The sequence below is a fragment of the Streptomyces sp. NBC_01635 genome (assembly GCF_045209715.1).
Lineage (GTDB): Bacteria > Actinomycetota > Actinomycetes > Streptomycetales > Streptomycetaceae > Streptomyces > Streptomyces hirsutus.
Genome location: NZ_CP109277.1, coordinates 4,903,246 through 5,015,474 on the forward strand (window position 1 = coordinate 4,903,246; position 112,229 = coordinate 5,015,474).

The following is a 112,229-nucleotide window of genomic DNA, read 5'->3' on the forward strand; positions in this document are numbered from 1 at the left end:
CCGCACCCGGGCCACGAGTTCAAGGGCCACCTGCTCGACGTCGAACGCGGTGTCGCCGCCCACGAGCCGCACCTGCCCGGCGAGCGTCCCGCCGGGCCGGACGGGTCCCGGCTCCAGAACCGTGTCGACCGAGGGCCCGCCCACACCCGGCGAACCGAGCAGCCGCTTGAACACCATCGAGGCATCCGCTCCTTACCTGTCACCTGCGTACACCTGCCGCGTACACCTGCGCGCATCCGCGCACAGGGAACAACCGCGTGGAGCATAGATGGGTTGCCCGGAAGGGTCCGTGCGGCCGCTGTGGCTATCATCCGGCCATGACCGTGCCCGACCGGGTCCTCGACGCGGGCCGCTTCCCCGCCAGGGCGAAGTGGCTGGTCGTCGGCGCGCTGGTGGTCCTGTGGGTGTCGGCGCGGTACGCGGCGATCCCGGAGATCTGGAGCCTCCTCGACCGTGCCGAGGTGCTGGGAGCGGCGGCGGCCTCGGGCACGCCCTCGGCAGAGGCCGGGGACGGGGCCTACACGAAGGTCTACACGGCGGCGTACGCGGTGTCGCTCGCCCCGGCGGTCGCGGGGGTTCTCCTCTACCTGCTGTGGCGCGTACGCCACACGGTGGAGGAACGATTCCCCGCGTCCGTCCTCCTCGTCCTCGCGGCCCTGCTGACCTGCCAGGTGGCGTCCGTGGCGGCCGGGTGGGGCGACCCGTACACGGGCAGCGCGCTCGAGGAGGAGCTGGAGGGCGCCGGCATCAGCCTGTGGGCGCGGGGGGCCGTCGAACGCGGCTGGTACGTCGGCTACGCGGGGCTCGTCCTGGGCGCGGCGGTCCTGGCCTTCGCGTTCACCCGCCCGCCCCGCCACCAGCCCCGCTGGATCCTGGCCCTGGTCCCCGTCGCCGTGGCCGTGCCGTGGATCGCCCTCGCGGGCCCGTACTTCTGAGGGCCCGCGGCTTGCGGCACTCCTGCCGGTACTACTGCTGGTACGGCTGCTGGTGCTGCTGGGGCGGCTGTCCGTACGCCTGACCGCCGCCGGGGCCGCCCGCGGCCTGCGCCTGCAACTGCTCGGCCTGCTCCGCGGTCACCTTCGACTCGGCGCCGCAGAAGGTGCACTGCGTCGCGCACTTCGTCGAGACCGGGAACAGCGGCACGAAGAACAGCGTGAACTTCGTGACCCGCTTCTTGAGCGTGTGCGCGGAGGGATTCCCGCACTGGGAGCACACCAAGGTGAGGATCGCGAGTTGGTAGAGGTACCCCTTGGTGCCGAAAATGATCATGTCATCGCTCCTGTTCCGGGCCACCGCCCAACCGTCCACTGCCGCTACCACTGCCACTACTACGAAAGTACTGGTCGTAAACCGTCGGTGGGCGATCGGCGAGTGATCAGTGGGCGGTCGGCAGCGGGGCGGGCGACGGCATCCTCGTCGGGACCGTCGGCAGAGGCCGCCGCGGCCGCGCGGTTCACACAGTGAACTTCACGGCTTCCAGCCAGACGTCGTTGTCGAGGGTGCCGCCGAAGGTGTAGTCGGGGCGGGGCTTGCTGCACGTCCGCTGAGCCCAGTCGCCCTGGCGGAGGCGGACGGCGTGGCAGACCTCGCCGCTGCCGACGTTGATGGCGAAGCCCAGCATGTTCGGGGCGTTCCGCTTCGAGCTGCCGATGTAGAAGTTCTTGCCGTCGCCGGTGATGGCCGTCCAGCTCGGCTCCCACTCACCCCGGCCGTCGACCGGCTTCGACGAGTGACGGAACGCGTTGGCGGCCGACCCGTCGACGCCGTGCACCGCGATGTTCAGGGCCTTGATCGGCCGGTTCTGGCCCGACGTACCGGCGATCGTGCCGTCGCACACCGGCTTCTGCCAGCCCTGCCCGGCGACGTAGGCGCGATAGCAGATGTGCCGTCCGGACGGGTCGTTCCCGGCGAGCCGTTTCACGGCACTGGCGGCGGTGTCCTGCGGGGGCTTGGCCGTGACGGTGGTGGTGTCCTTCGGGGGCGTCGCGGTCACGGTGACGGTGACGCGCCCACCGCTCTTCGCCCCCGGGGTGTACGTCGGCTTCGGCTTCGGTTGCGGCTTGTTTTTGTCCTTGGCCTTGCTTTTGTCCTTGTCCTTCGGCTCGGCCGACGGCGAGGCGGACGTCGGACCGGGCGGGGGCGGGGTCGGCCGCGGGGGCGTCTCGAGGGTCGGTGACACCTCGGCCGAAGGCGAACTGCTCGCACGGGCGGCGGCCTGTTCCTGGTTCCCGCCGCCGTCCGATCCGCCGCTGCCCAGGATCACCAGCGGCACGACGACCAGCGCGGCCACACCGAGGGCCACCGGCCCGACGACCAGGGGCCTGCTGAGCAGCCCGGGGCCCTCGAACGCGTCGTCCGACTGCCGCGAGGCGGTCCTGCGGGCAGGCTTCGGCGGCGGTACGGGGCGGGTGGCCGACTCCGACCGGGATGCCGACCCGGAGCCCGAATCCCAGCCCAGCCCCCTACCCCTACCCACACCCGCACCCGGCCCGGCCCCGGGCTCCGGTCCCGACCCTGCTCCTGCTCCTGCTCCTGCTCTCGGACCATCGGACGGAGGCGGGGGCGGCGGCCCCTCGGGCTCGGGAAGCGCGTACGCCGCCTCGTCGAAGTCGTCGTGGGCCTCCTCGTGGGCGTCGACGCCCGGAGCGACCGCGGGACCGGTGCCACCGGCGGGCCCGTCGTCGTCGGCATCGTCAAGGGCGTCCCCCTTCACAAGGGACGGTGCCGGTGCCGGCACCGGGGCCGATGCCTCCGGCTCCTGCTGCTGTTCCAGCAGTGAGCTCGAGCCGTCCGGGGAGACCTCGACGAACGCCACGTACCCCGCGGCGGGGTCGGAGATCGCCGCCGTGACGGTGATGCCCCGGTCGCGTGCGTGTCCGTGCAGGGTGTCGAGGATCGCGGCGTCGACCGCCTCCCCCTCCGCCACCTGTACGGGTTCTCCGTCGATGGCGGCGGAGCCGTCACCGGAGATGACCACCGTGAAGTGCGGGGACGGATCGGGCGTCCTCCCCGACTCGGTGTGTTCCCCTCCGTCGACCGGCTCGTCCGCTTCGTCACGGCTCATCAGCATTCCTCTCTGACGTCCCCGGCCGCACGGCGCGGCCGGGGACGTGTCGGCATGGCCCGCGTACCGCAACGGGTGCCGGGGAAAAATGGTTCAACCCCCTCGGTGATAAGCGGGATAACAGCGAAATCAGCGATGACACGGGACGGAACGGCATGTTCCGCCAAAGTGGGCTGCGACGCAGTCTTGACTTACTAGAGTCCGAGGGTGAACGCCTACGAGAATTCCGTTCGTTTCGTTGTGCTGGGGCCGGTCCGGGCATGGCGCGGGAAACAGGAACTGGACCTCGGCTCGCCGCAGCAGAGAGTCGTGCTGGCGGCCCTGTTGTTACGCCACGGACGCCCGGTACCGCTCGGTGAACTCATCGACGCCGTCTGGGGCGCGGAGCCGCCCGCGGCCGCCGTGTCCGTGCTGCGGACTTATGTGTCGCGCCTGCGCAAGGTCCTGGAACCCGACCGGAATGCGGCAGGGCCGCCCCGGACGGTCGTCTCCGTCGGAGACGGATACGTGCTGCACGTCGCGGACGACGCCCTGGACCTGGCCGTGTTCCAGCAGCGGGTCGCCCGGGCGAAGAAGCTGCGTGCCGCCGGAGACCTGTGGGGCGCCGCGGAACTGCTGCACACCGCGCTCGACGGATGGCAGGGAGCCGTGCTGGCCGGACTCAACGGCCCGCTGGCCGAGTCGGCGCGCTCCTGGTTGGACGAGGAGTGGCTGACGGTGCTGGAGACGCGGCTGGACCTCGACATCGAGCTCGGACGTCACCACGAGGTGATCGGCCCGCTGATCACGCTCTCCGGCAGACACCCGCTGCGGGAGCAACTGTGTCAGCTGCTCATGCTGGCGCTGTATCGGTCCGGGCGGCAGGCCGAAGCGCTGGCCGCGTACCGCGGGGCACGCAGTGCCCTGGTGGCGGAGCTGGGCATCGAGCCCGGCGCCTCGCTGCGGGATCTGCACGACCGCATTCTGGCGGCCGACCCGGCCCTGATGCCCGACCCGGCCCCGGGTGCGACTCCCGCCCCGGCACCGGCTCCGCACCGGCAGGTCCGGCCGTCCGGGCCGCCGGTGATATCCGAGCCGTCCGATGTCGTCCCGGCGAACGGGTCGGCGAACGGGTCGGCGAACGGGTCGGTGGACGGTGGCACGGCGGCGGACGAGCCGGAGTCGGACGGCCCGGCCGACCGGCAGGCGGACGGGTCCGGCCACACAGGCCACACCGGCCGTTCCCACCCGAATGACCCCCCGTCCGGAGTCACCCGCCCCGCGCAACTGCCCGCAGATCTCCCCACCTTCGCCGGACGGCACGCCGAACTCGACCGGACCAGCGCCCTGTTGCCCGAGGACGGAAGCCCTCCGGCGACCGTCGTGATCAGCGCGATCGGCGGCATGGGCGGCATCGGCAAGACCGCCCTGGCCGTGCACTGGGCCCATCGGATCGCCGACCGCTTCCCCGGCGGCCAGCTCTACATCAACCTGCGCGGTTTCGACCCGACCGGCTCGGCGGTGACGCCGGACGAGGCCGTCCGCATCTTCCTCGACGCGCTCGGCGTCCCCCCGATGCGGATTCCCGCCGGTCCCGACGCGCAGGTGGCCCTGTACCGCAGCATGCTCGCGCAGCGCAGGGTGCTGATCCTCCTCGACAACGCCCGCGACACCGAGCAGGTCCGCCCGCTGCTGCCCGGCTCCCCGGGCTGCCTGGTCATCGTCACCAGCCGCAATCAGCTCACCGGCCTGGTCGCCGGCGAAGGGGCGCACCCCTTGACGCTGGACCAGCTGACGCCGGCCGAGGCGTACGACCTGCTGGCCCGGCGCCTCGGCACCGACCGGCTGGCCGCGGAACCGGAGGCGGCGGAGGAGATCATCACGCGGTGCGGCCGGCTGCCGCTGGCGCTCGCCATCGTCGCCGCCCACGCCTGTGCCCACCCCGCCTTCCCGCTCAGTGCCATCGCCGACGAGGTGAGCGACAGCCACGGCAGCCTGGACGCCTTCGCCGGCGGCGACGGCATCAGCACCGACGTACGGGCCGTCTTCTCCTGGTCGTACAAGGCGCTGCCCGCCCCGGCGGCGCGCCTGTTCCGGCTGCTGGGCCTGCACACGGGGCCGGACATCTCCGTGCCCGCCGCGGCCGGTCTCGCCGGACTTCCCCCGCGAGAGGCCCGAGGCCTCCTCTCCGAGCTGACCCGTGCCCACCTGCTCACCGAACACTTCCCCGGCCGCTACACCCTGCACGACCTGCTGCGCGTGTACGCCGCCGAACGGGTCCGCGCCGAGGAGACACCCGAGGAGCGGGACCTGGCCGGCCGGCGGCTGCTGGCCTGGTACCTGTACACCGCCGACGCCGCCTACCCGCACATCACCCCGAATCGCCGCCGCATCTCCCTGGAACCGCTGCCCGAGGGGTGCCGGCCGCTGGAGTTCACGACGCACGAACAGGCGCTGGCCTGGTGCGAGACCGAACGGCCCCACCTGGTCGCCGCGGTGCACCGGGCCGCCGCGTCCGGACATGCGGGCATCGCGTGGCGGCTGCCCGCCGTCCTGTGGGGGTTCTTCTACCTCCGCAGCCATATCCAGGACTGGCTCGACACCGCGCGTACCGGCCTGGCCGCCGCCCGCGACGCCGGCGACCGGGAGGGCGAGGCCCAGGGCCTCGCCGACGTGGCCGCCGCGCTGCGCAGCTCCGGCAGCCTCGACGAGGCCATCGAGCACCTGCACCTGGCGCTGGCCCTGTTCCAGGAACTCGGGGACATGAAGGGCAGGTCGGCGGTGATCGGAAACCTGGGCGACTCCTACCTGCAGGCCGGCCGGCTCGGCAAGGCCGTCGAGTACACCCGCAGGGCGCTGGCCCTCGACCGCGTCGAGGGCAGCGTGTGGGGGGAGGGCATCGCCCTGTGCAACCTGGGCGACGCCTACCAGCGGCTCGGCAGGTACGACGACGCCCTCGACTGCCTCGAACGGGCGCTGGTCGTCCTGCGCGCCAGCGACAACCGCTGGGTCGAGGGCGTCGCCTTCGACATCCTCGGCACGGTCCACCATCGGCTCGGCCACTACGACGAGTCCGTCGCGTACTACCGTCGGGCGCTCGCGACGCACCGGGACATCGGCAACCGGTGGGGCGAGGGCCACACACTGGGCAACCTCGGCGAGGCCCATCTCGACGCCGAGGAACCGGAGGCCGCCCGGACGAGCTGGCGGGAAGCCCTGGAAATCTTCATGGAACTCGGTCATCCGGACGCCGAGAAGGTCCGTGAGCGGCTCGCCCGCCTGCAGGACGGCCCGGCCGACGCCCGTACCCGAAGGGCTGCGCCGAAACGGACCGCCTGACATGGATCTCCTTCGATCATGAGCCCCGCCGGGAAGCCGCCGGGTGCACCCGGACAACGGGCGCGAGGTGCGGACGGTTCAACTCCGGTGCCGTTTCCGGAGCCGAACCGTCCCGGTGCTCGCGGCGGGTGCCCGGGCGCCTCAACGCACCTCGCGGTAGGCGCGCCCGCTCGCGTTGGCGGCCGCCCCGTCGTAGAGACCGGTCGGGCTGGTTCCGGTGGACAGTGCGAACCAGGCGTAACGCTCCACGAAGTCCAGGCCGTTCAGCATCTCGGTCGAGGACCGGACGAAGGCGGTCTGCTCCTGTTCGCTCGGGTAGCGGGGGGTGCCCCGGGAGAAGTCGATCAGGGCGTACTCCGTGAGCCAGACCGGCTTCTTGTAGCGGTCGTGCACGGCCTGGAGATAGCCGCGCAGCTGGTGGGCGGCGTCGGGGCCGAAGTCGGCGCCGTACCAGTGCAGGGGAATGAAGTCGACGCGCAGGCCGCGCTGTTCGGCTCCCTTCATGAACCGGTCCAGCCAGCCGTCCGCGACGTCGCCGCCGGAGGCGACCGCGGGTGCGCCCAGGCGCAGGCCGGTGGACTCCAGCCGGGGCCACAGATCCAGGGCCTGTTCGGGCGACATGGTGGCCTGGCCCGGATGGTCGGGCTCGTTGAAGCCGAGCAGCGCCTTTCCTTCCTTGGCGGCCCGGCCCAGTTCGGCGTCGGTGACCGAGCCGGGGCCCCAGATCATCGGGACGTACTCGACGCCCTCCGGCCTGGTGACGCCGTCGGTGGAGGAGGCCCAGTTGTAGTACCAGGACGAACCGGAGTCGGCCAGCGCCTCGGCGGCGCCCGCGACGGGGTTGAGGGCGACGCCCTTGCGGGAGGCGGCCGGGGTGCCGCCGCCCGCGCGGGGCTGCTCGGTGACGGCGGGGCCGGGCGGGGGCGAGGCGTTGCCGTCGGCCGGGGTGGCCGCGTCGCCGGTGCCGTGGAAGGTGACGGTCATGCCGGTGCACTGCCGGCACTGGTAGACGACCTGGTTGCCCTGCTCGGCGTCGTGCTTGGACCAGCTGTACGCGGTCGGGCACTTCTTGGCCAGCGCGTCGCTGTAGGGGGTCTTCGCGTCCCGGTTCGGGTTGACGCACACCAGCGGCCGGCCGGTGGCCTCGTCCTTGACCAGGTTGTCGGCCGGGCAGGCGGCCAGCAGTTCCTCGGCACAGCCCGCCGACGCGCACTCGCCCGTCTCGGGCGGTGTCACGCCGTCCGGCGTGATGGTGATCGGCGACGCGACGGCGTTGACGTAGCTGACGTTGTACCAGGGCGCCAGGCTGTCCTTCGGATCGAAGTTGAACTCGGCCAGCCCGGTCGGCTGTTCACCGGTCGAGCACCGGTCGGCGTACGGTCCGCAGTCGCCGACGGCGCAGTGGAAGGTACTGCCCTCCTCGCCGGTGCAGCCCTCGCGGGCGAAGAACTTGCCGCGCCAGTGCCCGGCGCCGGAGTGCTCGGGGATCGTGACGGTGGCCGACTGGCCGGGGTCCAGCGTCGGCAGTCCGGTGAGCTCGGCCGACCCGTCGGCGTTGACCGTGCTGCCGATCCAGATGCGGCTGTCCGTCGTGTTCCGGAAGGTGACGGTGTGCTCGGCGGCACCGGCCTCGGCGGCCGGTGTGCCGGCGATGCTCACGCCGTCGGAGCGCTGGTTCTGCATCAGCAGGGCGGTGCCGGTGACCCCGGCGACGACCAGGAGCAGCGCCAGCAGGAACGAGGTGCGTCTGCGCATAGAACGTGTCTCCCCTGTCGGGTGTACGCGTTGTGGGCGATCGGATATCGCTTGCGCAGGCACGACGGGTGCGCGCGGCCGATGGTTCACCGTCGCCGGCTGCCTTTCGCCCCGTGCCTGCTGCCCGCTGCCCGTTGCCCGCCGCGTTGAACCGTTCGCCGGAGTCGCCCGTCGTGTCTCGTGCCGGCCGATCCCACTCCGAGGACCCGGCCCGGGAAGCGAACCGAGGAGAGAGGGCGACCATGGCCGACAGCCAACCCGTTCCCCGCGAACCGAACCGGCTGACCAAGCGGCGGAGCCCGGACGACCTGGCCCGGGAACTGCTGCGGACCGAGTGGGACCTGAGCCGCGGTAACCGCGGGCAGGAGCAGCCGCAGGGGCCGGACGTCGGGGAGCGCCTGTGGCGTGCCCTGCGGGACACCTGGCGCAGCCTGACCGGCCGGTCCCGGCGCGGGTACGAACAGATCGGCGCGGGCTTCGACGGCGGCGGTCACGGGGAAGCCCCGTACGGCCAGGGCGGGTACGGCCAGGGCCAGGGTGGTACGGGTCCCTACGGGGGTGGCCCGGAGGGCGACCGCTTCGGCCGGGGCGGGAAGGGGCCGGCTCCGGAGCAGGGGCAGGGGCAGGGGCAGGGGCAGCGGATGTCCGGCCCCGGACGGGAACCCCGGGAGCTGACCCGGCTGAAGTCCGAGATCAGCAACAGGCTGCGTACGTCCCACACCGAGCACGAGGCGCTCGAGGACGCCCTGATGAAGCTGGTCACGTCCGGAAAATGGAAGGACAGATTCCGGAAATCCCCGGAGAGTATGCCGCTCGTCGCCGAGTACGTCGCCAACGCGCACACCCGCAAGGCCCTGCGGGAGAGCGCGCAGGAGGCGGACCGGCGGAACGCGCGGTCCTCGTCGTTCACCGAACGCTTCGTCCGTCCGCCTCGGCAGAGTGCCGCGTCCACGGACGCCCCGGCCGACGGGGCCGCACGGACGACGGAACACCAGCTCACCGAGCAGCGCCGGCCCTCGCCACCCGCGGAGTCCCGGATCGAGGGGGTGGACGGCAACCAGACGCTGGACGGCCAGGGGTTCCTTTCGGTCGAGCAGCAGCGGGTGGACCGGGTCACCGCGCCGTCGTCGGAGTCGTGGGACTCGGGTGTGTCCCCGACGCGGAACCCGCCGGCCGAGTCGCAGGAGAGGGACCTGCTGGCGTCGTCTCCACCGGATTCCTTGGCGGCATGGGCGGCGATGACGCCGGACCCGGTGCTGTCGGAGCAGCGGCAGGGCGAAGCGCGGCCGGACTCCCGGCTGGCACAGGTGGACAGTCGCTCCTACGACAGCCAGGCCTTCACGGCGGCCCCACCCGAACAGTCGGAGCGGTACCCCGACTCCGCCCACACCGACGCCGTCGCACCCACCGGGCCCGGCACACCCGCCCCGCCGACGAGTCCGCCGAGTCCTGCGCAATCCCGCAACCCGTTCCTCAACCCGTCCCGCAACCCCTTCGAGTCACCGGCTCCGGTGAGTCCGGTGAGTCCGGTGAGTCCGGTGAGTCCGGTGAGCCCCGTGAGTCCGGTGAGCCCCGTGAGTCCGGTGAGCCCGGTGAGCCCCGTGAGCCCCGTGAGCCCCGAGACCCCTTGGGCCCTGCTCGGTCCGGAGGGGCTGAAGTCCACGGCGGAGACCCGCGGGCCCGTCGGCCCGTCGACGCCCCGGAGCAGCACCCCCACCCGGCCCGTGGTGCCCACCCACACCCAGGCACTGGGGGGAGGGGGACGGTCGAGGTGACCGTCAGGCGGGGACGCCCGGAGGCGGTGGCTGCGGGGGCGGCGGCCCGAAGGGGTCCATCGTGTCGACGGGCGGCGTCTCCTTCGGCCGGTGTGCGTGGGGCTTGCAGCCGGCGAAGGGGCCCTGCGGGTCCCGCAGGGAAGCCATGACCGGGCCCAGACAGTCACGGTGCCAGTTGGCGGGGCCGATCGCCTCGGAGCCGGGCCCGGTCATGTCCCCCCAGGCCAGCCACAGGCCGTGCAGCTGGGCGATCGCCTCCGGGTGCTCCCACCAACGGCCGCACCAGGGCGCGGTGGAGGTCACCTCCCTGCCGTACACCGGCAGCAGCACGTGGTGCGTCCACAGGGTGAGGCGGCGCAGGGTGTCCGCGTATTCGTGGCCCTCCAGGTAGAGGATGAACTTCGGCGGGGAGGGTGGAGCGGGCTCTGCGGGGTCGGGGGGTGGCGCGGGCTCCCGCTCCCCCTGCGTCTCCCTTTCCCCCTGCGCCTCCCGCTCCCCCTTCGGGGCCCGTTCCCACTTCCGCTCCTGCCTGGCGGCGGCAGCGGTGTCGGCGTCGGTCCCGGTCTCGGTCTCGGCTTCGGTCTCGGCTTCCGTCTCGGTCGTCATGGTGCTCCTGGGTACGACGGTTCGGCGGGGGCCGGTCCAGGGCCCCGCCGAACCGTCGTGAATCGTGGCTACAGGGACTGACCGTTGCCGTTACCACCGCTGGGCTGGTGGTGGTGCCTGCGCCGGTGCGAGGTCGTGGAGGAGGTGCTCGTGTGCTGCTGCTGGCTGTTCTGCCCGTCCGTCGGGTAGTAGGAGTAGGACGAGACCGCCCCGGACACCGGGTTCTGCGCGGGCGGATAGGTGCCATGAGGGTTGCTGCCGGTGGACACCGAGCTGTTCCGGGTGTCGGTCGACGGGAGGCTGGAGAGCTCGAAGGTCTCGAACTGCTGGGTCAGCGAGGTCATGCTGGGGTGGTACGGCTGGCCCAGGGGGACCGGCGGCGGATAGGACGCGGACGTGTACATGGGCGTGTATGCGGGCGCGGGCGCCGGCTCCGGGCTCTGGAACCAGGGAGCCGCCGCGGCGGTCACCCCGGCACCGATGGCGCCCACGGCCATACCCATCTGAGCGGCGCTCGGGTTCTGCTCCGCACCGGTGCTGTAACCGCCGTACACGCCCGCGAACCCGGCTGTGGCCAGGTCCAGGGCCATCTTCGGGTAGTTGACCGGCTTGGGGGTCCGTTCGGGGTGCCGGTAGTTCGACCAGAGCCTGGAGAGCTCCTTGATGCCGGTGTACGCCCCCGCCACCCCGGCGATGGTGACACCGGCGCCGTACACCCCCTGCCCGGCGGTGGCGGCGGGCGCCGCCGCCGACTGGCCCGCGATACCGGCGCCCTGGAGGATGGAGGAGCCACCGGCGACGACGGACTGGACGAGGGCGGCGTCGTTCTCCGCGACCCATTTGGCGGCCGAGGAGGAACCGCTGACGATCCCCGTGAGGACTTTGTTGCCCGCCCGGTAGAGCCACGTCGCACCGTCCCCCGGCGTCCAGGGGGTCCGCTCCGGGATGGCGCGCAGGGATTCCGGGTCCAGAGCCAGGGCCGGGGCGCGGCTCAGAGCGCGCTCCGACGGGGGGCTCGGCGGCAGTGTCGCGAAGAGTTGCTCCAATCCCATGCTGGACGTGCTCGAGCTGCTCTGGCCGCTTCCGTCCGACCCGGTGGGTGAACTCCTGCGTTTCTTGTCCTTCGGGGCCATGCCGTACCTCCTGGTGGTCCGGTGCGGAGCCGGGCCCTTCACGGCCGGCCCCGGCTCGCTGCCGGACACAACGGAAACCGGACGGAACGGGTTCAAGGAGCCGATCGGCGTGCGATGAACCGGCGCCCCCGTGGCAGGCGGTGCCGCGAACGGGGCCGCCGGCACGGCGACGGTGACCAAGGCGGTGGCCGACGCCAGTGCGCCGACGCTGCCGGTGTACCAGCAGCGCGACGACATACCGCTCCAGGACCTGCCGGCCCGGATGCGGCCGCCGCCGCCCGGGACACCTACGTCCTACGCCTCCACCGAGTCGTTCCACACGGCGCGGTCGACCCCGGGGAGCGGTCCGGCCGTCCCGGTGCCCCCGCTCACCAGCCGGCTGGTGCAGGAATTCAGTCCGCCGAGCCGCCGGCCGCCGAGCCGCCGGCCGCCGAGCCGCCGAGCCGCCGGCCGCCGAGCCGCCGAGCCGCCGAGCCGCCGAGCCGCCGAGCCGCGCAGGAGAGCGGGCACGCGCCCGTGCCGGGCGCCTCCCGGACGCACGGCGGGCCCAGGCCCCACAGGCCCGGGAGGCAGGAGGGCGGCTCCGGCCGGAGCATGTGACTTTGGCCGGGGCGCCCGCGGCGACGGGGCGGGGGGCCGCACCGGAACACGGCCCCCGCCCCCTCAGGCGTCCGGCCGGACCACCCCGAGGATCTCCATCGACGCCGCCGGCGCCACCGTCACCGAGCGGCCGGGGCGCGGGGCGTGGATCATCTCGCCGTCGCCGAGGTAGAGGGAGACGTGGGTGGCGTCGGCGTTGTAGATGATCAGGTCACCGGGGCGCATGTCCTCGACCGGGACGCGGTGGAGCAGGCGCCACTGTTCCTGCGAGGTGCGCGGGATGGCCACTCCCGCGTCCAGCCAGGCCTGCGAGGTGAGGCCGGAGCAGTCGTACGAGTCGGGGCCCTCGGCACCCCAGACGTAGGGCTTGCCGAGCTGGCGGGTGGCGAAGGCGAGGGCCTTGCGGCCGGCGCTGTTTTCCCCGGTGTCGTCCCTGTCGTCCCTGTCGGCCTTGCCGGCCTTGTCGAGGACGCCCGTCTCCACCCACTTCGCCTGCGCCTCGTCGGCCTTCTCCTTGTCCAGCGCGGCCAGCCGGCGGCGCTGCTCCTCCGACAGCCGCGCCTCCGTGGCCTCGGCCGTGGCGATGCGCTTCTCGATGGTCTTGCGGTGGGCGGCCATCTTCTTCCGTTCGGACCGCAGTTCCCGCAACTCGTTGTCGGCGGACGCCCGCTGTTTCTCGAGTTTTCCGCGGGTCTCGGCCAGCGCGGTCAGCACGCGCTGTGTGGCCTGCTGCGCCTGGCGGGCCACGGAGGCGGTGTCCAGGGCGCGTTCGGGGTCGCCGGTGAGGACGAACTGTGCCTCGGCGGGCAGTCCGCCGCCCCGGTACTGGGCGCGGGCCGCCGCCCCGGCCAGCGAGGTGAGGCGGGTCAGCCGGGTCTCGGTGGCGGTCACCCGGGCGTCCAGCCCGCGGACGCGTTTCTTCTTCGCGGAGACCTTCTCGCCGGCGGCGTTGTACTTGTCCGTGGCGGCTTCGGCGTGGTGGTAGAGACGCTCGATACGGTCCCTCACCTCGGTGAGGGTGGCGGGCTCGGGCTCGGCCCGTGCGGGCGTCTGGACCGTCGCCGTCAGGGCGCAGGCCAGGGCGACGGCCGCGGCCGTCCGCCTGCCGGGTGCGCGCGGGGTCCGGGTCATCGGGGCCGGGGCTCCTTTCGTGTGACCCGCAGGGGATGCGGGGGCGGGGCATCCTCACAACGGGAGGCGAAGTGCCGCGGTTCAAGCGGCGGGTGAACCGGGCGCGGTGCGCTTCCCGTTGTGCTGCCGAGGGCGTCGGCCGGCCAAGGAGCGGTATGTTCACTCAGTTGTTGCTGCTCGCGCTGTGTCTCGGTCTCGGCGTCGGCTGCCTGCTGGGGGCGTTCAAGGCGGCCCTGACCGCCCTGGGGCTGTGGGCGCGCGGACTGCGCGTCATGGGCGTGGTCACCCACCGCCCGGCGGCCGATCCGCGCCCCGGCGGCCTGGTCCGCTTCTCCGATCACCTCGGCCGTGAACTCGTCCTCGACCCCGGCCGGTACGGGCCGCTGTGCGGGCTGCCCCCGGTCGGCGGGAACGTTCCGGTGGTCTACCGGCGGGAGCGGCCCACCGTGGCCCGGTTGTGGCACATGTGCCCTCTGCTGGCGCCGTCGTTCGGCTGGTTCCTCACCGCGACGCTGGCGTTCGGCACCGGGGTGGTGGTGGCGCGGTGACCGCGGGCGGACGTCCGGCGGGAGACGGCCGGCGCCTCCGGGAACTCGACGTCCTGCGCGGCTTCGCCCTCCTCGGCATCCTGCTGGTCAACGCGGAACTGATGGCCGGCCCGTACACGGTGTCCGGCGGCGGCCCCGGGGCGCCGGCCCCGGACCGGATCGCGGCCTGGCTGGTGTCCGCGCTGGTCGCCACCAAGTTCTCCCTGCTGTTCTCCTTCCTGTTCGGCTACGGCTTCGCCCTCCAGACGCGCTCCGCCCGGCACGCGGGCGCCGACTTCGCCCCCCGCCATCTGCGGCGCGCCCTCGGCCTGTTCGGCATCGGACTCGCCCACGCGGTGCTGCTGTACCCCGGCGACATCCTGACCACGTACGCCGTGCTGGCGCTGGTGCTGTACGGGCTGCGCGGACTCGCCCCGCGGACCGCTCTGCGCCTGGCGGCCGGCCTGGTCGCCGGGCTCGCGGCGCTGCTGCTCGGGTACGGGCTGCTGATCGTCGCCCTCACCGACCCGGCCACCGCGGGCGAGCACGCGCCCCGGGCCGCCGACGCCCTCGCCGCCCGTCGCGGCGGCCCCGCCCGGGTGCCGGCCGAGCACCTGCGGGAGCTGCCGTCGGCGTTCGCCACGGCCCTGCTGTACGCCCCGAACAAGCTGGCCGCGTTCCTGGCGGGGCTGGCCGCCGCGAAGACGTCACTGGTTCGGCGGCGCGGCCGGGACCGGGCCTGGCTGCGGCGGGTCGTCGTGCGGTGGCTGCCGGTCGGTCTGGCCGGCGGGGTGCTGTCCGCCTGCTGCACCAACGGCCCGCTGGACGACCGCTGGTTTCTGGCCGGGAAGGCGGTGGCGGTGCTGACCGGTCCGGCCCTCGCCGCCGCGTACGCGTGCGGGCTGCTCCTGCTGCTGGACGCGGTGCGCCCGGCGGCGGCCGGATTCCTGGCCGCCGCCGGGCGCATGGCGCTCACCCACTACCTCACCCAGTCGCTGGTCCTCGCCTGGGTCTTCACGGGCTACGGCCTCGGCCTGTACGACCGGGTCGGCAGCGCCGCCGTCCTGCTCGGCTGCCTCGCCCTGTACGCCGCCCAGCTCGCGCTGGGCGCCCGTCTGGCGGCGCGCACGCGGTACGGGCCGGCCGAGTGGCTGCTGCGCACCATCACCCTGGCGCGGCGTCCTGGCCGGCCGGAGCCGGCTTGTGGAAGCTCACGCCGCCCACAAGACGAGCCGCGGCCCGTTCCGTGATCGCCGCCGTCTCCGCCTTCGCCGCCGCCGAGATGGCGCCCGCGCCCGGCTCCTTGTACCAGGGGCGCAGCCGGATCAGCGCCGGTTTGACGCCCGTGGCCAGCAGGAGCGCGGTGCCCTTGGGCAGGGCGCGGATGCGGTCGGGCGGCAGCACGGACTCCTGCCGGTAGGAGTACGAACGGGACGTGCCCTCCTTGCCGCGGGAGATGGTCGGCGTCCGCACGTCGTGCTGGCCGACCAGGGTGGAGATCTTCTGCACGAAGTCCGCGTCGTCCAGGCCCGCGCCGAGGAGTTTGACGGTGGCCGCGCTCCACAGCGCGTCCATCCCGATCTCGCCCCACACCCGCGCGCCCTGCCGGTAACTCTGGAGCAGTGTCACGACGTTGATGCCGCGGGAACCGAAGTGCGAGTACAGGTCGGGCAGGTCGGAGATGCGGCACACGTTGGCCGCCTCGTCGAGGACCGCGGTCAGCGGCGGGTCGAGCCGGCCGCCCATCCGCTCGGCGGCCACCACGCCCGCCCGCAGCGTCGTGTCGGCGAGACCCGCGATGACCCCGGCCGCGGAGCCGCCGCCGTCCTTGGACAGCAGGTACAGGGTGTCCGCGCCGAGTACGTGCCGGTCCGGACGGAATTCCGGCAGGTGCGGGTCGGGCGTCACCCAGGCGAGGATCTCCGGGTCGAGGAGGCAGGAGACGGTCTGCCGGGCCGTCTCGTAGATGCCGTCACGGGTTTCCACCGCGCCGCGGATGGTGCCCTGCAACTGCTCGGCCATCGCCACGAGTCCGGCGTCGCGGAGCAGGTCGATCGGGGTGCGGTCGGCCGGGTCGGCGAGCCAGCCCAGCAGGTCCTGCACCGAGGCACGGCCGCGGGCGGCGGCCAGGAACAGGGCGGTGAGGGTGTTCTGGGCGGCGGAGATCCAGAAGTCCTTCTTCGTGGTGTCGTCGTTGACGGACGCCACGAAGTGGCCCGCGAGCCGCCGGGCGCCCTCGATGGTGTGGCACTCGCCGAGCAGGTTCCACCACATGCCGCGCGGGGTGTGGGCGATGCCCTGCGGGTCGAACGTCCACACCGTGCCGGCCTTCTCCCGCTCGGCGCGGGTCACCGCGTACACGTCGGACTTGTTCGAGGTGAGCAGCACCGCGCCCTGGGCGCGCAGGACGCGGGGCACGGCGATCCCGGTGGACTTGCCCGCCCGGGGCGCCATCAGGTCCAGCTCCACGTCCTCGTAACTGCTGCGCAGCTCCGGACCGTCGGGCATCAGGTCGCCGAGGAGGTTGCCTGTCTCGTCGGGGTGCACCCGGGCGCGGCCCTCGAGCGTGGGACGCAGCTCGCGGGCGCGGGACTCGATGCCCTTCGGGCACATCGCGGCCAGTTCGCGCCGCCCGGCCAGACCCTTCTGGCGGCCGGCCCGCCCCAGCAGGTACCGCGTCCCGAGCGCGACGGGGATCGCCAGGAGCGCGAGGAGCGCCAGCATCCCGCCGTACACGGCGGGCGCCGGAACCCCCGGCCACGGCCCCGCCGCCCCGGAGGAGACCAGCTCGCCCACCGTGGACAGGGCGAACGGCGGGGCGTCCCAGCCGTGCCCGGTGACACCGGCACCGAGGGTGCCGCCGGCCCAGACGAAGGTGAACAGGGCCAGGACCGTGGCGGCGATGCCCACCACGGCCCAGGACATCATCGCGTGGTGGTCGCCGCCCGAAGGGCTGCCGCCGCTCATGCCGTCCACCTCCCCGGGCCGCCGGGACGCGACGGTCCGTCGGGATGCGACGGACCGGCCGGGTCGTCGCCGAGGAGCGGCAGCGCGCCCGCCTCGGCGGCCTGCCGGACCTGAGCGGTGACCTGTGCCACCGCCTGCTCGACGGTCTGCCCGGCGACCTGCTCGTTGGGTGTCCAGCGGAGGTTGGTGTTGTGCAGGCGGCGTTCCGCGTCGGTGATGGCGACCTTGATGGGGATGCCGGGCCGGCCGCCGACCTTGATGAGGAAGCGGCCCCGGCCGGGCGGCTCCTCGTGCTCGCCGGAGACGCCCCAGCCGGGCGGCGACGACCAGGACGAGACCAGGTCGATCTCGCGCCGGGACAGCCCCACCACCTTGCCCAGCTCCTCCATCTCGGTCTTCGGCAGCCCGGCGCACACCACCATGCCGGCCCGCTCGACGAAACCGCGGGCCTTGGCCCGGTCGGAGTCGGTGCCCAGTGCCTCGGCGTCCTTCAGGGTGTGGGTGATCTTGGCGTCGCCGAGGCCGAGGGACCGGTTGAGGCGGGTGAGCGCGTCGATGCGGTCGACGATGCCGGAGGCGGCGCGCAGCGGACGCCACAGCTCGTCGAGCACGGTGAAGAACCAGCGCCGCGGCGCCAGTCCCGCGTCCGCGAGGGCGTGCGAGGCGGCCACCGTGCCGAGCCCGTCGGACCAGGCGGCGAGCATCGCCGCCGCGGTCAGCTGGGTGTCGGCCTCGCCGATGCCGGAGATGTCGATGCACACGGCGGGCGAGTTCGGGTCGATCCGGGTGGACGTCGGGGAGGCGAAGGTGTCGCCGAGGGGGCCGTCGAGGATGCCGAGCAGGGAACGGTGCAGCGGGTCGACGGCGTCCCGGTAGCGGGTGTCGGAGCCGCGGTCGAGGGTGACGGCACGCACCCGGTCGGGGCCCTCGACGAGGACCCGCAGCAGGTCGGGCAGGAGCGGAGCCCGCCCGGCCGGAGTGCGTTCGCGCAGATGGTGCAGCACCGCCGACAGCACGGACTGCTCGTGGTCGTCCATCGGGCGCCCGCGCACGATGGTGATCAGGGCGGCCACCATGTTCAGCACCCGGCCGTGCGTCTCGGCCTTCAGCACCTCGCCGGACTCGCCGCCGATCCTGCTCGCCGCCGCGCCCATGGCGCCCGGGTCGAGGACGTTGATGCCGCCCCGGCCGCGGCCGATGGAGATCACCTGGCCGCCGAGCGCCCGCACCGTGTCGGCGTAGTCCGGCTTGAGGTCGCCGAGGACCAGCGGGACGACACCGGTCGAGGCCAGCCCGATCAGCATCCGGTTGACCAGCGTGGACTTGCCCAGGCCGGGCATGCCCAGCATGAACAGCGACGGGTTGGAGATGTAGCGGGCCCGGGTGAACCAGTTCAGCGGGTCGCCGCAGACCGTGGCACCGGTGTACAGGTGCTGGCCCAGCGGCACCCCGGTCATCGGCGAGCCGGACCCGGCGGCGAACGGCCACATGCCGCAGGCCTGCACGGTGGTCGCCCGCCACATGGTGGGCGGGTCGAGATAGCCGACGCGCCCGCCGCCGACCCCGTACCAGCCGCGCGGCGGGATGTACGGCTCCCGGGCGCGGGGCGGCGACTTCCGCGACCCCGTCCCGCCGGTCCGCTGCTCCGTGCGCAGCGGACCCGCCGCCCAGGACGGGTCGTACGGGCCCTGTCCGGCCGCCAGCGCGGCGCGGGCCCGCTCCTCGGCGAGCTGGTCGGCGCGCTCCGCCCGGCGTTCCTCGCTGCGACGGCTCACAGCGCCTCCTGGAGTTCGTGCGGGACGAGGGTCTGCTCCCAGGGGAGGATCCCGGTGGGCAGGGTGCAGCTGAACGCGGCCGCCTGCATCCGGTCCGCGGGCCGCATCAGCACACGCGATCCCGCCGTCAGGTTGCGCACCGCCACGTTCGCGTCGGCCAGTTCGGAGACGTCGTCGACGGTGACGGTCAGCATCAGCGAGAACTCGACGAGGCCGGCGCCCGACGCCTCCTCGGCCGCGGTCTGTTCCGCCGCGCGCATCTCCGAGGCGGCGCGGGCCTGCACCATGCCGCGGCCGGAGGTGGCCATGAACTGGGCGCTGCGCCGGTCGGCCTCGACGATGCGGGCCGACGTGGCCGGGTCGATGGGCCGGTAGACCAGTGCGACCCGCTTGCGGCGGGTGCCGGGAGCCGCCTCCAGCATGCCGCGCAGCACCGAGGACCGGACGGTGCCGCGCGGGGCCAGCGTCATCAGCCAGGTGCGGGACACGCCCGAGTCGTGCTGGTAGCTGTTCACCGTCTCGACGGTGGCGGTGGGGCCGGCGTCCTCCCACTCCAGGCCCGTACCACCGTGCTGGGCGCGGGCGTCGAGGACGTCGGCGGACACGGCCGGGTCGTAGGCGACCCGGACCACCTCGGCGATCCGCTCCGCCGACAGCGGGTACGCGGCCCCGCCGCCCGCCGCGACGAGCCCGCTGAGCAGGCCCGGGACCCGGATGGCCAGGTCGGCGACGACGTCCTCCTTCTTGCGCCTCTGGCCGGCCGGGACGCCGTAGGTGAGCGTGATGTAGGTGTGCATCTCGGAGGAGGCGGTCGGGTAGCGCTCCACGACCTCCTCCATCACGGCACGGGCGGCGTCCGGCGCGTCGGTGTGGATGCGGGGCAGCACCTCGTGGGAGAGCCGGGTGCCCGGGTCGGGCGCGGTCTCCACGATCACGGAGGCGCCCCGCAGGCTGGGCTCGTGGGACAGCCGGGCCAGCCACTCGCCCCACAGCGCCACCCACACGTCGACCTGGTCCGGGTCGACGAGCGAACCGCCGTCGGGGTCGCAGCCCAGGACGATCGTGTACAGGTTGCGCGCCGGGTGGTGCAGCACGCCGAACGGCCGGTCGTAGGCGTCGCGGCCCTCGGTCGCGGTGACCTTGTTCAGCAGACCCGGCGGACGGAACCGGCCGCCCGGCCGGAGCGACAGCGGCCCCGAGACGTACAGGTGCGCGCCCTTGGACTTGCGCTGCCGCCAGCCGATCCGCAGCGCCATCAACTGGTAGACGTTGCGGCCGTCCTGGGTGCGGATGGCCAGCGGCACCAGGAACACGACGACCGGTACGAGCACGACCAGCGCGGCGTACAGCGAGATCAGCGACGCGAGGAGGGTGACGACGAGCCCGCCGAAGACGCCGAAGGTGCCGACGAGCCCGAGGGGCCCGAGCCCCGCTCGCCGTGGCCGGCGCCAGTTCCCGTAGGTCGGATGGGAGGCGGCTTGTGCGCTCATGAGGGTCTGAACTCCTTTCGAGGAGTGGGGAGTCGAGTAGGGGGTGGGGGAGTGGCGCGGGACGGCGGCGGGAGCGGAGACCGAAGCGGAGACCGAAGCGGAGGTCGAAGTAGAGACCGAAGCGGAGGCCGAAGCGGACGGGACCGCCGGACTCCCTCGGGGGGTCGGGGGAGTCCGGCGGTCGTTCGGAGGGCGGGCGGCGGGGCCGGCCCTACGGCGACACCGGCCCTGGGGTCAGGGGTTGTGCCCCTGGTCGCCGTCGGCGCCGTCCACCGCGCCCGCGGCGGTACGGGTCGCGATCCCGGCCGCGGTGATCACCGCACCGGCGACCATCCCGGCGGGCCCGGCCGCGGCGGCCGCCTTGCTCAGCGCACCGGAGGCTCCGGCTCCCGCGCCGGCTCCGCCTCCACCGGCCCCCGAGGGGCCACCGCTGCCGGAACCTCCGCCGCCCGCGCCCACGCCCTTCGTGCCCATGGCACCGCTGGGGCCGCTCTTGCCGGAGGACCCGGACGACCCGCCCGACCCGGCGGAGCCGCCGTCGCCCGACCGGGACGAACCGGACGGGCCGGACGGGCCGGTCCGTCCGCCACTGCCACTGCCACTGCCACCCGCGATCGAGCGGGCGCCGGAGGCCACGGTGCCGCCCACCGCCGACATGGCGCCGCTCTCGGCGCCCGATCCGCCGAGAGCGGCGGTGGCGGGCATGACGAGCCGCAGCAGGGCGGGCAGCGAGACCGCGGAGAGCAGCATGATGCCGATGCCCGCGATGCGTTCGTGGATGCTGACCTCGCTGTTGTCCGAGGAGATCATCACCGAGCCCGCGTACATCACGAGGGCCGCGGCCGGTTTGTACAGCAGCCAGGCGATCATCCAGCCGATGTGCTTGCGCCACCAGCCGGCCCCCCAGTCCGTCATGGAGGCGGCGGCGGCGATCGGGAGGGTGCCCAGCAGCAGGATCATGACGCCCAGCCGGATGTAGAGCAGGATCGTCTGGATGATGCCGGCGATGAGCAGCAGGAAGGCGAGCACCATCAGCAGGAAGGCCTGCAGGGTGCTGCCGGAGGTGCAGCGGCCGATGTGCGCCAGCTGCGCCTCCGCTCCCGCGTCGAACAGGTATTGCGCGTATCTGTCCGACAGCCCGGCCGCCGCGGTCAGGACCGTCGTGGCGGCCGCCGAGACGAAGACGACCCGGAGGATGCCCTTGAGGGCGGTCTTGCCGGCGTCCCCGCGCCGTTCGATCGCCATCCGGGCGGAGGCGAACAGCAGCGAGCCGACCGCCAGGTAGACCACGACCCACTGCGAGGCGTTGTTGATGGCCGTGGTCGGATTGCTGCCCGTCGCCCCGGAACTTTTCTCCCAGGTCAGGGTCGGGATGGAGGTGACCAGGGACCCGTACACCTGGATCGCGGCGCCCAGGACGAAGTCCGCGACCGCTTCCATGATGGTTCCGATGGGGTTGCCCAGGAACTTGAAGAATCCCACCAGGGCGTCCAGTACGGGGACCCCTGAACTGTTGCACGAGGCCATGTCAGGTCTCCCACAGAAGGTAACCGTTGGTGTTCTGCACCGGGCTCAGGGTGGAGTACAGGCTGCCGTCGCCGAAGGGCAGGATCTTCCAGTCCCCCTCCTCCCAGCGCAGGTTGACGGTGGTCCCGGTGAAGCCGTCGCTGCCGCGCATGAGCAGGTTCACACTCGCCGCGCTCTTCGTGTACGAGCGCACCGAGAAGCCGACGTAGGAGGCGACGGACGCCTGGTCCACCTCCTCGGACGGGGCGTCCTCGATGGTGCGGCGCGTGAAGACGAACATGTCCCGCGCCAGGCCCGGCACCAGTTGCCGCTCCGCCACCGTCTCCCAGTCCGCCATGCCCATCTGGGACGTGATGACATGGGCGGCCAGCACGGCACCGGTGGCAGTGTGGGCGAAACACCACCAGGGCGTGCCCCCGGTCCGCACCGGTCCGGCCGTCGGGGAGACGGGCACGCGCACGGCGCCGATCATGCGCCAGGTGACGTCCTTCGGCGCGGCCTCGGGGCGGGCGGCACCTGCGCTGTCGTCCGTACGGCAGTCACCGGGCCGGCCGTGCGCGGCGACCGGTTCGCGGCCGGCCGCCGGGGCGCGGGCCGAGCCGTCGCCGCCGGAGGTCAGCGCCACGAGCCCGCCCAGGACCACCGCGCCGGCGAGGAACCCGGCCGACAGCTGCCAGCCGCGCTGACGCCAGTACGGGCCGGACACCTCGGGCTGCCGCTGCCTGCGTGTGAACATCTCGGACGACCGCCGGTCAGTTGAAGACGAAGGAGATCAGCGGACCCGCGGTGGCCACCAGGACACAGCCGCCGAGCACCATGCCGAGCCGGCTCATGTGCTCCGAACTCTCGCCCCGCTTGAGGGAGATGGCCATCATCGCGCCGGTGACCAGCACCCCGGCCACACCGGCGGCGGTTCCGCCCCAGGCGGCTATGCCGAGCACGGTGTTGACCTTCTCGGTCAGCTCCTCCGGGGCCTCCCGGCCGGGGTCCGGCACGTCGGAGGCGAGGAAGACCGATGCCTTGAGGAGGAGTGAGGAGGACATGGAGATCTCCGGAGAGTCGGTGCCCGAGCCCGGTGGGGTGGGCAGGTGATGAGGGGTGGGAAGGGTGGAGCTGGTCTGGATGTGATGCGGTTCTGGGGGTGGTGCGGGCCTGGATGTGGAGCTGGTCTGGATGTGGTGCGGGCCAGGATGTGGTGCGGGTCAGGAGGGGCGTCGGTCAGAGGCGGTGCCTGTCGGTCGGAGGTGGCGCCGCTATTCCGGCGCGTGGAGCGACAGGTCGCCGAGGAACGCGACGAGCGGACCGGCGCAGGTGGCGATCAGCGCGGCGAGGACGACGAAGAAGACACCGCGGAAGTGCTCCCCGCCCTCGCCCGGATCGCCGCGGCGCAGCTGGAGGGACATGTTGATGCCGATGATGATCAGACCGGCGACCCCGGCGGCCGAGGCGCACCAGGCGAGAAGACGGAGGATCGTCATCGCGCCACCGCCGATGTTCGGGTCGAACGCGTCGACCGCGAGGTGGCTCTGGAACAGCAGTCGGTTCATGAGGCGGTACTTCCTCGGTGGACGTCGGTTCCCACCAACTGGGCGAGTGCGCCGATCTTCCGGGGCAGCGAGCGCGGCCGGCCGCCCACGCGCCAGGCCGGTATCCACGGCACCCGGTGGACGTGGACGACGGAGCGGATGACCCGGATGCGGCGCAGCAGGCTGAGCGGCAGCCGGTTCGGGGCGTCGGCGACGAGGACCACGGCCACCAGGTCGAGGCCCTGCGGGGCCTTGCCCTCGTGCAGTGCGCCCAGTGCCTGCGACACGGCTCTGATGCCCTGCGCGCTGGTCCGGCCGACGATCACGATCCGGCGGGGTTCGCCCTTCGCGGGCTCCGGCCAGCGGGCGCCCACGTCCACGCCGCCGAGGAGCTCGCACAGCGAGGTCGCGCCGGCGCCGCCGTGCGCCTTGACCCACCCGATCTCGTCCGGGGACTTGCCCCGCAGGGGCCTGCGCCGCTTGGGCTCGCCCCAGCCGACTTCGGCGGACCGGTCCGCGGCGGCCCGGCGTACGGATGCGGCCCCGGCGGAACCGGACGCCTTGGACGGGCCCGGCCGGGACTTCGGGACGCCGGGAGTCCCGGCCGGGCCGGGGGATGTGACCGGACCCGGGGTCCTGGGGGAGGCCGGAGGCGCGGTCCGGGACGCGGGCGCCGGTTCGGTCCGCTGCGCGGGGCGCGGGGCCGGGTGGGGCGCCGGGCGTGGCGCCGGGTGGGGGCGGGCCGCCGGTGAGGACTGCTGCCGTACCGGCTGGGCCGCGGCGGTGGCTGGGGCGGCGGGCGCGTGACCGGCCGCGGGACGGGGTGCCGTGCGGTCGGCGGCAGGCGGAGCCTGCACGGAGGCAGGCCGGGTGGCCGGCGGTTGCGCGGCCGGAGCCGGCCGGGTGGCGGGTTGCTGTGCGGGGGACGTACCGGCGCCCTGCCCCTCGGGGGCGGCCGTCTCCGTGCCGGGTCGCGGGCGGGCGGGTTTCGGTCCCCGTACCCAGCCCTTCGGGTCCGACGGCGTTGCCGAAGGAGTGCCCATGCGCTTCCTGCCCCCCTCTTGCCCTGTTCCTGTGCTGCTCTGGCTCATCTGCTTTCCACCGGTTTGAACTTCTTTGCGCCGGGCCGCGTTTGATCTACCGAGCCCGCCGGACAGCACAACGGGCCGACCGGCACAGCGGTTCAAGGTGAGGGGAAGAAGGCACGCGCCGATGAGCGCAGACTCGGAAGACAACGCATCGAACACCGTCCGCAACGTGGCAGCGGCCGGTGTCGGCTGCGGCTGTCTGATGTCGCCGGTGATCCTGGTGATCGGCGCGGTCGTCGTCATCGTCTTCGGCGGATTCGGCGTGCTGCTGGCGCCGCTGATCGCCCTGATCCTGCTGTTCGGCGGGGGTGGAGGCAGCGACTCCGCCAACGAGGCCATCGGCCACGAGATCGAGAACGTCTTCGGCGGCGACGGCAAGGAGGAGCTGGACGAGAACACCGTCCCGGACGAGCTGGTGGACAGCATCAAGGACGCCGGCGACCTGTGCTCGGACATCGGCCCGATCGTCATCGCGTCGCAGCTGGAGAACGCTTCCGGCTTCAACGCCGAGATGAAGGGCGCCAACGGCGAGAAGGGCATCTCCCAGCTGCCGCCCGAGATCTTCGAGGAGTACGGCGAGGACGACGACGACAACGACGAGGTCGACGCCATGGACACCGCCGACTCGATCATGGCGCAGGGCCGCTACATGTGTGACCTGGCCGAACAGGCGAAGAGCGCCATCGACGCCAAGACGGTCGAAGGGACCGTTCTGGACGTCACCCTGGCCGCCTACAGGATCGGCATGGACGCCGTCATCGAGGCCGGGGGCGTTCCGCAGTCGAACGACGCCGTCGGCTATGTGGCCGCCATCCGCGCCCAGTTCGCCAAGTACGCCGGTGTGGCCGCCCCGCCCGACGGCGCCACTCCGGGCGTCACCCCCAGCCCCGACGAGTCCGGCGGCCCGGACGAACCGGACGACTCCGAATTCGTGGACACCCGGACCGCGGATTCCGGTTCCGCCAGCGACGGGACTCCCGCCCCATGAGGAGGACAGCCATGACCCGCTTCGATGTGTACATCTCCGACGACGGGTTCGCCCGCATCGACCAGGAGCCCGTCGCCCCCGCACCGGGCGAGTCCGTGCACGAGGCCGTACTGGACCATTTGCAGCGGTACGCGGAGCGGTACGGCACCCCGGTGCAGGCGACCGTGACCGAGGGACCGGGCGACGTCCACTTCACCCTGGAGGTCGCGCCGGACGGATCGAGCCGGGTTCTTGCGCCGGAGGAACCCGAGGAGCCGAAGGAATCAGAGGAACCGGAGGTTCTGGAGGTTCCCGAAGGCCCGACGGACCCGGAGGTGTCCGAAAGCTCGACGGACCCGGAGGTGTCCGAAAGCCCGGAGGCTTCCGGGGGCCCGCGGGAATCGGCGGCACCCGAGGACTCCGAAGACCTGGAGGTCTCCGAGGCCCCGGCGCCTGTGCCGCATCCCGTGGCCGGGTCCGCCATCGCCGCGGCGGTCGCCCGCGCGCGGGCCACCGCCGCCGGCGACGCCGCGAACTCACCGGCCCGGATCAGCATCCCGGCCCAGGCCACGGCCCCCGAACCGGAGCTCGTACCAGGCCAGGAACCGGCCATGGAGCGGGAGGCGGAACCGTCCCCGTCCCTGTCCCCGGCCCCCGAGCCGGAACCGGAACCGGCATCCGGCCCACCCCCGGAGCCCACACGCAGGACCACACGGGGCGTCACCGAGGAACTGTCCGCCCCCGTAGCCGCCGTGGACCTGTCGCCCGAGCTGATCGAACGGATCACCCGGATCAACGCGTTGGCGGCCGTCGGCCGGCTGGACGAGGCGCTGGACGACGCGACCGCGCTGCGCGAGGCCATGACCGCCGAGATGGGCGCCGAACACCCCGACGCCCTGGAGGCGCGGGCGATGGAGGCGTACCTGGCGCACCTGCGCGGGGACCACCGGGAGGCCACGGTGCTGGCCCTGTCCGTGGCCCGCATCCTGTGCGGGGCCGGCGACCCGCAGGCGCCGGCGGCGGTGGCGAGGGCGGCAGCCGCGTGGCAACGGCTGGACGACGACCGGGCGGCGGAGATCCACGGCAACGAACTGCTGCACATGTGGGGCAGGTTGCACAGCGCCGGCCGCCTGTCCCCGGCGGACGAACACCTTGCCCACCAGGTCCGCATCCAGCTGGAGGACCTGACGGCCTACGTCTGACCGGCCCGTCGCACGCCGCCGCCGTGCAAACCGCCGTGCAAACCGCCGTACAAACCCGTCGTGCGGACCCGCTGCACAAACCCGTCGTGCAACCCGGTCGTACGACCCCGTTGTACGGCGCATGTATTCAACGTCAATGAAGCATCGAACGAGCGTCGAACACGCCTGGCAACACTCCACTCCGCCGGAGGTTCCGGCTCCCCGTCCCACGGCAGGGAGCCGGCCGTCCCAAGGAGCAGGAGCACACCATGAACGTGACGGTGATCGGATCGGCAAGCGCGGTGTCCCCCGAGGAACGGGCACTGAGGGACCTCTACCTGGAGCACGGCCCGGCCCTCTACACGTACGTGCTGCGCATGCTGAACGGGGACACCCACCGCACGGAGGACGTCATCCAGGAGACGCTGCTGCGCTGCTGGAACAAGCAGAACCTGGCGGACGGCGAGGGAATGGCCGTACGCCCCTGGATGTTCCGCGTCGCCCGCAACATCGTGATCGACGCACACCGTACGAAGATGGCCCGCCCGCTGGAGATAGGCGGCGCGACCTGGCTGACCGAACTGGGCGCCGAGGCCGACGACATCGAACGCATGCTGTCGTCCATCGTCCTGCACGACGCCCTCCAGGCCCTGACGCCCGCACACCGCGAGGTCCTGGAGGCCACCTTCTTCGCCGACCGCACCACCCAGCAGGCGGCCACCGCCCTCGGCGTCCCCCAGGGCACGGTGAAGTCCCGCGTCTACTACGCCCTGCGCAGCCTGAAAACAGCCCTGGAAGACCGGGGCATGCACTGACCGTGCTGCTTGACTGCTCCAGTGATCGAACTGGCGAGTATGGCGGCAGCAGCCGCGCTGACGGCCTGGCTGATGCGCCGGAAGGTGCGGCAGCGGGCGGACAACGCCGCTCAGGGTAGTGCGATCAGGGTTCCCTGCCTGATCAAGCACCCTTCGCATGAGGCCCGTTGGCTCCGGGGACGGATGCTGACAACCCCCACCGCGGTGGTCTGGGAACCTCGCACCAAAGCCGGTGCCGGGGTGGCGCTGCCGGCGGACCTGCGCCCGGTCGGCGTGCGATCGCCTTCGAGGCGCGAGGCGTGGAGGATCAACGGCAGGTCCAGAATCGTCGAGTGCGGCTCGGCCGAAGGCACCGTTCTCGTCGCCGTGATGCCGAACGAACTGGATCACGTCCTCACGGCCTTGAACAGCGCCGGAGCGGTCGAATAGCCCGACGGGTCCCGTCCGCGGGAGGAGCCCGGCTCTCCCGGTGCGCGCTCGGCATCAGGCCGTGTGCCAAAGGAAGCGGGAGCGCACACCGGTCCGGCCTCCTGGATCGCTCAAGCGCACGAATGGACGCAGAATGCGGTAAATGGTTCCCATCCGTCGGCGTGGGCCGTGGAGGAGTGACTGGCGTGCTTGAGGTCCCGCTTTGGCTGTGGGGGGCGTTCGCCGCGACCGTGGTGGTGTCGCTGACGGTGGACCTGCTGGCCCATCGCACCGCGCACGTCATCGGCTTCAAGGAAGCCGGCGCCTGGAGCGCCCTGTGGGTGGGCCTCGCCCTGACCTTCGGTGCGGTCGTCTTCCTGGTCCTCGGTGCGACGGCGGGCACGGAATACATCACCGCATGGCTCCTGGAGAAGAGCCTGTCGGTCGACAATCTCTTCGTCTTCGCCGTGATCTTCGCGTACTTCAAGGTGCCCCGCGCCTACCAGCACCGTGTGCTGTTCTTCGGTGTCATGGGAGCCCTGGTCTTCCGCGGGATCTTCCTCTCCCTCGGCGTCGCCGTGGTCAGCCGCTTCACCGCCGTGCTCTTCGCCTTCGCCGCCGTCCTCTTCTACAGCGCCTACAAGCTCCTCAAGGACGAGGAGGAGAGCTTCGACCCGGGCAGCAACTTCGCCGTACGGCTGCTCCGCAAGATCATGCCGGTCCGCGACGAGTACGCCGGCGCGAAGTTCTTCGTCAAGGAAGCCGGCAGGCGCGTGGCCACCCCGCTCCTGGCAGTGGTGGCCGCCATCGAGGCAGCCGATCTGATCTTCGCCGTTGACAGCGTTCCCGCCGTTCTCGCTGTCAGCGACGACGCCTTCATCGTCTACACCAGCAACGCGTTCGCCATTCTCGGTCTGCGGGCCCTCTATTTCCTGCTCGCAGGGCTTTTGGACCGGTTCCACTACCTGAGCAAGGGCCTCGCGATCATCCTCGCCTTCATCGGCGTCAAGCTCGTCCTGCAGGCGTCCCACAAGACGATCAGCACCAGCGTCCCCGAGATCCCCTCACCGGTCAGCCTCGCGGTCATCGTCGTCGTCCTGGCCGGTTCCGTAGCCCTCAGCCTGCTCCGGCCCGCCCCACCCCACCCGGTGCCCGGAGGTCCGAACGAGAAGGCGGCCTCGCCGCCGGAGTCGTCAACCACCGAGAACCCCGGCTCGGACGGAGGCGCACATACCGAGCAGGACCAGGACGGGAAAGATCCGCCCCGACCGGCGGGCTGATCAATGCCGGAGAACGCGTGCACGTTCCCGGTGTCCTTCTGCGACCGCGGAGCCTACTATTAAAGAATGAGTAAAGTCGAGCGTGAGACCGGTTCCCCGGGAGCGCTTGTCTGCCCGGTCTGCAAGCAGCCCGTGACCACGACGGTGAAGGGCCGGCACAAGACTCTCGGAATCTTCGTGCCCGTGTGGCGCCCCGGCCCCTGCCACAACGCCGAGTGCCCTGAATACCTGAAGGAATCGAAGCAGCTCGGACGCCAGGACCACTGACGCGGCCGAGTCGGGACGTCGCCTGCCTCCGTCTGGAGCCGGATCCTGAAGCCGGTTCCCCGAAGAGCCCCGGAAAACCGCTCAGGGACCCGCCCGTGCATGCGGATCAGGCCCCTGAGCCGGTACTTCACCGTCGGGGCGGCGGGGTTCGAACCCATGGCCTCTTCGTCCCGAACGAGGTGCGAGCAACATCGGCCCGGGGGGCTTGCTGTTTCGCCTGTTCAGGGCGTTGGGGCGCGGTTCTTCCGGTCGGCCTTCGAGACCATCCCCCCACCCCCCCCCACCCCTGACGTATGACAAATGCCGTATGTATCGGCGTTAACCGGCCTCCCGGCTGGTCAAGTGCCCTGAATCGTCGGCTCAGGCAGCGGCGGGCAGCTTCTCCTCGCGTCGTCGGCAGTCCCGGCAGCGCCCGGGCTCCGGGGCGCGGAAGGCACGCTCGCAGCCGTCGCAGGTCTGGAACGGCAGTACGGCCGGGCGTTCGGCCAACGGCGGGAGCGGGGCCGGAGGTGGCGCGGGCAGGGGCGTTTCCCGGAGGCGGAAGGCGAGGAGGCCCACCGGGCGGGTCAGGAAGTGGTCGGGGAGCCGTGCCGTGAGATGCGCGGTGATCTGGGAAGGCGCGACACCTGCCGCGAGCCACTGCCCGACGGCCGGCGCCAGCCGCACGGCCTCCCGCTCGGACAGGAGGAGCCGCGGATCGACGCGGCGGAGCGCGGTCAGCACGGCGACTGCCCGCGGGTCCGCGTCGGCGAGTGACGCCGCCTCTTCCGGCTCTTCAGGCCGGTCCGGAGCGGAGAAGGACGCCGCTTCCGTGACCGTCGCCGATGAGGACGTGGCGCGCTCGGCCGCGGGCGGCTTCCGGGGCCGGGGCGGCTTCGGCGGTTCCGGGGAGCCGTCGGGCTCCGGTGGCCCGTCCGGCTCCGGTTCCGGGCTGCCGCCGGGGACGTCGTAGAAGTACGTCCGGGTGCGGATCTGCCCGGAGGGCAGGCGCTCACAGCGGCGTTCCAGGTAACCGGCGGCCTCCAGCTCCCGCAGCGCCCGGGAGATCAGGATCTCGCCCTCGGTGAAGTGCGCGCACAGGGCATCGATGCTGACGGGGGTGCCGGTGGGCAGGGAGAGGATGTAGACCGCCACGCCGACGGTGACCGCGCTGCCGCGCCGCTGCGCGAGGGCGTTGGAGATCACCGTGAAGTCGGCGGTGAGCCGGGTGCGTACGTGGATCACGCCGGAGGTCGGAGCTCCGGCGTCGGCGCGCAGGCGCGCGTTAGACTGCGAGTCAGCCATCGGGAAGCTACTTCTTCCTGATCGGTGAGGCCCTCGCTCGGGATTGCCGTCCCGGCCGGGGGCCGTATCTGTTTGCGGTTGTCGAGCTTGCTGCGGTGAACGTAACCGCCCGTATCCCGCGCCCGCAAGCCGGTCACTCGCACGAGTGACGCGAGCCTTCCGGCGGGGAGGGTGGGCGGGCGGGTAGTTCTTTCCCCCGGTTCTTTCAGGAGGTCAGCGGCCCGCCGGACCCTCGCGGACAAGGACCCGGCGGGCCCGGCGGACGGACGGCGGCCGGAGCCCGGCCGTCTCAGGGACGGTGCTGCCCGTCGCCCTTCAACTCGCCTATGAAGGCGGCCCAGGAGGCTGCTGCGAAGCACAGCGCCGGACCGTACGGCACCTTGCTGTCACGGACGGGCACGACGGCCCGGAACCCGTCGGCCACCTCCACGCAGTTGCCGCCCTCCTGGTTGCTGTAGCTGCTCTTGCGCCAGGCGACGCCGTTCGGATCGGGATGGGACCTTCGCTCCACGGTGGTTGTCCTCCCTCACGGATCGGATCATGTCGAGTGACATGAGCGGGGGCAGAGCTGCCGCCCGCAGCCGATCGTAGGTCAGCGCGAAACTCCTGACCTCGTCCGGATCCTCGATGAGTTGGCCGTAGTGCGCGCCCTCCGTGTAGGCGGTCTCCGAGCCGTCCGGCAGGGTGAGCACCGTGAGCGAGCCACCCATGACCTCGTGCTCGCCTTGGTCGAACGGCAGCACCTGCACGGTGATGTGAGGTTCCTCCGAGGTCTCGAGCAGCCGCTCCAACTGCTCCCGCATCACCGCATGTCCGCCGACGGGACGCCGGAGCACCGCCTCGTCGAGGACCACCCACAACTCGGGACGGCAGGACGTGCCGAGGCGCTCCTGTCGTCCCATGCGAAGGACGACCCGCTCCTCCAACTGCTCCTCTCCGCCCAGCGTTCGACCGACGCTCAGCACCGCCCGCGCATAGCCCTCCGTCTGCAACAGACCCGGAACCACATGAGCCGCGTACTCGTGGACGGCCACCGCTCGCCCCGAGTACTCCATGAACCTCCGCGACCAGTCCGGAAACGCCTCCCGGTACACGTAGGGCCACAACTCGACGAGCAGATCGTCCGCACCGAGGACCGCGTCCAGCGCACGGGCCAGCTCCAGCGTCGGCTTCGCGCCGGACGCCCGCTCGATTTGCGTGATCCGCGTGCTCACCACATGCGTCCTGGAACCGAGTTCGGCCTGGGTCAGCCCGGCCGCTGTACGGAGCCGGCGCACCCGCGCGCCGAACAGCGCCGCCATCGACGTACTCGGATCAATTCCGTTGGCCAAAGCGTCACTTCCGTTCCTTACCGCCTGAAAGGTAATGCTGTGTCACCTTTCGAGCGTAGGGCGATCGGACGACTCTTGTTCACGGAACGTGACGCATCGCGCACGCCGCGAGATGTCGCGGCTCGAACGGACAAGGACGGACAGGCCGTGCTGACAGGAACGACCACCCCGGAAGAACGGCCGCGCCGGACCGCGAACGCCGCCGCACTCCACGACACCGCACACGAACCCCACTCCTGGGCCGGGCAGTTCGCCCCCTCACCGCGAGGTGCGCAGCTCGCCCGACGCCTCGCCGTCCGGCGCATGGAGGACTGGGGCCACCCACCGGAGTCGGACGCGTCGTGCACGGTCGCTCTGGTCGTCGGCGAACTCGCGGCGAACGCCGTACGGCACGGCAGGGCCCCCGGTCGTGACTTCCACCTCCGGCTCGCCCTCGACACGGCTGCGGACCTGGTGCGCATCGAGGTCGCGGACGCCCCCTCGGCGAAGCGGCTGCCCTCGGCCCCGCCCACGTCGTGCCCGGAGGGCGAGTCGGGCCGGGGACTACTCCTGGTGGACGCCCTGGCCCTGCGCTGGGGCTCGACACCTCGCCGGCCCGTGGGCAAGACGGTGTGGGCGGAAGTGTCCGTGGGGGCAAGCTCCCCAGCCGACCCCGGAAACCACCCAGGGACCGACCCGCACTGCTCCCGAACGACTTCCGAGGCGTGAATTCCGAGTGGACCATGTCGCGAACGACATATATCGTGGGCGACATGGCTGATCTGTACGATGTCGAGATCGAGCCCGAGGTACGAGCTTGGCTGGAGTCCCTTCCGGCAAGGCACTACCGGAAGGTGGAGCGGATGGTGATGCTCCTGGCCGACGACCCGACGAACTTGGGAGAGCCACACGCCCGCCATCTCGGTGACGGTGTGCGCGAACTGAGACCGATGCTCGACGGCACGGCCTTCCGTATCACCTATTGGCTGACCTCGCGCCGCACAGTGGTGTTGTTGACCGTGTTTCGCAAGACAAGGATGCGGGAGGAAGCGGAGGTCGACAGGGCCAAGCAGGCGAAGAAGGCCTGCGAAGCCGAGCATGGGCCGGCACATCAGTTGTTCGACCGCGACGTCGACAAGGAGGAGCTGGAATGAACCACAGCCGCTGGAGGCTCGCACGGGAAAAGGCGCTCACCGGCGAGGACGGCCGTTCGCCGGAGCTGAAGGAACTCGACCGGGAGATCAGCCTTTCCATGGCGCTCGCCCAAGTGGTGTACGACCGACGCAAGGCCCTCGGCCTGTCCCAGGAGCAGCTTGCCCGTAGCTGTGGTCTGACCCAGGCGAAGATCTCCCGCATCGAGGGATCGGACACCGTTCCCACCCTGCCGCTGCTGGCGAAGCTGGCCAAGGGGCTCAATGCCTCGCTGAACATCGCCATAAACGAGGAAGACGTAAGCCTCACTCTCACCGCCCGCGACGCGGCCTGATCCGGCCCCGGACATTTCCCTCACACCACGGCATCTGGAGCTCGTGGTGCGGACCGCGGGCGAGCACGGGCGGGTGGATGGCCGGCGAGTGCCGTAGCGATTGCTGTGCTCCGTTGCTGTACACACGACAGAGGCCCCTTCACGATCACGTGAAGGGGCCTCTGCCCTCTGCCGGGGTGGCGGGATGTGAACCCACGACCTCTCCGTCCCGAATAAGGTCAGGGCGAGACCCATACCTGCCCTCGCTGGTGTTTATGCAGGTCAGGACCTTGGGGTGGCATGGTATCCCTGGGTGCCTGGGAGGCATTGGGAGAAGATCTTCTCCCGGATCTCTCCCAGCGCCGTCGCTGTGCTCAGGGCGCCAGGACCACCCAGTCGGCGTCGGGCGCGGACTCGGTGCCGTCCGCGTACTGGGCGGTCACCCAGTAGAAGTGAGTGGTGCCCTTGGCGGCGTCGGTGTCCTCGTAGGAGGACCCCGTCGTGGCCGCCAGCTTCTCGTACGCCTTGGCGTGCGGGTTCCACCTGTAGACCTGGTAGCCGATGGCGTCGGTCACCGGAGACCAGGACAGCTCGACGCCCGCCTCTCCGGAAGCCGCAGTCAACCTGACCGGCGAACCCCCCGGCGTCGCCGCGCTCGGCGTCATGTCGAGCTCGGTCGCGGTCACGATCTGGGCCTCGCCGGTCACCCGGAAGGAAGAGTTCCCGGCGTCGTCCACGGCGTTGACGATGAAGCAGGACTCCTCGCCGTCCGGGAAGGCGGTGTACGCGTACGAGGTGGTGTCGGCCGACACGTAATAGCCCGGGTAGAGGGAGCACAGCTGCTCCTCCTCGTCCCCCAGCAGCTCGCCCCGTCGGACCACGTAGCTCGCCAGGTCGGCGGTCGGGTTGGCGTCCCAGCGCACCTCGAAGCCGTACTCGGTCGGGGTGACGGTCACCCCGGTGACGGCGGACGGCGGGGTGAGGTCCCGGCGCTTGCCGCTGACGGCGACGGACCGCGCGGACTCGTTGCCCGCGGCGTCCAGAGCGGTCACCCGGTAGTAGGAGGTGGTGTCCTCGGCGGCCGAGGCGTCCACGTACGAGAGCTGCTCGGTACCGCCCACGCCGGTGTAGGCCCCGTCCGCACTGGCCGCCCGGTACACCCGGTACGACACCGCTCCCTGGACCGCGCTCCACCCGACCCGCAGCCCCTCCGGTTGGGAGGCGGTGCTCAGTCCGGCCGGCACGGGCGGCGCGGTGCGGTCGACGGTGGTGACCGCCTGGTCGGCGGTGCCGGTGGACTCGTTGCCGGCCTTGTCGACCGCGCGGATCTCGTAGTAGTACGTCTGGCCGGTCGGGGGCGGGGTGTTGGTGTACGACGTGGAGGTCGTGGTCGTCAGCGGCTTGGCGGGGTACGTGCTGCCCTTGAGGCGGCGGTAGACGCGGTAGCCGGAGAGGTCCATCTCCTTGTTCTTGGACCAGGTGATCCTGGCCTTGCCGGTCGCCGTGTCGTACGTGACGGCGGTGCCCGTCGGGGTACGCGGCTTGACCTTGTCGACGGTGGACGAAGTCCGCGGCGCGTAGCCGAACTTGACGTTGGCGGCGCCGGTCCAGTTGACGAAGTCGACGCGCAGGGTGTGCTTGCCGGACGGAATGGTGACGTTGACCGTCTTCTTCACCGTCGTCGAGACGTCCTTCCACAGGTCGACCTTGCGGACGCCGTCGAGGTAGACGCGGATGCCGTCACGCGCTTCGACCGGGAAGGAGAAGGGGCCGCCGGAGCCGAAGTCGCGGGTCACCGTCCAGCGGACGCCGAATTTGTTCGACGGCAGACCGGAAGCCGGGGCGCCCGTGCCCCAGTTCTGGTCGATCTTGGAGTCGCAGTCGGTCTTCTTCGGCGTACCGGAGAAGGTGGTGTTCGCGAAGAACTGCCGCTTGTAGACCGGCGAGGTGCAGGTGGTCGCGGCGGAGGCGGGCGTGGCGACGGCGGTGAGCAGGCCGCCCGCGGTGGCGAGCACGATCGCGGTCGCGGCCGCGGAGGTCGTGCGTCTGGCTGGGGTCATTCGGTCCTCTGATCGGATCAGGACGCAAAAGAGCGTTCATGACCACGACATGCGAGGCCGGGATGAGGTTGTACCGATCTTCACGGCCCGACGACCGGGACTTTACGCCGGGCGTCCGCACGGACACCCGGCGTGCGCTTGAAAGCCCCGGTCGTGACCGCGTTCCGGATCGGCCTGGAGGAACGTGGGTTGTCCTATGTGCCGGCACTGACCGGCAAGGAGGTCGCCCATGGTCAGGAGGCCGAACCGTACCGGCCGGCCTACCGGCTACTGGATATCCAACCTGCCCATCACCACACCGGTGGAAGACCTGGTGAGGTGGGCGAAGATGTGCTGGCGAATCGAGCACGACTACCAGGAGCTCAAGCACGGCCTGGGACTCGACCACTTCGAGGGCCGCACCTGGCGTGGCCGGCACCACCACGTCACCCTCGTCACCGCCACCTAGGCATTCCTCATCCTCAGGCGGCACGACCCAAAAGTCCACACGCCGGCCTGACTCTCTACCAGGTCCTCGACGTCCTTCAGGACCTGCTGAAGTGCTGGACCGGCGCCTGCACCACCTGCAACCGCCTCCTGCCCCGCAACCGAACCAGACCCTAACGAAGCATTACTAGGCCCCCGGCTGGCCCTGCTCGGCACGGAACTCATCGAGCAGCTCAAAGAACAGCTCGATCGCGGGCCGGTGCGTGGCCTCGGCCGCGCGCTCGATCTCCACCACCCAGCCCAGCGAGCTTTCGTACTCATACCCCAGCCGCGGCCACAGCCAGTCGGCGAACGGGCCGCCCTGCCGGAGGTCAAGCTCTTCCTTGGCGCCGTGAACCTTCAGAGCCACGTGATAGCCGAACAGCATGGAATCCAGATGCTGCAGCGAACTGCCTCGCACCCACATCCCCGGGCGCAGTCGCACCTCCTCCAGGAGGTCGTACACATCGCGCATCTCGGTGAGCTGTCTGGGCGCCCGCCGGACCGTTTCCGCCTCTGCCATGCGGGAACCCTACTGTCGCTTCGAGGACCACCGAACAGGCCAGGAACTTTCGAACAACGAGACGAAGCCGGCCCGCGGGATGAGATCGTCCAAATCAGACGTCAAGCATCACCCGGCGCCAAATCGTCAAACTGCACCTGACTCGACACGCCACCTCGGGGCGCTGGGGCCCGTCGTTTGGATCATCCGGTAGTTGGCCAAGGCTGCTGACTGGAGAGTCGATCGCGGTGCCGATGGTGGCGTGCGCGTCGGCGCGGAGGACTTCCGCAAGGGCTCACTGGAGCAGTTCGATGTGCGGATGGTCCGGGGAGTCGGGGCAGACGTGGAGTTGCAGGTTGTTGCCGCCGGTGATGCTGATCAAGGTGAAGTTGCCGTCCCGGGCGCCCAGGGGAAGCGGGGTCGGGTTCGGCCGTTCCTCCTCGCCGATCCAGGTCTCGCTGCCACCGTCCCATTCCGAGGAGGCGATGGTGAGGAGCGGGACTTCCTCGGTGCCGCACTCGGGGCAGAGGCGGGGCACGGGGTCGGTGGGGCTCCAGCGGGTCCAGCCGCCGGTCTTCCAGCCGGGGGCGGTGGAGAGGTTGTTCAGGTAGAGCTCGCCCGGGTCGTCCGCGTAACTGCTGTACAGCGCAGGGTCGACCGTCTCCCAGCGGCTCATGTCGTCCAGCTGGTCCCGAAGCTCCTCGCTCAGTTCCGAGGGGTTCGGGTAATCGGTGACCTGCTCCGGTGAGAACAGGCACGGCTCCGGGAGGTAGTACGCGGACTGGACGATCGGCGGCTCGGGCGGTGCGTCGAGGACGTCGGTGACGGTGGCGGAGGAGCGCCAGAAGAGGACGGTCTTGGGGTGAGCCATCGCGTGGTCGAAGGGGCACCACAGGACCTGGAGGAGGTCCGCGTCGGGCGGGCACGGGAAAGGGATGTCGCGAGCGTAGAGCTGGGCCACGGGCATCATGGCAATCGGGCCGTCGAACCACGGGCGGCCCTCGCGGAACCGCTGCGCGGCCTCCAGTTCCTCGGGTGTGACCGTGGGTGCCTGGGGGTCGAGGCGCAGCCGCTCGGCCGCTGCCACCTGCCTGCGGCGAAAGAGCCTGATGTCGTCCGGAGAGTGCACCACTCTCGTCACGCGACTGTCGTGCGGCTCGTCGCAGTACGGCCACGGCTCGTCGGCGGGCCACAGGAGTGGCCCGCCGACGGAGCTGTCGTGCGCGGTCGGGGATCCGGGGCGCGGGTGCAGCCGGGTCGCCGTGCGTGCCAGCGGGGCCAGTCGGGGGAAGAGCGCGGTGACGTCGAACGGCCGCGGTGGGGTGGTAAAGATGGCGTTCACAGCGGTGATGCTGCCAGCAGCGTCTGACAATGGGTGTACCGATCCACGTCAGCTGACACCACACAACTTCCCTGAGTCAGCAGGCGGACCAGAGAAAGATGCCAGCGATGTGGAGTCCGGCCAGGTAGATGGTCGCGGTCTTCTCGTAGCGCGTGGCGATGCCGCGCCACTGCTTGAGGCGGTTGATGCACCGTTCGACGGTGTTGCGCTGTTTATAGGTCTCGCGGTCGAACGCCGGCGGTCTCCCGCCCCGGCTGCCCCGCCGCAGCCGATGGCCACGTTGATCTGCCGGCACGGGGATCACCGCACGGATGCCGCGCTTGCTCAGGTGGTCGCGGATCGCGCGGGAGGAGTACGCCTTGTCGGCCATGACTACGTCCGGCCTGGTTCGGGGCCGTCCGCGGCGACGCGGTACACGGAGGCCGGCCATGACGTCCAGGAAGGCAGGTGCGTCGCCCGCTTGGCCGCAGGTCAGGACAAATGCGAGGGGACGACAGCGGCCGTCGGCAGCAAGATGGATCTTCGTTGTCAGTCCCCCGCGCGACCGGCCGATGGCGTGGTCGTGCGGCTCGGCCGTTGGGGCCCCCCTTTTGCGGGCTCCGCGCCGGACGGGGTTCCTGTGCGGCGACCGCGCCGGCGGTGAGCCCGGCACCACGACGATCGTCAGCACGTCGCCACCGGCCCCGGTCACCGGCGACTCCTCGCCTGCCGCCAGGGCCGCACCTACCAGTACGGGGGCGCTCCGGCCTCTTGTGCCGCTGCCCGGGATGCGAGTGCCCGGGATGCGAGGTGGTCACCTGCCGTTGGATGGTGGAGTCATGAACCATCACAAGCCCCCGCAAACGATCGACATCGACACCCGGCTCGTCACGACCGGTGCCGTGCTCACCGCGGCCGGTGCCGTGGTGGCGTGCACCGGCATGGTCATCGCGGCCGTCGCCGTGTTCGCCGCAGGTCGGCGCATGATCCGCGGCATGGACGTGCCTCCGGCCCAGCAGGCGGCCATGAAGTGGCAGCAGGCCAAGGAGGCGTCCCGAGCGGGCATACAGGCGTGGCAGTCCGCTTCCGACACCCAGAACGGGTCGTTCGCCCGCTAGCCCGGGCCCGGCCCATGGCTGTGTGAGGCGCGGAAGGGGAGCTGCTGCAACCGCCGACGCCTGCGGAAGCACTCGGAGCGGGGCTGTCTCGCACGGCCTGGGGTTCGCCATCGGCGAGCTCGAACGCCACGGGTGGCGCAGTCGCCGTGTTCGTCAAGGGCTGTGGGGGCCTCGTATGCCGGGGGCGTTGTCGGCGCTGAGCGCGTTCTCCCGCAGGCCCGGTTCGGTGCGGAGCGTCCTGGCGAACCAGTCGCCGTAGCGGTTTCCCAGAAACGGGGCCGTGGCGCCGTGGAGGAGAACGCTCAGGCCCACGGTCACGGCGATGACGCCGTTCAGCAGCGTCGTCCCGGGCAGGTGCTCACCGAAGGCCAGCAGGCCGAAGACCAGGGAGGCGAGCCCGCGCGGACCGAACCACCCGATGTAGGCGACGGAGGCGGCCCGCAGACCGGCGCCGGCCATGGCCAGAGCGACCGGCAGCATCCGGACCACGGTCAGGCTGATCAGCGCGTAGACCACCATCCGCCACGTCACGTGCTGAAGGACCGGCCCCAGGATGACCGCGCCGAAGACCAGGAAGCTCACCGAGGCGAGCAGGAGCCCGAGCCGCTCGCTGAATTTCGTGCTCTGCGTGGGACCCGGGCCTTCGGCGTGAGCGACACGTCCTGACGACGCGCCACGCAGCCGGCTTCCGAAGGCCAGACCGGCGGCCCAGGCACCGATGAAGCCGCTGCCTTCGCCCACGTCACACAGCGCGTAGGTGCTCACGGGAACGGCCAACGTCAGGAACTGCCGCCACGCGGGAGTGCTCCAGTCCCGGGCAACCGACCGACGCAACACGCCCGCCCCGGCCCAACCGGCGGCGAGCCCGATCGCACCGCTCAGCAGCAGCGCGCGCAGGAACGTCACGACGACGCCCGGATGCCCCTCGGCCTCGCCCGCCGCCGCCAGCGCCAGCACGAAGAACGGGAGCACCAGACCGTCGTTCAGACCCGATTCGACGCCCAGGCCGCCTCGGACCAGCGCCGGGACCCGCTTGTTGGAGAAAGCCTGCTGCCCGAGCGCGGCATCCGTCGGAGCCAGGATGACACCGACCAGCGCCAGCTCCCACACACCCAGACCGGGCAGGAGGGGCCAGGCCGCCAGCCACCCCAGCGCCATCGTGACGGGCAGCCCGACCACGAGCAGCCGCAACGGCAGGAACCCCTCCCTGCGCAGGTCCCCGATCCTGATCGCCGCCGCGTCCGTGAACAGCACAAGGATGAGCGCGCTCTCCAACAGCGTCCGGATGACCTCCGGATCCCGGTCCGCGTTCAGCAGGTCCAGGCCCAGAGGCCCGATCGCCAGCCCGCACACGACGAACACCAGGGGCCCGGACAGCACGGTCGTCGACAGCCGCCGCGAGAGCGCTCCGTAGCCGACGACCACGCCACCGGCCACCACCACACCCCACTGGCTCATCCGTACTCCTCACCCGGGACCAGGGTGACCGCCCGGGCAGCTGTGCCGGGACGACGCGCCACGCGCCCGACCACGCCACCCGTCACGGTCACGCAGTGACATGACCGCTCACTCTAGGTGTTGGTTCGGTCGAGCCGGGGACCCTCGGTCCTGGCGCGCGGAGCCGGGGAGGGGGCCTTTGCCGGTTCGTGCGAGGCCGCACACCGGACGAAAGCGGGCCGGTGCCGGTTCTGACCGAGGTGTGCGTGCCAATTACGGTCGAGATCTGCGCGCATCCTCGCCCACCCGGCGGGCCCGGCGGCCTCCGCCCGTTCCCAGAACCACGAACCGCCCGTTCCCAGAGCCACGACCCGCCCGTTCCCGGGACCACGAGCCGCTCGTTCCCGGGGCCACGACCCGCCCGTTCCCGGGACCACGAGCCGCGGCAGGGCCGTCCGGAGGGCGGGCGCCCAGAACCGGCCGACCGCCGCGAACCGCGTCCGAGTCCAGGCCCGCGACGAGCGAGCGGAGCCGAGCTGGACGTGAGGCTGCTCCCCGGGAGTGGACACCGGCAGATCCACGCGATGCGGCACGCCGACGCGGGCGGACCCGGTGGACCAGGCGGGTGAACGGTTCACCGAAGTGCGAACGCCACGGCCCGATGGTGCAATCGGAATACGGGGAGAGCTGCGAGTACCGGACGCGAGCACCAGAGGTGACGCCGTGAGCGACGAAACCCAAGAAGTGGGCCCGATCGACTATCTGGTCGTCGAGTTTCCCGGTAACCGAATGACGGGCGAGGGATTCCCCCTGCTGGTCGATCTTGTGGACCGCGGCCTGATCAGGATCCTCGACCTGATGTTCGTCAAGAAGGATGACGACGGTTCCGTGACCGGCATGGAGATCGCCGACCTGACCGGCGACGGCGAACTCGACCTGGCCGTCTTCGAGGGTGCCTCCTCCGGTCTCCTGGGCCAGGACGACATCGAGGAGGCGGCCACCGCGCTGGAGCCCGGCAGTTCCGCCGGCATCCTGGTCTACGAGAACCTGTGGGCCGCGCCCTTCGCCACCGCTCTGCGCCGAGGCGGGGCCAGGATGGTCGCCTCCGGACGGATCCCGGTGTCCGCAGTCCTCGACGCCCTCGACGCGGCTGAGGCCGCTCGCTGAGCAGAAGGGAAACCACCATGCCGGGTCTCATCCGCGGGGTCGCGCGTACCGCCGCCATCGCCGGAACGGCGACCGCCGTATCGAACCGCGTGTCACGCCGCCAGCAGGGACGCTGGGCAGCTCAGCAGGAATCCGAGGCACCCTCGCCTCAGCCGACGTCCCCTGCCCCGCAGTCTCCGGCTCCGCCGGCCCCCGACATGACCAGCAAGATCGAACAGCTGAAGCAGCTCGGCGAACTCAAGGCTCAGGGCGTGCTCACCGAGACCGAGTTCGAGGAGCAGAAGCGCAGGATCCTCGGATCATGACCGGCTCTCGTCGAGGGCTCCACGCTGCTTTCCCCCAGGCGCCCTGACGGTGCCGTGAACCATGCACCACGATCAGCCCCGATCGCGGAGGCACTGCCGAAACGATCAGGGGCAGACCTTGCCATACCCGCGCTGTCCTGGCACCGCCTGCCACGGGTGCCTCGCCGCCCTGTGGGCCACTCCCCCGCCCTGACCACCCCGGCTGGAAGCAGGGCTGCGTCCTCAGCGGCTCCCCTCGCGATGCTCACGGCGTGCGGCGTCGGCAGGAGGACCCTTCGGCGCGGTCGCACGTGGGCTCTTACGGGGCTGCCGACCGATTCCCGGCAGGGCGTCGCTGTAGCGGAACGCCCCGATCCTTTCGTCGTGCTGCGCGTTGAGCCGGTGGATCAGGAACATCCCCGCGATGATCACGAAGATGATCACGGCGACGGTGACGGCTGTCTCCACGTCCTCACCCCCTCAGGGCGGAACTCGAGATCCCGATCGCGGCTCCGGCCGCTGGAGCGGCTCCGCCGTCGGTCTCCCATTCCTCTTCCCGGCTCCGAGCCTCTGTCGCGTCGTGGCTCATGGCCTCGTCGGCCATCAGGCCACTGGCGGTGCTGATACCTCCCGGAACGGTTGCCGCGGCCATCAGCCGGGCGGCGGCGGCCGGCTCCGTCTCCGGAGGGATCACCAGCAGGTCCAGGCGGCCCACCGTGTAGGAGAAGAGGATCACTTTGTTCGGGTCCTGCTCGTCGGCGAACCAGCCGACATGCACCGTGTGCCCCGTGACGGGGACCTTGCGCGGGATGACGGGCCAGTGGGCCGGGTTCACGGTGACGTGGGTGATCCGGCCCCAGCACGCGTCCAGCGCGTCCGTCAGAGTGGGGATCTCCCGGAGGAGATCACGGGAGCGGGGCCACCAGGCACCGTCCAGGAGACCTGGAACCGAGCCGGTCGGGACCAGGGACAGCCGGGCCGACGCCGAAGGCAGACGTTCTTTGATGATCTTAGGTTCAATGGTCGCGGTCATGACGCGGACCTGTCCCCGAGTCTCCTCTTGGAGGCCGGTGTTGTTGCTCGCCGGGAACGACACCGACGTGGTGGCCAGTGTGCGAAGTACTCCCGATTCCTTCACTCTACGCCGCTCCGAGACCCCGGGACGTGCGCGTGAGCAGGCGTTTTACCGAGAGGCAACGCGTCCGGAACCACCGGCACCCATCGGGCACACCCGATCCCCGCGGAGGACCCTCGGACCGGCGAGAAACGCCACGAGCCCCAGGAACGACGTCTGGAGGCCCGAGCGCCCGTAGGGCTGTCTCTGCTGCGTCGCCGACTTCAAGGTGATCGGGGCGGTACCGCCGGTCGGGGTGCATGCCCGGCAGTGGTGTCCGCTGATGTTCCGCTGGTGCCGTTAGTGTGCGCGACATGGCCCACACTCGGCTGTACCGCGCCGGCTCCCTGGTCGAGGAGAACTTCCCGGTCCAGGACATCTCACGGCATCTGGCGGATCCGTCTTCGACCGTGTGGTTGGACCTGTACCGCCCGAACCGCGCCGAGTTCACGGCGGTCGGCGAGGAACTCGGTCTCCACGAGCTGGCTCTCGAGGGCGCGTTGCACGAGGGACAACGGGCGAAACTCGACAACTACCGTACCCATCACTTCCTCAGTGTCTACGCGGTAGCCGTCGACCCGGACGGCGCGGGACTGACGATGAGTGAGCTCGCGGTCATCCTCACGCCACAGGCGCTGATCACGGTCCGCAAGGACGCCGCGTTCGCCCTCGACGAGCTGGTCGCCCGGTGGGACCGTACTCCGGCTCTGGCAGCGCACGGGGTCGCCTTTCTGCTCCACGGCCTGCTCGACTATGTCGTCGACGGGCACTTTGCCGCGGTACAGCAACTCGACGAACGTATTGAGGAACTGGACGATCTGCTCTTCGCCGAAGGCGGCCGGCAGATCCAGACCGTACAGCGCCAGTCCTACGCCCTGCGGAAATCACTGGTCCGGCTCCGTCGCGTGGTTCTGCCCATGCGGGAGGTCGTCAACACCCTCATGCGCCCCGACCTCGACATCGTCGACGGCCCCTTGCTGCCGTACTACCGCGATGTGTACGACCACGTGCTGCGTGCCGACGAGTGGACGGAGTCGCTGCGCGACCTGGTGGCCTCGGTGATGGAAACCAACTTGTCGGTGCAGGCGAACCGGATGAACCTGATCATGAAGAAGGTGACGAGCTGGGCCGCGATCATCGCCGTGCCCACGGCGATCACTGGCTTCTACGGACAGAACCTTCCCTACCCCGGATTCGGACACCAGTCGGGATTCATCGTTTCCAGCGCCGTCATCGTCGTTGTCTCTCTGACGCTGTACTTCGCTTTCAAGAACTGGGACTGGATCTGACCGCACACGCCCCTGTGTTCTCGTCGGCAGACGGGCCCTGGGAGCCGGTTCCCGAATGCGGCTCCCAAAAACGGGTCCGCACACCAGGTGAGGCCCGGTACTGATCTCTCAGCACCGGGCCTCACCTGGTGTATCTCTGTCGGGGTGGCGGGATTTGAACCCACGACCTCTTCGTCCCGAACTCTCGGCTGGAAGGTCACCAAGGTCCAATGGGTTGGCCAGGGAGCCACTGAGGGGCATTGGCGGTCCGCTGTGGTCACGGTGGTTGCTGTACTTCGCTGCTGTACTGCAACGGCAATCATGTGGGTCCAGTTCGCAGGCGATCCGGTGGCGGGCGACGCTTCGGCGTCATACTGTCTTGCGCCATGCCCAGTCAGTTGGGCCCTGTGGTCTGAGCGGAGGGGGAACGCGGATGCCGCTGGAGTTCGGACTGTGGCGTGTGGACGACAAGCCCGTGCGAGTCGCCACGCAGCCGATGCCTTCAGAGTCTCGGCTGGAGGAGCTCATCGAGGCCGACCCGGGCATCCTGGGACATCCGCTGCTGCTGATCGGCCGGCAGGTGCTCACGCAGTACGGCAAGGTTGTCGACCTCCTGGGCATGGATGCTGAAGGCGGCCTGCACGTTCTTGAGCTCAAGCGAGATCGCACGCCTCGCGAGGTGGTGGCGCAGGTCCTCGACTACGGTTCCTGGGTCCAGGAGCTCACCAACGACCAGATCCGCGACATCTACACCTCCTACGCTCGCGGCAGAGGACTGGCGGAAGAGTTGGACGAGGCGTTTGCGCTGCGGTTCGGCGGCACCCCACCGGAAGCCCTCAACGCGACGCACGCTCTCACCATCGTCGCGAGCGAGATCGATGCGGCGACGGAGCGGATCGTCACCTACCTGGCCTCTGGGTTCCAGGTTCCGGTCAACGTGCTCTTTTTTCGTTATTTCGAGGACGAGGGACGCTCCTACCTGGCCCGTACCTGGTTGATGGACGAGGTCGAGGCCCTGGCACCGGCGGCCGGAGCGAAGGGACGTGGGAAGCAGGAGCCGTGGAATGGGACGGACTGGTACGTGTCGTTCGGCGATGAGCCCGGAGGCCGGAACTGGGACGACGCCCTTCACTACGGCTTCGTGTCGGCTGGCGGCGGGGCATGGTTCTCTCGGACGATCCGGTCCTTGCCACTCGGGGCGCGGGTGTTCACTCACATCCCCAAAGTGGGCTACGTGGGCGTCGGCACGGTCTCCGGCGAACCCCAACCGTTTGAGGATGCCGTTCTCAGCCTCGACGGCGGAAGCCAGCGGATGTCTGATCTCTCCCTGACGGGCGCCTACCGACGCGCCGGGGAGACAGCAGACAGGGATGGGGAGGACCCTCGCGAGTGGATCGTCCCGGTTACCTGGGAGCGTGCCGTGCCACGCGAAGAGGCATTGTGGCGTACCGGCTTTTTCGCCAACCAGAACTCCGCCTGCAAGCTCCGCGCCCGCTTCACGATCGAAGAGATCTCCCGCCACTTCGGCATCGATCAAGGCTCCGCTGACGCCTGACCCGACGTAGCGTCATGGTCCGACCAGCGGCCCGCAGCGTAGCCGCATAGAAGATGGCGACTGACGTATCCCGCTGGCGTAGAGCGTGTTTCTTGCACACGGCTCCGAAGGCCCCTTGAGCCTCGGGGGAAGCCGCTGGTCAAATCCATATGGATCACGACGGCCTGCGGTCCGTCCATGGGTGGCCCACGCTGTCTGCGCCCATCACTGCGCGTGCAGGTCGCCAGGCCCCTGCCACTGCGGGAGCGTTGTGGCGAACCCATACTCCTTGGCGACCTGTCCAAGCTCGACGGTCCACGGCTTGCCGGTGAGCACCTCGTTGAAGGCCAGCATCGCGATGTGCAGGATCCATAGGCAGTACAGCTGGCACGCCACGATCTCCTCATGGATCGGTGCCTGACTGACGTGGATTGCTTCCCCATCGTCCTTGAAGAACATCTGCACGCCGGTGGGCGTCGGGTGGGTGAAGCGGGACTCGACGGTGTAAAGGCTCCATTCCTTCGTGAGGCCGTAGCCCTTAACTAGGTTGTCGATCTTCACCAACTTCTCGTTGGGGTCCGCCGCGATGGTGTCGTTGACCGTCTTCACCGTCTGCGCCATGATCTCGTAGGCGTCCCTGTAGCGGTCCTTCGTCTCGTCCGCCGCCAGGGCCTTGGCGAGTTGGATCTGGTCGCCCCGCAGCTTGCGGTTGTAGATGTCGCCTATCCGATCGCCCTGGTCCACACACCACCGAAGGGTGATGGCGTACTCCAAAGCGCTCCGTCGGTTCGGGGATGCAGCGCCGCACGCGCCGGCTTGGTGCAGCGTGAGGACTGCACGCACTTGGTGCGCCACGTTGAAGAAGAGTCCCCAGCCGATTACAGAAGAGCGGTCAACGGGGTCGATGTACTCGTGAAGGTTGCCGGTGATCAAGTTTTCGAGACGCGTCAGGCCGTCTCGCGGGTCGGGTTCAGCCACCGACCTAGCATCGTCGGAGCGTCCCTGCCTGCGCTACGGGGTTTCTCAACGGCAGCTCCACTTGCACGCGATGCTCGTTTACCGCACCGACACCTTCACTGCCGGCGATAAGTGGAACGCGTGAGGGCTGAGTCCTGCTGGAGAGAAACACCCCGTCTCCAGACTGCGGTTCTGGGGACCGCGACGCGCACGGTCATGAACCTCAGTTGGTGGAGCGGTGGTGAGGTGTGCAGCGTGTCCACATACAGGGACAACGAGTACCTGAAGCTGCGCCGGAACCGCCCGCGCTCCTCATACGAGCACGGGTGCGTGGGAGGGGCGCGCGTACGACAGTGGACAGTGACGGCCATCAGCGAACTGGACAACAGGGTCAGCCCTCGGGCGTTTCTGTCGGCTGGTCCAGCTGCTGTTGCCTTTTGCGCTGGTCATTCTTGAGGGTCTCAACCCGCTCAGTGAACTCCAGAAGGGCAGCTTCGTCGTCAGCGCTGCTCTTATAGCGGCCAACCTTCAGATTGACAGCGTCGTACTCCTCCTCGATGGAGTCGGCTGTCTGCTGGAGATAGAAGCTACGCTCGCGGAACTTGAAGTAGCCCGTGAAGCCTGCTGCGAGACCGACAGAGAAACTGGTGCCAACGGTGATCCATTTATAAGGAGCCGGGGTTTCCGCAAGGCTTGCTGCCGTCGACGTCGCAAGCGAACCGACAATGATGATGCCTTGGAAGAAGTTATGGACACGCCTGTAACGAAGCCCGTCGGAGCGATACTGTTCGATGGCTACTGGGACGGTCTCTCGGTAGACGTGGCGACGGGTTTCTGCTGGTAGGTCGATAGATGCTGCGGAGAGACGCTTGCGCTCAAGGGCGAGCTCAAGATCGATCTTTTTCCCCGCCGCGTGGCCCGCTTCCCATTTGTCTTTGAGGCGACTGTCCCAGATTTCAATAGCTGTGCTGTTGGCGCGCACGATCACACACAGGATTAGGAGAGCGATGAGAATCGGGATGCAGGCCACGTTGACGCGGGCGAGGTCGATGTGGCCCCATGCGACGATGTTCCCAACGAACACAATCAACAGCAGCGTAGGTGCAGAAGAGTAGGCGGAAACCAGTAGAAATCGCTTAAGGCGGGCTTCGCGAATTTCGCCTTGAAGAGCGAGAATCTTCCTATCGTGCGTAAGAAGTTCCTCAATTGCCCTTTCGGCCGCAGACGTTGACTGTGCCATGGCCCCCCTACTGCTCTGCATGACGATCAAAATGTGATCCGATCATAGAAGCCTCTCTCGGATCACGATCTACATCTGGAGTATTGGGCCGCGAAGGGAACCCTTGCCGGTGTGGGCGTTTGCGGCCGAAGTATGAGCACGGTGTGGTGAGGCAGCGCCGTGTGGCCGGAAGGCCGGGTACTGCCTGACTCGAGTTCAGGTGCGGTACGAGACGAAGAACACGAAGTCATGCGCCGAGCGTCGCGCTGTGCTTTTCCGGGGGCCCACTGGTCGTGATGCTCGGCTCCCGCAGGGAGACGCAGGCCCGAGAGCGCGCAGCTGCTGGAACTCTATGGACCGAGTCCGCCTACGTGTTCACCAAGCCGTTGGGCGGGCCGCTCAGCCTGAACACGGATTGCCACGACTGGAAGCGACGGCTGGAAGACGTCGGCGTCCGAGACGGGCGACTGCTCGACGCCCGGCGCGCCGCTGGCACCAACTGATGCTGCTCGGGGTCCCCGACCGGGTCATTGACTAGATCATCTGGGGCCCCCGGAAAACCTCGCTGAGGACAAGACCAGGACAACGAGGTGTAGGGGCAACGCCGAAGGGCCCCTGATTCAGGGCGCCCTTCGACATAGTGCCTGGTGAGGCGCTGGCGGAGGATACGAGATTCGAACTCGTGAGAGGTTGCCCCCAACACGCTTTCCAACTGTGTTGGTGCCGTCCCGGGCCGAGTACAGGGCCGTTCACCTGCGTGCATGGACGGCCGGTCGTCTGGACGGCTACCGCTTCCGGTCCTGTCTGAACGGCCGTGAACGTCGCTGAATGAGACGGAAACTGAGACGGACGACTGCGCCGGGCCCGCTAGCATCTTCGCTGTTGAAGGGGGAGTCATGGCGCTGGTCCGCAGGGGATCACGACGGATCGTCGTCGACGGCACGGCCTGCCGCTGGCGGCTTCGAGGCAGGCCGACCTACTTCCAGGGCTTGGCCTGGTCGCCGTGCACGTTCGCGGTCGAGCGTGCGGACACCCCGGGAGCGACGCTCGTGGTTACCACCGGCCAGCCGCATCCGAGTAACTGGATGGGGCGCGAGGCTGAGCCTGTACGGCCGTCCAGTGTTGCCGCGGCTGTTCGGCTTGCCCTGGGTGAGGGGTGGACTCCGACGACTCCGGGTTCCGCGTTCCACCTCGACCAGTCCGCTGGCTTCATGCCTTCGCACTGAACGGCTCGGGGAATCGGCGGGGCTTTGGTGAGCGTACCGTCGGTCTGAGATCACGGGGGAGGTGGCCGACATTGTACGCACACGAGGTGGTCCTGAACGAGCTTGCGCAGGGGCTCAGGCCGACGGCCGAGGGTGTCGAGTGGTTCGAGGGCCTCGCGGAGGAAGACCAACGCAAGGTCCTGCACGCACTGGTGCTGTTCTGCGGGCAGGCCCGCGCCTGCGAGGACGATGTGCCTGAGAGCATTGCGCGTTCTGGCATTCGTCCCACTCACACGCCGGCGGTGATGCTCACGAAGTGGCGCTTCGGGATGGAAGCACTCCCGGCTTATGAACTCACCAAGTCGTTCCGCCTGCTCATCGCCCTCTTCAGCATCGCGGATACCCGCAGGCGGATGCTGCATTGTGCCGATGGGTGCGGCCACGAGTGGCACAACCTGTCGGATCCACGGCGGGATGCAATCTAGGTGTCTTCTTGCCCTGGGTCTTGCCGGGGATCTTGGTGAGCTGGGTTTTTGCTGGTCAGCGCCAGTATGCTCGCGCGCTTGGTGGTCGTCATTGGCCACTGTTGAGCAGCCTCGGACGGCCCAGAGACGGCCCAGACATCGGCCCGTCGGCCCGCTCGGCGGCCTACGAGCTGATGGGCAACTCCCGCGCTCGCTGGCGTGCTTGCGCTCGTAGTTCCTTCAATCGGCTGTGGAACGCGTTGTGGCGGTTCTGGTCGAGGTTCAGCGGGAGGTCGAGTTGGGAGATGAGCTGCGACTCCAGGTCCCACGGTTCGCTCTGCTCGATCCAGCACACCCGCGCGTTGTCCGCCATCCACTGGCTCAGGGTGGCTTCGCCGGCCTTGCCGAAGGTCATCCGCTTGCCGCTGCCCACGCGGCGCAGATCGAGTCCGAGCAGGCAGCCGAGGGTGAGCCGCAGGGTCGAGCCGGCCGCGTTGCCCCGGTAGTGGTAGCGCACCCGCTTGCGCAGGTTCTGGGTGCTGGTTCGGTTCGCCATGTACCGCGGGGCTATCCCGACGTAGAGCAGGCGCCCAGCGCCCAGGTCCGGGTGGGGCGGCTGCTTGAAGTGCCACCCGTAGACCCCTGCCGCCGCCGGGACAGGGCTCGGACGCGCCAAAACCTCCTGCGCTGACCACAACCGGTCGGGATTGACGAGAGTGGTAACTTCCACGGAGCCTCCAGGCGTGCCACGGCTGATCGTCGCAGGTTACTGGTCGACGCTGACATGTGACATCAGCTTGGGAAGCAAAGGTGATCTAGGGCTCGCTGCGGTCATGACCTGCGGTGGAGGGCCGTGGGAGTATGACGGGCAAGTTCCTTGACTCCCCGCCGTCCCCCCTGGTTTCCCGCAGGATCTGGCACGCGTCTGGCACATGGGCACGCCCGTCTGCCTGGGCAACCTGTCTTGCCGCTCTACGGATCACTGATTCCGCTGACCAGCGGGACAGAAGAAGCCTACGGCTCTGACCAGTTCGGTTGCCGTGGGCTACTCGGCGCCGGCTGACCTCCGACGGCCCAGAGACGGCCCAATGCCTGCACTGTGTGCGACCCGTCCGGCCACGCTGATGTGAGTCGAGGGTGAGTTCGATGCCTGACAGCACGCAGTAGCGCACTGAGCCGAGCCCAAGACATGGCTGCGAGTCAACTCGCTAGGTGCTTGAGGAAGTCGGTTACAAACTTTTCGACCTCCTCCTTCGTCGTGCTGTCCTCGACGCACAGGCGGTCCACGTCCCTTACACCGGCGTGCTTGAACAACCGATCCCGGCTACGGTCAGCGGAGGCACGGCCCTTGTGGTGCGGACCGTCGATCTCGATGACACCGGCTCGTCCGCGATACGTGATCAGGAAGTCCGGTTCGAAAGTGTGTCCTGGTACTCGTAGCGCACCAAGAGGCATGACCCCGATGGTGTCGTTGTCCGGCAGGGCTGCCTGCCGCTCCTTGAGCAGCTGGTAGACGCGGTGCTCCCACTCGTTCGTGAAGTGGAGACCGTCCTCGGTTGGGTGCCGGGGCTCCAGCCGGATCTTGCGGGCCTGGTTCGTCTGGCGCCCACCCTTGAGCTCACGGGCCAACTGTTCCCGCCAGTTCGATCCAACCCTGGGGATGACCTCTCGGACCGAGACATCCTCGATGTTCCGCCCACAGCCAGCCCCGACGGCCTCGAACGCCGACCTGATGTGGTTCAGGAGGTAACCGGAGTTGGGCAGGAGGCGCGGCTCCAGTTCCATGATGACCTCCTGGTATTCCCTCTCGTAGGAGAAGGACATGGAGTCCTCGTGGACGGTGTGTCTCTCGATCCAGACGTTTGTCACGTCCAGCATTAGGGCGGCCGCCTCCCTGTATCCGCGCTGCACCAGCAGCACAGATGCGGCACCGATCACCTCGTCATCCGTCATCTCGATACGAGAGCGCACCTCTTCACCCATGGGTAGAAGTGTCGCACCGCCCACCGACAACGGACATAGCGCGCCCGTCAGTTGGGGAGGCCCGATACATGCTCACCGGTGATCAAAGAAGGCGAGGCACTGACATGGGTGCTGGGTCGCCAGCGGGAGTGGCGACCCCCGCTTTAGGAGAGAGGCTGGGTGAAGCTTCCCCTTGATGTTGGACACCTGGAGACTGGGACGTGAGGTTCCAGAGGAAGTAGTGCCAGGTGGGAAACAAGAGCAACCGCAGTAGGCGGTACACGGAGGAGTTCAAGCGGGACGCGGTCGCTCTGGTCCGCTCCTCCGGCAGGACCGTCACCGAGGTGGCCCGGGAACTCGGCGTCAGCGCCGAGGGGCTGCGCAACTGGGTCAGGCAGGACCAGGTCGACCAGGGCCAGGGGGCACCGGGCGAGCTGACGACGGCCGAGCGGGAGGAGCTGCGTCGGCTGCGCAAGTTGGCCCGTGAGCAGGCCGAGACGATCGAGGTGCTGCGAAAAGCGGCGGTCTTCTTCGCGAAGGAGAGCGATCGGTGAACGACGTGTACGTGTTCATCGAAGCGGAGAAGACCACCCATGGTGTTGCTCTCTTGTGCCGGCTGCTGAAGGTTGCCCGGTCCTCGTTCTACGCCTGGCGGGCCGGCGAGCAGGCCCGCGCCGCCCGCCAGGCCGCCGACGACGCCCTGGCCCACGAGATCACCGTGCTGCACATCGCCTCCAGACACGCATACGGAGTGCCGCGCATCCACGCCGCACTGCGCAGGTCGGGCAGGCGGATCAACCGCAAGCGCGTGGAGCGGATCATGCGTGAGCGCGACATCGCCGGGATCACCCGGCGCAAACGCCGTTCACTGACCCGCCCGGCGAAGAAGGCGGTGCCCGCTGCGGATCTGATCGGCCGCGACTTCACGGCGAGCGCGCCGGGCGAGAAGCTGGTCGGCGACATCACCTTCATCGCCACCGAGGAGGGCTGGCTCTACCTGGCGACCTGGCTGGACCTGGCGACCCGCGAGATCGTCGGCTACTCGATGGCCGGCCACCACCGGGCGTCCCTGGTCGTCGACGCGCTGGCGATGGCCGCCGGCCGCGGTCGGCTCCAGCCGGGCTGCATCGTGCACTCGGATCGCGGCAGTGAGTACACGTCCGAGGAACTCCGGCGGGAGATAGGCCGGTTGAAGCTGCGGCAGAGCATGGGCCGGACCGGCTCGTGCTTCGATAATGCCGTCGCCGAGTCGTTCTTCGCAGTACTGAAGGAAGAGATCGGCACCCGCCGCTGGCCCGACCGAGCCACCGCCCGCGCCGAGATCTTCACCTTTATCGAGACCTTCTACAACCGCAAGCGGCTACGGAAGCACCCGCACTGGGGCTACCTGACCCCGCTGGAGATCCGGCAGCGGCACGAGCAAGGACATGCCCTCGCGGCGTAAGCATCGAGTGTCCAACGTCACGGGGAAAGTCCAGGGAGGCCGTGCCGTTGACCTGGGGCTTTGCTGCCTGGTGAGGCGGCTGCAAACTCGACCACGAGACACCCTCGTTGACCGTGGCTGACCGCTGCATCTGGCACGGTTGTGGCACGAACCTCAGCCAACGACAGTCAGCCACGTTGTTGGGTGCGTCGGCCGACTAGGCGCGTGTGTGTCTCGCTGCGCCCCACCGCTCTCCACCACCTTGCCAGTGCCGTCGACCAGGGCAAGCCGCAACGGCCGGCACGTGCTAACGGTGCCTGAGTCCTCAGCTTGGGAAGCTCACATGTTCTGGGGGCGGCTTGCCTGCTGATCTGCGGAGGAGTGGTCTCGGTGATTGATCGGTTGCTGAATCAGTTCTCCCTATCGGTAGTCTCGTTGCCCGAGAGGTCGGAGCGGATTTCGGCGAGTTCGGATTCCAGCTGCTTGATTCGCGTTCGCAATTTCTGTGATTTAGTCGCTTCATGCGAACTGGATTCGTTTTCGAAGGAGTCTTCCGGCCTCTGTCTCCGCAGAGTATCCATGACAATATTCATCTCTTCTCTGGTCAGCCTTACGTGGACCTGTTCCCCTCTCCTTCTGGCTGAGTGTTGCAGATTATCCAGAACGGTGCCGACCTTCCTCGCCTTATGGCGAGCTTGCCTTCTTTCTTCCATGGACAGGTGTGGCGCATTTTCTGCATTCATTCTTGACTCTGCGTGCAGCGCGTCAATTACTTCCAAGTAAGCCTTGTCGGGCAGGGTGTAAATATGCGTCGCTGGCAACGGTCCGACAAGAGCTTCTGCCTGAGCGACCGTCGACTCGCTGACGGAGACTCCCAAGGCTTCCTTCGCGATCTGCAGGAAGCGACCAAGTTGCAGGATCAAGAAGTCTGCGTCGCAGCGCTCCTTGAACTCGGCTACCAGCTCAGGGCGTGCCCCGACGATTAGTCCGGCCTCCTTTCTGACCCAGTCCTCCTTGGCGTCGTTCGTAACGAATAGTAGAGGGTCGCTGTCTTTCTCGGACTCGACGAGTAGTTGCTCCCATACGAAGAAATCGCCGTGTGCATTTTCGGTTTTCCCTGCATCCTTGTAACCGGGTGGAATTTTATCGGTAGCCCTGCGTTGCGCTTCGACTAGATGCCTTGCTGCTTCCTCTTCGGTGAAGCCGACACCGGTCTGGCCGTCCAGGATTTCACCGAGAGACAAAAGTACCGGGTCCGAGTCGATAATCCGTTCCAGCGTGAGATCGAAGCTATTGCGGTGCTTGCCGATCTCGGCGTTGACCTGTTGGAAGGCGTGCTCAATGGGTTTGGTGAGTTGCTCTTTTTCTGTATTGCTGATTGAGCAGCGTTTGGCGAAAGCATAAAGCTCTTGCAGAGCTTTCTTTTTTTGTTCTTCCAGCGCCTCTGGAACTGATTCATAAAGAGCGAGGTGCTCCTTTACGGCCGAAACTCTCCTGGCGTAGTATTCTTGAGCAACTTGATGGCTTACCCAAAGTCGCTTGCGCAAATGGCGAAGTACTACCAGCAGCTCTTCGCGTGCCGAAGGGGTAAAGCGATAAAGTTCGAGCAACACATTCGTATCCACCGAAATTCGGTAGTTTTTGACTGCGTGCCTGTAGTCGCTAGATGGGCGACGCCAATGACCATCGAATGAGCTGAGGAAAGTTGACATTCGCCCCCCTTGTAGCGGATCTGGATGAGTAGGGTACCGAATTTCGTTGGCCCTGGGGTTCGCTTTGATCGAGCCAGGTTCTAGCGTCTGCCCCAAGGTTTCCAGCCTCCCCTTAGAACTCGTAACACGATCTTGTTGAATTGTCCTGGTCGGGCGTGACCGATCTGACGATTTGACCGTTCGGGAGGGTGTGAGTACCCGGCCGTGGAGCGTGGACGACGACTTGTGGGCACTGATCGAACCGCTGCTGCCGCCCTGGCCGGAGAAGGCACCGGGGCCTCAGCCGGTGGCGGACCGGCTCTGCCTGCAGGGCATCCTCTACGTGCTCCACAACGACATAGCCTGGCAACTCCTGCCGCTGGAGCTGGGATTCGGATCCGGACAGACCTGCTGGCGGCGCCTGGACCGCTGGCAAAAGGCAGGCGTCTTCGACCAGCTGCACCGCATCCTGCTGGCCGAACTGAACGCGGCCGGCGAACTCGACTGGTCTCGCGCGTGCGTGGACGGCTCCCACATCCGCGCGAAAAAGGGGGTGCCGACACCGGTCCGTCGCCGGCCGACCGGCGCAAGACGGGCAGCAAACACCACCTGATCTGCGACGGACACGGCACCCCGCTCAAGGTCCTCACCACCGCGGCCAACGTCAACGACGTCACCCAGACCCTCGCCCTGGTCGACGGCATCCCGCCCGTGGCCGGCCGCCCCGGCCGTCCGCGCCGCCGTCCCGAGGCCCTGCTCGGCGACAAGGGCTACGACTCCAACCCGAACCGCGAAGAGCTCCGCAAGCGCCGCATCCTGCCGGTCATCTCCCGCAAGGGCGCCCCCAACATCAAGGGCCTGGGCAAGCTCCGGTACGTCGTCGAGCAGACCTTCGCCCTGCTCCACCAGTTCAAACGACTGGCCGTCCGCTGGGAACGCCGCACCGAACTCCACGACGCTTTCGTCTCCCTGGCCTGCAGCCTGATCTGCTGGAGACGCCTCAAGAAGGCCCGACCATGATCGTGTTACGAGCTCTTAGGGCTCCGTGCAGGGGCGTGTGGGCCATGCGTGGGTCAGAGGGCTTGGTGTGGGCCTGTGTAGGTCCCTGACCAGGAGGGGCGGGGCGCGAGCGGGACAGTCTTGAAAACCGTCGTGGCAGCGATGTCACCGTGGGTTCAAATCCCACCGCCTCCGCGCTGAGAACAGCGGAAACGGCCCCTGACCTGGGAAGTCGGTCGGGGGCCGTTCGCCTGCCCGGATTCCGTGGCTGCCCGGTGTTCCCCGTGGTTTCCCGCTCGATCGGGCACGGAAGGGGCACGGGCAACTTCTGATCCGTAGCTCTATGTGGATCGGTCGGTGGCGGTCATACCGGTTGCGCTGAGGTCCTGTAAGTGCGTTGCCGACCGAGGGCGGTTGCTGTGGTTGCTGTACTTCACTGCTGTACAGCTCCTGTTGTCGGGCGGTCGGCCCTTCGGCCTAGGCTGCGCCTATGTGGAAAGAAGCTGCTGCCGAAGCCTTGCCCGAGGTCGAGTTCCGCGCACCCGTTGACGCGACTGCTCTAGCCGAGGCGGAGCGGCGCCTTGGCCGAGGCTTGCCGGCGCAGCTGACTGCTCTGCTGATGGAGACCAACGGGATGGTCGGCGAGTACGGGACTGACGTCGTATGGTCCCTGGATCGGATTGTGGAGCAGAACCTGCTGTTCTGGTCCCCCGATACGTTCCCCGGCCTGTACATGCCCTTCGATCCGCTGCTGTTCTTCGGCGACAACGGAGGGGGCGATCAGTTCGCCTTCGTGCTGACGCCTGAGCGTCCGGACATCTTCGTCTGGGACCACGAAAATGACAGTCGGCTGTGGGCTGCGCGCGAGCTGGAGGACTACCTGCACCGTTCTCTCGCAGGCGATGGCGACTGGTACCGGTAGCCACCCTCTATGTCCCTAGTTTGGAAGACGCCGTATGCGGATCGGTGTTGACCTGCGATGCCGCTGACCTGCGTGGGAGTGCCGAACCCTCCGTGGTTCCCCGCTCGTCGCCCGCTGATCGGGCACGCCAGGGGCACGCGAAGCCCGCGTTGCTCTGCCTTGGGCGGCCCGAGACAGGCGGTCCGCGATCTGGCAACCTGCCTCCGTGAGGATGACCTGGGCTGACTTCTGGACACTGATAGATACCTTGGGCGGCGAAGCCAGCGAGGCGAGCTGTCGACGCCTTGCCGAGGAGTTGGGTCGTCGTCCCGTCGCGGACATCATCGGCTTCGCCGAGCGCCATGCCGAGGCTCTCTATCGGCTGGATCAGGAGAAGTTCGGCTCTCTGCCCGTCGCCGACCTGACAGATCGAGACGGGAGTCCCTTCCCTCAGTCGGCCGATCAGTTCCTGTACACCCGCTGCGTGGTGGTCGCTGCCGGCCGAGCCGTCTGGGAAGACGTGTTCTTCGACGTCGACAAGTTCGCGCCGTTCACCTCCACCCGGCACGACGGCGAGTGGTTGCTCTACGTGCCGGATCAGGCGTACGAACTGGCTACTGGCCGGGAGTGGGATCGCTCGACGCGATACTGCTTCGAGACCTTCTCCAACAAGGACGGCTGGCCGCACCTCCAGTGCTGAGGTCGGCGTAGCGGCTTTGGACTGGAGTCTCAATCGTCGAGTCAAGCTCCCTCGAGCGCGGTCAGTAGCCGAAGAAGTGACGGGCCGGGTCTCTGACCTGCGGCCGTGTAATTGATCAACGTTGCGACCTGCGGCTTAGCTGTCGATGGTTGTCAATGTTGGTCGTCGTTGAGCGCCCTTTGACGGCCCCGAGACGGCCCCGGTTTCCGTGCACGCCAGTCCCGAAAACCGTCGTGGCAGCGATGTCACCGTGGGTTCAAATCCCACACCCACCGCAGATGACCGGCCCCTGACCAGCCAGCTTGGTCGGGGGCCGTGTTCGTGCTCGTGCACCGTGATCACCCGCTGTTCCCTTGGCTCCCCGGCAGATCGGGCACGCGCCGCCGACCGACTCAGCTGTGATCGATCCACTCACTGAGTCTGATCCTCACTTCGTAGTTGTAATCGGTGTGCCAGACGACCTTGCCACTGACCTGAGCTCCCAGTGCTGGAAGGCTTGCACCGGGCGGCATGGAGCCGATATCTGCCAGCCCGAGCGCGTTGGGCACATCGTCGATACGAATGAAGACCCCGAAGGGCTGGCAGTCGACGACCTGACCCGTGATGCGGGTGCCTACGGGGAGCGCGGCAACAGTTGCTGGCCACTCTTGGCGGATCTGCTCAAGGGACGGATCGTTGGGCTGGTCGTATTCGGTCATGAGCCGATCATGTCAGGGGATGACGTGCGGGAGGGCGGTGGATTCTCAGTGGCTGAGTCAAGCCAGGTCGCCTCGTCCGACGGTTGAGCGGGCGCTGGCCGGCCACGGGGTTGATCCTGTGGCCTCATCCTTATCAGGTCGATCACGGGTAGCTGACGGCATCTATCAACTCGCTTGCGGCCTCGAATGATCGTCCGCCTAGAGCCGGGAATGACCGCTGCTGTCCGCGCTTGTTGGTGTCAGGTGTCAGGGCACCTCTTGACAGATCGACCCGAGTCAGTTTTCGCCGTGTCCGGGTGCCGTGAGATCCACCCATATCCAAGGCTTGCGGTGCCACGTACGCACTTCGCCTATGACGAGGTTAATGGTCCTCCCCACAGGCGGCAGCTCCTGAGCGAGTCGCTTCACACCAGGTTCGCTCTTGCGGCGAATCAGGTCCAGTGAGGCGCCCACGGGTTCGTAGTCGTTGAGTTCCGCCATGAGGCCCCATGGCTCGTGACTGGTGATCGTTGCTTGGACGGTCTCGCCCTGACGAAGCTCGCTGAGGGGACGCCTCGACTCATCTGCCATGGCGGCATCATCCCGCTTCAACCCACCACTCTCCCCAGCTCCCATCCCGTCCGCCGTCGACCCACACACCGTGGAGCGGGCGTGGTTCAGGGGCGTCCAGGTGGAGCGCGCCACTGTACGAACGACCTTGACGCCCTGGGCCGCGTCTGCTCGGCTCTGCCTGGGTCGGCGGTGGACGGGATGGGAGCTCCCGCGCACACTCCTACGGGCCCGCGGCCGGGAACGGTGCCCCCTCCATCCCGGTGCCGGCCGATCCCCCGCCGGAGGCATCATCTTGTGGCCGCGGATGACGTCCCGCCCTTGCCCGTTTGCACGCAGCGCGCCGCCGGGCGGGGCCGCCGCTGGCGAAGACAGGGCGGCGGCCCCGCCGACAAGGCGGCGCGCGCCCGCGCCGTGCGCGGGCCTTGAACCAGTAGAGAAGGTTGTAACTCAGTGAGATTCAGACGCCGGTTGGCCTGTCCGGTCGTCTGGATGCTGTGATCCTGCGTGCTTGTTCTGCGGCGCGCTGAAGTGCCTGGGCTACCTGGTCGGCGTCGTCGGCGCTCAGCAGGATCTCTTGTGTCCAGAGGAGCGAGAGCCTGACCGTGCCATCCTGAAGATGTACGGCTACGTCGACTTCTGTGCCGTGGCCTGCTGCGTCCCGGACTTCGTTCAGGCCTGGGTCGCTTGCGAACGCGCTCATGCTCCGATGTTCCACAGCGGGGCGTCGTACTGGTCCGGTCGGCTGTGAATGAGGAGCCGGCGTAGCTCGTCGCGCTGGGAGCCGCTGAGGTTCAGGGCCTCGGTGATGTGGCGGAACGTCGTATGGGTGACCCCGCGGGTTCGGGCCTCACTCTGGAACTGATCGAGCCGAGACAGTACGTCGTCGGGGTTCAGCTTCGTCGGTGGCCGCTCAGTGAGCCATGCTGCCTTGTTGCGTTCGTAGTCGATTTCCGAGAAGCCGCAGATCTCGCGGCTGTGGGCCTCGGCCTGGTCCAGGGTGGCGGTCGTCATGATGGCGCGGGCCAGGCTGTTGCGGCTCACTGCGTTGTCCAGGTCGACTTCGTGGACCGTGGGTCCTTCGTCGGTGAGGGGGACGGGGAGGCGGGTGTCGCGCACCTCGCAGATGCCGCGGGCTCCTCGGGCTGTTGCGGCGAGCATGGCGGTGGCCTCTGAGGGGTGCCATTCCAGGATGCTGCCGATCGTCTCCACGTCCTTGGCCGTGAAGGTGTGGACGAGGGCGCCGAGCAGGGGGCGCAGGTCATCGGGGGAGATTTCGCCGTCCAGCCCGGGACCTGCGACCAGCAATCGGATCGGGGCGTTGACCTGGCAGCAGGCGGCGAGTGCGAGGGCGTCGGCGAGTGGGCTCTTGAGGGTGGGTTCGTCGCCCTGGGCGAGGATGTCTCCGCCGACGTCCAGCAGATCGATCGACGTGGGGATCAAGTGGTCTACCAGCTCTTCCAGTTGGCGGGTGATGCCCTCGGCACCGTGGTGTGGGTCGAGCAGGGTCAGTGTGTGCGGGAGTTCTGCCGCGAGGCGGGGGAGGGTGGAGCCTGCCGAGGCGATCGGTTGGGCTTCGGTCGGCACCAACCAGAGGCAGCAATTCGAAGACCAGGGATGGGATCGGCTCGCCGCCGACGACAAGTGGGAGGAATATGGGCTCGTCTTCTCCTCGGCCGTGGGCAAGCCGCTGGACGCGGCCAACGTCCGCCGTGCCTTCCGCCAGGCGCTCAAGGGCATCGATGGGATCAACGCCGACGAGTGGACGCCCCGGGAGCTCCGGCACAGCTTCGTGTCCCTGCTGTCCGACCGCGGCGTGCCGCTGGAAGTGATCTCCCGGCTCGTCGGGCACTCCGGGACGGCCGTGACCGAGGAGGTCTACCGGAAGCAGATCCGACCCGTGATTCAGACCGGCGCCGTGGTCATGGACGGGATCTTCGGCGCTGATACGCAGCGGCCTTAGACACGCGGGAACCGGTAGTCACGCAGATAGACACGCACAAAGCAGGTCGCCCAGGCTACTCACGTGAGTAGCCTGGGCGACCTGGTGTATCTCTGTCGGGGTGGCGGGATTTGAACCCACGACCTCTTCGTCCCGAATGAGGTCCGGTTGCTGAGCTCGCCAGGACGGATGGCGTTTTCCCTGGTCAGAGCGTCGGGCTGTCGTGGTCTCGAGTGGTCTCGAAGGGGCTCGGAGAGCGAGTCGGCTCCCCGATGGCTCCCAGGAGGACCCCCATCCGCCACCTCAGACTGGTCGGCGCCGACGGACTGGCGATCCGCCTTCTGGCGTGCGTGCACTGGGGCGGTCGACGGCGTGCGTGCCCTGGGGCGGTCGACACAGATGAGACCTACACATTACGAGGGCTGGTGGGGGTGTGCCGGGCGGTTCCGGACGGTGCTCCACTGCCCGGATCTGCCTGGTCGGAGCCCGTGACAGGTGTCGCGCGGTCTTCTCTGTGATGCCCTGTGCGGCACCGTCCGCTCACGCACAGCAGGCCGCTGAGCAGCATGTGGGTCAGATCTGCCCGAGGTCGATCTCCACCGGGAACGGAGCCGTGACCTTGACGACGCCGGTGAACACGTCACCCTCCCGGTATGTCTTCGTCGCAGGGTCGAGCACGTACGTGTACACCAGAGGAACGCCTGTCGCGGCCTGCTCGATCCGCCAGTAGAAGCCGATGCCTGCCTTGGCGTACTGATCGACCTTCACGATCCGGTCGGTGGTCTCCGAGCCCGGTGACACCACCTCCGCCGCCAGCAGCACGTGCTCGGGCCGGGTGGGCGTGACGTCGATCGTGTCCGCGCGGTACACCACGACGTCCGGGCGGCGATTGGTCAGCGGGACGTCTTGGAGCCGGACGTCGAAGTCGGTGTCCGCGTTCCAGTCCGGCCCCGCGGCGGCATCCAGGGCGTTCGCCAGAATCCGAGCCAGCCGGTTGTGCCGCTTGGACGCACTCGGGCTCACGACGACCATCCCGTCAACGATCTCGATGCCGGCGCACTGCTCCTCGGACCAGGACTCGTACTCCTCCGCCGTGATCTGCTCGTGCATCCACGCCGGGGCCACCATCTCGGCCGTCATGAAGCACCTCCCGGACACTGTGCGGCGGGCCCGATCCCGCTCGGTTCAGCGTACTGTCTCCGGCCCGTCGGGCACTCTGCCTCAAGGCTGTCGGACATTAGCAACATGCGTGCCGGCCTTGTGGCCGACGCCCCTCAGGAGCTGCGCCGCTGCTCAGCGGCGGCCTGCTCTGCCTCGCCGCTAGCCTGCGGGAGCGCCACCAGGTGCTCGGTACCCGGTGGCGGCGCCTGGACGCCGGCCGGCAGGCCCTGCTCGCCCTGGCTCACCTGCAGTGCGGCCACACCTACGCCCAGTTCGCGGCTGGCTTCGCCATTGGCACCACCACCGCGTACCACTACGTCGCCGAGGCCGTGGATGTCCTGGCGGTCTTCGCCCCGACCCTCACTGAGGCGATGAAGACCGCTTCCACCAAGGTGTTCGTCATCCTGGACGGCACGCTGCTGCCAATCGACCGGATCGCGGCGGACCGGCCCTTCTACTCCGGGAAACACAAGAAGCATGGCATGAACCTGCAGGTCATCTCCGATCCGGCGGGACGGCTGCTGTGGGCATCACCCGCGCTTCCCGGAGCGATCCACGACATCAAGGCCGCGCGAACCCACGGCATCATCAACGCCCTGGAAGAAGCCGGCGTGGAGTGCTGGGCCGATAAGGGCTACCGGGGAGCCGGCGGCACCGTGCGAGTGCCCTATTGGGGGCGCTGGGAGAAGCTGTCCGCAGGTCAGCAGGCCGTCAACCGCGCGCACACGAAGATTCGCGCACTCGTCGAACAGGCCATGGCCACCCTCAAGACCTGGTGGATCCTGCGCAAACTGCGCTGCTCCACCATCCACATCACGAGCCTCGTCCAGGCCATCCTCACCCTGCACACCGCGCAGGCTGGAAAGGCTCAGTGCGAGTGAGGTGACTCCAATAACGCCGACGGCGCCTGTCCTCGCCTTCCTTGTGGAGAACCGGGACCTGCCTCCGATGAGTTTCGGTCACGGGAGTGGTCAAACTTCCGAAACGACTGTGAGGAGTGATCCCGAGTGGACTTGTACAGCGTCATGTGCGTGAGTGACCGGATCAAGGCACTGGAGTGGTTCGAGGCGTTCTTCGGGCGTCCGGCGGACGAGATCATCGGCGAGGAGTACCTGTGGCAGCTCGGTGAGAATGCGTGGGTCGTCGTCGACGATCGGGACGTGCGCGCCGAGCGAGTAGGCGGAGCCATGATCACGCTCGGCGTGAACGACCTCGACGACATCCTGGCCCGACTCGCCGCACACGGGATCGACCACGAACCGGTCGAGACCTACAGCAACGGCGTGCGCCACGTTGTCGTGCTGGACCCGGACGGGAACAGCCTGTCGCTCGCCGAGGCACCCACCCGGTGAGCCTTTCCCAACCTGCGCGGTGTGCCGGGTCACACTGCACCTGCCTGCTCAAATTGAGGTTGGAAAACGCTCACTGTTACGCACGGCTTCTATGAGATCCGAGGGGTGAGATTCCCCTCGGCTGCTCGGCATCTTCTGGCTCAGGCAACACACCCATTGCCGATCCTCGCCTGCTAGATCATGCCGCCGCACTCCTTCACCGTCACCCGTCTGTCGACCGTTCCCGACCCTTGCACCCGACCCGAAAAGCGTCGTCAGCTCGGCTTCGGCACACCGACCGCACGATGCGGGGACGTCGGCGTGGAGCGCTCTGAATCTGCCGCGAAGAGGCAAGCGGACGTCATGCTTCGGCTGAGTCCGACTTGCCGTGCGAGCAGGCCGACGTCGATCCGTGCGCACCCGGCGCGACGCTGCGCCTCCACAGCGGCCACAACGCGCAGAATTGCCCACCGAGGCGGTCGACGCGGGGTCATCGCGCGCCCACTTCGAGCGAGATCGACGTTGCCCAGTTGCGGACATCCTCAACGTCTCTCGCCAACTGCCCCACAAGGTCCTCGACGTCACGAAACCGACGTTGCGAGCGGAGTCGGTTCACGAGATGGACCGATATTTCCCGGTCGTACAGCTCGATCTCCACGTCGAGGAGATGGGCTTCGAGGAGTCGTTGGCCGTGGCGGCCGTAGAAGGTGGTTCTCCGTCCGATGGAGACCGCAGCAGGCCAGTGTCGGCCGTCATCCTCCGTGACAACTACGGCGGACCAGACACCGTCGAGGCGAGCGCTGGTCGCCATGGTGAGGTTGGCGGTGGGAAAACCCAGCAGTCGTCCGCGGGCATCGCCGTGTTGGACGACGCCGGTGACGACCTGGTCGTGCGACTGAAGGCTTTCGACCGAGAACGGCCGGCTCGCTGTCAGGCGCCCGGCCGGGCTCTGCCGAGTTGTCTGCAGCAATGGAATCCTCCTTGGTGCGGTCAGGGGCCACATCAGTGGCATCACATATGAACCGATCGGCGGCTCGCCTGTAGGGACCCTCGCCAGCTTGCTTGATGTCCTGAAGCATTCGACCCGGGCGTCTCTCTCAGCGCCAGTTCGGCCTGCTCCCACGTCTGAAAGCCCTCGTAGAAGATGACATCGATTCCTGTCTCGACCCGGTAGAGATTCGCACGGCGAATCGCCTCGTCGATACCTCCACCCGCAGCACCGAATCCGCCGGTGCGCGCGACGATCACGAATTCGGGATCCAGGCGGTCGCGAGCGTCAACAGCCGTATTCAGCCGCCCGGTCGCCTCCGCGCCGGAGATGCGGCGCGGAGGCGGTGTGCTCGACTCCGTTACGCGGCGTCGACTGCGGGAGGAGATGCGAGCTCGCGGAATGTCGAACCGTGCCAGACGAGCGGCTCGTTCTCACCGGCACCGAGACGGTGTGCTTCGAGCAGCACCATCCAGTGGTCGCCGGCTTCCGAGACGGCGGAGATGGAGCAGTCGAGCCACAACGCCGCATTGTCGATGAATACCGCACCGTCATCGCTCACTTCGATCGCGACCTGTTCGAATCGCGCAGCGCGATCCTTATGGGCGAGCTGTCGGGTGAGACCGCCCTGCCCCTTTCCGAAGATCGAGACGCCGAGGCGGCCCGCCTTCGAGATCTGCTCCCACGTCACGGACGCCTTCTGCACCGCGACGGCGACGAGGCACGGTTCGAGGGAGACGCCGACCATGAAGGACGATGCGACGAGCGCGTGCTTCTCGCCGTCGATGTCGGCCGCGAGCACGGCCACGCCCGACGGGAACTGTGCGAACGCGTCGCGTACGGCTCGAGGGTCCCCGACGATCTCGCGCACCTTGCTCACCGACCCGACCTCCTGCTCTACGACGGTCACTGGACTCACACCCTCTCCACGTTCGCGGCGTCCTCGGGCAGCACCGAGTCCAGCTCGGGAGCGAGGTGCACCATCTGGTCGCGGAATGACTCGCTCGCGTTGTGAAACACGCGCATCTCGCCGTCCTTCGTCAGGGCCTCGGCCTGTTCGACCCATGCCTCGGGCGTGGCCGCCGCAGCATCGACGCGCTCCATGCCCGCGATGACCACACGGCCCGCCGCGACACCCGCGATCTCGAACGTGTCGGCGTACGTCGTGGTGTCCTGGTGGGCGAGGTAGGTCACGAAGGCCGACACTGCCTCCGGCGGGACGTTCTCCTTCATGGCCTCCTGCACGACGGGGTTCGGGAACGCGTCCTGCGTCATCGGCGTCCAGGCCACGGGCATGAGCGTCGTGACCTGCACGCCGACCTCGCGCGCCTCGGCCGCGAGACCGATGCTCAGGCCCCACACCGCGGCCTTGGCGGCGGAGTAGGCCGAGTCGAGCGGCACACCCATGAGGCCGTTCGAGGAGATGTTGATCAGGCGACCCGTGCCCGAGGCGATGAGGTGCGGCATCGCGGCGCGCGACACCTCGACGACGCCCTTGACCGTGACGTCGAAGACGCGCCACCACGTGTCGCGGTCCATCTCCCAGAACGTGCCGAACGCGTTGATGCCCGCGTTGTTCACGACGATGTCGAGCCGGCCGTACGCGTCGATCGCGGTCTGCACGATGGCCTCCGCGCCGGTGACGACGTTGTTGATGTCGACCACGGCGGTACCGCCGTCAGCGATGATCTCGGCAACGGCCGAGGCGGCGTTGTCCGCGTTGAGGTCGTTCACGACGACGCGCGCGCCGCGCGAGGCGAGCATCTTGGCGTGCGCGCGACCCATGCCCTGGCCTGCGCCGGTGACGATTGCGACGCGGCCGCCGAAGTCGAGGTTCTGTGCAGTCATGTCCGTGCTTCTCCTGAGAAGTTCTGCCGTGTCTGTGCGGGGCCGCTCCTGCGGCCCCGGGGCGGGCCGTCTACTTGCCCGCGAGGTAGCCGCCGTCGACCGGCAGCGTCACGCCCGTGACCATCCGCGCCTGGTCGGAGCAGAGCCACACGACGGCGTCGGCCTGGTCCTCCGGCTCGGCCAGCACTCCCATCGGGATGCCCGCCAGGATGCTGTTCCTGAACTCCTGGCCGGGGTTCTGCTCGAAGGCGTTCAGCATCATCGGGGTGGCCGTGGAGCCGGGGGCGAGTGCGTTGACCCGGATGCCCTTGGGCGCGTAGTCCATGGCGACGTTCCGGGTCATGCCGACCACGCCGAACTTGGCTGCGGTGTAGGGCGCGTTGTAGGCGATGCCGATCAGCCCGGCGCCGGAGGCGGTGTTGACGATCGACCCGCCCCCGTTCTCCTCCATCGCGCGCACCTCGTGCTTCAGGCAGTAGAAGACGCTGTAGAGGCTGACCTTCATCACGCGGTCCCAGACCGCGCTGTCCATGTCGCCGATCGGCGCGAAGACACCGTTGGTGCCCGCGTTGTTGAACGCGAAGTCCAGCTTCCCGAAGGCGGACACCGTCGCGTCGACGAGCGCCTCGACCTGCGCCTCGTCGCTGACGTCGCAGCGCAGGAACGCCGCGGTGCCGCCCTCCTCCTCGATCTTCGCGACCGTCTCGGTACCGGCCGTCTCGTCGATGTCCGAGACCATCACGGAGGCCCGGGCCCGGGCCAGGGCGACCGCGGCCGCCTGCCCGATGCCAGACCCTGCGCCGGTCACCAGACCGGCCTTGCCACTCATCGAGCTCGCCACGAATCAGACTCCCTTGTCAGATCGGCTGCGGCGACGCGGGGGCGCCGCCAGGGTCCGCCCGGCCGGGGGCAGGGGTCCCGGCCGAGCGATCCGTGGGTCGTCAGTACGTCTCTCCTGCGTGCGCGCTGCTCTCGTAGTCGCGCTGCGCGTCCTTCGGGAGGTACTTCTCCTCGATGCGACGCACCTCCTCGGAGGAGGGACGGCCGAACATGGCGCCCCAGCCGATGTCGTACTTCGTCCCGGCGTCGCCGTTCACCTTCTGGAGGTACTCGGGGAAGCCCGTCGCCTCGCCGCTCTCGATGGCGTCGACCATGAAGTGGTAGACCTCGCGGACCCCGGGCAGGAAGACGGGCAGCGACTGCACCGCCTGCCCCATCGCCGTCATCTCGGCGACCGTCCTGGTCCCGATCATCGGGACACCGACGACGTATGCGGGGCCAGGCGTCTCCTTGAGGGCGATCTCGGCCTGCTCCCACGTGTGGAAGCCCTCGTAGAAGATGACGTCGGCGCCGGTCTCGGCCTTGTAGAGCTGCGCGCGGCGGATCGCCTCCTCGAGGCCGCCGCCGGCCGCCCCGTACCCGTCGGTGCGCGCGACAATGACGAAGTCCTCGTCGAGCTTGTCACGCGCGTCGCACGCGGCGTTCAGCCGACCGATCGCCTCGACGTCGGAGACGAGCTCGACGCCGGCGACACCGCCCGACTTCTTCGGCTCGCGCTGGTCCTCGATGTGGATGCCGGCGACACCGGCGTCGATGAACTCGAGCACCGTGCGCTGCACGTTGAGGGGCGCACCGTAGCCGGTGTCGCCGTCGCAGTAGATCGGGATGTCGGCAGCGCGCGCCGTGCGGCGCGCGAGGTCGACGACCTCGGTCATGGCGAGCCAGCCGACGTCGGAAATGCCCTGCCACCAGGCCGACACCCCGCCGGAGAGCTGGAACGCGCCGAAGCCCGCGTGCTGCGCCATCTGGGCGTGGATCGGGACCGAGCCGAGCGGCAGCAGCTCGGTCTTCTCGCTCTCGAAGACCGCGCGCAGCGCCTTGCCGGGAGAGGTCAGGCTCACGCTGCGGCCCCCTCGGCGGTGTTGAAGCCGACGGTGACGACGATGTAGACGCAGTCCTCGTCGTAGGGGTTCTTCCAGGCGTGGGGCACGCCGGCCATGACGAGCAGGTCGCCGGGCACGAGGGTGCGCTTCTTGCCGCCCGGGAGCACCAGGTCGACCTTGCCGGAGATGACGACCTCGTAGTCGATGGTGTCGCTGGCGTGCATCCCGGCGTCGCCGTCGTCCTCGGTCGCGGACATGCTCTCGTCGAGGGTCGAGGCGTCGACCTCGCCCGACGAGTGCGCAGGGAAGCTGCTGACGCCGAACGTGGACCCGTTCGGCCCGGCCAGGGAGACCTTGGCGGGCGGCGCCCCGAAGGAGGACTTGCTGTGGCCGCCTTCGACGGCCCAGTAGAACGCACCTGCGGACACGCCGGGGAAGTCGAACTCGGCGGCAGGGCCCACGTCGAGGAAGTCGACGTCGCCGGACTCGGTCGGGCCCGCGACGACGAGTCGAAACTGCTTGGGGTCAGGGAACGTCATCTGCCTTCACTCCTTTGTGAACGGTCGGACGTCAGGCGCGCAGGCCCGCGTCGCGCATGAGCGGGAAGATCTGCTCGTTCATCCGGTCGAGGCCCTCGTCGTAGTCGACGAGGCCGGTGCAGATGCCCGTGATGCCCGAGTCCTGCAGCTTCTGGAGCCCGTCGACGATCATCTCGGGCGTGCCCACGAGCGGAACGAGACCGGCCCGGAAGAACGTCTTGATGCTCTCGTCCTGCTTCGGGTCCTCGGACTTCTTGTAGTGATCCCAGCTCCACCCGCGGGAGTCGCCGTTCTGGATGATGTGCTTGTAGCGGAGGGCGCTCTCGTAGTCGCCCTTCTCCTCGACGTACTCGAGGTACTCCCGCGCTTCCTTCTCCGTGTCCTTGCAGATGATGTGCACACCGGCCCACAGGCCGAGGTCCTCACGCCCGGCCGCGTCGGCGTTCTCGCGCAGCTTCGGCGTCACCGACTGGCTGTGCTCGACGCTGCCGATCGCCGCGAACAAGATGTTGGCGTGCTTGAACGCGAACTGCTGACCGGCAGGGCTGGAGCCCGCGCTCATCACCATCGGCCCGGGCGTCTGAACGGGCTTGGGCCACGACTGCGCACCCTGGAGCTGGAAGAAGTCCCCGTCGAAGTCGAACTGGTAGTCGTCTTCGACTGCCCAGAGCCGCTCGACGATGGTCATCCACTCGTCGGCGAGCTCATAGCGCGTGTCGTGCTCGGGCACCTCGACGCCGAACATGTGGTATTCGGGCTTGAAGTAGCCGGCTGTGGCGTTCAGGCCCATGCGGCCGCCGCTGATGTGGTCGACGGTGGCCATCATCTTCGCCGCCATCACCGGGTGGATGAAGGGGACGAGGCAGGTGGCGAAGATCTGTATGTTCTGCGTGGCTGCTGCCAGACCTGCGGCCCACGTGAACGTCTCGAACTGCCGGCCCCACGGGCGGTCGGGGCCCGAGAGACCCTGCCAGCGGGCGATGGGGATGAACCCGTCGACACCGTAGCGGTCGGCCTTCTGCGCGAGACCTTGGATCTCGCCCCAGTTGCCGAGCTTGATCGTGTTCTCGGCGAGGTTGAGACCGCCCTGGCCGGTCGTCACATTCGCGCCGAAAATCGCGACCTTGAACTTGTTCGGGCCACCTATCATGGGCCGCTGAGAACGTTCGACTGTGTGATCAGCGACGAAATCACGCGGTGCGACATTCTGCGTCATTGGTTTTCTCCATATCGTTGTGGCTCTGAGATACCGAAGAGCACCTGGGGCAGATCGGGTCGCGTGAACAAGGGTTCGGTTGTCGCGATCGCGGGCAGCGTGCCGACCGGACGCGCCCGATTGTGATTGCGCTCTCCACTGGGTGTATGGCGAGCCGCATTCTTGGCCTACTGGTTGCAGCCAATTGTGATGGCGGCGTATACGCGATCCGCGTCGTCGTGGTTTTTCCAGACGTGCGCGATGTCGCCTATGACGAGCAACGATGATGACCCTGCCGCTGAGGGTGATCTCGTACGTTGGGGGTGCTCCCCGGATCTCCTTCGATGGCGGTGCGTCGGCTTCTCCGCCGACCCCCGTTGACGCATGACGCTAAGAGCGGGCAGCACCGGACCGTCATAGCAAGAGACGCCATCAGCGCGGGAAAGCGCGCCACAGCGCCTCCCCTTGCCGATTGGTGGCGCAAGATGTAAAGCTGCTGGCGTTACTTCAGATGCCTGGCGGTGCTCCAGCCACCGCAGCGCTTCCGGAGCGGCACCCCATCGCCTCGACGAAGAGGAGAGAAATGCGTTCTGCAACCGTTCCTCCCGGCAGCCGAGCGAACATGCCTTGCGGTGGAACGACACCTGGGCCGGCTTCGCCGGGACCCCTTGGCCGGCCGGCTCCCCACCGCGGCAGGTGGACGCGGCTTCCTCAGAGGGTTCCTGGACACGCCGGGCCGCCTCCATGCGTCGGCGGCGAAAGAGCGCAGCGATGAAGCTGAGCTCGTATCAGAACTTGCGCGTGCCGAACTTCAGTGTTCACAACCTGCGCCAGGTACTCGAGGAGGCGGATCTCGACTGGCGAACTGCGCTCGCGAATGCGGAGATCGACCCCAACGCGCTGACCCGACCGGGAAGCACTATTCCCGCAAGGAAGGAGCTGGCCTTCCAGCTTCAGTTCGTCGCTCTCACAAGAGATCGCGTCGATCTTTGGGTGCGAGCCTCGCGCGCTTACGCGACGAGCACCTACGGCGCTCGCGGAATGGCCCTCGCGACCGCACCGACCGTTGCGGCGTGGACAGAAGTTGCCAGCGCGACTGATAACGCCCCTGGGCTCCTCGAGATCACGCCTCTCCGGGCACCGGATGGGAGGGTGACGGGAATCGAATTCACCTACCCGGACGCCCCGGAGGAGTTGATCCCGTTCAGCGTCTACCGCGATCTCTGTACCGCCACCCCCTCTCTCGCGTGGCTGTACGGCGGCACTTTCCCCTTCACCCGCATCGAAGTCCCTCTCGCGGAAATCTCGCCCGAGGCTTTGACGTACGTCTCCTGCGCCATCGACTGCTGTGCCGAGGCGTTGCGGCTGTGGTGGGACCCTGCGATATCAACAGAGGAGCTCCCCTTCGGCAACGCCTTCCAGCACGAGGCATGGGTCAAGGCGGATGCCCAGATCATCGACTCGTTCCGGGCGACTGGCGACTGGCCCCACACTGTCGCGAAAGCCATAAGGGCCGCACCCAATCTCAACCGCACATTGGCAAATGTGGCCGCGACGCTGCGAGTCTCTCCACGCACCCTGCAACGCAAGCTTGAACTCACGGGCGACGACTTCGCCCGGGTACGGGACGAGACTTTGAGTGACCTGGCCTGCGATCTGCTCTCGCATACAGATCACTCTGTAGCGGAAATATCCCGCAAGCTGGGCTACACGGATCCGGCCAGCTTCACGATGGCCTTCAAGCGGTGGAGGGGGATGCCTCCGACGGCGTTCAGGGAGGCTTCTCGCTACGAAGACAAGGAATCCTGGACATCAGCACACTGAACGGCCCCGCCGTTGCTGGTGATTACCTGCGGTGTCGGCGGTGCTGGTCGACAGCGATGGAGACAGGTCCGAGCGGGGCAGCGTAGGGCAGTGAGTCCGTGGCCCGGGTGCTGTGCGGGGAGATCACCGTCACGTTGGCGGGCAGGTCGGCCATGCGTCGCAGACGCCAGACGAGGACGTCGCTGGCGGACTCGGCGGTATGCAGTTCGCGCTGGGCGACGGCTTTATGCAGCAGCGCTCGTGGGTCGTGGCCGGCCTGGTAGGCGTGCGTGATGGTGACCGCCAGGGCGGGCCAGCCCGGTTCGCCGAGCACCCGCTCGGCGATCTGTGGCGCGGTGGTGCACAGAAGGGTGGCGGACCAGTTGCGTACGGGCTGGGCCAGGCGCAGGCCCTGGGCTCGCAGGCGGGCCATCGATTCCTCGCTGGCCGCTGCGTACGCGGCCTGGAGGTGGGTGGCTGCCTGGCGGGCAGCTGCGGCTTGCTGGGCGTGCTGGCGCTGGGCGTGCCAGTGTGCGGCGGCGAGGGCGAGGAAGAAGAGCGTGTCGATCACCATGGCGGTGGTGGCGCTGTCCTCGCCCCGGCCGAGTGCCGGGCCGCTGTGGACCAGGTCCCGGGCTGTGCGTCGTAGCTGCTGGCTGTGGCGGAACTCCGCTCGGGTGTGGGAGCGGGAGGCCCGTTCGAACGCCCAGGCCGCTTCGCGTAGCTGCTGGCGGGTGTGAAGGGCGGAGGTCTTGGCGAGGACGTCGAGGACCTCGCCGGTGGCGGTGATCTGCGCTGCCACGGCGCCGTCGTCGCCGTGGTCGATGACGAGCAGGGCCGCCCATGCCGCGTGTGTGGCGGTGCGCCGCGCGGCGGACGGCGCGGACCGCTGCGGGGGATGGGCGCTGTCCGGCGCCGCCGCGACATCAGTCGCGTCGAACCGATCCCGGATGCGGGGCAGGGACAGGTCGGGGGCGAGCGTCGAGCCCGCGTAGAAGACCGGTTCGCCGTCCTTGTTGCGATCGCCGGGCATCGCGACGGTGTAGCCGCGCAGGTCACCGGAGGGCAGCACGCTGGTGCGGACCAGAAGCCCGGCGGCCTTCAGCCGGTCGAAGAACTCGGCCTCGGTGGCGGCGCCGGCCACCGCGCGGCGGACGGTCTCGCGCAGCTCCTCCCGCACGGTGCGCTCCCTGCCCTGGCGCTCGGCCTTGTGGCGTTCGGCGCTGGTGGGCCGCTTGGCGGCGGTGCCGTCACCAGGGGTGACGCGGTGCAGGCCGTACTCGGCTTCGATGAGGCGGGCCTCGGCCTGGGCGCGCTTGCCGGAGCGGTGGTGGTCGGGGCGGCGGCCGTCCTCCCGGACGAGGGTGGCGATGATGTGGATGTGGTCGGTGGCGTGGCGGACGGCGGCCCAGCGGCAGCCGGCGCCGTCGCCGGGGTCGATGCCGGTGGCGGCGACCATGCGGCGGGCGATCTCGGCCCACTGCTCGTCGGACAGGATCGGGTCGTCGGGGGCGGCGCGCACGGAACAGTGCCAGACGTGCTTGTCGGGACGCTGGTCCGCAGCGAGGAGGGACAGGGGCTGGTCGAGGAGATGCTGGAGGTCCTTCTTCGTCGCCGAGAGGTCGCGGCCGGGGTCGGGGGCCATGGTGTCGAAGGAGGCGACCAGGTGCGGGTCGATGTGCTCCTCGTGGGTGCCCCTGCCGTACAGGTAGTGCAGGAGGCCGAGGGTGTTGCTGCCCTGCTGGTGGATCCGGGGGATCAAGCCGCCTCGTCCTCCCGCCGGTTGGTGATCCTGTCGGCCGCCCGCTGGACGGCCTGCGCGGCGCGTCGCAGACCGTCGAGAGCGGCGGCGAAGTGCGGTGCGTCAGCATCGGAGTTGAGGGCCTTGGCGATCTGGTTGACGTTGCTGCCGGCCCAGCCGAGTTGGCGGCGTACGCCGAACAGCGCGGTCAGGACATCGCGCTCGGTGGCGATGGCGGCCGCGGTGCGGGACTGGTCACGGGCGGTGGCCAGGGCGGAGTAGGCCAAAAACCCGGCCACGCTCATGCCGACGTGCTCGGCGCCGGATCGGATGATGGCGAGTTCGTGCTCGTTGAGGCGGACGCTGTGGGCGGGGCGCTGCTTCCTGTCGCGCGGACGCGACTTCCCCTTCCTGGCCCTGGCCTTGTGGCCGGCCCTGCCCGGCTGCGGTCCGCCCTCGGTCGCAGCCTTCCCACTGTTCCGGCCCGGCGGCGGCGTCCGCCAGAGCTTCGGCGACGGCCGCCTCCAGCGGCTCCTCGCCTTCGCTGCCCAGCGACTCCACCTCATCCGGGGCCAGCGAGGCCCACCCTCAGGCCGGTTCCGCGACGAGCTCGCCCCACCAGGGGCTGGACAGCAGAGCGCCGGGGGAGTGGCCGGTCGCGGGGAGGAGATGTCGGCGTAACAGTTCGTCGCGCAGAGCGGCAGAACGCCCCACGGCATCGGCCTTCCGGTTTCCGATGCCATGAACGTGTACCAGTGCCATCGCGCCCCCCGACTCCCACTCACCGACACTTCATTGTGCGACACGGGCGGTTCTCGAGTGAGTTGTCCACAGATCCGTCAACCACCCTGGCGCGACAGTTAGTGCCGCATCAGGCTACGCCTCGGTCTTGCCGGTCGAGAGCGGTTGGCGCGGGACACGTTATCTCGCGGGGTGCACTCTCATCTGAGTTTCGAGATCCTCCCGCGCTGCCTCACGAGGTGGTGGCCGAGACGTTGGAGCGAGCTCTGCATGACCACTCGGCAGAAGGCGAGGTAGCGAGTGTCCTGGTCGGGACCGCGCTGAACGACGACGATGGCGAGTTCGTTGAGCACTGGTGCGTGCAGGTGGTCTATGGCGCGGACGGCTTCCGGGGTAGTCCATCGAGCTTCGCGCTTGGAACCACGTGTCTGCTTCCAGGAGCCGACTGGGAGCAGACTCCCGTGCTCGGCTCCCAAATGGCTCCCAAGAGCACCCCACAAACCACTCAGGGGCCTGATCCGCATTGCGGATCAGGCCCCTGACCTGGTACTTCTCTGTCGGGGTGGCGGGATTTGAACCCACGACCTCTTCGTCCCGAACGAAGCGCGCTACCAAGCTGCGCCACACCCCGATTGTCGCTGCTCTCGCGGCGACGTCGTTTACTTTAGCCCACCGGTGGCTGGAGACGAAATCCGGTTTTGGCGCCCAGGCGGAGGGGGTCCGGGCGGGTGCGGTCCACGGCGATGAGGGTGACGGCCAGGCAGTACAGGACGAGGAGCAGGAGGAGGGAGACGCCCAGGACGTACGGGTGGCCGTGCCGGCCGGTGTCCTGGAAGGGGTAGAGGTGGCGGGCCGGGCCGGCGGGGAGGAGCAGCCCGCGGAGCAGGGTGAAGACCAGGTAGGCCGTCGGGTACAGGAGCCATGCGGCGGCGTGGGCGAGGCGTATGCGGGCCGGCGGGGAGAGGAGTAGCCAGTCCAGCACCGCCGCGATCGGGAGCACCGTGTGCAGGGTGGGGGGCGCGAGCGCGGCCAGCGTCCCGGCCGGGCCGGTCAGGGCCGTCGGCTCCGCCGTCCCCGTCATCGTGTACGCCGGTGCCGCGTCCGCCAGGAGTACGTGGTGGAGCAGGGCTGCCGCGACCACGTACAGCAGCGCCGCTCCGGTCAGGGCGCCCGGGAGAGGGCGGCGGGCGGTCCAGGCGTGGCGGGCCGAGGCGAGCGTGACCACGGCCAGCAGGAGCGTGCTCTGGATCGTGAAGTGGCTCAGGACTCGTGCGGGGCTGCCGAGCAGGATCTCGACGGTCACCGCCGCGATCGCCGCCAGGGCCAGGAGCAGGCGGTACGTCGCTGTCAGGGGGCGGCGCACCGGCGGCGCCACGGCTCCCGCGGGGGCGGACGAGGGCATGAGGTTCGTCCGTCTTCCGGGGATGACGGGGAGGTCAGGGATGTCCCTGGGTATCGGGGCGGTCATGGACCCCAGAGTGGGTGGATGACCTGGTCGGGGCGATGCGGGTGGGCCGGACGGGTGACATGGGGGCCGGCTCGGCTCGGCCGTATCGGCCCCCCCCGGCCATCCGGCGACCCGGTCGTACAGTCACCCGGTCACGCAGCCGCCCGGTCACATAGCCGTCCGGCCCCTGCTCCCCGCCCGGTTTCTCGGCCGGCTACTCCCGCCCCACCAGGGTCATCAGCGTCGCCTCCGGCGGGCAGGCGAAGCGGACCGGGGTGTAGCGGTTGGTGCCGCAGCCCGCGGAGACGTGGAGGTAGGAGGTGCGGCCCGCGGACGTGTGCGTGGACAGGCCCTTCACCCGGTCGGTGTCCAGGTCGCAGTTGGTGACCAGCGCGCCGTAGAAGGGGATGCAGAGCTGGCCGCCGTGGGTGTGGCCGGCCAGGACCAGGGGGTAGCCGTCGGCCGTGAAGGAGTCCAGGACGCGCAGGTAGGGGGCGTGGACGACGCCCATCGAGAAGTCCGCCGTGCTCGACGGGCCGCCCGCCACCTCCGCGTAGCGGTCCCGCTTGATGTGCGGGTCGTCCAGGCCGGTCAGCTCGATCGTGGCGCCCTCGATCTTGAGGAGGTCCCTGGTGTTCGTCAGGTTCCGCCAGCCGGCGCCGTCGAAGCCGTCCCGCAGGTCCTCCCACGGGTTGTGGATCACGTTGGCGGCCGGGTCGTTGCCGTTCAGGCCGTGCCGGCCCTGGGCCTTCTCGATCAGGTAGCGGGCCGGGTTGCGCAGCTTGGGGCCGTAGTAGTCGTTGGAGCCGAAGACGTACGCGCCCGGGAACTCCATCAGCGGGCCCAGCGCGTCCAGCACCTCCGGGACGCCCTCCGGGTCGGACAGGTTGTCGCCCGTGTTGATCACGAAGTCCGGGCGCAGGCCCGCCAGCGAGCGCAGCCAGCGCTGCTTCTTGCGCTGGCCGCCCACCAGGTGGATGTCGGAGATCTGCAGGACGCGCAGGGGGCGCATTCCGGCGGGCAGGACGGGGATCGTCACCCGTCGCAGCCGGAAGGAGCGGGCCTCGAAGCCCGCCGCGTACACCAGTCCGGCGGCACCGGCCGCCGTGATTCCCAGGGGGATTCCGTATCGCGCGCGCATGCGCCCATCGTGTCAGATCCGGGGGGAGTGGAGAGCCGCGGCGCCTTTCGGGTGGTCGGCCGGAGCCGGTGTCCGGCCGCCCGAACATGCCCGGGAACGCCGGGCTTTGGGGCGGGTGTGGGGCGAGTGTGGGGCGGGAAGGAAATGCGCGGGCGTCCTGCCTCCCCTTCCTGCGACAATCGAGGCATGACCACGCTCAAGTCGAAGCTGCACGACGACCTCAACGTTGCGATCAGAGAGCGTGACGAGCTCAGCTCCTCCACGCTCCGGCTGACGCTCACCGCGATCACCAAGGAGGAGGTCGCGGGGAAGGAGAAGCGCGAGCTCTCCGACGACGAGGTCCTCAAGGTGATCACCCGTGAGGCGAAGAAGCGCCGTGAGGCGGCGGACGCCTTCGCGCAGGGCGGACGTCCCGAGCAGGCCGAGCGGGAGAAGGCGGAGGGCGAGCTGCTCGCGCGGTACCTGCCCCGGCAGATGTCCGACGACGAGCTGAACGCGATCGTTTCCCAGGCCGTCGAGGAGGCGAAGGCGGCCGGCGCGGAGGGCCCGCGGGCCATGGGGGCGGTCATGAAGATCGTCAACCCGAAGGTGGCCGGACAGGCCGAGGGCGGCCGGGTCGCCGCCGCGGTGAAGAAGCTCCTCGCCGGCTGAGCCGGTGGGCGTCGGGCAGACGTCCGGTGAGCGAAAGCGTCCCGCCGGACGAGCCGGCGGACAGCGAAGGGCCCCTCCCTCCCGGTGCGGGAAAGAGGGGCCCTTCGCTGTGCCGCCGGTGTGCTGTCAGCGCCGCCCGCCCGGCCCGTTGCCGGGGCCCTGGATGAAGCCCTCCGGGATGGAGATGGTCGGGTTCGGCTCGGCCCCGCCGTTGGTGCCGGTGCCGCCGTCTCCGCCGTTCTCGCCGCCGCCCAGGCCGCCGATGAACCCGCCGCCGCCGTTGTTGCGGTCGTCGTCACGGTCCTCGTCGCCCCCGCGGCCCCGGCCCCGGCCTCGGCCCTTGTCCTCGTCGGGCTTCTTGCGGTCCGGGATGTGGATGAGGTTGAACTCGGGGGCTTCCTTGCCGTTCAGCGCGCCGCTCATCATGTCGCGCCAGATCGGGCCGGGCACCTGGCCACCGAACACCTTCGCGTGCCAGGTCCCGCCGATCGAGATGTCGACCATCTGCCGCTTGTGCTCGGGGTCGCCGACCCACACCGCACCGGCCAGGTTCGGCGTGTAGCCCACGAACCAGGCGGCGTAACGGAAGTCCGTCGTACCGGTCTTGCCCGCGCTCGGGCGGCCGCCGAGACCGGCCTCCGTACCCGTACCGTCCTCGACCACGCCCCGCAGGAGCGTGTTGATGGTGTCGGCCGTCTTCTCCGACATCGCGCGCGAGCACGTCGACTTCGGGACCGGAAGCGACTTCGACTTCTCGCCGACGCGCCGGCTGATGGACTCGATGGCGACCGGCGTGCAGTACATGCCGCGCGAGGCGAACGTGGCGTAGCCGTTCGCCATGGTCAGCGGGGACATCTCCTGGGTGCCGAGGGCGATCGACGGCGCCTGCATCATCTTGTTGCCGTCGGCCCGCTCGACGCCCATCTGCTTCGCCATCTGCGTCACCGGGCAGATGCCGATGTCGCTGATCATTTCGATGTAGTAGGTGTTGACCGACTTCGCGGTCGCTTCCTTCATGTCGTACGGGCCGACCTCGGTCTCGTTCTCGTTCTCGACCGGGACGCCCGACTCGTTCCACGTCTTGCCCTCGCAGGCCGAGACCGGGGTCGGGTAGTCCATCTGGTACGGCGAGGCGTACGTCTTCGTCGCCGGCATCCCGCCCTCGAGGGCGGCCGCGGCCACGATCGGCTTGAACGTCGAACCGGGCTGATAGCCGGCGCCACCGCCCATGCCCTGGTCCACGGAGAGGTTGATCTGCGTCTCGTTCTTGCCGAAGCCGTACGGACGCGACTGGCCCATGGCGCGGATCTTGCCGGTGCCGGGCTCGATGACGCTGGCGGCGGTGGCCACCTCGTCGCTCTTGTTGACGTGGCTCTTGACCGACGCCTGCAGGGACTTCTGCGCCTGCGCTTCGAGCGTCGTACGGATCGTCAGACCGCCGTGGTTCCAGACCTTGGCCCGCGCTTCCGGGGTCTTGCCGAAGGTCGGGTCGGTCAGGAACACCTGGCGCACGTAGTCGCAGAAGAAGCCCGCGCCGTCGACCGCCGTGATGCAGCCGTTCTTCGGCTTGCTGATCTTCAGCCCGAGCGGTGTGCTCGACGCCTCGGTGGCCTGCTCCTCGGAGATGTCGCCGACCTGGGCCATCCGCGCCAGGACGGTGTTGCGCCGCTTGAGGGCCTCCGTCTCGTCGTTCACCGGGTCGTACCGGCTCGGCGACTGGACGAGGCCGGCGATGAGCGCCGACTCCTGGAGGTTGAGGTCCTTGGCGGGCTTGGAGAAGTAGCGCTGGGAGGCGGCCTCCACGCCGTAGGCCTGCTGGCCGAAGTACGTGATGTTCAGGTAGTTCTCGAGGATCTTCTTCTTGCCCAGCTCCTCCTCGACCTGGATCGCGAACTTCAGCTCGCGGATCTTGCGGCCGATCGTCTGCTGGGTGGCCTGCGCGACCTTGGTCGCGTCGTCACCGGCCTCCTCCACGAAGACGTTCTTCACGTACTGCTGCGTCAGGGTGGAGGCACCCTGGGAGACGCCGCCGCTCTGCGCGTTGCGGTTCATCGCGCGCAGTACGCCCTTCAGGTCGACCGCGCCGTGCTCGTAGAAGCGCGAGTCCTCGATCGCGACGATCGCCTTCTGGAGGTGCGGCGAGATGTCCTTGAGGTCGACCACCGTGCGGTCGCGCGAGTAGACGGTGGCGATCTTGCCGCCCGCCGCGTCGAGGATGGTGGTGCGCTGACTGAGCGGAGGCGTCTTGAGGTTGGCGGGGAGTTCGTCGAAGCTCTCCACCGACCCCTTGGCGGCGAGGCCCAGCGCTCCCACGGCGGGCAGCGCGATACCGGCCAGCACGGCCCCCGACAGGACACTGACACCGAGGAACTTCGCGGCCTGCTGCGTTGCCGACAGGCCGCCGCCCGAGCGCTTCTTTGGCATGGGAGCAGCCTACGTTCTCATTTGCCGGACACGCGTACAGGCCTTGGCCTAAGCTGCCCACAACTGTCACAGCAGTGAGGTCACGTATCAATACGCCGGGCGATCCCGAATCGTTCCGGATCTCTCCGACTTTTTTGTCGGGGCGTGGGGGATGCGTGTCCGGATCCACCTTCCGTGTCACATGGTGTCCGTTGTGGCGCAAGTGAAACGCCCCGAAGCGTCGGGATTGTCGCGCATGTCGCCAGCTCACTCCCCCGGGTGATCTGCCGCTTACCCATAGTCCGTTCGGGCCATTCAAGATTGGGCCCGCTGGGGGTGTTGCGCTGTGCCCACCTTCCGTAACGTCCTCAACTGGCGGCGGTGAATATGCCGCTGCCGCCGTGGGGGAGCCTCGATTCGGGAGAGGACGGCGCCGGTATGGGCTGGGTTACCGACTGGAGTGCGCAGGCTGCCTGCCGCACTACTGATCCGGATGAACTGTTCGTTCAAGGAGCAGCGCAGAACAGGGCCAAGGCGGTGTGCACCGGGTGTCCGGTACGCACGGAGTGCCTGGCCGACGCGCTCGACAACCGCGTCGAGTTCGGCGTGTGGGGAGGCATGACGGAACGTGAGCGCCGCGCACTGCTGCGCCGGAGGCCCACGGTGACGTCCTGGCGCCGGCTGCTGGAGACCGCGCGCACGGAGTACGAGCAGGGGACAGGTGTCATGCCCCTCGACGACGACGAGGTGTACGCGAGCTTCGCGGCGGTGGGCTGAGGGTTCTCGGGGTCTCGGCCCCTGCTCCGCTCCGCGTGGGCGGGGCTCCGGGCGGGGCCTTGCACCGGCGCCCGCAGCCGGGCGGGCCTCCGAACAGGCTTCTGGGTGCTCCTCCGGTCGGTCCTCCGGCAGTCTTCGGGGCGGGCGGTGCTCGGCCGAGCGGCAGAGGGCGTCCGGCAAGGGGCGCCCGTCAGGGTATGTCGGTGCGCCTCAGGGCGTGTTGGCGCCGGGATGCCGGTGGAAGACGGGGCATGGCGCCCCCGTCAGGGCGTGCCGAGCCGTCAGGGCGTGCCGACGCGTGTCAGGCGCTCGCCTCGGGCAGCTCCGGCCGGTTGGTCGCGAGCCGGTCGCCGATGGCCCGCAGTCCCGTGAGGTCGTGCACGTCGCCGGGCAGCGCGGCCACTTCCGTCACCGCCACCTCGGGGTGGAGCGCGGTGAAGCGGTCACGTGTGCGCTGCTCGCGTGAGAGCAGCTGCATCCGCTCGGCGTGCAGCCTCAACAGGCCCGCGGTGAGCTGGTCGACGGACCGCTCCGCGGCCGCCTCGTCGTCCGTCCTGCCGGCACCGGTGTCGTCCACGGTGGCGGGGGAGCCTCCGTCGGGGACGTCGTCCTGTGCCGGTGTACCGGGTGCTTCCGGAGGGGGAGTCTCCGCAGCGGGGGTGCTTGAACTTTCGTATGTGTCGGGGGAGTTACGAAGTCCAGCTTTCCCGTCCTCCTGATCCACAATGCGGGAGTCCTCAAGATTTTCCGCGGCGGCCAGCGCCCGCTCGGCCGACAGCCGGTCGGCGCCGCTGCCGTGGACCCGGTTGAGGACCAGGCCGGCCAACGGCATGTCCTCGGCGGCCAGTCGTTCCACGAAGTACGCGGCCTCGCGCAGCGCGTCCCGCTCCGGGGCCGCGACCACCAGGAACGCGGTCCCGGGCGCCTGGAGCAGCTTGAAGGTGGCGTCCGCGCGGGTACGGAACCCGCCGAACATGGAGTCCATCGCCGCCACGAACGTCTGCATGTCGTTCAGCAGTTGCCCCCCGAGCACCTTTCCCAGAACGCCGGTCATCATGGACATCCCGACGTTCAGGAATTTCATCCCCGCCCGGCCGCCGACCTTCGCCGGGGTCAGCAGGACGCGGATGAGCTTGCCGTCGAGGAAGGAGCCGAGCCGCTTCGGCGCGTCCAGGAAGTCCAGCGCGGACCGGGACGGCGGGGTGTCGACGACGATGAGGTCCCACTCGTCACGGGCCCGCAACTGCCCCAGCTTCTCCATCGCCATGTACTCCTGCGTGCCCGCGAAGCCCGCCGAGAGCGACTGGTAGAAGGGGTTGCCCAGAATCGCGGAGGCCCGCCCGGGATCCGCGTGCGCCTCGACGATCTCGTCGAAGGTGCGCTTCATGTCGAGCATCATCGCGTGCAGTTCGCCGCCCGCGGAGTCGTCTATGCCCTTGACCCGGCGGGGGACGTTGTCGAGCGAGTCGATGCCCATGGACTGGGCGAGTCTGCGGGCCGGGTCGATGGTCAGGACGACCACCTTGCGCCCCCGCTCGGCCGCGCGCAGGCCCAGCGCCGCGGCGGTGGTCGTCTTGCCGACCCCGCCCGAACCGCAGCACACCACGATCCGGGTGCCGCGGTCCTCGATCAGCGGATCGACGTCGAGCGTGGGGACGGGGGAGAGGCGGTGGTGGGCCGAGTGGGCCGAGCCGCCCGAGTGGGCCGGGTCGTGCGCGTGCGCCGGTTCCGGACGACGACTCATGACATCCCCTGCTTCCGATACTTCCGACTCGGTTCTCGACGGGTTTCCCTGTTCGGCTTCCGGCTCGTGACCAAGGGCGGCGCGACGGACGGCGCGACGAGCACACCCGCTACGGCGCCCGGGCCGGGTACGCCCGCTACCGTGCCCGGGCCGAGTGCGCGCGGGCCGAGTGGACCCGGGGCGAGTGCGGCCGTGGTCGGCGCGGTGCCGCCGGGAGGGTTCCCGCCGGTCATGACACGCCCTGGGCGCGGAGTTCCTTGGCCAGCGTGTACAGGCCCGCCAGGTCCATGCCCTCCGCGAGCAGCGGCAGCTCGTGCCGGGGCAGATCCACCTCGGCCAGTGCGGCACGCTGCTCGGCCTCCAGCGCGTACCGCTCGGCGTACTCCTCCGCCTGCGCGAGCAGGGGGTCCACCAGCTGCTCGGCGTGCCCCCCGCGCCGCGCGCCGCCGAGACCGGCGGAGGACAACGACCGCGCGACGGAGGAACGCGAGACCGTCCCCACGAGTTCCAGATCGGCCGCGTCCAGCAACCCGGGGCGCACCATGTTCACGATGATCCGCCCCACCGGCAGCCGGGCCGCCCGCAGCTCGGCGATGCCGTCCACGGTCTCCTGGACCGGCATCTCCTCCAGCAGCGTGACCAGGTGCACCGCAGTCTCCGGTGATTTCAGCACCCGCATCACGGCCTGCGCCTGATTGTGTATCGGACCGATCTTGGCGAGTCCGGCGACCTCGTCGTTGACGTTGAGGAAACGGGTGATGCGCCCGGTCGGCGGGGCGTCCATCACGACGTAGTCGTAGACGAACCGCCCGCTCCTGTCCTTGCGCCGTACCGCCTCGCACGCCTTGCCGGTCAGCAGGACGTCCCGCACACCGGGCGCGATGGTGGTCGCGAAGTCGATCGCGCCGAGCTTCTTCAGGGCCCGTCCGGCACTGCCCAGCTTGTAGAACATCTGGAGGTAATCCAGAAGGGCACGCTCGGCGTCGATGGCGAGGGCGTGCACCTCCCCGCCGCCGGGAGCGACCGCGATCTTCCGTTCCTCGTACGGCAACGCCTCCGTCTCGAAGACCTGTGCGATGCCCTGGCGGCCCTCGACCTCGACGAGAAGCGTCCGCTTCCCCTCCGTGGCCAGAGCCAGCGCGAGGGCCGCGGCCACCGTGGTCTTGCCGGTTCCGCCCTTGCCACTGACGACCTGAAGCCTGCTCACGCCTTTGAGCCTAATTCCTCCCCGCGCGCCCCGTCGGCTCCGGGGGAGAGTTCCCCGGAAACCAGCGGCTAGAGTCGCGGCATGACGAAATGGGAGTACTCCACGGTTCCGCTGCTGGTCCACGCCACGAAGCAGATTCTGGACACTTGGGGCGAGGACGGCTGGGAACTCGTGCAGGTTGTCCCCGGGCCGAACAACCCCGAGCAGCTGGTGGCCTACCTGAAGCGGGAGAAGCAGGCGTGAGCGCGGTCGAGGAGAGGCTGGCCGAGCTCGGGCTGAGGCTGCCCGAGGTCGTCCCGCCGCTGGCCGCGTACCGCCCCGCCGTGCTGACCGGGCCGTACGTGTACACCGCCGGCCAGCTCCCCATGGTGGACGGCGAGCTCGCGCTGACCGGCAAGGTCGGCGCCGAGGTCACCGCAGAGGAGGCCAAGGAGCTGGCACGCACCTGCGCGCTGAACGCCCTCGCCGCCGTGAAGTCCGTCGCCGGCGACCTGGACCGCGTCGCGCGCGTGGTCAAGGTCACCGGCTTCGTGGCCTCGGCCCCGGACTTCACGGGCCAGCCGGGCGTCCTCAACGGCGCGAGCGAGCTGCTGGTCGACGTCCTCGGCGACAAGGGCGTCCACGCCCGCAGCGCGGTGGGCGTCGCGGTCCTGCCGCTGGACGCTCCGGTGGAGATCGAGATCCAGGTGGAACTGACCGAGGCGGGCTGACCGGGGCGGAGTGACCGGGGCAGGCCTTGACCGGGGCGGGCTGACGGCTGCGGGCGGCCGATGACCCGGTGACCCACGGGGACGAGGGCGGCCCGGCCCCCTCTCCCCGTGGGCACTCGAACATCAGCCCCTCACGGGATAGCCTCCGGCCATGGCGAATGCGCAGGCTGATGGGCGGGCCGGGGGCCGAACGGGTGACCGGTCCGAGAGCCGGACGGGTGGCCCGGCCGGTGGGCAGTGGTGTCCGCCGGAATGGCCGGAGCGCATCCGTGCGCTCGCGGACGGCACCCTCGTCCCGGTCACGCCGAAGCGCGCGGCCACCGTCATGCTCCTGAAGGACGCCGACGACGGCTATGCCGTCCACATGCTGCGTCGACGCGCCTCCATGGCCTTCGCCGGGGGCGCGTACGCCTACCCCGGCGGTGGCGTCGACCCGCGCGACGACGACCTGCACGTCCGCTGGGCGGGTCCCACGCGCGCGTGGTGGGCGGACAGGCTCGGCGTGGACGACATGGCGGCCCAGGCGATCGTCTGCGCCGCCGTGCGCGAGACGTACGAGGAAGCCGGGGTGCTGCTCGCGGGCCCGACGCCCGACTCCGTGACCGGCGACACCACGGGCCCGGACTGGGAGGCGGACCGCGTGGCACTCGTCGCGCGGGACCTGTCCTTCGCGGAGTTCCTCGACCGCCGGGGACTGGTCCTGCGCTCGGACCTGCTCGGGGTGTGGACCCGGTGGATCACCCCGGAGTTCGAGTCCCGCCGCTACGACACCTGGTTCTTCGTCGCCGCCCTCCCCGAGGGCCAGCGCACCCGGAACGCCTCCACGGAGGCCGACCGCACGGTGTGGATCGCCCCGCGCGAGGCGGTCGCCGCGTACGACCGGAGCGAGCTGCTGATGATGCCGCCGACGATCGCGACCCTGCGCCAGCTGACGGCGTACACGACGGCGGCTCAGGCGCTCGACGCGGCACCCGCGCGCGACCTCACGCCGGTGCTGGTCACCACGCGGCTCGACGAGGACGGGATCGTGCTGTCCTGGCCGGGGTACGACGAGTTCACCCTGCACATCCCGAACGGTGGAGCCACGACATGACGGACGCGGCAGCCCTCCCCGGCCAACCGCGCGGAGGGGTCCTCTCCGGACCCGCCACCGCGCGGGCGGTCAACGTCCTGGCCCCGAACGCCTCGGCGATGACCCTGGACGGCACCAACACCTGGATCCTCTCGGAACCCGGTTCCGAGCGGGCGGTCGTGATCGACCCGGGCCCCCTGGACGAGGGGCATCTGCGCAACGTCGTCGACACCGCCGAGCGGGCCGGCCGGCGCGTCGCCCTCACCCTGCTGACGCACGGTCACCCGGACCACTCCGAGGGCGCCGCCCGCTTCGCCGAGCTGACCGGCACGAAGGTACGGGCGCTGGACCCGGAGCTGCGTCTGGGGGACGAGGGGCTGGCCGGCGGGGACGTGGTCACCGTGGACGGCCTGGAACTGCGGGTCGTCCCCGCCCCCGGCCACACCGCCGACTCGCTGGCCTTCCACCTGCCGGCCGACGGGGCCGTCCTCACCGGCGACACGGTCCTGGGACGCGGTACGACCGTCGTGGCCCACCCCGACGGCCGCCTCGGCGACTATCTGGACACGCTGCGCCGTCTGCGCTCGCTCACGGTCGACGACGGCGTCCACACGATCCTGCCGGGCCACGGCCCCGTGCTGGAGGACGCCCAGGGCGCCGTCGAGTACTACCTGGCCCACCGCGCGCACCGCCTCGCCCAGGTGGAGACGGCCGTCGAGAACGGCCACCACAGCCCGTCCGACGTCGTCGCCCACGTCTACGCCGATGTGGACCGCTCCCTCTGGCCGGCCGCGGAACTGTCGGTCCGCGCGCAGCTGGAGTACCTGCGGGAGCACGGGCTCATCTGAGGCAGGCCCCGAGGCTCCCAAGGCCCCGAGGCTCCCAAGGCCCCAAAGCCCTGAAGCACAAGACCCCGGGGTCTGCAGCCCGCTCCACGTCCGTTCGGCGGAACCCCGGAGCCGGGCCGAGGCGCAGGGACCCCTGCCCGGATGTCCAGTCCCCACCCGAGCGTTCAGCCCCTGCCCGGACGTCCGGCCGAGGGACGGGGCAGGGGCGGCGGCGGTAGGGACCGGGTCAGGTCAGCGGGACCGCTTCGCGAGGCGTTCCACGTCCAGGAGGATCACCGCGCGGGCCTCCAGCCGGAGCCAGCCGCGCTGGGCGAAGTCCGCCAGGGCCTTGTTGACCGTCTCGCGGGACGCGCCGACCAACTGGGCCAGTTCCTCCTGCGTGAGGTCGTGGACGACGTGGATGCCCTCCTCGGACTGCACGCCGAAGCGGCGGGAGAGGTCCAGCAGGGCACGGGCCACCCGGCCCGGAACGTCGGAGAAGACCAGGTCCGACATGGCGTCGTTGGTCTTGCGCAGCCGGCGCGCGACGGCCCGCAGCAGCGCGGTGGCCACCTCGGGGCGGGCGTTCAGCCAGGGCTGGAGGTCGCCGTGGCCGAGGGCGAGCAGCTTGACCTCGGTCAGTGCCGTGGCGGTCGCGGTGCGCGGGCCCGGGTCGAAGAGCGACAGCTCGCCGATGAGCTCGCTGGGCCCGACGACGGCCAGCATGTTCTCCCGGCCGTCGGGGGAGGTGCGGTGGAGCTTGACCTTGCCCTCGGTGACCACGTAGAGCCGGTCTCCGGGATCGCCCTCGTGGAACAGGGAGTCGCCCCGTGCGAGGGTCACTTCGGTCAGCGAGGCGCGAAGCTCCGCGGCCTGCTCGTCATCGAGCGCCGCGAAGAGCGGGTTCCGCCGCAGAACGTCGTCCACGTGATTCTCTCCTTGTCGACCTGCTCAGGGGACCTCCGGCCCCCACGTACCAGGGGTCCGGGGTGCCCATTTTGCCGGACAGTCCAAACAGTGTGATCTGTCACAAGGATGCCGCACCGGCCTGCCCGGGTAAGCGGCAGGGGTCCAATTGGGGGCCGATCTTCAGGGGTCGGGACGGATGTCGGCGCCGAGCCGTAGGCTGGCCGGGTGGCCAAAATGCCGGTGAGAGTGCACGCCCCAGGGGCTGTTCGGGTGGCGGCGCACCGGGATTCCGCTGTGGGCGAACAGGGCTCCGATGGCGGCAGGGAAACGGAGAAACCGACAGAGAAGGCGCCGGTGAAGAAGAAATCGACCGCGAGTGCGACCGCGGATGCGACCACGAGTGGGAGTGCGAGGGCGCGCGGCGCGGCCGGGGCGAAGTCCGCGGCCGCCGTCGAGCCGCCCGCGGCGGAGTCGCGCATCGCCCTCGTCCGCCGCGCCCGGCGGATCAACCGGGAGCTCGCCGAGGTGTTTCCGTACGCCCATCCCGAGCTGGACTTCGAGAACCCCTTCCAACTCGTGGTCGCCACGGTCCTGTCGGCCCAGACCACCGACCTGCGCGTCAACCAGACGACCCCCGCCCTCTTCGCCAAGTACCCCACCCCCGAGGACCTGGCCGCCGCCAACCCGGAGGAAGTGGAGGAGATCCTGCGCCCCACCGGGTTCTTCCGGGCCAAGACCAAGTCGGTGATAGGCCTTTCGAAGATGCTGGCGGAGGATTTCGGCGGCGAGGTGCCGGGCCGTCTCGAGGACCTCGTCAAGCTGCCCGGTGTGGGCCGCAAGACGGCCTTCGTCGTGCTCGGCAACGCCTTCGGCCGCCCCGGCATCACCGTGGACACGCACTTCCAGCGTCTGGTGCGCCGCTGGAAGTGGACGCGGGAGACCGACCCCGACAAGATCGAGGCGGCCGTCGGCGCGCTCTTCCCGAAGAGCGAGTGGACCGACCTCTCGCACCATGTGATCTGGCACGGCCGCCGCATCTGCCACGCCCGCAAGCCCGCCTGCGGCGCCTGCCCCATCGCCCCGCTCTGCCCGGCGTACGGCGAGGGCGAGACCGACCCGGAGAAGGCGCGGAAGCTGCTGAAGTACGAGAAGGGCGGCTACCCGGGCCAGCGGCTGAACCCTCCGCAGGCCTACCTCGACGCGGGCGGACGGCCGGCCCCGCCGCTGGGCGCCGCATGACGGGGGCACGCGCGGAGGCGTACACGGGGGCACACAGGACGGCCGCCGATGGAACGATCTAGGCGCCACCGGGCGTTGGACGGGGCATGGGAGCGGCGGGGGCCAGGACGGCAGGGGTGGCGATGGCGCGGGTGACCGATCCCCGGGGCGGCCGGGTGAGGCTCAGCACGGAGGGCCTGCCCGCCTGGCTGGACCCGGTGGCCCGGGTCGCGCAGACGATCGCCCCGGGCGACCTGAGCCGCTTCCTCCCCCCGGCGGACGGCGCGGGACGCCAGGCCGCCGTTCTCATCCTGTTCGGCGACGGGGAGCGCGGCCCGGAGCTGCTGCTCATGGAGCGGTCGGCGGCGCTGCGCTCGCATGCCGGACAGCCGGCCTTCCCCGGCGGCACCCTCGACCCCGAGGACGGCGACCCGCTGACCGACGGGCCGCTGGCGGCCGCGCTGCGCGAGGCCGAGGAGGAGACGGGGCTCGATCCCGACGGAGTCCAGCTCTTCGGCGTCCTGCCGAAGCTCTACATCCCCGTCAGCGGCTTCGTCGTCACGCCGGTCCTGGGCTGGTGGCGGATCCCCAGCCCGGTCGGCGCCGTCGATCCGAACGAGACCGCCCGGGTCTTCACCGTCCCCGTGGTGGATCTCACCGATCCGGACAACCGCACGACCACCTTCCACCCCAGCGGCCACCGGGGTCCGGCGTTCCTGGTCGAATCGGCCGTGGTGTGGGGCTTCACGGCCGGGATCATCGACCGGCTGCTCCATTACGCGGGGTGGGAGCGCCCCTGGGACCGGGACAAGCAGGTCCCGCTGGACTGGCGGTCATGACAGGGTGGGCGCGGTGCCGTGCGGTATGGGGGCCTGTGACGACGGCGGTTCGTCCCGCATGCCCCCGGACTCCGGCCGAGCAGGAACGACCGGAATGACGAGGCGAGGCAAAAAGCGGTGAACGTGCTGGACATCCTGTTGCTGGTCGCCGCCGTGTGGTTCGCGGTCGTCGGCTACCGCCAGGGCTTCGTCGTCGGCATTCTGTCGGTGATCGGGTTCCTGGGCGGCGGTCTCGTCGCCGTCTACCTTCTCCCCGTCATCTGGGACGTCCTGACGGACAAAGCGGAGGTCGGCACGGTCGCCGCCGTCGCCGCGGTCGTCGTCGTCATAGTCTGCGCCTCCATCGGCCAGGCCCTGACCACCCACCTCGGCAACAAGCTGCGCCGTTACATCACCTGGTCCCCGGCCCGAGCGCTCGACGCCACGGGTGGCGCCCTGGTCAACGTCGTCGCGATGCTCCTGGTCGCCTGGCTGATCGGTTCGGCCCTCGCGGGGACGACCCTGCCGACGCTCGGCAAGGAGGTCCGCCAGTCCAAGGTGCTGACCGGCGTCTCCCGGGCGCTGCCCGACCAGTCCGACACCTGGTTCGCCGACTTCTCCTCCGTCCTCGCGCAGAACGGTTTCCCCCAGGTCTTCAGCCCCTTCGCGACCGAGCCGATCACCGACGTCCAGCCCCCCGACCCCGCCCTGGCCGGCAGCCCGGTGGCCGGCCGCGCGCAGCGGTCCATCGTCAAGGTCATGGGCACCGCCCCGCAGTGCGGCAAGGTCCTCGAGGGCACCGGCTTCGTGTTCTCCGAGCGCCGCGTGATGACCAACGCGCATGTCGTGGGCGGCGTCGACGAGCCGACCGTGCAGATAGGCGGCGAGGGCAGGAAGTACGACGCGACGGTCGTCCTCTACGACTGGAAGCGCGACATCGCGGTCCTCGACGTCCCGGACCTGAAGGCGCCCGCGCTGCGGTTCACCACCGAGGACGCGAGCAGGGACGACGGCGCGATCGTCGCCGGCTTCCCGGAGAACGGCGCGTACGACGTCCGGTCGGCGCGGGTCCGCGGGCGCATCACGGCCAACGGCCCGGACATCTACCACCGGGGCACGGTCCGCCGTGACGTGTACTCCCTGTACGCGACGGTCCGACAGGGCAACTCCGGCGGCCCGCTGCTGACCCCCGACGGTCAGGTCTACGGCGTGGTGTTCGCCAAGTCCCTCGACGACGCCGAGACGGGATACGCCCTCACCGTGGACGAGATCCAGGAGGACATCGTCAAGGGCCGCTCCGCGACCCGGCAGGTGGACAGCGACAGCTGCGCCCTCTGAGCGGCGCGAGGCCCGCTACGGCCGTGAGGACGTCCGTACGGCCCGTTGTACGGCTTGTACGGCCGGTCGCACAGTCCTGGTTGCCACGGTCCCGGTCGCACGGGTCCGGTCGTATGGCCCGGTTGTACGGACGGGGCCTGCGACCGGACCGCGTGGAGGGATCGTACGGAGGAGTCGTACGGAGGAGTCGTACGGAGGGGCCGGGGACGGGTGTACGCCCAGACGGCTCACCGGGAGCACGGCCGGGCGTACGCCCCTCGTCAGCCGCGTGGGTGATGGTGGCGGAGCCGCACCGAGACCCAGCGGGCCCGGCGGCGGAGGATATGCGGAATCCCGACCCTGAGATCCGTATCTGCCATCTCCGGTGCACCGCCTTGCTGGTGGGATCCCATACCGCCCGCCGAGCGGCGGTCGCGGCGTGCGTCACTGTAGTCGTGCGTCCAGCCCATACTCCGACCACTGCCCCCGACCCATGGTCGATAACCGCCTGGCGCAGGGCCAATTGGCCTATGCGTCAGGCAAGTGGCCGTTCGTAGGACAGGTGTTCAGATCTGGTGATCGGTCCTGCGTACGGAAGGAGTACGGGAGGGGAAGAGGAAGGAGCACGGAAGGGACGCGGACGCCGCCCGGTGGGCTGTCAGCGGTCGGGTTCCGGGTCCTTCAGCCAGTTGATCAGCTCGGCGGAGAACGCGGCCGGGTCCTCCTCGTGCGGGAAGTGGCCGAGCCCGTCGAACAGCCGCCAGCGGTACGGCGCTTCGACGTACTCCCCGGACCCGGCGGCGCTGCGGACGCCCGCCACGGGGTCGAGCGAGCCGTGCAGATGCAGGGTCGGAACCCGCACCGGCCGCTTCATCCGGCGGTTGAACTGGATGCCGTCCGGCCGGGCCAGCGACCGCACCATCCACCGGTACGGCTCGATCGAGCAGTGCGCCGTGGACGGGATGCACATGGCGCGCCGGTAGTTCTCCAGCGCCTTCTCCTCCGGCGGGCGGGGCCCGGACCAGTCCTGGATCAGCTTGGCCACCAGCGCCCCGTCGTCCGCGGTGAGCTGCCGCTCCGGGACCCAGGGCCGCTGGAACCCCCAGATGTGCGACATGGCGGACGACTGCCTGACGTCGGCGATCATGGCCGCCCGCCAGCGCCGCGGATGCGGCATGGACGACACCGCGAGCCGTCGTACGAGCTTGGGGCGCATCGCCGCCGCCGTCCAGGCCAGGTATCCGCCCAGGTCGTGCCCGACCAGCGCGGCGTCCGGCTCGCCGAGGGAACGGATCACACCGGTGATGTCCAGCGCGAGGTTGGCCGGGTCGTAGCCGCGCGGTGTGCGGTCGCTGCCGCCGACGCCCCGCAGGTCCATGGCGACCGCGCGGAACCCGGCGTCGGCGAGCGCCGTCAGCTGGTGCCGCCAGGTCCACCAGAACTGCGGGAAGCCGTGCAGCAACAGCACCAGCGGCCCGTCGCCGAGCTCGGCGATGTGGAAACGCGCGCCGTTGGCGGCGACGTCCCGGTGGGTCACCTCGGCGCCCCCGGGGATGTCGAGGCGTACGGCCGACAGGGGCTGGGCCGAAGGAGTGGCGGGGTCCGTCATGAGGACGAGCGTGCCACAGCTTCGATCGCCTCGGGGATCTGATCCCTGGGCAGCTCCGGACGCGGGTGCGGCTTGGCCTTCTGCAGCACGACCGCCGTCTCCTTCATCGAGGCGGCGACCTTCTGCGGGCCGCGGCCCTTCTTGGCCTTCTTCGCGAAGACGGTGCCGATCAGGGCGAGGACGAGCGCGACCAGCACGTTCGCCGCGAACGACAGCAGGAAGCAGACGGCCAGGTTCCAGTCGCTCCAGGTATGGATGCCGTAGGCGAGGGCGAAACTCAGCATCGGCAGCGAGAACAGCAGCACGAGACCGGCCGCGGTGAGCAGTCCGCCGCTCGTCGCGCCCCGCTGCACATCCCGCTTGAGCTGTGCTTTCGCCAGGGCGATCTCGTCGTGCACCAGCGCGGACATGTTCTCCGTCGCCGAGGCGAACAACTGGCCGATGCTGTGTTCGGCGCCGACCGGGCTGCCGTCGGGTGCGCTCATCGCGGTCTCCCTCTTCTGCTTTCGTCCTGCGTGCCTCTGCGTACCTCTGAGTAAGGATCAGTCTGCCGCCTGACGGCTCCTGTCCGCCCCATCACCTGCGTCGACCGCGTGTGTCCGGTCGCGTACGTCCGACCGGCTCGGACCGGCTCCGACTGTCCTGACCTTTGTACCGTCCCGTCAGATCATGCCGGATCGTCGTGGTCCCCGCCTGCCCCGCCCGGTACTTCGGCAAGCCCGCTATGTCCCTCGGCCTTCTCCCGGGCGAGCCGCCGGTGCTCGGCGGCCTTGCGCTCGTGGATCTCCGCCATGCGCAGGTGGTACGCCGGGTCGTCCTCCTCGTAGACGTCCGGGACGCCGCTGAGGTCGTCGTCGCGTTCCTCGGCCTCGGTCAGCCTGCGGTACTTGGCGTTCCGGATCTTCAACAGCACGGTCGCGAGGACGGTCGCGATCAGCGATCCGGTCAGGACGGCGGCCTTCACACGATCCGTCATCGACGCGTCGCCCTCGAAGGCGAGTTCGCCGATGAGCAGGGAGACGGTGAACCCGATCCCGGCGAGCACCGCCACCGCCAGGACGTCCGCCCAGGCGAGATCGTCGCTGAGCGACGCCCGGGTGAAGCGTGTGGTCAGCCACGTGCCGCCGAAGACACCGACCGTCTTGCCGACGACGAGACCGAGGACCACACCGAGCGTCTCGGGCTGGGTGAACACGTCCGCGAGCGCGCCGCCGGAGACCGCCACACCCGCGCTGAACAGGGCGAACAGCGGGACGGCGAGACCCGACGAGAAGGGCCGGACGAGGTGCTCGACGCGCTCGCCGGGGGACTGCTCCTCCCCCTCGCGACGGTGACAGCGCAGCATCAGGCCCATGGCGACACCGGCGATGGTGGCGTGGATCCCGCTGTTGTACATCAGGCCCCAGACGACCAGGGCGAGCGGCACGTACACGTACCAGCCGCGTACGCCCTTGCGCAGCAGCAGCCAGAAAACGGCCAGGCCCACCACGGCGCCGGCGAGCGCGAGGAAGTCGAGGCGGTCGGTGAAGAAGACCGCGATGATCAGGATCGCGAAGAGGTCGTCGACGACGGCGAGGGTCAGCAGGAAGGCGCGCAGCGCGCTCGGCAGCGAGGTGCCGATGACGGCGAGCACGGCGAGCGCGAAGGCGATGTCGGTGGCGGTGGGCACGGCCCAGCCGGCCAGTGAACCGCCGCCGATGCCGCTGGTGAACGTGTAGACGAGGGCCGGTACGGCCATGCCGCACAGGGCGGCGACGACAGGGAGCGCGGCGGCCCGGGGATCGCGCAGATCACCGGCGACGAGTTCGCGTTTGAGTTCGATGCCGGCGACGAAGAAGAAGACCGCGAGCAGTCCGTCGGCGGCCCAGTGCGCGACGGACAGGTTCAGGCCGAGCGCCTCGGGCCCGAAGTGGAAGTCGCTGACGCTCTCGTAGCTGTGGTGCAGGGCGGGTACGTTCGCCCAGATCAGCGCGGTGATCGCGGCGACGAGCAGCAGCATGCCGCCGACGGTCTCGGTGCGCAGCGCATCCGTGACGTAGGTCCGCTCGGGCAGGGAGAGACGGCCGAAGGCCTTGCGCGGGCTGGGAGTGCGGGGGGCGGTCACGGGTGGTCCTCTGGTCGTCGGGCAGCACGAATCGTGTGCCGACCAGACTTCCCGGCGCTCCATGAGACAACTGTGGGGGACGGCCTGCTGTGGACGTCCTTCGTGGCCACTCTAACCAACGTGCTCCGGCACCGCACGAAGGGCCTTCGACGACGGACGTCACAGAGGCACCCGGCGCGCGTACGGCGCCGGGTGCCTCCGTTGCCCGTGGGCGGGCCGTGACCGGTGGGTCCGAGGGGAGGAACCGGGACCCGCTTCGGTGCGGTCCCCGGGCCGCTCCTCGGGTGGTCGGTCCTCGGGTGGTCGGTCCTCGGACGGTCGGTCCTCGGGTCAGTCCTCGCTGGACGACTGAGGAAGCTTCTCCTGGATCAGATTCATCACGGTGGCGTCGGTCAGCGTCGTGACGTCCCCCAGCTCGCGGTTCTCCGCGACGTCCCGCAGCAGGCGGCGCATGATCTTGCCGGAACGGGTCTTCGGCAGCTCGTTCACCGGCAGGATCCGCTTGGGCTTGGCGATCGGTCCCAGCGTGGAGCCCACGTGGTTGCGCAGCTCGGCGACCAGTTCCTCGGTCTCCGCGGCCGTACCGCGCAGGATCACGAAGGCGACGATGGCCTGTCCGGTCGTCTCGTCCGCCGCGCCGACCACGGCCGCCTCGGCGACCGACGGATGGGAGACGAGCGCCGACTCCACCTCGGTGGTGGAGATGTTGTGCCCGGAGACCAGCATCACGTCGTCGACCCGGCCGAGCAGCCAGATGTCGCCGTCGCCGTCCTTCTTCGCGCCGTCACCGGCGAAGTACTTGCCCTCGAAGCGGGACCAGTACGTGTCGAGGAACCGCTGGTCGTCGCCCCAGATGGTGCGCAGCATCGCCGGCCACGGCTCGGTGATGACCAGGTAGCCCCCGCCGCCGTTCGATACCTCGTTGGCCTCGTCGTCGACGACGGTCGCGGCGATGCCGGGCAGCGGGGTCTGGGCGGAGCCCGGCTTGGCGGCGGTCACGCCCGGCAGCGGCGAGATCATGATCCCGCCGGTCTCGGTCTGCCACCAGGTGTCCACCACGGGGGTGCGGTCCGCGCCGATGTTCTTGCGGTACCAGATCCAGGCCTCGGGGTTGATCGGCTCGCCGACGGAACCGAGGACCCGCAGCGAGGACAGGTCGAACTTCGCGGGGATGTCGTCGCCCCACTTCATGAACGTCCGGATCGCGGTGGGCGCCGTGTAGAGGATCGTCACGCCGTACTTCTGCACGATCTCCCAGAAGCGGCCCTGGTGCGGGGTGTCGGGCGTGCCCTCGTACATGACCTGGGTCGCGCCGTTGGCGAGCGGCCCGTAGACGATGTACGAGTGCCCGGTGACCCAGCCGACGTCGGCCGTGCACCAGAACACGTCCGTCTCCGGCTTGAGGTCGAAGACCGACCAGTGGGTGTACGCCGTCTGGGTGAGGTAGCCGCCGGAGGTGTGCAGGATGCCCTTCGGCTTACCCGTGGTGCCGGAGGTGTAGAGGATGAACAGCGGCTGCTCGGCCTCGAACGCCTCAGGGGTGTGCTCGGTGCTCTGGCCTCCCACCAGGTCGTGCCACCACACGTCGCGGCCCTCGGTCCAGGCGACGTCCTGGCCGGTGCGGCGGACGACGAGGACGTGCTGCACGGTGTCGACGCGTCCGGCCGCCTCGTCCACGGCGGGCTTGAGCGCGGACGGCTTGCCGCGCCGGTAGCCGCCGTCGGCGGTGATGACGACCTTGGCGTCGGCGTCCTGGATGCGGGTCGCGAGTGCGTCCGCCGAGAAGCCGCCGAAGACGACGGAGTGGGCTGCGCCGATACGGGCGCAGGCCAGCATCGCGATCGCGGCCTCGGGGATCATCGGGAGGTAGACGGCGACCCTGTCGCCCTTCTGGACACCCAGCTCCAGCAGGGCGTTGGCGGCCTGGGAGACCTCGTCCTTGAGCTGGGCGTAGGTGATCGCGCGGCTGTCGCCGGGCTCGCCCTCGAAGTGGATGGCGACCCGGTCGCCGTGCCCGGCCTCGACATGCCGGTCCACGCAGTTGTAGGCGACGTTGAGCTCGCCGTCCTTGAACCACTTGGCGAACGGCGGGTTCGACCAGTCGAGGGTCTCGGTGGGCTCCTTGGCCCAGGTCAGTCGGCGGGCCTGCTCGGCCCAGAAACCGAGCCTGTCAGCCTTGGCCTGTTCGTACGCCTCCGCGGTGACGTTGGCGTGTGCGGCCAGGTCGGCGGGGGGTGTGAACCTGCGTTCTTCCTTGAGCAGGTTGGAGAGGTTAGGACGTTCGTTCATCGTCCCGTCTCCTCGCTGAGCAGGTTGGCCAGGCTTTCGTTGCTCACGGCATCTGCCTTTCCCGGAGTGTCCGTTGTGTCCCAGGCCACAGCTCATCAGACCCAGGGGTGCGCTGACAAGGGTCGTCGGCAAAGTGGTTTAGACCTTTTGAGTTGGCTGGCTGCTTCCGTGGCCAGGGGTCATCCCTACCCACGGACGCCGGTGGTGTGCGGTTCACCCCCGGCAGTGCCTCGTATGCCCGCAGGACGGGTTTTCACAGCGCCAGGTCCTCGGCCCGTACCCGGTCGAACACCCGCTCTGCGGCCGTCTCGATGAGGAGATACGCCTGCGCCTCCCCCACGTGGAAGTAGAGGCCGTGGAGCGTCAGGAGCCCGTCCTCCAGAGCGCGGGCCACCGAGGCGTGGGCGCGCAGGTGCTCCAGCTGCTGGACGACGTTGGTCAGGCAGAGCTGCTCGGCGGTGTCGGCCGGTGCCCGCCCGGCCAGTCGCACCCCGGGCCCGCTTCCGTCCCGCACACGCTTCAGGCTCGGCAGCCCGTGCCGCAGCCACCGTTCCAGCGGTGTGCGGGCGCTCGGGGTGCCGTCCGGCCGGGGGTCGAGCAGCGCCTGCATCGCGCCGCAGCCCGAGTGCCCGCACACCGTGATGGACCGCACCGCCAGCACCTCCACGGCGTACTCGAGAGCGGCCGCCACCGAGTCGTCACCGCTCTCCTCACCGGGCGGCGGCACGAGGTTGCCGACGTTGCGGACCACGAACAGGTCCCCCGGACCGCTGGAGGTGATCATCGAGGTGACCAGTCGCGAGTCGGCGCAGGTGAGGAACAGCTGCGTCGGCCGCTGCCCCTCGCGCGCCAGCCGGGCCAGCTCCCCGCGTACCAGAGGAGCGGTGCTCCGCTGGAACGTGCTGAGCCCACGCACCAGGTCGGTCCCGGTCCGGGACGCCTTTGGCCCACCGGCACCCGACACGCTCCCGGCGGGGGAGGCAGACCCTGTGCCCGTGCCCGTGCCCGTGCCCGTGTCTGTGTCCATGCCCGTGTCCGTGTCCGTGTCCGACGGACCGTCCCCTGTGCCGGGCCGGGACGGCCGCCCGTAGTGACCGTCCTTTCTGCCGGCGGCGTCACCGGTCTCATGGGTGCTACTGGTGGTACTGGGACCACCGGTGACACGGTTGTCGTGGTCGCTTCGGTCGTCGTCCGGTGCGGAGAGCGGGAGCTCGCACTGGTGGTTGCGCCAGGCGGTCCAGGGCCGGCAGCGGCACCCGGCGCCGGACGGCACGCCGGTTCCGTCGGTCCCCCCCGTCGTGGGAGAAGAGATGAGGGCCTCGGGTTCGGCGAGCCGGACGCCGGCTCCGGGCCGACGGCCGGTGATCTCCACCGCTCCGCCCCGTGCGGTGTGCGTGTTCTGCCAGTCCTGCAGCGCCTCGTACGCCGCGTGGTCCATGAACGAGCCGTCCAACGCCACGACGCCGGTGGCTCCCTGGGGCACGAGATGCAGGGCCCGGCTGAGCCTCGGCACGGCGAGGAACGTCAGCTGCCCCCGTACATCTACGTGATGGACTTCTTCCTTCACCTCGTGTGTGATCCGGGTGTGGGTGAGGCGGTGCAGGGCCACGCCCACGGCGACGGCGATCCCCAGGGCGACGCCCTCCAGGACCCCCGCGAACACCACGCCCACGGCGGTCGCGGCGTAGACCAGGGCTTCCCGGTGGCGGGTCACCGTCCGGATGTGGTGCAGGGAGACCATCTGGATGCCGACGGCCATCACCAGGGCGGCGAGTGAGGCCAGCGGGATGAGCTCCAGGACCGGAACCATCAGCAGCGCGGCGACCACCACGAGAGCGCCGTGCAGCATCGTGGAGTTCCGGCTCACGGCACCGGCGCGCACATTCGCGGAACTGCGCACGGCCACCCCGGCCACGGGCAGGCCGCCGAGGCAGCCGGAGGCGATGTTCGCGGCGCCCTGGCCGAGCAGTTCGCGGTCCAGGTCGGAGCGGGGGACGTGGCCCGAACCGGGGCGGCGGGCCACCAGCTTGTCCACGGCGACCGCGCCCAGCAGCGACTGCACGCTGCACACCAGCGTGGTGGTGAGCACGGCGGCGACGAGCCCGAGCACGGGCCCTTCGGGGAGCCCGGCGAGTGCGTGGCTGCGCCAGGACGGCAGGTCGACCTCGGCCAGGACGAGACCGGCCGCCGCGGCCGTCGCGGTGGCCCCGGCGACGGCGACGAGGGCGGCGGGGACCGTGCGCAGCAGGCGCCCGGCCCGCCCGGGCAGCTTCGGCCACAGCAGGAGCAGGGTGAGGGTGAGCACGCTCACCGCGACGGCCGCGGGGTCCACGTTCGCCAACTGGGCGGGCAGTGCCCGGAGATTGTCGGGGACGGAGCTCTGCGGGGTGCCGCCGAGGACGATGTGCACCTGGGCTACGGCGATGGTGACGCCGATTCCGGCGAGCATCCCGTGCACGATCGCCGGGCTGACGGCGAGCGCACCGCGGGCCACGCGCAGGCAGCCCAGGCCGATCTGGGCGAGCCCGGCGAGGACGGTGATGGCGCAGGTCGTCCGCCACCCGTACTGCTGGATGAGGTCGGCGGTGACGACGGTGAGCCCCGCGGCCGGACCGCTGACCTGGAGCGGGCAGCCGCCGATCCGTCCGGCGACGATCCCTCCCACGGCGGCGGCGACCAGGCCGGCCTGGAGCGGCGCGCCGGTGGCGAGGGCGATGCCGAGGGACAGGGGCAGGGCGATCAGGAAGACCGCGACGGCGGCCGACAGATCCGCGCCCGCGATGCGCAGGCGGCGGGGGCGGTCCGGTGGCGGGCTGTGCGGTGGACTGTGCGGCGGATGGGCGCGCTCGGGCCGGTTCGGGTCGGCGGTATGGGTGGGAACACAGGTTGGCATGCTTCCCGTCTCCTCCGGGGCTGCGCGGTCGGGGAAAGGGGCGGCCCGCTCGAGGGCGGGGCGGGCGGGCGGACGTGGCCGGGGGTACGGCATCGGGACGGCGGGATCCGGCGACGGCGGGTGCGGCAACTGCGAGGTCTGGTAGCGGCGGGATCAAGGGCGGGCGGGACCGGTCAACGGTGACGAGGCGTCTCGATGGCAAGAGATCCCAACTGTCAGTAAACAGATCGTAATTCAGAGTAAAGGACAAGTATTGACTTTCCCGGCAAATGGGGCAGTGAATCATCTTGTTGGGTGAAGCAGTCATTACATCGGCTTGTCGTACTAATTCCTTCTCGATCCCGTGCGACTTTGGCGGCGCCGCCGGCGCGGGCCGGCGCAGCACCAGATCTCCCCCGCCAGGGTTGGCCCGAGAGAAGGAAGAAGGTGGGCGGACATGGCCGCCACCCGAAGCATCGCCGTGAGCACCGTGATCACCGCGGTCTGCGCCGCCTCGCTCGCCGGCTGCGGAACCGGCGCCGACATCTTCGGGAGGGAATCGCCCGGTGCCGAGAAGGCGAAGCCGGCGCCGGGGCCGGAGAGCGCGGTCCGGCTGATCGGCGACGGCTCCACCGCGTACACCGGGGCGCAGCCGCACCTGGCGAAGCCCGAGCGGCTGAAGCCGGGCGAGAAGCCCCCGCAGTTCGTCGTCTTCTCCTGGGACGGCGCGGGTGAGGACAGCCAGAAGCTCTTCTCGCACTTCCGCGAGGTCGCCAAGAAGAACGACGCGACCATGACGTACTTCCTGAGCGGCGTGTACATGCTCCCGGAGGAGAAGCGGGACCTGTACCGCCCGCCGCAGCACTCGCCGGGCCGTTCCGACATCGGCTTCAACGACGCGGAGGGCATCGCCGCCACCGTGGAGCAACTGCGTCTCGCGTGGCTGGAGGGCAACGAGATCGGCACCCACTTCAACGGCCACTTCTGCGGCGCCGACGGCGGGGTCGGCGAGTGGTCGGTGGCGGAGTGGAAGGACGAGATCGCCCAGGCCAAGTGGTTCGTGAAGGCCTGGAAGACGCACACCGGCATGAAGAACGAGGCGCCGCTGCCCTTCGACTACGACAAAGAGCTCATCGGGGCCCGCACCCCCTGCCTGGAGGGCCAGGAGAACTTCATGAAGGCCGCGAGCGACCTGGGCTTCCGCTACGACACCAGTGGCGTCAACAACCAGGTGTGGCCGAAGGAGAAGCAGGGCCTGTGGGATCTGTCGCTGCAGCTGGTGCCGTTCCCCGGGCACTCCTTCGAGCAGCTCACCATGGACTACAACTTCATGGTCAACCAGTCCGGCACCACCACCCAGGGCGACCCCGCGAAGCACGAACTGTGGGGCGACCAGATGCGCGACAGCCTGCTCGCGGGCTTCCGGCGGGCCTACGACGGCAACCGGGCGCCCCTGATCATCGGCAACCACTTCGAGTCCTGGAACGGCGGCGCCTACATGCGTGCCGTCGAGGAGACCGTCGAGGCGGTGTGCACCAAACCCGACGTCCGCTGCGTCTCCTTCCGGCAGCTCGCGGACTGGCTGGACGCCCAGGACCCGCAGACCCTGGAGAAGCTGCGCACCCTGAACGTGGGCGAGAGCCCGAAGCGGGGCTGGAAGTCCTTCCTGTCCGCCGCCCCCGCTCCGGCCCCCAGGGGCGTGCCCGGGGCGCCCGCGGCGAAGGGGTGAGCGGCGGCCTTCGGCGCGGCTTCGACCGGCGGCCCGGCGTGAAGAAGACCACTCCCTCGTGGGGCGGGCGCCCCGGGTGCGTAATGTCGTACTCATGAGTACGACAGGAGCGACCGCCGACCCTCCCCCGAGCTCTCGGAAGAGCTCGAGCGGGGGAGACCCCCTTGCGGCCCTGGGCTCGCTGCCCGGTGTGGCCGACTCCGTGGAATCCGTGCGCAAGGCTGTGGACCGGGTCTACGGACACCGGGTCATGCGGCGGCGCAGCAACGAGATCACCTCCGAGGCGGCGCTGCGCGGCGCCCGCGGCTCGGCAGCGCTGTCCGGCGCGGACTGGGCACTGGAGGAGGTGCGCAGGCGCAGCGACTTCGGCACCGACGACGAGGCACGCACGATGGGCGCCGCGCTGCGGCTGTCCGCCGAGGCGGGGCAACTGCTGACCATCTGGCGGCAGTCGCCGCTGAGAGTGCTCGCCCGGCTGCACCTGGTGGCGGCGGCCGGCCACGCCGACCAGGTCGGGCGGCCCCGCAAGGAGGGCGAGCCGGTCGACGAGCCCTTGATCGGCCTTCCCCTGCCCGGCGCGGCGGAGGCGCACGGCAGGCTGGAGGGCCTGGCCGAGCTGGTCATCGGGGGCGGTTCCGCCCCGGCGCTGGTCACAGCCGCCGTCGTGCACGGCGAGCTGCTCGCGCTGCGCCCCTTCACCTCCTGCAACGGCCTTCTCGCGCGTACGGCCGAGCGCATCGTGCTGGTCGGCAGCGGGCTGGACCCGAAGTCGGTCTGCCCGGCCGAGGTCGGCCACGCCGAACTGGGCCGCGAGGCCTATCTGACGGCTCTGGAGGGCTATGTCTCCGGCACCCCCGAGGGTGTGGCCGCCTGGATCGCCCACTGCGGACGGGCGGTCGAGCTGGGGGCGCGGGAGTCCATGGCGGTGTGCGAGGCGCTGCAGCGCGGGGCGGCGTAACGGGCGCGGGGTGACCGGCCTGCGCGGGGAGCGAAGAGGCGAAGGCGGTGAACGGCGGTGAAGCGTTTAAGAGACGTTTGCGCCGTCAGCCGCGCAGTGATGCGGCGGTACGAATTCTCGTACCGCCGCTGGCATGTCCACCTGGTTACCAAGCGTCCTCGATATATGCCCATCAGGCCGGGAACTTTGCCCGTTCCTGGTGCGGCTGGCCCGTAATCGACGGGTCGACGTCGCGTGGGTGCCCTGTGTCCATGCTCGGTCCGTGGGGCCAAATGCGTTGTAAAGGTGATCCTCTCGGATGTCCTTGGTCTCGCGGGCCGCTGAGTCCTTTGTACTCCAGGTTCCAAGCAAGCGGAAGTGGGGGGCCTGCTTCTTTACTTTTAGGTTCAAAGGCATACCAATCGGGCGCCGGTTCGCTGGACGGAAACCGGCCCGGCCGGTGCGCCTTCGCGGTGGCCGGTCAGACCACCGTCGTACGGCGCCGGCTGGTGTACCAGACCAGGCCCGCGGTGGCCGCGGCGGCTCCTATGGCGGCGGCCACCGCCAAGGCCGGGCGGGGCGGGACGGAGAGCGCGGGGAGGCGCTGCTTGAGCCGGACGGGCCGGTGGAAGTCCAGGATCGGCCACTCGCGCGTGACGGCTTCGCGGCGCAGCGCCCGGTCCGGGTTCACGGCGTGCGGGTGGCCCACGGACTCCAGCATCGGCAGATCGGTCATCGAGTCGCTGTAGGCGTAGCAGCGGGCGAGGTCGTAGCCCTCCGACTCGGCCAGCTCCCTGACGGCCTCGGCCTTCGTCGGACCGTACGCGTAGTACTCCACCTCTCCGGTGAAGCACCCGTCGTCGCCCACGACCATGCGGGTGGCGACGACCCGGTCCGCGCCCAGCAGCTCGCCGATCGGCTCGACCACCTCGGCGCCCGAGGTGGACACGATCACCACGTCCCGGCCGGCGGTGTGGTGCTGCTCGATGAGGGTGGCGGCCTCGTCGTAGATGATCGGGTCGATCAGGTCGTGCAGGGTCTCGGCGACGATCTCCTTGACCTGCTGGACGTTCCAGCCGCGGCACAGTGCGGACAGGTACTTGCGCATCCGCTCCATCTGGTCGTGGTCGGCGCCGCCGGCCAGGAAGACGAACTGGGCATATGCGGTACGCAGGACTGCCCTGCGGTTGATCAGGCCGCCTTGGTAGAACGACTTGCTGAACGTGAGCGTGCTCGACTTCGCAATGACCGTCTTGTCCAGATCGAAGAAGGCCGCTGTGCGGGGCAGTGAGTGGTTTTCCACGCCCTGAGCATAGGTGCAGCCCATTCGGCGTAAGGTGTGGCGCGTGGGTTTGCCTAAGAGGGCTCTCGGGTACACCATGGAAGTCACGGATCGTTCGCGACCGTGCTAACCCGGTCCGGCTCCTCCCCCCCCGAGTCGGCCGTGGGGACGACCCCCGCTCTCCCCCCCGGCGGGGGTCGTCGCATGTCCGGGTGGGTTTTCCTTCTTCTCGACGCAACCGGGACGCCGCTTGCAGGCCGGGCCTCGACTGTCTTGTCATGTCCATGATTCGTGACTCCGTGTATCCGCAAGGATGCTCTGCGGGATTCGCGCATGGGTCGCTCAGGGCTCACCGGTATGGGTGATGGCGATATTCACAAGCGTCAGCCTGTCCACAGTTTTTGACCAAGATCCACACGATTTCCCGGATCGCTGCACCGTGATTCCAGCGCGTCCCGCCCACGGCGAGTTCACCGCTCGTTCCGTTTGCCGAGTCGCGTACGACCGGTTTCTGCCGGCCGTTCATATCGAGGCCGCTTGTCGGTTCTCACACGTTCGGGAATCGCGGGGCCGCAGAGGCGTCGCGAGATGCAGCGAAGGGGGAAGGAAATGGCAGGAACCGTCACGCACGATCCGCCGCCCGCCGCCGGAGGAGGCAGGCAGGGCGGACCGCTGATCGTCACCGAGGACGTTGGGCTCCTCGACGACCTGCTGCGCCTGTGCGCGGCGGCCGGTGCCACCCCGGAGGTCCATCACGGGCTGCCGGAACGGCGGGGCAGCTGGGAGGCCGCACCGCTCGTCCTCGTCGGTGACGACGCCGCGCGGCGGGTGCGCGGTGCCCCGCGGCGTCGCGGAGTGGTACTGGTCGGCCGTGACCAGGACGACTCCGGGGTCTGGCGCCGGGCCGTCGAGATCGGCGCCGACCATGTGCTGATGCTGCCCGACGGCGAGCAGTGGCTGGTCGACCGCATCGCCGATGTGGCCGAGGGCGTCGGCCGGCCGGCCCTGACCGTCGGTGTCCTCGGCGGCCGGGGCGGGGCCGGAGCCTCCACGCTCGCGTGCGCGCTCGCCGTCACTTCGGCGCGCGAAGGGCTGCGCACTCTCCTGGTGGACGCGGATCCGCTGGGCGGCGGACTCGACGTGGTCCTCGGCGGCGAAACGGCGGAAGGGCTGCGCTGGCCCGCTTTCGCCGCCTCACGGGGGCGGGTCGGCGGTGGCGCCCTGGAGGAGTCGCTGCCCGAACTGCACTCCCTGAGAGTGCTCAGCTGGGACCGCGGCGACTGCGTCACCGTGCCGCCGCAGGCCGTACGCGCGGTGCTCGCCGCGGCCCGGCGCGGGGGCGGCGCGGTCGTGGTCGACCTGCCGCGGCGCGTCGACAGCGGGGTGGCCGAGATTCTCGCGCAACTCGACCTCGGGCTCCTGGTGGTCCCCGCCGAGCTGCGTGCCGTCGCGGCGGCCGGACGCGTCGCCTCCGCCGTCGGCATGGTCCTGCGCGACCTGCGGGTGGCGGTGCGCGGGCCGTACGCACCCGGTCTCGACGACCGCGAGGTGGCCCGGCTGCTCGGACTGCCCCTCGTCGGCGACGTGCCCGTCGAGCCCGGCCTGCAGCACCCGCCCGGCTCGGGACGGCCGCCCGGGGCGTCCGGCCGGAGCCCGTTGGCCCGGTTCTGCAAGGAGTTCTGGGAGCGGGCGCTGGTGGAGGCGAGGGCCGCATGAACGGCGGAGGGCGCCAGACGCCGGGGGTGCCGCACGGGCCGCACGGGCCGCACGGGCCGCACGGGCCGTACGAGCCGCACGGGATGCCGGTGGGCGGCCGGGAGAGCGCGGTGTCCGTGGAGACGCGCGGGGGGCCTCGGGCGGGGCTCGGGGGCATGGCTCCGGCGGGTGCCGGAAGCGTCGGGGGTGGCCGCGGGGCCGCCGCGGGCTTCCGCAGCGCAGCGGCGGCGGGGCAGGCGCACGGGGCCGGGGTGCCGGTGGCGGGAGCGATGTCCGGTACGCCGGAGAGGGCGTCGGGGGGCGGGCCGGGCATGCCCGCCGGACTGCTCGACGGGGTACGGCGGTGGCTCGCGGAGAGCGGGTCCGAACCGACGCCCGCGCGGGTGGCGCAGGCCCTGCGTGAGCAGGGGCGGGTGCTCGGCGCCGCCGAGGTACTGGGCGCCGCGGAGCAACTGCGGTCCGAACTGATCGGCAGCGGCCCGCTGGACCCGCTCCTCGCCGACCGGTCGGTCACCGACGTACTCGTGTCGGCACCCGACCGGGTCTGGGTGGACCGGGGTGGCGGACTGGAGCTGACGGGCGTCTCCTTTCCGGACGCGGTGGCCGTACGCAGGCTCGCCCAGCGGCTCGCCGCCGTGGCCGGCCGACGCCTGGACGACGCCCGGCCCTGGGTCGACGCGCGGCTGGCCGACGGGACACGGCTGCACGCCGTGCTGCCCCCGGTGGCCGTCGGCTGCACCTGCCTGTCGTTGCGCGTCGTACGGCCCCGCGCCTTCACCCTGGACGAACTGACGGCGGCGGGAACGGTGCCGCCGGGCGGCGACCGGATCCTGCGCGCGCTGCTCGGCGCGCGGCTGTCCTTCCTGGTCAGCGGCGGCACAGGGACCGGCAAGACGACCTTGCTCAGCGCATTGCTGGGACTGGTCGGCCCGGACGAGCGGATCGTTCTCGCCGAGGAATCGGCCGAACTGCGGCCCGACCATCCGCACGTCGTACGCCTGGAGACCCGGCCCGCGAACCAGGAGGGCGCCGGGCTGGTCACGCTCGAGGACCTGGTGCGCCAGGCACTGCGGATGCGGCCGGACCTGCTGGTCGTGGGTGAGGTGCGCGGCCCCGAGGTGGTCCATCTGCTGGCAGCCCTCAACACCGGACACGAAGGCGCCGGGACCGTCCATGCCAATGCTGCCGCGGACGTACCCGCCCGGCTGGAAGCGCTCGGCACGGCGGCCGGGCTCGACCGCTTCGGGCTGCACAGCCAGCTGGCGGCCGCCCTGTCCGTGGTGCTGCACCTCGTCCGTGACCGGGCCGGCCGACGGCGGATCGCTGAGGTGCACGTGCTGGAACGGGACCCGTCGGGACTGGTGCGGACGGTGCCCGCGCTGCGCTGGAGCCCCGACGCGTTCGTCCCCGAGCGGGGGTGGGAGCGGCTGCGGGAACTGCTCCGGAGCACCGGCGACGGCGGCGGACTGTGAGGGGGTGGCTCGTGGGAGGCCGCCGGGTCGCAGAGGAGCGGCCTTTGGGCGATCGGCCCGTGAACGGGCGGCCGTTGAACCGGTGGAGGCGGCAGACGGTGAGAGGGGACCGAGGGTGAGCGGGGACCGAGGGTGAGCGGGGACCGAGGGTGAACGGGACTGCCGGAATGTCGGTGGGGACGGCCACGGCGTGCCTCGGGGCCGCCGGGTGGCTGCTGGCAGGCCGACGGGCCGGAGCCAGGCGGGCACGGCTGCTGCTGGCCGGTGGGGCGCCGGTCGGGAGCGGGCCGCCGGGAGGGCCCCGGGCGATCCGCGCGTGGGGACGCGTCAGGGGACGGCTGCGGGCCGAATGGTGGGCCCTGGCCGCCGGGGCGGTGCTGGCGCTGCTGGGCGCCTCGGTACTGCCGCTCGTCGCGGGCACGGCCGGGGTGCCGCTGCTGCGGCGGGCGCGGCTGGCCGCTGGGGAGCGTCGGGTCCGTGAGCGCAGGGGCGACGCGGTGATCGCGCTGTGCGGAGCCCTCGCCGGGGAGGTGCGCGCGGGGCGGCAGCCGGGTGAGGCACTGTCACCGGCCGCGCGTGACTCCGGCGGGCTCGGCGACGCCCGGGCGGCGGTGCTGGCGGCCGCGCGGTTCGGCGGGGACGTCCCGGACGGGCTCGTGGTGGCGGCGCGGCAGCCGGGCGCCGAAGGGCTGCGCGGGCTCGCAGCGTGCTGGCGGGTCGCCGTGGACCAGGGGGCGGGGCTCGCGGCCGGACTCGACCGGCTGGAAGCGGCGCTGCGTGCCGAACGGGACCGGCGTGCCGACCTGCGCGCCCAGCTGGCCGGCGCCCGCGCCACCGCGGTGATGCTCGCGGGGCTCCCCGTCCTGGGGCTGGGGCTCGGCGCGGCCCTCGGGGCCGACCCCCTGCACATCCTCCTGCACACCCCGTCGGGGCTCGGCTGCCTTGCGGCCGGCGGGGTCCTGGAAGGGCTGGGGCTGTGGTGGGTGCTGCGGATCATGCGGGGTGCCGAGGAGGTGTCGGCATGAGCGGCGACGTTTTCCACGGGCTGGGGATCGTCGTGGGGGCGGCGTCGGCGCTCGGCTGGCCGGCCTGGTGGCTGTGCCACGCGCGGTGCGAGCGTCGGCTGCGACGACGACTGGCCGAGACGCTGGCCGTGGAACAGGCGGTGGCCCGGCCACGCCTCACGGTGCCGAGAGGCGCACGCGAGTGGCTGCCCCCGATGGGAGCGGCCTGCGCGGGCTGGGTGCTGGTGGGCGGTCCCGCCGGAGTGCTGGTGGGGCTGGCCGGAGCCGCCGGACTGTGGCGGTGGCGCCTGTGGCAGACGGCGGCCGGGGCGCACGAACGGGAACGTGCCGCGGCCCGCGCGGCGCGGCAACTCCCTCTCGCAGCCGATCTGCTGGCTGCCTGCATCGCGGCCGGCGCCGGGCCCGTACCCGCCGCGCAGGCGGTCGGCGAGGCCCTGGGCGGACCGGTCGGGGACGCGCTGGCCAGAGGTGCGGCGGAGGTGCGGCTCGGTGGGGAACCGGGCGCGGCCTGGCGCCGGCTGGCCGCCGTGCCGGGAGCCGCGGCCCTGGCCCGGCTGCTGGAACGGGCCGACGTGTCCGGACTCCCCATGGCCGCGCCCGTCGCGCGGCTCGCCGTGGAGTCCCGCGCGCGGTGGGCCCGCGCGGCGACGGCACGGGCACGGCGGGCCGCCGTCATGGTCACCGCACCGGTGGGTCTGTGCTTCCTGCCCGCCTTCGTCGCGGTCGGCGTGCTGCCCGTGGTGATCGGGCTCGCCGGCGGAGTGCTGGGAGGAGGTGGTCGATGACGGACGGGAACCGAAAGCGGCGGCAGGACGAACGGGTAAACGGACGGACAACAGACATGTCGAGTGGTGTTTCAACAGGAACTTTCGACAAGGGGGTTGAGATGTATCAGGTGGTGCGGGCGCGGCTGCGCGCCCTGGTGTGCAGGATGCGCGCGGCACGGAAGGACACCGGAATGGTCACTTCCGAGTACGCCATGGGCATCGTGGCGGCGGTGGCGTTCGCCGTCGTGCTCTACAAGGTCGTCACGAGCGGTCCGGTCGACGCGGCGCTGACGAAGATCGTGGAGCAGGCGCTCGATGGCCGGATGTGAACGGCGCTCGGACCGCGGCTTCGTGACGGCGGAGTCGGCGATGGTGTTGCCCGTGCTGGTGATGTTCGCGATGGCGCTGGTGTGGGGGCTGTTGGTGGTGGCGGCGCAGATCCAGTGCGTGGACGCGGCCCGCACCGGTGCCCGCGCGGCGGCCCGGCAGGATTCTCCCGGTGCGGTCGTCGAGGTGGCCCGCCGGGCGGCGCCGTCCGGCGCGGAGGTCACGGTGAGCCGGGAGGCGACGCAGGTTCGTGTGGTCGTCGTGGCCAGGCCCCCGCTCCTGCACGGGCTGCCCTTCGAGGTACGGGAGGAGGCGGTGGCGGCCGTGGAGGAGACGGTGGGGGCGGACACGTGAAGCACGGGACCCGCGACCGGCGGGAACGGCGGAGCGGCCGGGCGCGCGGCCGAGGGCATGAGGGCGGACGTGGGGCCGGTCCGCCGGACCGGGGGCCCGAGCGCCATGCCCGCGGGGAGTGCGACGGGGTGCGCGCCGCACCGGCCGGTCAGGAGGCCGTACCCGGGTACGGCCTCCGCCGGGACAGCGGCCTCCGCCGGGACAGCGGCCTCCGCCGGGACAGCGGCCGACACCGGGACGGTGGCCGGGACATGGCCCGGTGGCCAGGCCGGCACCGGTACTCCGGGCAAGGCCCCGACCGGGGCTCCGCGACCGTCTGGAGTGTCGGGGCCATCGCCGTGCTGTGTGTCGTCTTCGGCGTCGTCCTCACCCTGGGGCAGGCCGTCGTGGTCCGGCACCGGGCGGCCGGCGGTGCGGACCTCGCCGCGCTGGCGGCGGCGGACCGGTGGATGGACGGTACGACGGAGGCCTGTGCGCGGGCCGGCCGGGTGGCCGGGGCGCAGGGCACGCGCCTGGTGCGGTGCACGGTCGCGGGCGAGGTCTCGGACGTGTCGGTGGCCGCGGGACGAGGACCGTTCGAGGCGGAGGTCAGAGCGCGGGCGGGACCGGCCGGCCCGCCGACCACCGCTCACCCCTGGCCGGCCTCCGCCGCCCTGTCGCCCGTTCGGCCCGTCGGGTCCGTCCCGTCCGCCTCCGCCTCCGTCTCGCTCTCCTTCGTCGGCGCACCCTCCAGCAGCACCGCGAGAAGCCGTACCGCACCTCGTTTGTGTAGCGGTTCGTTGCCGTTTCCGCACTTGGGGGACTGGATGCAGGACGGGCAACCGGCCTCGCACTCGCAGGAGGCGATGGCCTGCCGGGTGGCGGTGAGCCAGTCGCCGGCGGTGTGGAAGGCGCGCTCCGCGAAGCCGGCCCCGCCCGGATGACCGTCGTAGACGAAGACGGTGGGCAGCAGGGTGTCGGGGTGCAGGGGCACGGAGACCCCGCCGATGTCCCAGCGGTCGCAGGTCGCGAAGAGGGGCAGCATGCCGATCGACGCGTGCTCGGCGGCGTGCAGGGCGCCGCCGAGGATCTCCGGGTTGATCCGGGCCCGGTCCAGCTGGTCCTCGGTGACCGTCCACCACACCGCGCGGGTGCGCAGCGTACGGGGCGGCAGGTCGAGTTTCGTCTCGCCCAGCACCTCGCCGGTGATGACACGTCGACGCAGGAAGGAGACCACTTGGTTGGTGACCTCCACGGAGCCGTAGCACAGGCGGCCGTCGCCCCACGGGATCTCGGTGTCCGTCTCCAGCACGGAGACCGACGTCGTGTCGCGGGCGACCGTCGTGTAGGCCGGGGCGGCCTGTTCGACCAGGGCGACGGAATCCTCCAGGTCGAGGGAGCGGACGAGATACGTACGGCCCTGGTGCAGATGGACCGCGCCCTCGTGGACGGTCGTGTGCGCGGCGCCGGCGTCCACCGTGCCGAGCAGCCGTCCCGTACCGTCCTCGACGACCTGGACGGGACGGCCGCCCTCCCCGCGGATGTCGGTCAGGTCGGCGGCCCGTTCCCGCCGGGTCCAGTGCCAGGCCCTCGTCCGGCGGCGGAGCAGCTTCGCGGCCTCCAGCTGCGGCAGGAGCTCCGCGGCGGCCGGGCCGAACAGCCCCAGGTCCTCGTCCGTCAGCGGCAGCTCCTCGGCCGCCGCGCACAGGTGCGGGGCGAGCACATAGGGGTTGTCGGGATCGAGGACGGTGGATTCCACGGGCCGGTCGAACAGGGCCTCGGGGTGGTGGACGAGGAAGGTGTCCAGGGGGTCGTCGCGGGCGACCATGACGGCGAGGGCGCCCTGCCCCGACCGTCCCGCACGGCCCGCCTGCTGCCACAGGGACGCCCTGGTGCCCGGGTAGCCGGCGATCACCACGGCGTCCAGGCCGGAGACGTCCACGCCGAGTTCCAGGGCGTTCGTCGCGGCGAGTCCGAGGAGCTCGCCGGAGTGCAGGGCACCTTCGAGGGCGCGGCGCTCCTCGGGGAGATAGCCGCCCCGGTAGGCCGCCACCCGCCGGGCCAGCGAGCGGTCGACCTCGGCCAGGCGTTCCTGGGCGATCACCGAGATCAGCTCGGCGCCGCGCCGGGAGCGTACGAAGACGACCGAGCGGACGCCCTGCACGGTGAGGTCGGTCAGCAGGTCGGCGGCCTCGGCGGTGGCGGTACGGCGGACGGGTGCGCCCTTCTCGCCGTGCAGCTCGGTCAGCGGAGGCTCCCAGAGAGCGAACACCAGTTCGCCGCGAGGCGAGGCGTCGTCGGCGACCTCGACCACCGGCAGGCCGGTGAGGCGGCGGGCGGCGACCGCGGGCTCGGCGGCGGTCGCGGAGGCGAGCAGGAACACGGGCGAGGCGCCGTAGCGGGCGCAGAGGCGGCGCAGCCGGCGCAGCACCTGGGCGACGTGCGAGCCGAAGACGCCCCGGTAGGTGTGGCACTCGTCGACGACGACGTACTTCAGCGACTTCAGGAAGGAGGACCAGCGGGCGTGGGACGGGAGGACGCTCCGGTGCAGCATGTCCGGGTTGGTCAGGACGTAGTTGGCGTACTGGCGAATCCACTCGCGTTCCTCGAACGGAGTGTCGCCGTCGTGGACCGCCGCGCGCACCGAATGGCCCAGAGGTTGTGAAAGTTCCTTCACAGCACGGCACTGGTCGGCCGCCAGGGCCTTCGTGGGAGCCAGGTAGAGGGCGGTCGCGCCGCGGCCGTTCGGGGCCTCGGAGCCGTCGAGGAGCGCCGACAGGACCGGCGTGAGATACGCCAGGGACTTGCCGGAGGCGGTACCGGTGGCGACCACGACCGACTCGCCGTCCAGGGCGTGTTCGGCGGCGCGTGCCTGGTGGGCCCACGGATGGTCGATGCCCGCGGCCTGCACGGCGGCGACCACTTCCGCCCGGATCCGGTCCGGCCAGACGGCATGGCGACCCGCGCGCGGGGGCAGGTGCTCCGTATGAGTAACGCGCGAAGCCCTGCTCGGTCCGGCGGCGAGCCGGTCGAGGAGCGCTCCCGGCGAGGGCCGGGGAGCGCTGTCCGTCGGGGACCGATCGGGTCGGAGATTCTTGGCCATCGGCACCGAGTGTGTCACCGGCATGACGGACAATGGGGCCAAGGCGTCGTGCACGCCTGCCGGTAAGTGATTGAATGCCATCGCGGCTGGCGAACCGTCCCGGGGGCTGAGCCGAGATGCCCCAAGGGCGACCGCTCGATAGCTAGGTGCTGGAGGATCCGTGGACCTGTCCCTGTCGACCGAGACCATGGGCGATCGCACGATCGTCAGGGTCGGTGGCGAAATCGACGTATATACCGCGCCCAAGCTGCGCGAGCAGCTGGTCGAGCTGGTGAATGACGGCAGTTTCCACCTTGTCGTCGACATGGAGGGTGTGGATTTCCTCGATTCAACCGGACTCGGCGTGCTGGTCGGCGGCCTGAAGCGTGTGCGTGCCCATGAGGGCTCGTTGCGCCTGGTCTGCAACCAGGAGCGCATTCTCAAGATCTTCCGTATCACCGGCCTCACCAAGGTGTTCCCGATTCACACCTCGGTCGAGGAAGCGGTGGCGGCCACCGACTGATCACCGGTCCCGGGCGTCCGTGCCCGGGAGAGCAGTGAAGTACGAGGAGGACCGGGCTCTTCGGCGGCCCGGTGCCTCCCCCACAGCACGCCCGAAGTTTGCGAGGGGGATGCATGGCCACCGTTGAGCTCCGCTTCAGCGCGCTGCCCGAGCATGTCAGGACCGCCCGACTGGTGGCGGCGGCGGTGGCGCGCAGGGCCGGAGTGGACGAGGCCGTCCTCGACGAGGTCCGGCTCGCCGTCGGTGAGGCGTGCACCCGTGCCGTCGGACTGCACCAGAACGGAGGAATCTCGGCCCCTGTGAAGGTGCTGCTGATCGAGGAGGAGAAGCAGTTCTCCATCGAGGTCGGTGACGAGGCGCCCCACACGACTCCCGGCGGGCACACGCCCGGGGCCACCGGGGCCGAGATCGAGGAGGACGAGATGGGCCTCGCGGTCATCAGCGGGCTCGTC

At 70.1% G+C, this 112,229-nt stretch carries 106 protein-coding genes, 1 tRNA gene and 6 pseudogenes (2 of these 113 only partly in view); 53 read left to right on the top strand and 60 right to left on the bottom strand.

Going from position 1 to position 112,229, the window contains the following annotated elements:
* On the bottom strand, positions 1–177 hold the 5' portion of the coding sequence (locus tag OHB56_RS22870; protein ID WP_406355352.1) for a sporulation protein. The gene continues 687 nt to the left of window position 1, outside the view; only the first 177 of its 864 coding nucleotides appear in the window; it begins with the start codon at positions 175–177; its stop codon lies beyond the left edge, outside the window.
* A 140-nt stretch (positions 178–317) separates the two neighbouring features.
* Here OHB56_RS22870 and OHB56_RS22875 point away from each other — a divergent pair, with 140 nt between their 5' ends.
* On the top strand, positions 318–935 hold the full coding sequence (locus OHB56_RS22875; protein WP_406355353.1) for a hypothetical protein: 618 nt from the start codon (positions 318–320) through the stop codon (positions 933–935).
* Between the two features lie 31 nt (positions 936–966).
* Here the strand turns inward: OHB56_RS22875 and OHB56_RS22880 are convergent, their stop codons facing one another.
* The gene (locus tag OHB56_RS22880; RefSeq protein ID WP_406355355.1) at positions 967–1,269 is read right to left on the bottom strand and encodes a zinc-ribbon domain-containing protein; all 303 of its coding nucleotides are present in this window, start codon (positions 1,267–1,269) and stop codon (positions 967–969) included.
* Between the two features lie 184 nt (positions 1,270–1,453).
* On the bottom strand, positions 1,454–3,064 hold the full coding sequence (locus OHB56_RS22885) for a hypothetical protein (protein ID WP_406355356.1): 1,611 nt from the start codon (positions 3,062–3,064) through the stop codon (positions 1,454–1,456).
* Between the two features lie 207 nt (positions 3,065–3,271).
* Here OHB56_RS22885 and OHB56_RS22890 point away from each other — a divergent pair, with 207 nt between their 5' ends.
* Positions 3,272–6,382, top strand: a complete 3,111-nt coding sequence (locus tag OHB56_RS22890; protein ID WP_406355358.1) for an AfsR/SARP family transcriptional regulator — start codon at positions 3,272–3,274, stop codon at positions 6,380–6,382.
* A gap of 141 nt (positions 6,383–6,523) precedes the next feature.
* On the opposite strand, the gene OHB56_RS22895 is transcribed toward OHB56_RS22890, so the two are convergent.
* The gene (locus OHB56_RS22895) at positions 6,524–8,137 is read right to left on the bottom strand and encodes a glycosyl hydrolase (RefSeq protein ID WP_406355360.1); all 1,614 of its coding nucleotides are present in this window, start codon (positions 8,135–8,137) and stop codon (positions 6,524–6,526) included.
* Between the two features lie 242 nt (positions 8,138–8,379).
* Here OHB56_RS22895 and OHB56_RS22900 point away from each other — a divergent pair, with 242 nt between their 5' ends.
* Positions 8,380–9,912: a hypothetical protein gene (locus tag OHB56_RS22900; RefSeq protein WP_406355362.1), complete on the top strand. Its 1,533-nt coding sequence runs from the start codon at positions 8,380–8,382 to the stop codon at positions 9,910–9,912.
* 3 nt (positions 9,913–9,915) lie between these two features.
* On the opposite strand, the gene OHB56_RS22905 is transcribed toward OHB56_RS22900, so the two are convergent.
* A complete protein-coding gene (locus OHB56_RS22905; RefSeq protein WP_350847245.1) occupies positions 9,916–10,308 on the bottom strand; it encodes a DUF4913 domain-containing protein in 393 nt (130 codons plus the stop codon).
* Positions 10,309–10,586: 278 nt separating this feature from the next.
* A complete protein-coding gene (locus tag OHB56_RS22910) occupies positions 10,587–11,570 on the bottom strand; it encodes a hypothetical protein (RefSeq protein WP_406355364.1) in 984 nt (327 codons plus the stop codon).
* Here OHB56_RS22910 and OHB56_RS22915 point away from each other — a divergent pair.
* Positions 11,569–11,769, top strand: coding sequence for a hypothetical protein (locus tag OHB56_RS22915; RefSeq protein ID WP_406355366.1), 201 nt, complete (start codon positions 11,569–11,571; stop codon positions 11,767–11,769). The two genes, OHB56_RS22910 and OHB56_RS22915, sit on opposite strands and share 2 nt — an antisense overlap.
* 176 nt (positions 11,770–11,945) lie before the next feature.
* Here the strand turns inward: OHB56_RS22915 and OHB56_RS22920 are convergent, their stop codons facing one another.
* The gene (locus tag OHB56_RS22920) at positions 11,946–12,161 is read right to left on the bottom strand and encodes a hypothetical protein (RefSeq protein ID WP_406355368.1); all 216 of its coding nucleotides are present in this window, start codon (positions 12,159–12,161) and stop codon (positions 11,946–11,948) included.
* A gap of 153 nt (positions 12,162–12,314) precedes the next feature.
* Entirely contained in the window at positions 12,315–13,382 is a 1,068-nt protein-coding gene (locus OHB56_RS22925) for an NlpC/P60 family protein (protein ID WP_406355370.1), read from the bottom strand.
* Between the two features lie 155 nt (positions 13,383–13,537).
* On the opposite strand from OHB56_RS22925, the gene OHB56_RS22930 reads away from it, so the two are divergent.
* Positions 13,538–13,930 carry a hypothetical protein gene (locus OHB56_RS22930; RefSeq protein ID WP_406355372.1) on the top strand — a complete coding sequence of 131 codons (393 nt, stop codon included), beginning with the start codon at positions 13,538–13,540 and terminating at the stop codon, positions 13,928–13,930.
* The gene (locus OHB56_RS22935) at positions 13,927–15,159 is read left to right on the top strand and encodes a DUF418 domain-containing protein (RefSeq protein WP_326753927.1); all 1,233 of its coding nucleotides are present in this window, start codon (positions 13,927–13,929) and stop codon (positions 15,157–15,159) included. The genes OHB56_RS22930 and OHB56_RS22935 overlap by 4 nt, the downstream gene beginning before the upstream one ends.
* Here OHB56_RS22935 and OHB56_RS22940 read toward each other — a convergent pair.
* From OHB56_RS22940 to OHB56_RS22975, 8 genes are all read right to left on the bottom strand, one after another.
* Positions 15,074–16,876, bottom strand: coding sequence for a type IV secretory system conjugative DNA transfer family protein (locus OHB56_RS22940; protein WP_406355374.1), 1,803 nt, complete (start codon positions 16,874–16,876; stop codon positions 15,074–15,076). The genes OHB56_RS22935 and OHB56_RS22940 overlap by 86 nt on opposite strands.
* Complete coding sequence (locus OHB56_RS22945) at positions 16,873–18,651, bottom strand: ATP/GTP-binding protein (protein ID WP_406355376.1); 1,779 nt, start codon at positions 18,649–18,651, stop codon at positions 16,873–16,875. The genes OHB56_RS22940 and OHB56_RS22945 overlap by 4 nt, the downstream gene beginning before the upstream one ends.
* Positions 18,648–20,141 (bottom strand): SCO6880 family protein, encoded by a 1,494-nt coding sequence (locus OHB56_RS22950; RefSeq protein WP_406355378.1) that lies wholly within the window; start codon positions 20,139–20,141, stop codon positions 18,648–18,650. The genes OHB56_RS22945 and OHB56_RS22950 overlap by 4 nt, the downstream gene beginning before the upstream one ends.
* A gap of 234 nt (positions 20,142–20,375) precedes the next feature.
* On the bottom strand, positions 20,376–21,668 hold the full coding sequence (locus OHB56_RS22955; RefSeq protein WP_406355380.1) for a hypothetical protein: 1,293 nt from the start codon (positions 21,666–21,668) through the stop codon (positions 20,376–20,378).
* A gap of 1 nt (position 21,669) precedes the next feature.
* Positions 21,670–22,404 carry a hypothetical protein gene (locus OHB56_RS22960; protein WP_406355382.1) on the bottom strand — a complete coding sequence of 245 codons (735 nt, stop codon included), beginning with the start codon at positions 22,402–22,404 and terminating at the stop codon, positions 21,670–21,672.
* Positions 22,405–22,420: 16 nt separating this feature from the next.
* On the bottom strand, positions 22,421–22,711 hold the full coding sequence (locus tag OHB56_RS22965) for a hypothetical protein (protein WP_360045027.1): 291 nt from the start codon (positions 22,709–22,711) through the stop codon (positions 22,421–22,423).
* Between the two features lie 210 nt (positions 22,712–22,921).
* Complete coding sequence (locus OHB56_RS22970; protein ID WP_055631261.1) at positions 22,922–23,215, bottom strand: hypothetical protein; 294 nt, start codon at positions 23,213–23,215, stop codon at positions 22,922–22,924.
* Positions 23,212–24,051 carry a hypothetical protein gene (locus OHB56_RS22975; protein WP_406355384.1) on the bottom strand — a complete coding sequence of 280 codons (840 nt, stop codon included), beginning with the start codon at positions 24,049–24,051 and terminating at the stop codon, positions 23,212–23,214. The genes OHB56_RS22970 and OHB56_RS22975 overlap by 4 nt, the downstream gene beginning before the upstream one ends.
* A 355-nt stretch (positions 24,052–24,406) precedes the next feature.
* Between OHB56_RS22975 and OHB56_RS22980 the strand changes: the two genes are divergently transcribed.
* From OHB56_RS22980 to OHB56_RS23005, 6 genes are all read left to right on the top strand, one after another.
* The gene (locus OHB56_RS22980) at positions 24,407–25,270 is read left to right on the top strand and encodes a lytic transglycosylase domain-containing protein (RefSeq protein WP_406355386.1); all 864 of its coding nucleotides are present in this window, start codon (positions 24,407–24,409) and stop codon (positions 25,268–25,270) included.
* 11 nt (positions 25,271–25,281) lie between these two features.
* A complete protein-coding gene (locus OHB56_RS22985; protein ID WP_406355388.1) occupies positions 25,282–26,451 on the top strand; it encodes a tetratricopeptide repeat protein in 1,170 nt (389 codons plus the stop codon).
* Positions 26,452–26,699: 248 nt separating this feature from the next.
* On the top strand, positions 26,700–27,245 hold the full coding sequence (locus OHB56_RS22990) for a sigma-70 family RNA polymerase sigma factor (protein ID WP_406355390.1): 546 nt from the start codon (positions 26,700–26,702) through the stop codon (positions 27,243–27,245).
* A 21-nt stretch (positions 27,246–27,266) separates the two neighbouring features.
* Complete coding sequence (locus tag OHB56_RS22995) at positions 27,267–27,674, top strand: hypothetical protein (protein ID WP_326753937.1); 408 nt, start codon at positions 27,267–27,269, stop codon at positions 27,672–27,674.
* A 185-nt stretch (positions 27,675–27,859) separates the two neighbouring features.
* A complete protein-coding gene (locus OHB56_RS23000; RefSeq protein ID WP_406355392.1) occupies positions 27,860–28,933 on the top strand; it encodes a TerC family protein in 1,074 nt (357 codons plus the stop codon).
* A 66-nt stretch (positions 28,934–28,999) separates the two neighbouring features.
* A complete protein-coding gene (locus OHB56_RS23005; RefSeq protein ID WP_326753939.1) occupies positions 29,000–29,200 on the top strand; it encodes a hypothetical protein in 201 nt (66 codons plus the stop codon).
* Between the two features lie 360 nt (positions 29,201–29,560).
* Here OHB56_RS23005 and OHB56_RS23010 read toward each other — a convergent pair whose 3' ends face one another.
* The 3 genes from OHB56_RS23010 to OHB56_RS23020 form a co-directional block, all read right to left on the bottom strand.
* Positions 29,561–30,484, bottom strand: coding sequence for a hypothetical protein (locus tag OHB56_RS23010; RefSeq protein WP_326753940.1), 924 nt, complete (start codon positions 30,482–30,484; stop codon positions 29,561–29,563).
* 289 nt (positions 30,485–30,773) lie between these two features.
* A complete protein-coding gene (locus OHB56_RS23015) occupies positions 30,774–30,914 on the bottom strand; it encodes a DUF397 domain-containing protein (RefSeq protein WP_406355395.1) in 141 nt (46 codons plus the stop codon).
* Positions 30,871–31,785, bottom strand: coding sequence for a Scr1 family TA system antitoxin-like transcriptional regulator (locus OHB56_RS23020; protein WP_406359197.1), 915 nt, complete (start codon positions 31,783–31,785; stop codon positions 30,871–30,873). Before OHB56_RS23020 ends, OHB56_RS23015 begins: the two co-directional genes overlap by 44 nt.
* A 177-nt stretch (positions 31,786–31,962) precedes the next feature.
* On the opposite strand from OHB56_RS23020, the gene OHB56_RS23025 reads away from it, so the two are divergent.
* From OHB56_RS23025 to OHB56_RS23035, 3 genes are read left to right on the top strand one after another with little or no spacing between them, the layout of a single operon-like run.
* The gene (locus OHB56_RS23025; protein ID WP_406355397.1) at positions 31,963–32,523 is read left to right on the top strand and encodes an ATP-binding protein; all 561 of its coding nucleotides are present in this window, start codon (positions 31,963–31,965) and stop codon (positions 32,521–32,523) included.
* A gap of 44 nt (positions 32,524–32,567) precedes the next feature.
* Complete coding sequence (locus tag OHB56_RS23030; RefSeq protein WP_406355399.1) at positions 32,568–32,948, top strand: type II toxin-antitoxin system RelE/ParE family toxin; 381 nt, start codon at positions 32,568–32,570, stop codon at positions 32,946–32,948.
* Complete coding sequence (locus OHB56_RS23035; protein WP_055593025.1) at positions 32,945–33,280, top strand: helix-turn-helix domain-containing protein; 336 nt, start codon at positions 32,945–32,947, stop codon at positions 33,278–33,280. Before OHB56_RS23030 ends, OHB56_RS23035 begins: the two co-directional genes overlap by 4 nt.
* Before the next feature lie 353 nt (positions 33,281–33,633).
* On the opposite strand, the gene OHB56_RS23040 is transcribed toward OHB56_RS23035, so the two are convergent.
* Entirely contained in the window at positions 33,634–35,319 is a 1,686-nt protein-coding gene (locus OHB56_RS23040; RefSeq protein ID WP_406355402.1) for a PA14 domain-containing protein, read from the bottom strand.
* 229 nt (positions 35,320–35,548) lie between these two features.
* Between OHB56_RS23040 and OHB56_RS23045 the strand changes: the two are divergent.
* Positions 35,549–35,818, top strand: a pseudogene (locus OHB56_RS23045) (IS701 family transposase); the annotation flags it as partial.
* 114 nt (positions 35,819–35,932) lie between these two features.
* Here the strand turns inward: OHB56_RS23045 and OHB56_RS23050 are convergent.
* The 3 genes and pseudogenes from OHB56_RS23050 to OHB56_RS23060 form a co-directional block, all read right to left on the bottom strand.
* Positions 35,933–36,307, bottom strand: a complete 375-nt coding sequence (locus OHB56_RS23050; RefSeq protein ID WP_406355404.1) for a hypothetical protein — start codon at positions 36,305–36,307, stop codon at positions 35,933–35,935.
* 274 nt (positions 36,308–36,581) lie between these two features.
* Entirely contained in the window at positions 36,582–37,628 is a 1,047-nt protein-coding gene (locus OHB56_RS23055) for a hypothetical protein (RefSeq protein WP_406355406.1), read from the bottom strand.
* Positions 37,629–37,704: 76 nt separating this feature from the next.
* A pseudogene (locus OHB56_RS23060) lies at positions 37,705–38,229 on the bottom strand (IS5 family transposase); the annotation flags it as partial.
* Positions 38,230–38,446: 217 nt separating this feature from the next.
* Between OHB56_RS23060 and OHB56_RS23065 the strand changes: the two are divergent.
* Complete coding sequence (locus OHB56_RS23065; protein WP_406355408.1) at positions 38,447–38,725, top strand: hypothetical protein; 279 nt, start codon at positions 38,447–38,449, stop codon at positions 38,723–38,725.
* Positions 38,726–38,878: 153 nt separating this feature from the next.
* Here the strand turns inward: OHB56_RS23065 and OHB56_RS23070 are convergent, their stop codons facing one another.
* The gene (locus OHB56_RS23070; protein ID WP_406355410.1) at positions 38,879–40,183 is read right to left on the bottom strand and encodes a cation:proton antiporter; all 1,305 of its coding nucleotides are present in this window, start codon (positions 40,181–40,183) and stop codon (positions 38,879–38,881) included.
* A 702-nt stretch (positions 40,184–40,885) separates the two neighbouring features.
* Here OHB56_RS23070 and OHB56_RS23075 point away from each other — a divergent pair.
* Both OHB56_RS23075 and OHB56_RS23080 read left to right on the top strand, forming a co-directional pair.
* Complete coding sequence (locus OHB56_RS23075; protein WP_326753946.1) at positions 40,886–41,329, top strand: DUF6325 family protein; 444 nt, start codon at positions 40,886–40,888, stop codon at positions 41,327–41,329.
* 17 nt (positions 41,330–41,346) lie between these two features.
* Positions 41,347–41,634, top strand: coding sequence for an SHOCT domain-containing protein (locus OHB56_RS23080; RefSeq protein WP_406355412.1), 288 nt, complete (start codon positions 41,347–41,349; stop codon positions 41,632–41,634).
* A gap of 222 nt (positions 41,635–41,856) precedes the next feature.
* Here OHB56_RS23080 and OHB56_RS23085 read toward each other — a convergent pair whose 3' ends face one another.
* Together OHB56_RS23085 and OHB56_RS23090 are read right to left on the bottom strand one after the other, a co-directional pair.
* A complete protein-coding gene (locus OHB56_RS23085; RefSeq protein ID WP_406355414.1) occupies positions 41,857–42,081 on the bottom strand; it encodes a hypothetical protein in 225 nt (74 codons plus the stop codon).
* Between the two features lie 4 nt (positions 42,082–42,085).
* On the bottom strand, positions 42,086–42,646 hold the full coding sequence (locus OHB56_RS23090; protein WP_406355416.1) for a DUF5994 family protein: 561 nt from the start codon (positions 42,644–42,646) through the stop codon (positions 42,086–42,088).
* A 395-nt stretch (positions 42,647–43,041) separates the two neighbouring features.
* Here OHB56_RS23090 and OHB56_RS23095 point away from each other — a divergent pair, with 395 nt between their 5' ends.
* Both OHB56_RS23095 and OHB56_RS23100 read left to right on the top strand, forming a co-directional pair.
* Positions 43,042–44,016 carry a magnesium transporter CorA family protein gene (locus OHB56_RS23095; protein ID WP_406355418.1) on the top strand — a complete coding sequence of 325 codons (975 nt, stop codon included), beginning with the start codon at positions 43,042–43,044 and terminating at the stop codon, positions 44,014–44,016.
* 412 nt (positions 44,017–44,428) lie between these two features.
* The gene (locus OHB56_RS23100; RefSeq protein ID WP_406355420.1) at positions 44,429–45,550 is read left to right on the top strand and encodes an endonuclease NucS domain-containing protein; all 1,122 of its coding nucleotides are present in this window, start codon (positions 44,429–44,431) and stop codon (positions 45,548–45,550) included.
* A 204-nt stretch (positions 45,551–45,754) separates the two neighbouring features.
* Here the strand turns inward: OHB56_RS23100 and OHB56_RS23105 are convergent, their stop codons facing one another.
* The gene (locus tag OHB56_RS23105; protein WP_406355422.1) at positions 45,755–46,507 is read right to left on the bottom strand and encodes a DUF5677 domain-containing protein; all 753 of its coding nucleotides are present in this window, start codon (positions 46,505–46,507) and stop codon (positions 45,755–45,757) included.
* Positions 46,508–46,877: 370 nt separating this feature from the next.
* Positions 46,878–47,726 carry an SLATT domain-containing protein gene (locus OHB56_RS23110; RefSeq protein WP_406355424.1) on the bottom strand — a complete coding sequence of 283 codons (849 nt, stop codon included), beginning with the start codon at positions 47,724–47,726 and terminating at the stop codon, positions 46,878–46,880.
* A gap of 107 nt (positions 47,727–47,833) precedes the next feature.
* Here OHB56_RS23110 and OHB56_RS23115 point away from each other — a divergent pair.
* The 3 genes and pseudogenes from OHB56_RS23115 to OHB56_RS23125 form a co-directional block, all read left to right on the top strand.
* A pseudogene (locus OHB56_RS23115) lies at positions 47,834–48,240 on the top strand (site-specific integrase); the annotation flags it as partial.
* A 361-nt stretch (positions 48,241–48,601) separates the two neighbouring features.
* Positions 48,602–48,931 (top strand): hypothetical protein, encoded by a 330-nt coding sequence (locus OHB56_RS23120; RefSeq protein WP_406355426.1) that lies wholly within the window; start codon positions 48,602–48,604, stop codon positions 48,929–48,931.
* Positions 48,932–49,017: 86 nt separating this feature from the next.
* Positions 49,018–49,395, top strand: coding sequence for a DUF5958 family protein (locus tag OHB56_RS23125; RefSeq protein ID WP_282879467.1), 378 nt, complete (start codon positions 49,018–49,020; stop codon positions 49,393–49,395).
* A 163-nt stretch (positions 49,396–49,558) separates the two neighbouring features.
* Here OHB56_RS23125 and OHB56_RS23130 read toward each other — a convergent pair whose 3' ends face one another.
* Positions 49,559–49,930, bottom strand: coding sequence for a GIY-YIG nuclease family protein (locus tag OHB56_RS23130; RefSeq protein WP_406355428.1), 372 nt, complete (start codon positions 49,928–49,930; stop codon positions 49,559–49,561).
* Positions 49,931–50,574: 644 nt separating this feature from the next.
* Positions 50,575–51,357 (bottom strand): hypothetical protein, encoded by a 783-nt coding sequence (locus OHB56_RS23135; RefSeq protein WP_406355430.1) that lies wholly within the window; start codon positions 51,355–51,357, stop codon positions 50,575–50,577.
* A 227-nt stretch (positions 51,358–51,584) separates the two neighbouring features.
* On the opposite strand from OHB56_RS23135, the gene OHB56_RS23140 reads away from it, so the two are divergent.
* The gene (locus OHB56_RS23140) at positions 51,585–51,890 is read left to right on the top strand and encodes a transposase (protein WP_381677622.1); all 306 of its coding nucleotides are present in this window, start codon (positions 51,585–51,587) and stop codon (positions 51,888–51,890) included.
* A complete protein-coding gene (locus OHB56_RS23145) occupies positions 51,887–52,780 on the top strand; it encodes an IS3 family transposase (protein ID WP_055593155.1) in 894 nt (297 codons plus the stop codon). Before OHB56_RS23140 ends, OHB56_RS23145 begins: the two co-directional genes overlap by 4 nt.
* A gap of 389 nt (positions 52,781–53,169) precedes the next feature.
* Here OHB56_RS23145 and OHB56_RS23150 read toward each other — a convergent pair whose 3' ends face one another.
* Entirely contained in the window at positions 53,170–54,384 is a 1,215-nt protein-coding gene (locus OHB56_RS23150; protein ID WP_406355431.1) for a PIN-like domain-containing protein, read from the bottom strand.
* Positions 54,385–54,682: 298 nt separating this feature from the next.
* Here OHB56_RS23150 and OHB56_RS23155 point away from each other — a divergent pair.
* The 3 genes from OHB56_RS23155 (at position 54,683) to OHB56_RS23165 (ending at position 57,050) form a co-directional block, all read left to right on the top strand.
* A protein-coding gene (locus OHB56_RS23155; protein WP_406359198.1) for an IS5 family transposase occupies positions 54,683–55,470 on the top strand; the annotation gives its coding sequence in 2 pieces (ribosomal slippage) (positions 54,683–54,994 and positions 54,997–55,470; 786 coding nt in all).
* 469 nt (positions 55,471–55,939) lie between these two features.
* Positions 55,940–56,371 carry an SMI1/KNR4 family protein gene (locus OHB56_RS23160; protein WP_362100699.1) on the top strand — a complete coding sequence of 144 codons (432 nt, stop codon included), beginning with the start codon at positions 55,940–55,942 and terminating at the stop codon, positions 56,369–56,371.
* A gap of 211 nt (positions 56,372–56,582) precedes the next feature.
* Entirely contained in the window at positions 56,583–57,050 is a 468-nt protein-coding gene (locus tag OHB56_RS23165; protein ID WP_406359199.1) for a DUF4240 domain-containing protein, read from the top strand.
* A gap of 392 nt (positions 57,051–57,442) precedes the next feature.
* Here the strand turns inward: OHB56_RS23165 and OHB56_RS23170 are convergent, their stop codons facing one another.
* The 3 genes and pseudogenes from OHB56_RS23170 to OHB56_RS23180 form a co-directional block, all read right to left on the bottom strand.
* Positions 57,443–57,748, bottom strand: a complete 306-nt coding sequence (locus OHB56_RS23170) for a hypothetical protein (RefSeq protein ID WP_406355433.1) — start codon at positions 57,746–57,748, stop codon at positions 57,443–57,445.
* Between the two features lie 1,009 nt (positions 57,749–58,757).
* A complete protein-coding gene (locus tag OHB56_RS23175; RefSeq protein ID WP_406355435.1) occupies positions 58,758–59,000 on the bottom strand; it encodes a hypothetical protein in 243 nt (80 codons plus the stop codon).
* A pseudogene (locus tag OHB56_RS23180) lies at positions 58,997–59,893 on the bottom strand (DUF1152 domain-containing protein); the annotation flags it as partial. The gene OHB56_RS23175 and the pseudogene OHB56_RS23180, both read right to left, overlap by 4 nt.
* A gap of 1 nt (position 59,894) precedes the next feature.
* Here OHB56_RS23180 and OHB56_RS23185 point away from each other — a divergent pair.
* Positions 59,895–60,260, top strand: a pseudogene (locus tag OHB56_RS23185) (tyrosine-type recombinase/integrase); the annotation flags it as partial.
* Between the two features lie 552 nt (positions 60,261–60,812).
* Here OHB56_RS23185 and OHB56_RS23190 read toward each other — a convergent pair.
* Complete coding sequence (locus OHB56_RS23190; protein WP_055628263.1) at positions 60,813–61,379, bottom strand: Uma2 family endonuclease; 567 nt, start codon at positions 61,377–61,379, stop codon at positions 60,813–60,815.
* Between the two features lie 149 nt (positions 61,380–61,528).
* Here OHB56_RS23190 and OHB56_RS23195 point away from each other — a divergent pair, with 149 nt between their 5' ends.
* Positions 61,529–62,281, top strand: coding sequence for a transposase family protein (locus OHB56_RS23195; RefSeq protein ID WP_326757102.1), 753 nt, complete (start codon positions 61,529–61,531; stop codon positions 62,279–62,281).
* Positions 62,282–62,407: 126 nt separating this feature from the next.
* Positions 62,408–62,752 carry a VOC family protein gene (locus OHB56_RS23200; protein ID WP_406355437.1) on the top strand — a complete coding sequence of 115 codons (345 nt, stop codon included), beginning with the start codon at positions 62,408–62,410 and terminating at the stop codon, positions 62,750–62,752.
* Positions 62,753–63,221: 469 nt separating this feature from the next.
* On the opposite strand, the gene OHB56_RS23205 is transcribed toward OHB56_RS23200, so the two are convergent.
* From OHB56_RS23205 to OHB56_RS23240, 8 genes are all read right to left on the bottom strand, one after another.
* Positions 63,222–63,701: a riboflavin kinase gene (locus OHB56_RS23205; protein WP_406355438.1), complete on the bottom strand. Its 480-nt coding sequence runs from the start codon at positions 63,699–63,701 to the stop codon at positions 63,222–63,224.
* A 41-nt stretch (positions 63,702–63,742) separates the two neighbouring features.
* Positions 63,743–63,979 carry a hypothetical protein gene (locus OHB56_RS23210; RefSeq protein WP_406355440.1) on the bottom strand — a complete coding sequence of 79 codons (237 nt, stop codon included), beginning with the start codon at positions 63,977–63,979 and terminating at the stop codon, positions 63,743–63,745.
* Positions 63,980–64,080: 101 nt separating this feature from the next.
* Positions 64,081–64,599 carry a flavin reductase family protein gene (locus OHB56_RS23215; protein ID WP_202280787.1) on the bottom strand — a complete coding sequence of 173 codons (519 nt, stop codon included), beginning with the start codon at positions 64,597–64,599 and terminating at the stop codon, positions 64,081–64,083.
* A 35-nt stretch (positions 64,600–64,634) separates the two neighbouring features.
* Positions 64,635–65,567, bottom strand: coding sequence for an SDR family NAD(P)-dependent oxidoreductase (locus tag OHB56_RS23220; protein ID WP_406355442.1), 933 nt, complete (start codon positions 65,565–65,567; stop codon positions 64,635–64,637).
* A gap of 70 nt (positions 65,568–65,637) precedes the next feature.
* A complete protein-coding gene (locus OHB56_RS23225; protein ID WP_406355443.1) occupies positions 65,638–66,408 on the bottom strand; it encodes an SDR family NAD(P)-dependent oxidoreductase in 771 nt (256 codons plus the stop codon).
* A 100-nt stretch (positions 66,409–66,508) separates the two neighbouring features.
* A complete protein-coding gene (locus tag OHB56_RS23230; protein ID WP_406355445.1) occupies positions 66,509–67,468 on the bottom strand; it encodes an oxaloacetate decarboxylase in 960 nt (319 codons plus the stop codon).
* Positions 67,465–67,989: a cupin domain-containing protein gene (locus OHB56_RS23235; protein ID WP_326753957.1), complete on the bottom strand. Its 525-nt coding sequence runs from the start codon at positions 67,987–67,989 to the stop codon at positions 67,465–67,467. The genes OHB56_RS23230 and OHB56_RS23235 overlap by 4 nt, the downstream gene beginning before the upstream one ends.
* Positions 67,990–68,020: 31 nt before the next feature.
* Complete coding sequence (locus OHB56_RS23240) at positions 68,021–69,139, bottom strand: LLM class flavin-dependent oxidoreductase (protein ID WP_406355447.1); 1,119 nt, start codon at positions 69,137–69,139, stop codon at positions 68,021–68,023.
* Between the two features lie 816 nt (positions 69,140–69,955).
* Here OHB56_RS23240 and OHB56_RS23245 point away from each other — a divergent pair.
* Positions 69,956–71,008, top strand: a complete 1,053-nt coding sequence (locus OHB56_RS23245; RefSeq protein ID WP_326753959.1) for a helix-turn-helix domain-containing protein — start codon at positions 69,956–69,958, stop codon at positions 71,006–71,008.
* Between the two features lie 22 nt (positions 71,009–71,030).
* Here the strand turns inward: OHB56_RS23245 and OHB56_RS23250 are convergent, their stop codons facing one another.
* The 5 genes from OHB56_RS23250 to OHB56_RS23270 all read right to left on the bottom strand — a co-directional run bounded on the left by OHB56_RS23250 (position 71,031) and on the right by OHB56_RS23270 (position 76,057).
* Positions 71,031–72,749 (bottom strand): relaxase/mobilization nuclease domain-containing protein, encoded by a 1,719-nt coding sequence (locus OHB56_RS23250; protein WP_406355449.1) that lies wholly within the window; start codon positions 72,747–72,749, stop codon positions 71,031–71,033.
* On the bottom strand, positions 72,746–73,294 hold the full coding sequence (locus tag OHB56_RS23255) for a mobilization protein (RefSeq protein ID WP_406355450.1): 549 nt from the start codon (positions 73,292–73,294) through the stop codon (positions 72,746–72,748). The genes OHB56_RS23250 and OHB56_RS23255 overlap by 4 nt, the downstream gene beginning before the upstream one ends.
* A 732-nt stretch (positions 73,295–74,026) precedes the next feature.
* Positions 74,027–74,100: transfer RNA gene (locus OHB56_RS23260), tRNA-Pro, on the bottom strand.
* Between the two features lie 33 nt (positions 74,101–74,133).
* Complete coding sequence (locus tag OHB56_RS23265; RefSeq protein ID WP_406355452.1) at positions 74,134–74,937, bottom strand: Pr6Pr family membrane protein; 804 nt, start codon at positions 74,935–74,937, stop codon at positions 74,134–74,136.
* Positions 74,938–75,130: 193 nt separating this feature from the next.
* Complete coding sequence (locus tag OHB56_RS23270; protein ID WP_406355454.1) at positions 75,131–76,057, bottom strand: metallophosphoesterase; 927 nt, start codon at positions 76,055–76,057, stop codon at positions 75,131–75,133.
* A 186-nt stretch (positions 76,058–76,243) separates the two neighbouring features.
* Here OHB56_RS23270 and OHB56_RS23275 point away from each other — a divergent pair, with 186 nt between their 5' ends.
* Positions 76,244–76,708, top strand: a complete 465-nt coding sequence (locus OHB56_RS23275; RefSeq protein WP_055597203.1) for a GatB/YqeY domain-containing protein — start codon at positions 76,244–76,246, stop codon at positions 76,706–76,708.
* Between the two features lie 126 nt (positions 76,709–76,834).
* Here OHB56_RS23275 and OHB56_RS23280 read toward each other — a convergent pair whose 3' ends face one another.
* Entirely contained in the window at positions 76,835–79,132 is a 2,298-nt protein-coding gene (locus OHB56_RS23280; protein WP_406355456.1) for a transglycosylase domain-containing protein, read from the bottom strand.
* 417 nt (positions 79,133–79,549) lie between these two features.
* Between OHB56_RS23280 and OHB56_RS23285 the strand changes: the two genes are divergently transcribed.
* Positions 79,550–79,888 carry a WhiB family transcriptional regulator gene (locus OHB56_RS23285; RefSeq protein WP_055597205.1) on the top strand — a complete coding sequence of 113 codons (339 nt, stop codon included), beginning with the start codon at positions 79,550–79,552 and terminating at the stop codon, positions 79,886–79,888.
* Between the two features lie 301 nt (positions 79,889–80,189).
* On the opposite strand, the gene OHB56_RS23290 is transcribed toward OHB56_RS23285, so the two are convergent.
* Together OHB56_RS23290 and OHB56_RS23295 are read right to left on the bottom strand one after the other, a co-directional pair.
* Positions 80,190–81,632, bottom strand: coding sequence for an ArsA family ATPase (locus OHB56_RS23290; protein ID WP_406355457.1), 1,443 nt, complete (start codon positions 81,630–81,632; stop codon positions 80,190–80,192).
* 229 nt (positions 81,633–81,861) lie between these two features.
* Positions 81,862–82,839 (bottom strand): ArsA family ATPase, encoded by a 978-nt coding sequence (locus OHB56_RS23295; RefSeq protein WP_406355459.1) that lies wholly within the window; start codon positions 82,837–82,839, stop codon positions 81,862–81,864.
* A gap of 81 nt (positions 82,840–82,920) precedes the next feature.
* Here OHB56_RS23295 and OHB56_RS23300 point away from each other — a divergent pair, with 81 nt between their 5' ends.
* From OHB56_RS23300 to OHB56_RS23315, 4 genes are all read left to right on the top strand, one after another.
* Positions 82,921–83,082, top strand: a complete 162-nt coding sequence (locus OHB56_RS23300; RefSeq protein WP_019355547.1) for a DUF4177 domain-containing protein — start codon at positions 82,921–82,923, stop codon at positions 83,080–83,082.
* Positions 83,079–83,549, top strand: a complete 471-nt coding sequence (locus OHB56_RS23305) for a RidA family protein (protein WP_326753982.1) — start codon at positions 83,079–83,081, stop codon at positions 83,547–83,549. The genes OHB56_RS23300 and OHB56_RS23305 overlap by 4 nt, the downstream gene beginning before the upstream one ends.
* Before the next feature lie 151 nt (positions 83,550–83,700).
* Positions 83,701–84,642 (top strand): NUDIX hydrolase, encoded by a 942-nt coding sequence (locus OHB56_RS23310; protein WP_326753983.1) that lies wholly within the window; start codon positions 83,701–83,703, stop codon positions 84,640–84,642.
* Positions 84,639–85,469 carry an MBL fold metallo-hydrolase gene (locus OHB56_RS23315; protein WP_326753984.1) on the top strand — a complete coding sequence of 277 codons (831 nt, stop codon included), beginning with the start codon at positions 84,639–84,641 and terminating at the stop codon, positions 85,467–85,469. Before OHB56_RS23310 ends, OHB56_RS23315 begins: the two co-directional genes overlap by 4 nt.
* 231 nt (positions 85,470–85,700) lie before the next feature.
* Here OHB56_RS23315 and OHB56_RS23320 read toward each other — a convergent pair whose 3' ends face one another.
* The gene (locus OHB56_RS23320) at positions 85,701–86,375 is read right to left on the bottom strand and encodes a Crp/Fnr family transcriptional regulator (RefSeq protein ID WP_055572875.1); all 675 of its coding nucleotides are present in this window, start codon (positions 86,373–86,375) and stop codon (positions 85,701–85,703) included.
* A 336-nt stretch (positions 86,376–86,711) separates the two neighbouring features.
* On the opposite strand from OHB56_RS23320, the gene nth reads away from it, so the two are divergent.
* The 3 genes from nth (at position 86,712) to OHB56_RS23335 (ending at position 89,731) form a co-directional block, all read left to right on the top strand.
* Positions 86,712–87,596 carry an endonuclease III gene (nth, locus tag OHB56_RS23325; protein WP_406355462.1) on the top strand — a complete coding sequence of 295 codons (885 nt, stop codon included), beginning with the start codon at positions 86,712–86,714 and terminating at the stop codon, positions 87,594–87,596.
* A gap of 122 nt (positions 87,597–87,718) precedes the next feature.
* Positions 87,719–88,414 carry a CoA pyrophosphatase gene (locus tag OHB56_RS23330; RefSeq protein WP_326753986.1) on the top strand — a complete coding sequence of 232 codons (696 nt, stop codon included), beginning with the start codon at positions 87,719–87,721 and terminating at the stop codon, positions 88,412–88,414.
* A gap of 117 nt (positions 88,415–88,531) precedes the next feature.
* Complete coding sequence (locus OHB56_RS23335; RefSeq protein ID WP_326753987.1) at positions 88,532–89,731, top strand: MarP family serine protease; 1,200 nt, start codon at positions 88,532–88,534, stop codon at positions 89,729–89,731.
* Positions 89,732–89,991: 260 nt separating this feature from the next.
* Here the strand turns inward: OHB56_RS23335 and OHB56_RS23340 are convergent, their stop codons facing one another.
* The 6 genes from OHB56_RS23340 to OHB56_RS23365 all read right to left on the bottom strand — a co-directional run bounded on the left by OHB56_RS23340 (position 89,992) and on the right by OHB56_RS23365 (position 98,605).
* Positions 89,992–90,180 (bottom strand): hypothetical protein, encoded by a 189-nt coding sequence (locus tag OHB56_RS23340; protein WP_326753988.1) that lies wholly within the window; start codon positions 90,178–90,180, stop codon positions 89,992–89,994.
* Between the two features lie 188 nt (positions 90,181–90,368).
* Positions 90,369–91,319, bottom strand: coding sequence for an alpha/beta hydrolase (locus OHB56_RS23345; RefSeq protein WP_326753989.1), 951 nt, complete (start codon positions 91,317–91,319; stop codon positions 90,369–90,371).
* Positions 91,316–91,804, bottom strand: a complete 489-nt coding sequence (locus tag OHB56_RS23350) for a phage holin family protein (RefSeq protein ID WP_326753990.1) — start codon at positions 91,802–91,804, stop codon at positions 91,316–91,318. The genes OHB56_RS23345 and OHB56_RS23350 overlap by 4 nt, the downstream gene beginning before the upstream one ends.
* Positions 91,805–91,986: 182 nt before the next feature.
* Complete coding sequence (gene nhaA, locus OHB56_RS23355) at positions 91,987–93,423, bottom strand: Na+/H+ antiporter NhaA (protein ID WP_406355465.1); 1,437 nt, start codon at positions 93,421–93,423, stop codon at positions 91,987–91,989.
* Positions 93,424–93,753: 330 nt separating this feature from the next.
* The gene (gene acs, locus OHB56_RS23360; protein WP_406355466.1) at positions 93,754–95,712 is read right to left on the bottom strand and encodes an acetate--CoA ligase; all 1,959 of its coding nucleotides are present in this window, start codon (positions 95,710–95,712) and stop codon (positions 93,754–93,756) included.
* 253 nt (positions 95,713–95,965) lie between these two features.
* Positions 95,966–98,605: a bifunctional SulP family inorganic anion transporter/carbonic anhydrase gene (locus OHB56_RS23365; RefSeq protein ID WP_406355467.1), complete on the bottom strand. Its 2,640-nt coding sequence runs from the start codon at positions 98,603–98,605 to the stop codon at positions 95,966–95,968.
* Between the two features lie 436 nt (positions 98,606–99,041).
* Here OHB56_RS23365 and OHB56_RS23370 point away from each other — a divergent pair, with 436 nt between their 5' ends.
* Together OHB56_RS23370 and OHB56_RS23375 are read left to right on the top strand one after the other, a co-directional pair.
* Positions 99,042–100,313, top strand: a complete 1,272-nt coding sequence (locus tag OHB56_RS23370) for a hypothetical protein (protein ID WP_406355469.1) — start codon at positions 99,042–99,044, stop codon at positions 100,311–100,313.
* A 94-nt stretch (positions 100,314–100,407) separates the two neighbouring features.
* Entirely contained in the window at positions 100,408–101,271 is an 864-nt protein-coding gene (locus OHB56_RS23375; protein WP_326753995.1) for an oxidoreductase, read from the top strand.
* Positions 101,272–101,731: 460 nt separating this feature from the next.
* Here OHB56_RS23375 and OHB56_RS23380 read toward each other — a convergent pair whose 3' ends face one another.
* On the bottom strand, positions 101,732–102,577 hold the full coding sequence (locus OHB56_RS23380; protein WP_326753996.1) for an HAD-IB family hydrolase: 846 nt from the start codon (positions 102,575–102,577) through the stop codon (positions 101,732–101,734).
* Positions 102,578–103,141: 564 nt separating this feature from the next.
* Here OHB56_RS23380 and ssd point away from each other — a divergent pair.
* The 7 genes and pseudogenes from ssd to OHB56_RS23415 all read left to right on the top strand — a co-directional run.
* The gene (gene ssd, locus OHB56_RS23385) at positions 103,142–104,248 is read left to right on the top strand and encodes a septum site-determining protein Ssd (RefSeq protein ID WP_326753997.1); all 1,107 of its coding nucleotides are present in this window, start codon (positions 103,142–103,144) and stop codon (positions 104,246–104,248) included.
* Between the two features lie 269 nt (positions 104,249–104,517).
* Complete coding sequence (locus tag OHB56_RS23390) at positions 104,518–105,720, top strand: TadA family conjugal transfer-associated ATPase (protein ID WP_406355472.1); 1,203 nt, start codon at positions 104,518–104,520, stop codon at positions 105,718–105,720.
* 167 nt (positions 105,721–105,887) lie between these two features.
* Positions 105,888–106,745 carry a type II secretion system F family protein gene (locus tag OHB56_RS23395; protein WP_406359200.1) on the top strand — a complete coding sequence of 286 codons (858 nt, stop codon included), beginning with the start codon at positions 105,888–105,890 and terminating at the stop codon, positions 106,743–106,745.
* A complete protein-coding gene (locus tag OHB56_RS23400; protein WP_406355473.1) occupies positions 106,742–107,530 on the top strand; it encodes a type II secretion system F family protein in 789 nt (262 codons plus the stop codon). Before OHB56_RS23395 ends, OHB56_RS23400 begins: the two co-directional genes overlap by 4 nt.
* A gap of 101 nt (positions 107,531–107,631) precedes the next feature.
* Positions 107,632–107,841, top strand: coding sequence for a DUF4244 domain-containing protein (locus OHB56_RS23405; RefSeq protein ID WP_326754001.1), 210 nt, complete (start codon positions 107,632–107,634; stop codon positions 107,839–107,841).
* Positions 107,828–108,193, top strand: coding sequence for a TadE family type IV pilus minor pilin (locus tag OHB56_RS23410; RefSeq protein ID WP_406355475.1), 366 nt, complete (start codon positions 107,828–107,830; stop codon positions 108,191–108,193). Before OHB56_RS23405 ends, OHB56_RS23410 begins: the two co-directional genes overlap by 14 nt.
* 251 nt (positions 108,194–108,444) lie before the next feature.
* Positions 108,445–108,741, top strand: a pseudogene (locus tag OHB56_RS23415) (Rv3654c family TadE-like protein); the annotation flags it as partial.
* Positions 108,742–108,821: 80 nt separating this feature from the next.
* On the opposite strand, the gene OHB56_RS23420 reads toward OHB56_RS23415, so the two are convergent.
* On the bottom strand, positions 108,822–111,356 hold the full coding sequence (locus OHB56_RS23420; RefSeq protein WP_406355477.1) for a DEAD/DEAH box helicase: 2,535 nt from the start codon (positions 111,354–111,356) through the stop codon (positions 108,822–108,824).
* 79 nt (positions 111,357–111,435) lie between these two features.
* Here OHB56_RS23420 and bldG point away from each other — a divergent pair, with 79 nt between their 5' ends.
* Positions 111,436–111,777: an anti-sigma factor antagonist BldG gene (gene bldG / locus OHB56_RS23425; protein WP_003991900.1), complete on the top strand. Its 342-nt coding sequence runs from the start codon at positions 111,436–111,438 to the stop codon at positions 111,775–111,777.
* Positions 111,778–111,890: 113 nt separating this feature from the next.
* Positions 111,891–112,229: the 5' portion of an ATP-binding protein gene (locus OHB56_RS23430; protein ID WP_055595623.1), read on the top strand. Its footprint extends 87 nt past the window's final position; 339 of the gene's 426 nt are visible here — the first part of the coding sequence; its start codon is at positions 111,891–111,893; its stop codon lies off the right edge, out of view.

Bases quoted from the DNA above. Each gene is read 5' to 3' on its own strand.
- OHB56_RS23235 (WP_326753957.1), bottom strand. From the start codon at position 67,989: ATGACGTTCCCTGACCCCAAGCAGTTTCGACTCGTCGTCGCGGGCCCG.
- OHB56_RS22940 (WP_406355374.1), bottom strand. From the start codon at position 16,876: ATGAGCGGCGGCAGCCCTTCGGGCGGCGACCACCACGCGATGATGTCC.
- OHB56_RS23165 (WP_406359199.1), top strand. From the start codon at position 56,583: ATGACCTGGGCTGACTTCTGGACACTGATAGATACCTTGGGCGGCGAA.
- OHB56_RS22895 (WP_406355360.1), bottom strand. From the start codon at position 8,137: ATGCGCAGACGCACCTCGTTCCTGCTGGCGCTGCTCCTGGTCGTCGCC.
- OHB56_RS23135 (WP_406355430.1), bottom strand. From the start codon at position 51,357: ATGGGTGAAGAGGTGCGCTCTCGTATCGAGATGACGGATGACGAGGTG.
- OHB56_RS23090 (WP_406355416.1), bottom strand. From the start codon at position 42,646: ATGACCGCGACCATTGAACCTAAGATCATCAAAGAACGTCTGCCTTCG.
- OHB56_RS23345 (WP_326753989.1), bottom strand. From the start codon at position 91,319: ATGACGGACCCCGCCACTCCTTCGGCCCAGCCCCTGTCGGCCGTACGC.
- ssd (WP_326753997.1), top strand. From the start codon at position 103,142: ATGGCAGGAACCGTCACGCACGATCCGCCGCCCGCCGCCGGAGGAGGC.
- OHB56_RS23040 (WP_406355402.1), bottom strand. From the start codon at position 35,319: ATGACCCCAGCCAGACGCACGACCTCCGCGGCCGCGACCGCGATCGTG.
- OHB56_RS23065 (WP_406355408.1), top strand. From the start codon at position 38,447: ATGAACCATCACAAGCCCCCGCAAACGATCGACATCGACACCCGGCTC.
- OHB56_RS23370 (WP_406355469.1), top strand. From the start codon at position 99,042: ATGGCCGCCACCCGAAGCATCGCCGTGAGCACCGTGATCACCGCGGTC.
- OHB56_RS23340 (WP_326753988.1), bottom strand. From the start codon at position 90,180: ATGGGCTGGACGCACGACTACAGTGACGCACGCCGCGACCGCCGCTCG.
- OHB56_RS23300 (WP_019355547.1), top strand. From the start codon at position 82,921: ATGACGAAATGGGAGTACTCCACGGTTCCGCTGCTGGTCCACGCCACG.
- OHB56_RS23110 (WP_406355424.1), bottom strand. From the start codon at position 47,726: ATGGCACAGTCAACGTCTGCGGCCGAAAGGGCAATTGAGGAACTTCTT.
- OHB56_RS22880 (WP_406355355.1), bottom strand. From the start codon at position 1,269: ATGATCATTTTCGGCACCAAGGGGTACCTCTACCAACTCGCGATCCTC.
- OHB56_RS23395 (WP_406359200.1), top strand. From the start codon at position 105,888: ATGTCGGTGGGGACGGCCACGGCGTGCCTCGGGGCCGCCGGGTGGCTG.
- OHB56_RS23365 (WP_406355467.1), bottom strand. From the start codon at position 98,605: ATGCCAACCTGTGTTCCCACCCATACCGCCGACCCGAACCGGCCCGAG.
- OHB56_RS23005 (WP_326753939.1), top strand. From the start codon at position 29,000: ATGAGTAAAGTCGAGCGTGAGACCGGTTCCCCGGGAGCGCTTGTCTGC.
- OHB56_RS23350 (WP_326753990.1), bottom strand. From the start codon at position 91,804: ATGAGCGCACCCGACGGCAGCCCGGTCGGCGCCGAACACAGCATCGGC.
- OHB56_RS22955 (WP_406355380.1), bottom strand. From the start codon at position 21,668: ATGGCCTCGTGCAACAGTTCAGGGGTCCCCGTACTGGACGCCCTGGTG.
- OHB56_RS23170 (WP_406355433.1), bottom strand. From the start codon at position 57,748: ATGACCGAATACGACCAGCCCAACGATCCGTCCCTTGAGCAGATCCGC.
- OHB56_RS23400 (WP_406355473.1), top strand. From the start codon at position 106,742: ATGAGCGGCGACGTTTTCCACGGGCTGGGGATCGTCGTGGGGGCGGCG.
- OHB56_RS23245 (WP_326753959.1), top strand. From the start codon at position 69,956: ATGAAGCTGAGCTCGTATCAGAACTTGCGCGTGCCGAACTTCAGTGTT.
- acs (WP_406355466.1), bottom strand. From the start codon at position 95,712: ATGAACGAACGTCCTAACCTCTCCAACCTGCTCAAGGAAGAACGCAGG.
- OHB56_RS23285 (WP_055597205.1), top strand. From the start codon at position 79,550: ATGGGCTGGGTTACCGACTGGAGTGCGCAGGCTGCCTGCCGCACTACT.
- OHB56_RS23070 (WP_406355410.1), bottom strand. From the start codon at position 40,183: ATGAGCCAGTGGGGTGTGGTGGTGGCCGGTGGCGTGGTCGTCGGCTAC.
- OHB56_RS22965 (WP_360045027.1), bottom strand. From the start codon at position 22,711: ATGTCCTCCTCACTCCTCCTCAAGGCATCGGTCTTCCTCGCCTCCGAC.
- OHB56_RS22875 (WP_406355353.1), top strand. From the start codon at position 318: ATGACCGTGCCCGACCGGGTCCTCGACGCGGGCCGCTTCCCCGCCAGG.
- OHB56_RS23390 (WP_406355472.1), top strand. From the start codon at position 104,518: ATGTCCGGTACGCCGGAGAGGGCGTCGGGGGGCGGGCCGGGCATGCCC.
- OHB56_RS23020 (WP_406359197.1), bottom strand. From the start codon at position 31,785: ATGGCGGCGCTGTTCGGCGCGCGGGTGCGCCGGCTCCGTACAGCGGCC.
- OHB56_RS23100 (WP_406355420.1), top strand. From the start codon at position 44,429: ATGCCGCTGGAGTTCGGACTGTGGCGTGTGGACGACAAGCCCGTGCGA.
- OHB56_RS23310 (WP_326753983.1), top strand. From the start codon at position 83,701: ATGGCGAATGCGCAGGCTGATGGGCGGGCCGGGGGCCGAACGGGTGAC.
- OHB56_RS22930 (WP_406355372.1), top strand. From the start codon at position 13,538: ATGTTCACTCAGTTGTTGCTGCTCGCGCTGTGTCTCGGTCTCGGCGTC.
- OHB56_RS23275 (WP_055597203.1), top strand. From the start codon at position 76,244: ATGACCACGCTCAAGTCGAAGCTGCACGACGACCTCAACGTTGCGATC.
- OHB56_RS23095 (WP_406355418.1), top strand. From the start codon at position 43,042: ATGGCCCACACTCGGCTGTACCGCGCCGGCTCCCTGGTCGAGGAGAAC.
- OHB56_RS23270 (WP_406355454.1), bottom strand. From the start codon at position 76,057: ATGCGCGCGCGATACGGAATCCCCCTGGGAATCACGGCGGCCGGTGCC.
- OHB56_RS23190 (WP_055628263.1), bottom strand. From the start codon at position 61,379: ATGACGGCCGAGATGGTGGCCCCGGCGTGGATGCACGAGCAGATCACG.
- OHB56_RS22910 (WP_406355364.1), bottom strand. From the start codon at position 11,570: ATGGGATTGGAGCAACTCTTCGCGACACTGCCGCCGAGCCCCCCGTCG.
- OHB56_RS22915 (WP_406355366.1), top strand. From the start codon at position 11,569: ATGCTGGACGTGCTCGAGCTGCTCTGGCCGCTTCCGTCCGACCCGGTG.
- OHB56_RS23010 (WP_326753940.1), bottom strand. From the start codon at position 30,484: ATGGCTGACTCGCAGTCTAACGCGCGCCTGCGCGCCGACGCCGGAGCT.
- OHB56_RS23130 (WP_406355428.1), bottom strand. From the start codon at position 49,930: ATGGCGAACCGAACCAGCACCCAGAACCTGCGCAAGCGGGTGCGCTAC.
- OHB56_RS23050 (WP_406355404.1), bottom strand. From the start codon at position 36,307: ATGGCAGAGGCGGAAACGGTCCGGCGGGCGCCCAGACAGCTCACCGAG.
- OHB56_RS22885 (WP_406355356.1), bottom strand. From the start codon at position 3,064: ATGAGCCGTGACGAAGCGGACGAGCCGGTCGACGGAGGGGAACACACC.
- OHB56_RS23280 (WP_406355456.1), bottom strand. From the start codon at position 79,132: ATGCCAAAGAAGCGCTCGGGCGGCGGCCTGTCGGCAACGCAGCAGGCC.
- OHB56_RS23375 (WP_326753995.1), top strand. From the start codon at position 100,408: ATGAGTACGACAGGAGCGACCGCCGACCCTCCCCCGAGCTCTCGGAAG.
- OHB56_RS23380 (WP_326753996.1), bottom strand. From the start codon at position 102,577: ATGGGCTGCACCTATGCTCAGGGCGTGGAAAACCACTCACTGCCCCGC.
- OHB56_RS23160 (WP_362100699.1), top strand. From the start codon at position 55,940: ATGTGGAAAGAAGCTGCTGCCGAAGCCTTGCCCGAGGTCGAGTTCCGC.
- OHB56_RS23080 (WP_406355412.1), top strand. From the start codon at position 41,347: ATGCCGGGTCTCATCCGCGGGGTCGCGCGTACCGCCGCCATCGCCGGA.
- OHB56_RS22960 (WP_406355382.1), bottom strand. From the start codon at position 22,404: ATGTTCACACGCAGGCAGCGGCAGCCCGAGGTGTCCGGCCCGTACTGG.
- OHB56_RS23330 (WP_326753986.1), top strand. From the start codon at position 87,719: ATGGCGCGGGTGACCGATCCCCGGGGCGGCCGGGTGAGGCTCAGCACG.
- OHB56_RS22970 (WP_055631261.1), bottom strand. From the start codon at position 23,215: ATGAACCGACTGCTGTTCCAGAGCCACCTCGCGGTCGACGCGTTCGAC.
- OHB56_RS23030 (WP_406355399.1), top strand. From the start codon at position 32,568: ATGGCTGATCTGTACGATGTCGAGATCGAGCCCGAGGTACGAGCTTGG.
- OHB56_RS23255 (WP_406355450.1), bottom strand. From the start codon at position 73,294: ATGAGGTGGAGTCGCTGGGCAGCGAAGGCGAGGAGCCGCTGGAGGCGG.
- OHB56_RS23290 (WP_406355457.1), bottom strand. From the start codon at position 81,632: ATGAGTCGTCGTCCGGAACCGGCGCACGCGCACGACCCGGCCCACTCG.
- OHB56_RS23035 (WP_055593025.1), top strand. From the start codon at position 32,945: ATGAACCACAGCCGCTGGAGGCTCGCACGGGAAAAGGCGCTCACCGGC.
- OHB56_RS23420 (WP_406355477.1), bottom strand. From the start codon at position 111,356: ATGGCATTCAATCACTTACCGGCAGGCGTGCACGACGCCTTGGCCCCA.
- OHB56_RS22950 (WP_406355378.1), bottom strand. From the start codon at position 20,141: ATGAGCGCACAAGCCGCCTCCCATCCGACCTACGGGAACTGGCGCCGG.
- OHB56_RS22900 (WP_406355362.1), top strand. From the start codon at position 8,380: ATGGCCGACAGCCAACCCGTTCCCCGCGAACCGAACCGGCTGACCAAG.
- OHB56_RS23220 (WP_406355442.1), bottom strand. From the start codon at position 65,567: ATGACTGCACAGAACCTCGACTTCGGCGGCCGCGTCGCAATCGTCACC.
- OHB56_RS22925 (WP_406355370.1), bottom strand. From the start codon at position 13,382: ATGACCCGGACCCCGCGCGCACCCGGCAGGCGGACGGCCGCGGCCGTC.
- OHB56_RS23175 (WP_406355435.1), bottom strand. From the start codon at position 59,000: ATGAGCGCGTTCGCAAGCGACCCAGGCCTGAACGAAGTCCGGGACGCA.
- OHB56_RS23120 (WP_406355426.1), top strand. From the start codon at position 48,602: ATGGCGCTGGTCCGCAGGGGATCACGACGGATCGTCGTCGACGGCACG.
- OHB56_RS23240 (WP_406355447.1), bottom strand. From the start codon at position 69,139: ATGATAGGTGGCCCGAACAAGTTCAAGGTCGCGATTTTCGGCGCGAAT.
- OHB56_RS23315 (WP_326753984.1), top strand. From the start codon at position 84,639: ATGACGGACGCGGCAGCCCTCCCCGGCCAACCGCGCGGAGGGGTCCTC.
- OHB56_RS22990 (WP_406355390.1), top strand. From the start codon at position 26,700: ATGAACGTGACGGTGATCGGATCGGCAAGCGCGGTGTCCCCCGAGGAA.
- OHB56_RS22985 (WP_406355388.1), top strand. From the start codon at position 25,282: ATGACCCGCTTCGATGTGTACATCTCCGACGACGGGTTCGCCCGCATC.
- OHB56_RS23405 (WP_326754001.1), top strand. From the start codon at position 107,632: ATGTATCAGGTGGTGCGGGCGCGGCTGCGCGCCCTGGTGTGCAGGATG.
- OHB56_RS23265 (WP_406355452.1), bottom strand. From the start codon at position 74,937: ATGACCGCCCCGATACCCAGGGACATCCCTGACCTCCCCGTCATCCCC.
- OHB56_RS23410 (WP_406355475.1), top strand. From the start codon at position 107,828: ATGGCCGGATGTGAACGGCGCTCGGACCGCGGCTTCGTGACGGCGGAG.
- OHB56_RS22980 (WP_406355386.1), top strand. From the start codon at position 24,407: ATGAGCGCAGACTCGGAAGACAACGCATCGAACACCGTCCGCAACGTG.